Origin of the sequence: Pectobacterium sp. IFB5596 (assembly GCF_021432585.1) — a bacterium.
Taxonomy (GTDB): Bacteria; Pseudomonadota; Gammaproteobacteria; order Enterobacterales; family Enterobacteriaceae; genus Pectobacterium; species Pectobacterium punjabense.
Genome location: NZ_LXFY01000030.1, coordinates 124,823 through 240,165, shown reverse-complemented (window position 1 = coordinate 240,165; position 115,343 = coordinate 124,823). Strand labels below are relative to the sequence as shown.

Below are 115,343 nucleotides of genomic sequence, written 5' to 3'. Positions count from 1 at the left end.
GTCGCTGCTGGATACCCTGCTGCGCCGTTATGTGGAATCTCAGGTTTATCAGGGCGTCGTAGAAAATCTGGCTAGTGAGCAGGCCGCGCGAATGGTTGCGATGAAAGCCGCGACCGATAACGGCGGTAGCCTGATCAAAGAGCTTCAGTTGGTATACAACAAAGCTCGTCAGGCCAGCATTACCCAGGAACTCACCGAAATCGTCGGGGGAGCCTCCGCGGTTTAAAGCAGGTTTACGAATTACGTATTGTCGAATTACGTAGAGGATTCAAGATGGCTACTGGAAAGATTATCCAGGTAATCGGCGCCGTGGTGGACGTCGAGTTCCCGCAAGATGCCGTACCGAAGGTGTACGATGCGCTTGAGGTAGAGAACGGCGCTGAGAAACTGGTGCTGGAAGTGCAGCAGCAGTTGGGCGGCGGTATTGTTCGTTGTATCGCAATGGGGTCTTCTGACGGTCTGCGTCGCGGGTTGAACGTAAATAACCTGGACCACCCGATCGAAGTGCCGGTAGGTAAAGCAACGCTGGGTCGTATCATGAACGTGTTGGGTGATCCCATCGACATGAAAGGCGACATCGGCGAAGAAGAGCGTTGGGCTATTCACCGTGCGGCTCCGAGCTATGAAGAGCTGTCAAACTCACAGGAACTGCTGGAAACTGGCATCAAGGTTATCGACCTGATGTGTCCGTTTGCCAAGGGCGGTAAAGTGGGTCTGTTCGGTGGTGCGGGCGTAGGTAAAACCGTAAACATGATGGAGCTGATCCGTAACATTGCGATCGAGCACTCCGGTTACTCTGTGTTTGCAGGTGTTGGTGAGCGTACCCGTGAAGGTAACGACTTCTACCACGAAATGACCGACTCCAACGTAATCGATAAAGTATCACTGGTTTATGGCCAGATGAATGAGCCACCAGGTAACCGTCTGCGCGTGGCACTGACTGGCCTGACCATGGCAGAAAAATTCCGTGATGAAGGCCGTGACGTACTGTTGTTCGTCGATAACATTTATCGTTATACCCTAGCCGGTACGGAAGTATCTGCACTGCTGGGTCGTATGCCTTCTGCGGTAGGTTATCAGCCGACGCTGGCGGAAGAGATGGGCGTTCTGCAAGAACGTATCACCTCAACCAAAACCGGTTCTATCACCTCCGTTCAGGCCGTTTACGTTCCTGCGGATGACTTAACTGACCCGTCACCAGCCACCACCTTTGCTCACTTGGATGCAACTGTGGTACTGAGCCGTCAGATCGCTTCTCTGGGTATCTACCCGGCCGTTGACCCGCTGGACTCCACCAGCCGTCAGTTAGACCCGCTGGTTGTTGGTCAGGAACACTATGATGTTGCCCGTGGCGTGCAGTCTATTCTGCAACGTTACCAGGAACTGAAAGACATCATCGCGATTCTGGGTATGGACGAGTTGTCTGAAGAAGACAAGCTGGTGGTATCCCGTGCGCGTAAGATTCAGCGCTTCCTGTCTCAGCCGTTCTTCGTTGCTGAAGTATTTACCGGTTCTCCGGGTAAATACGTTTCCCTGAAAGACACCATCCGTGGCTTTAAAGGGATTATGGAAGGCGAATACGACCACCTGCCAGAGCAGGCGTTCTACATGGTTGGTTCCATTGAAGAAGTCGTGGAAAAAGCCAAGAAACTGTAACGCCTTGTAGGAGGGTGACATGGCTATGACTTACCATCTGGATGTCGTGAGTGCGGAACAGCAAATGTTCTCCGGTCTGGTGCAGAAGATCCAGGTAACGGGGAGCGAAGGCGAACTGGGTATTTATCCGGGACATGCCCCTCTGCTCACTGCCATTAAACCGGGTATGATTCGTATCGTTAAGCAGCACGGTGAAGAAGAGTATATCTACCTTTCTGGCGGCGTCCTTGAGGTGCAGCCGAATATGGTTACCGTACTGTCCGATACCGCTATTCGTGGACAGGATTTGGATGAAGCCCGTGCGTTGGAAGCGAAACGCAAAGCAGAAGACCATATCCGTAATTCGCATGGCGACGTGGATTATGCTCAGGCTTCCGCAGAGCTGACTAAAGCGATTGCGAAACTGCGCGTTATCGAATTGACCAGAAAAGCGATGTAATAGATAAGCTTGCAATAATTGAAGGCCAGTCAGTTCATGCTGACTGGCCTTTTTGCATTTAAGCCTATGTTACATATAAAAATGCCTGCGAGAGCAGGCATTTTGTTGAAGTCATGCTGGTCACTTAAGCCCATTATTAGGGGAAACACAGGGGGAGATTCCCGTAGGGACGCCTCACCCCTGTGGTCGCCCCGTGTATCTCTATGCTTAAACTATCGACATTACATTTTTTCGAAAAGACTTATTTCTTCTTCAGGAAGTCGCCAAGTACCAGATTGCCTTTGGCATCACGCGTAAATGTCTCCGGGACGATAACCGAAACGAAGTTATTTACTGTGACTTCTTTACCTTGCGCGTTAACAGAACGGTCGCCTTTGATGAAGTAGTTGGTGTTATCGATATTGCCGACAACTGCATCATCATATTTACCCGCTTTGGTTTTCAGCGAAACGTTGTTCTTGAAGACGCCTTGTTTTTCCGGGCCAGAGTAAGGGCTTGGGCGGAAAATGAAGTTAAAGCGTTCGTTGTCTAACGCGATGTTGTCTTCAACGATCAGTGCACCAGGGTTGAAGTTGTCAGTGAAACCATCAAGCTTGTTACCCACTGCAATGCTGTTTTTGACCTGATGCGCCACTGGCTGACCTTCGCCACCCATTTTGAAGCCATTGCTGGTGTTGTTCATGGCAATTGAATTCTCGATCACCACAACGCCGTTTGCGCCGTCTTCAATTTTGTTAAACAGGTCGAAGCCGTCATCGATGTTGTTGTGTGAGAATGCGCCGCGGATTACGTTGCCTTCACCGACACGCATTTTTACCGCAAAACCGTCAGCGTTAATTTTACCAGGGTCCTGGTTGCTGTGAGATTCTGAGTTCAGGATCAGGTTATGGCTGGCCCACAGCGGTCTGCCTACATCGGCCGTTGAAGTTACCTGAATACCGGTATCGTCAGCATGGTGCGCCAGAACGCGTTCGATGGTGTTGTAGCTTCCTTCGATACGGAACGGTTTCTCGGTGATTTCAATCCCTTTAACATGCCAATGGCTTGCCTTCAGTTGCAAGCCGTGAATGACGGCTTTATTACCGACGGTAAACAGGTTTTTGACGGCTTTTTGCTGGCCGCTGGCGCTGACAGGGATTTCAGTTGCGCTGTAATCGCCATCGTTGAGCCAAATTGTGCCGCCTGCTGGCAAAGCGGCGACGGCGCTGGCTAAATCGAGCGGTGCATTTTTACTGCCGTCGTTGCTGGCTGAACCCTGTGGCGAAACATACAGATTTTTGGCGTCTGCATAAGCCACTTTTTCAACTTTGAACGTGCTCTCTTTGACCGCTTTATCATCCCCATCTGCAGGTTGGTAAGCGAGCTTGAATTCAGCGCTATTACCGGCAATTTTTGCTGACAGAGAGAACGTCTCCCCTGCTTTTACCTGCTTGGCATCACCCAGAGATTTACCGTCTTGTGAAACGGCGATCGTACCGTTGTAATTGGCTTTGGCCTGTACAACATAGTTTTCGCTGGTGGTTTTAGGTGATGACATCACCTGTAGTAACGGATCGTAAGCCTTAACTTTAAATTCCGCTGAGGCTTTGGTTTGCGCCGGGGCTGTAGTCAACTGTGCATTACTGACGATGATTTTGGCGTTACGGGAGGCAAAGAAACCGACATAGTAGTGGTCTTTATCCAACTTGGTGACGACATCCGCACCTTTGACTTCTTTTGATACCCAGTTATCCGTGCCTTTCGGTGCATAAGAGGTAATGAAGCCGTCGTTGGTACGTTCCAGTTTCAGACGGAAAGTCGGTGTTTGCTCCAGATTGACGTTTTCCTGATAGCTGGTTTTGGTAATTTTCGCGCCCGCGTTGCCCCATGGCTGTGTTACGCCATTACGCAAAATAGCCTGTAGCTTGATTTCGGTATGAGATTTTTTATCCTGCGTCATGATGGCGTTCATCACCATGTTGGAGGCCGCAGGGAATTCTTCATACCCTTCTTTCAATGGTTCCTGACGTGGCACGCCGATAATATCGCGTACCAAAATCCCAGCCCCTTCCTGAGCCGCAGGTTTGGCACCATTTTCTGGCCCAAACTGTTCCACGGTAATATCAGACTGAAGCGTAAAATTCACATTGGCAGGCAACTGCGTATAGAAGAACGTCAGTCCGTCATGGGTGTTGGCAATCTTTCCGCCACGGCTTTCAATCGTGATCGGTGCGGATAAATCAGCGTTATCTCCTGGCGCCAATTTCTTGCCGTTAATGGTGACGTCATTAACACCAATTTTTTCCGGCAGGACATTGGATGAAAAATTTACGTCTGTTGATTGACCAAAGGCGATACCGTGCCAGACGGGGGTTGATTCTGTCGCGGCGTGTGTACTGAAGCTGAAGAGTAATGCATTCGTCAACGCGACGGCTGCGAGGCGTGAAGAACGGTGTTTCCGTACAAAATCACATTTTTGTGAAGAACAACGTTTCATTGTGTCTCCTTCGTTATTGAATTATTCGCCCGCGTATATTGCTATAAATGAAACGCTGTTTCTTTTGTGTGTGTCACAAATAGAAATACTTAAAAACAAAGTCTGCTTTTTATAAAACCCTGTGCCATTTTGTTGTTGAGGCACTCATGCTTTCCTCATGAGTATTCATGGCTTTGCGAGCGACTTTCAGAAAAAACTCACCAAAAATTATCTGCGTTATGCCGGAATTTCGGTAAACTCTGGTTATTCAGGCCGTAATCGGCTGGTCATTTTTATTCTGCGGGGCCGTGGCTTCGTATTGTCAGGATGCTTATGTCAAATAGTGCTATGAGTGTAGTTATTCTCGCTGCGGGTAAAGGAACCCGTATGTATTCCGACCTTCCTAAGGTGTTACACCAACTGGCGGGCAAGCCGATGGTTCAGCATGTTATTGATGCGGCCATGACGACAGGTGCACAGCATGTTCATCTGGTATATGGTCACGGCGGTGATTTGTTAAAACGTGAATTGGCCGATCCTGCATTGAATTGGGTGCTTCAGGCGGAACAGTTGGGAACTGGTCATGCGATGCAGCAAGCTGCCCCGCATTTTGCCGATGATGAAGACATCTTGATGTTATATGGCGATGTGCCGCTGATTTCATCGCAGACGCTAGGGCGTTTACGTCAGGCTAAGCCTCAGGGTGGGATCGGGCTGTTAACGGTAAAGCTGGACGATCCGACGGGCTATGGGCGGATTGTGCGTGAAAACGGCGCGGTAGTGGGGATCGTCGAGCATAAAGATGCCAGCGAAGCACAGCGCCAGATTAACGAGATTAATACCGGCATATTGATTGCCAACGGCAAAGATTTGAAGCGTTGGTTAAGCCAGTTGAACAACAACAACGCGCAAGGCGAATTTTATATTACCGACATTATTGCGATGGCAGCGGAAGAAGGTCAGCGCGTTGAAGCGGTCCACCCCGAACGACTGAGTGAAGTTGAGGGCGTTAATAATCGCCTGCAATTGTCGGCGCTGGAGCGGGTTTATCAGCGTGAACAGGCGGATAAACTGCTGTTGGCCGGGGTTATGCTACTCGACCCGGCACGATTTGATTTGCGCGGCGAACTGACTCATGGTCGCGATGTGGTTATTGATGTCAATGTGATTGTGGAAGGCAATGTTCAACTCGGTAACCGGGTGAAAATTGGTGCAGGATGTGTGATCAAAAACACCATCATTGGCGATGATTGCGAGATCAGCCCTTATTCCGTACTGGAGGATGCCGTTCTGGAAGCGCAGTGCACCGTTGGGCCATTTGCTCGTTTGCGCCCTGGTGCGGAACTGGCTGAAGGTGCGCACGTTGGCAATTTTGTTGAACTGAAAAAAGCGCGTCTGGGGAAAGGATCAAAAGCGGGACATCTTAGCTATTTAGGTGATGCGGATATCGGTTCCGGTGTTAATATTGGTGCGGGAACGATCACCTGTAATTATGACGGTGCGAATAAACACAAAACGATTATTGGTGATGATGTGTTTGTTGGTTCGGATACGCAACTTGTGGCACCCGTTAGCATTGCCAACGGTGCGACGATTGGTGCTGGCACAACGGTCACGCGCGATGTCGCAGAGAACGAACTGGTGATTGGTCGCGTGAAACAACGGCATATCTCCGGATGGCAGCGTCCGGTGAAGAAGAAATAGTCGTTTAGCGATATACCTCCGCTTGTGGCGGAGGTGGTTTTGTCCTGTGCTTTGTCTCTCAGAGCGCAAAACAAAACATAATAATCCCCAACTCTCTACAAGGCTCGGGGAACCCGGAAAAACCGGAACAATCAGGTCTAAGACATCCCAAGTGACACAATATGTCACTTTTATAGGAATACACATCGATGTGTGGAATTGTAGGCGCAGTCGCGCAACGTGATATTGCAGAAATTTTACTGGAAGGTTTACGCCGTCTTGAGTACCGCGGCTATGACTCTGCGGGCCTGGCGGTTGTTGATAGCGAAGGGCATGTCGCTCGTTTGCGCCGTTTGGGTAAAGTGCAGGTGCTGTCTCAGGCCGCTGATGAGCATGAGCTACACGGCGGTACCGGTATCGCTCATACCCGCTGGGCAACGCACGGTGAACCTTCTGAAGAGAATGCGCACCCGCATGTTTCTGAACATATCACTATCGTCCATAACGGTATTATCGAAAACCACGAGCCGCTGCGCGAACTGATGATCGGTCGCGGCTATCGTTTTGTTTCGGAGACTGATACTGAAGTCGTTGCCCATCTGGTTCATTTCGAACAGAAACAGAACGGCGGAACGCTGGTTGAAGTCGTTAAGCGTGTGATTCCACAGCTGCGCGGTGCCTATGGCATGGTGGTATTGGATAACCGCGACCCAAGCGTATTAGTCGCTGCGCGCTCAGGTAGCCCGCTGGTGATTGGCCGTGGCGTGGGTGAGAATTTCATTGCTTCCGATCAACTGGCATTGCTGCCTGTGACGCGCCGCTTCATGTTCCTGGAAGAAGGCGACGTGGCGGAAATCACCCGTCGTGACGTGCGCGTGTTTGATAAATCAGGCCAGCTTGCTACACGCGAAGAAATTGAATCAAAAGTGAATTATGATGCTGGTGACAAAGGCGCATATCGTCACTACATGCAGAAAGAGATCTACGAACAGCCGATGGCAATCAAGAACACCCTTGAAGGGCGTTTCAGCCACGGTGAGATCAATCTTTCTGAATTGGGCCCTAAAGCGGATGAACTGCTGGCGAAAGTTGAGCATGTTCAGATTATCGCCTGCGGGACGTCCTACAACTCCGGTATGGTTTCCCGCTACTGGTTTGAAGCGCTGGCGGGGATTCCGTGTGACGTCGAAATCGCCTCTGAGTTCCGCTATCGTAAACCTGCCGTGCGTAAGAACAGCCTGATGATTACTCTGTCTCAGTCTGGTGAAACGGCGGATACGCTGGCTGCGTTACGTTTGTCCAAAGAACTGGGTTATCTGGGGTCGCTGGCTATCTGTAACGTTGCAGGTTCCTCGCTGGTGCGTGAGTCCGATCTGGCGCTGATGACCAAAGCAGGCGTAGAGATTGGCGTGGCCTCGACTAAAGCTTTCACCACTCAGCTTACTGTTCTGCTGATGCTGGTGGCGCGTGTTGGCCGTCTGCGCGGTATGGATGCGCAGATTGAGCATGATATCGTTCATGGTTTGCAAGCGCTTCCCGCGCGTATTGAGCAGATGCTGTCCCAAGACAAGCTAATCGAGTCTCTGGCAGAAGGTTTCTCTGACAAGCACCATGCGCTGTTCCTCGGCCGTGGCGATCAGTACCCGATCGCGATGGAAGGCGCGCTGAAGCTGAAAGAGATTTCTTACATTCACGCTGAAGCTTATGCGGCTGGCGAGCTGAAACACGGTCCGCTGGCGCTGATTGATGCAGATATGCCGGTTGTCGTGGTAGCACCGAACAATGAACTGTTGGAAAAATTGAAATCCAACATCGAAGAAGTTCGGGCGCGCGGCGGCGAGCTGTATGTCTTCGCTGACGAAGATGCTGGTTTCACCAGCAGCGAAAATATGAAAATTATTCCGCTGCCGCATATCGAAGAAGTGATTGCGCCAATCTTCTATACGGTGCCGTTGCAGCTGCTGTCTTATCACGTCGCGCTGATTAAAGGTACGGACGTCGATCAGCCACGTAACCTGGCGAAATCCGTTACTGTAGAGTAACTTTTAAAATGAAGGTAAATAGCCATTGTGCTATTTGCCTTCATTTCTTCATACTGCCGTTCATTTTTCATACCCATTCTTTTACGTCCCCTATACTCTCCTCATCTAAATTGATTGTGTATAGCTAGGTCTGACATCACTGACAAATTACTTAGCCTTAGCCAGCCTATTGGCACTAGTACGATAAAGGTTGATAGGACTTTCATCATCCGTATCTTTTAGCCACAGTGCTATATCGTGAGCGACAAGGCCGCCACCCTTTATCCCTTCAATGAGGGATCGGATGAATACTGCTCCCATTTATAATTGGGCCACAATCTCCTTAAGCCAAAATGTTCTTGCCCTTCGGTTATGCTATCTCCGCCATCATTCTCTTCTGCTATTTTCTCCCATGGGTAATTTTCTGATAATAAATTATTGTAACATTCATCGTTTTCTTGCTTTTTCTCTAAGATAGAAGAGACAGCGTGGTCGGTTATTTTTATGTCGTATTCAGGGTAGTGCTGGTTTTTCAAAAAATTCCATGCTTCAAATGTAATGGAGTTACTTTCTATTTGTAGAATAAAACCATAGCCTTTTTCCCTTAATCCATTTTCCGTTCTATTAAATGAGGGGATTTCAATTAGGGTGCCGAATTCTTTTTGCATCGCCTCTAAAACCCCGAGTCCATTATGTATATGGCCGGATATAACAACGGTTTTGGGGTGGCTTGATAATATCTTCTTGATTTTTTCATCCTGCTTCCCAAACCCACCAAACAAATTAGAACGCCAGTGTGTGTCATTAAGCGGTTGATGGGAGATAACAAATTTCCTACCCTTGACCTCTTCAGCGATTTTCTTTTCGAACCATGCTAATGTTGAATCATCGTAGTAGGCTTGATCCTTTAGGCCTCTATCTGTGTTTAGTGCAATAAAATGATGATCGCCAATAAAAATATCAAAACATGCATGCTTTTCTTCATGCTTTATTTTTTTAGCATTCATGTTTTTGTATTTTTCTATAATAAATTTGTAGTAAGGGTTGTCTTTATCAGGATCTTTAGTCCATGACTTACTGTCTGGGCCTCTAACATCATGGTTCCCTAATATAGCTATCACTTTTTCATTGCCTTCTTTAAAAGTGCTTTCTATCGACGCCATTGCTTTACCAATGTACTCAACGCTATCGCTAATATCTCCAGGGACAATAATATGAGATATTTTGTTTTTTTCTTTTATATTTACCAATTCTTTGGATAAGGATGATAACAAATCATCGTTATCTATATGCAGGTCACTGATTACCGCGATAGATAACCTTTTTTCTTTATCACGATTGCTGGGCTGGCTTACGCATAGATCGGCGGTGCTGGCATGAACCGGGAGTTGCATGGCGAGCGGCAGGAGCGCCGCAGATTGTATGAAGGTTCTTCTTTTCAATGTCGATCTCCTCTTTAACACCTGTGGTTAATGCCTAAATGGCTGTCGTCATGACATACGCACGCTTCTCATTTTATTTTTGGCGTTTTTGACTTTTATCCACCGTAATTGTCAGGTTTTTTTAAAAATCAATGACGTAAAACCAGAGGATAACGTCGTTATTTCCAAAAAAATAAAATCATCGTGCTGTTAGATCGAGCATTACCATAAAGCACAATTGTTACAGATTTCTCACAAGTGACAGGAATATCGCTATTGCCCGGTATACATGGCTAGCGCAGGTCGATGTTTTATTCCCACGGAGCGTGGGGGGTAAAGGCTGCCAGTAGTGAATCGATCGCAGCTCTGAGTCTCAGGGGCATAGTGAGTCCTTTGAGCCACACCATATGTATGGGCAGCCCTGCTCCGCAACAGCCTGCCAACACGTCGACTAACTCGCCTCTACGTAAGGCATCAGCGACTAGCCATTGTGGCAGTTGTGCAATGCCGTGGCCGGACAACGCTGCCATCATCACAGCATCCATATTGCCTAATCGCAGCCGGGTTGGTGGTAAAACACATTGGCTCCCTCCTTTTGCGTTCTCGACTTTCCATGGCTGCGCCTGTCCATTGCGTAGCAGGCCGATTCCCTGATGCGTGGCTAAATCGCTTAGCTGTTGAGGATGCCCGCTTTGTGCCAGATAATCGGCAGACGCGCATAAAACCTGCCGTTGCTCGCCCATTCTGCGTGCGATTAATCCTGTATGCTCTCCGATTTCACCTATCCGAATAGCGAAATCCATCCCTTCTTCGGCTAGATCGACAAGGCGATTGGAGAACTGAACATCAATATGTAATGCCGGAAAACGGTGCGTTAAGCGCAATAACTCAGGCATTATCCACCGCTGTCCGAATCGTTCTGGCAATGTTACGCGCAGATTGCCGGAAGGGATTACCGTGCGTGCCGCCAGCCGATTTTCTGCCTCTTCCAGCGCAGCTAATGCTTTAACGCAGTCCTCATAAAACAGCACGCCTTCATCTGTTAATGACAGACTGCGCGTGGTTCGATGAAATAATTTGATCTGTAATCTTGCTTCCAGCCGCGCTATTGCTTTGCCGACCGTGGAGCGGGAAAGCCCGAGTTGATCTGCGGCTCGGCCGAATCCCCCAGCCTGAACGGCCTGCACAAACGCCCGTATGTTGTTTAACCGCTCACTTGAAATCATGTCTGTTCTCTATTGGCGATAATTTTTCCCATATTAAGCGAAAATATGCCCTGAATGGAGAAGGCTATCGCAAGGTAGACTTTTTCTCTTTCAGACGTTTCAGAGGAATTGGCCATGAACGCGAGTGTTCCCTCGCCACAGACGGTTATTGCCCATCAGTGGCGAGCTTTGACGGGCATTTGTATTGCGAGTTTTCTTGGCTGTATTGATTTTACGATTGTGAATACCGCCATTCCGGCCATTCAACAGCAGTTTGGTGCCGGTATCGCTCATGTGCAGTGGGTGATGGGAATATTCATTATGGCGCTGTGTACCAGCATGGTCATCGTTGGAAGGGTAGCCGATCGCGCGGGTCGTCGGCGTGTACTCTATCTTGGTATGGCGGTGTTTGGCGTGGCATCGTTGGGAGCGGGTCTGTCGGGCAGTGTGAATGAACTGATTGGGTGGCGTTTTTTGCAGGGGGCATCTTGCGCCGTTTTATATACTGCAACAACGGTTATTTTGGTTGATATTTATCCAGCTCAGCACCACGGGCGCGTGTTAGGTATCTTGTTTGCCGTCAATGGGTTGGGATTGGCTATTGGCCCCGTGGCTGGTGGTCTTCTGGTGGATGTTCTGGGCTGGAGGTGGGTGTTCTTGCTTAATGTTCCGCTGATCGCAGTGAGTTTTGTTTTTTGTCTCGGTCAGGTGCGGGAATCTCGCGTAGCGCAAGCGCCGCCTTTGGATGGTAAAGGGTTACTCTTTTTTATCCTTTCCGTTGCCAGTGCACTGTTGGTTATCAATCAAGGCGATCGCTGGGGATGGTTGAGCCTGCCATCGTTAGCCTGTTTTTTACTGGCGCTGGTGGCGCTAGGGGGACTAATTCGGGTTGAGCGGCGAGAGCCTTTCCCTCTGATCGATCTCGATTTATTACGGCAGCCTGCTTTTCTCCGAATCTGTGTACTGACATCGCTACTGGCTTTTTTCTACTGCGGCGCTTTTTTTCTCATGCCGATTCATCTTCATGCGACGCATCATTATCGTGATGCTGTGATTGGCCTGTTGCTATTGCCTACAACGGCCGCGATGGCGTTAATTTCGCCGTGGGTGGGGCGTTTGGCGGACCGCATCGGCCCTCGATGGATACTGATGGCTGGCTTTCTTATGCTCGGGCTGTCTGCGGGTTTACAAAGCATGCTCGATCGTGAGAGTGCGTTAGGCACCATGATAGTGGCTTTTACCTTAATGGGCGTGGGCTGGGGGTGCATCTTAGGTCCCTCTGTTCTGGCCGCGCTCAAAGCTGTACATGCTGAACAGCAGGGGGTTGCCATCGGTATTTCCTGGACGTTGCATAATTTGGGCGGTGCGGTAGGATTGGCGTTTGTCACACAACTCTATCATCGTACGGAACAGGGTTATCAGACGGCGATGTTATTACTGTGCTTCCTGTCATTATTGGGATGTCTCATCGCCAGTTACCGTGATAAACGTCTCTGAGATCCCCCTAAATTTGGCGCTACGGCAGCTGGCGCCACCTCCTATATCCTATGCTGCCAAGCGATTTTCTTGCTTGTCATAAAACTGTCACATTGCGTACATTTTACTGTCACTAAATTGTCCTATTTTTCCTCCTGCGAACTACACTCTGATTTGATAACTCTGATTTGATAACGGCTCTACGTCGACACGTCGAGTATCCCACAGGAGGGATTATGAAACTGATGCGTACCACTCTTGCCAGTGTTGTTGCGGCAACCTTTTCTCTGACGGCATTTTCTGCTTTTGCTGCTAACCTCACCGGTGCCGGTGCGACATTCCCTGCGCCTGTTTATGCCAAATGGGCTGATTCCTATCAAAAAGAAACCGGTAATAAAGTTAACTATCAAGGCATCGGTTCTTCTGGTGGTGTAAAACAAATTATCGCTAAAACGGTAGATTTCGGTGCCTCTGACGCGCCTCTGGCTGACGACAAATTAGCACAGGATGGTTTATTCCAGTTCCCAACCGTTATCGGTGGCGTGGTACTGGCAGTGAACGTTCCTGGTATCAAATCTGGCGAATTGACGCTGGACGGTAAAACACTGGGTGATATCTACCTGGGCAACATCAAAAAATGGAACGACCCGGCAATTACCAAACTGAACCCGAATGCCAAGCTGCCGGATCAGGATATCGCTGTCGTTCGTCGTGCTGATGGTTCTGGTACGTCTTTCGTGTTCACCAGCTATCTGGCGAAAGTGAATCCAGAGTGGAAAGAGAAGATTGGTGCGGGTTCTACTGTGAACTGGCCGACCGGTCTGGGCGGTAAAGGTAACGATGGTATCGCAGCGTTCGTACAGCGTCTGCCTGGTTCTATTGGTTACGTAGAATATGCGTATGCCAAGCAGAACAACCTGGCTTACACCAAACTGATTTCTGCCGATGGCAAAGCGGTTAGCCCAACTGGCACCAGCTTCAGCAATGCGGCTAAAGAGATCGACTGGAGCAAGTCTTTCGCTCAGGATCTGACGAACCAGAAAGGCGCTGATGCATGGCCGATCACCTCAACCACCTTCATCCTGGTTCACACCAAGCAGGATAAACCTGAGCAGGGCGCTGAAGTGTTGAAATTCTTCGACTGGGCGTTCAAGAAAGGCGGCGAGCAAGCCGAAGCGCTGGACTACGCCACACTGCCGAAAGAAGTGGTTGAGCAAATCCGTGCTGCCTGGAAAACCCAGGTAAAAGACAGCAGCGGTAAAGCACTGTATTAATTATTGTATCGACCAGTCGTGTTGATAACCAGAGCGTGATGAGGTTGTCAGGTGCTGGAAATACGGTAGTGGAATAACACGTCGTATCGAGGCGGAGAGGTGATAGCAACCTCTCTGCCTTCAATAGCTTATTAAATGCAGTTAAAACGAGAAGAGAGACGTATGGCGGAGTACAAGCCAACTATCAAAGCCCCGGGAAAATATGGCGATATCCTCTTCAGCACGCTGGTAAAACTGGCGGCGCTGGTCACGCTCCTGCTGTTGGGAGGCATCATTGTTTCCCTGATTGTGGCGTCCTGGCCTAGCATCGAGAAGTTCGGTTTTGCCTTCTTGTGGACGAAAGAGTGGGATGCGCCCGCAGAGCAGTTTGGTGCACTGGTTCCTATTTACGGTACCGTCGTAACCTCACTGATCGCACTGATTATTGCGATTCCGATTAGCTTCGGGATTGCGTTATTTCTGACAGAGCTGGCACCAGCTTGGTTGAAACGCCCGCTTGGCGTAGCAATTGAATTGCTGGCGGCCATACCAAGTATTGTTTACGGCATGTGGGGGCTGTTTATCTTTGCTCCGCTATTTGCCAAATATTTCCAGCAGCCAGTAGGCAACGTCCTGTCCGGCATCCCTATTGTTGGTTCACTGTTCTCTGGCCCGGCGTTCGGGATTGGTATTCTGGCAGCTGGCGTTATTTTGGCCATCATGATTATCCCTTATATTGCAGCGGTCATGCGTGACGTGTTTGAGCAAACGCCAGTCATGATGAAAGAGTCCGCCTACGGCATCGGCTGTACGACGTGGGAAGTGATCTGGCGCATTGTGCTGCCTTACACCAAGAATGGTGTCATCGGCGGGGTGATGTTGGGATTGGGGCGCGCCTTGGGGGAAACCATGGCCGTTACCTTTATCATTGGGAACACTTACCAGCTCGACAGCGCGTCGCTGTATATGCCGGGCAACAGTATTACCTCTGCGTTGGCGAATGAATTCGCCGAAGCCGAATCCGGCGTGCACACAGCGGCGCTGATGGAGCTGGGTCTGATCCTGTTTGTTATTACCTTTATTGTTCTGGCGTGTTCAAAGCTGATGGTGATGCGTCTGGCAAAAAATGAGGGGGCGCGCTAATGGCGACATTAGGCATAGAGCAAGAAGCCGCACTGGCACGCTCGCGACGTAAAATGCAGGCCTGGCGTCGCCAGAAAAACCGCATTGCGCTGTTCTTATCCATGTCCACGATGGCTTTTGGCCTGTTTTGGCTGATTTGGATACTGTTCTCGACGGTGACTCGAGGCATCGATGGCATGTCTTTGGCATTGTTTACCGAGATGACACCGCCGCCTAATACGGCAGGTGGTGGATTAGCGAATGCCATCGTTGGTAGCGGATTGCTAATTCTATGGGCAACCCTGTTGGGTACGCCGCTGGGGATTATGGCGGGCATCTATCTGGCGGAATACGGTCGTAAATCCTGGATCGCCGAAGTGATTCGCTTCATCAACGATATTCTGCTGTCAGCGCCTTCCATTGTGGTTGGGTTGTTTGTCTACACGCTAGTGGTAGCCAAGATGCAGCATTTCTCCGGTTGGGCGGGTGTGATTGCACTGGCGCTGTTGCAGGTGCCGATTGTGATTCGTACCACAGAGAATATGCTCAAACTGGTGCCGGATAGCCTGCGTGAAGCGGCTTATGCACTGGGTACGCCGAAATGGAAAATGATTTCTGCGATTACGCTGAAAGCATCGGTATCGGGCATTATCACCGGGGTGCTGCTGGCTATCGCACGTATTGCGGGGGAAACGGCGCCGCTGCTGTTTACATCGCTGTCGAATCAGTTCTGGAGCACGGATCTGATGCATCCGATTGCTAACCTGCCGGTCACCATATTTAAGTTTGCTATGAGCCCGTTTGTGGAATGGCAACAGCTGGCCTGGGCGGGTGTACTGCTGATTACGCTGTGCGTTCTGCTACTGAATATTCTGGCGCGTGTTATTTTCTCTGCGAAGAAACACTAATTCGCTAAAAACCGTAATTAGCTGAAAAACACTAAACAAATTCAAGGCGTTGCCAGTCATCGCCAGGAAAAAGAGAGAAGTCTTGATGAGTATGGCTACTGAGACATCCAACAAAATCCAGGTACGCGATCTGAATTTCTATTATGGAAAATTCCATGCGTTGAAAAACATTACGCTGGATATTGCCGCGAATCAGGTTACCGCGTTTATTGGTCCGTCCGGCTGTGGTAAATCCACGCTGCTGCGTACGTTGAACAAAATGTATCAGCTCTACCCTGAGCAGCGCGCCGAGGGCGATATCCTGCTGGATGGCAATAACATCCTGACCGATAAGCAAGATATCGCGCTGCTGCGTGCCAAGGTGGGGATGGTTTTCCAGAAGCCGACGCCGTTCCCGATGTCCATTTACGATAACATTGCGTTTGGTGTTCGCCTGTTTGAGAAGCTGTCCCGCGCGGATATGGATGAGCGTGTTCAGTGGGCGCTAACCAAAGCGGCGCTGTGGCAGGAAACGAAAGATAAGCTGCATCAGAGCGGCTACAGCCTGTCTGGTGGTCAACAGCAGCGTTTATGTATTGCGCGCGGTATTGCGATTCGCCCGGATGTCTTGCTGCTGGATGAACCGTGCTCTGCACTCGACCCGATTTCTACCGGTCGCATTGAAGAGCTGATCTCTGAGCTGAAAAAAGATTACACCGTGGTCATCGTGACGCATAACATGCAGCAGGCAGCGCGTTGTTCAGATCATACGGCGTTTATGTATTTAGGTGAGCTGATTGAGTTCAGCGATACTGATACCCTGTTTACTGCCCCACGGCAGAAGCAGACTGAAGATTACATCACCGGCCGTTACGGTTGATTAGGAAAGCATCATGGATAATCTGAATCTGAACAAACACATTTCCGGTCAGTTTAACGCCGAACTGGAACACATTCGCACGCAGGTCCTGACTATGGGCGGGCTGGTGGAGCAACAGCTGAGTGATGCGATTACCGCGATGCATAATCAGGATGCGGAGCTGGCTCAGCAGGTGATTGAAGGCGACGCCAAAGTTAACATGATGGAAGTGGCGATCGATGAAGCCTGCGTGCGCATTATTGCGAAACGTCAGCCGACCGCCAGCGATCTGCGTTTGGTGATGGCGATCATCAAAACCATCTCTGAGCTGGAGCGTATCGGCGATGTGGCGGATAAAATCTGTCGCACCGCGCTGGAGAAATTCTCCCATCAGCATCAGCCGCTGCTGGTGAGCCTGGAATCATTGGGCCGCCACACCGTGCAGATGCTGCATGATGTGCTGGATGCCTTTGCCCGTATGGATCTGGACGAAGCAATCCGTATTTATCGTGAAGATAAGAAAGTGGATAAAGAGTACGAAGGGATTGTGCGTCAGTTGATGACTCACATGATGGAAGATCCTCGTACTATCCCGAGTGTACTGACGGCGTTGTTCTGCGCCCGTTCTATTGAGCGTATCGGCGATCGTTGTCAGAACATCTGCGAATTTATCTTCTACTTTGTCAAAGGTCAGGATTTTCGCCACCTTGGTGGTGATGCGCTGGAAAAGCTGTTGGCTGAGAAAGACAAGAAAGCGGAAGAGTAACGCGATTCCGCGCTTAGCCTCTGATAACGCCCTGCTTGCAGGGCGTTAGTTTCTTTGTGGTTACTTGCGACCGATCCACGTGGTGGCATGCCTCAGCGTGTTTTCCACCGAATGTACAAGCCGATCCACCTCGTCAGCGGTAATGACCAGCGGTGGTGTCAGCGACAGTGCGCCACCATGAATGGACAGAATGACCCCTTCCTTTTCACGTGCGTACCGAGGAATCTCTGCCAGCAGTTCGGGATAGTGGCGGAAGAGCGATACCTTCGTGGCCTTATCCGCCACCAGTTCCAGACCAATCATTAACCCGCGACCGCGAATATTGCCGACTATCCCCAGATCGTTTAATGGTGCCAACGCGCTAAGTAACTGTTCGCCGCGCGTGCGGGAAGCCTGAACCAATTGCTCATTCTCGATGATATCGATATTGGCGCTGGCGACGGCGCAGGCAACCAGATGCCCTGCGAACGATCCACCACCACCAGCACCTTCAATGGTTTCTGCGAATGATTCGCTGAGCAGCAGAGCGGCAATCGGCATATATCCGCTGGCAATTCCCTTCGCCAGCACGATCACATCGGGTGTGAGCTGATAATCATTGGCGGTAAACCAGGCTCCGGCTCTGCCGAAGGCTGTCACCACTTCATCAACCACAAACAGAATGCCGTGTTTCTTCAGCAACGCGGCAACCTTCGGCCAATAGTCGTCCGGGGCTGGGATCATGCCCGCAGGCCCCCAAACCAGTTCGCCAAATAGGGCGGCAATATTTTCGGCTCCGTGTTCGCGAATTGCCTCATCCAATTCCTGTAGGCAGAAATCTGTCGCACTCTGCTGGTTGAACCACTCGGAATGATAGGACCACGGCGGCGTTAACTGGATGACCTGAGCATCGCCATTTCCCTGATGGATGCCCATCAGCTCTAAACCGCCATAGGTACGGCCATGAAAAGCACCACGATGAACCAGTATTTTTTTTCGTTGTGGTTCGCCACGGCGCTGGTGGAAAAGGCGTACAAGCTGTAACGCCTCATCATCGGCTTCTGAACCGCTGCTCATGAACCGAACTTTTCCTATATTTCGGGGCGCACGCGAAATGAGTTTCTCGGCTAACTCGATAGACGGGGGATTAGCAAAGTAGGCTGCTGTCGTGAAGTGCGCCAACTGTTCCATTTGCTGAGCGGCCACCTGTGCCAACTCCCGGCGCCCGTGACCTACCTGAGCCAGCCAGGCTCCCGCATGAGCGTCGAGAAAGGCACGGCCATGTTCATCCCATACCGTGCTCCCTTTACCTTTGACCAACACAAAACGTTCTTTATTGGCACGGTTCCCGCTGACGTGCTGAACGACCTTGCGATCGCGTTCCGCCCAATGTCCTGTTGCCTGTGCTTTCGTCATTTCTGGTTCCTTTTTTTGTGAGCGAGTGCATAACGCTCAACGATCATAATGCCCGTATAAATGTGTTGAAGCGATCCGAACCGCCGCTGCTGAACAGGGCATCCGGCGACCCTTGTGTATCAATGCGCCCCTGATGTAAGAATAAAATCTGATCGGATACTTCACGTGCAAAGGCAATTTCGTGCGTGACGATCACCATCGTTCTCCCTTCTTGCGCCAGAGAACGGATGACTGCCAGTACCTCACCAACGAGCTCTGGGTCGAGGGCCGATGTGGGTTCGTCTAGCAGGAGTATTTCAGGATTGACCGCTAAGGCTCTGGCAATCGCGCCGCGCTGCTGTTGTCCGCCAGATAACTGCGCCGGATAGTGGTGTTTTCGTTGATATAACCCCACCCGCTGGAGCAAATGTTCTGCTTGCTCGATCGCTACTTGTTTTGGGGTATGCCATAACTGAATGGGAACCTCCGTGATGTTTTGCAATAACGTGAGGTGGGGCCAAAGGCGGTAATTTTGAAAAACCATGCCCATTCGCCGGCGTAGACGGGTAATCGCGGCGCTGAGGTGCCGTGGATCGCATGAGGGCGATAGCGAGATTGTTTCGTCCAGCAATGAAATATTGCCAGTATCCGCTAATTCGAGGAAATTCAGGCAGCGCAATAACGTAGATTTCCCTGAACCGGAACGGCCAAGTAGCGAAACCACGCCCCCTTTGCGCGCTTGTAATGAGATGTCATGTAGCACGCTAACCGCGCCGTAATGTTTACTCAGATGGCTGACCCGTAAAATAGCGTCCCGGCTATCGGTCATCGCACCAGAAAGAGAATGTGTTGTCATGTTTAGGATGCACTGTTTTTGGCGCGAAGCTTATGGGGCTGACTGGCCGATTTTTTATCATGACGATAATTTGTCAGATGACGCTCCAGGCGATACACGATGCCCGTAGCGACGAGCGTAATAACAATATAGATCACGCCTGCGACGGTAATGACCGGAAACACGCTGTACGTTTTGCTAATGATGGTTCTGGCGATACCGGTGACTTCTGCGAGCGTAATCGTGGAGGTTAACGACGTGACCTGAATGGCGCGACCGACTTCGTTACTGTAGGCGGGCAGCGCCTGACGTAACGCCAGCGGAAAGACAATAAAACGGTAGATCTTGACCGTCGACAGCCCCAGACTTTTCCCCGCTTCGATCATCCCATTATCGACGGCGCGTAGGCCACCACGAAAGACTTCACACACGTACGAAGCCTGATAAAGCGATAACACGATGATGGCGCACCAGAGGGGATCGCGAAAATAGGGCCAGAGTACGCTATGGCGTATGAAAGAAAATTGCCCGGCACCGTAATAGACAAGAAATAGCTGCAAGAGCACCGGAACCGTACGGAAAACAAAAAGATAGCTATCCGTTAGCCGCACCAGTCCCTTGATCCCAGATGTTTTTAACAGCGACAATCCGATGCCGATCAACACGCTGAATAATAAGGTTGATGCGGTGATTGCCAGCGTTAACGGCACGCCAGCGAGTAGCGAGGTTACCGTAGTGAGCCATTCCCCGTTCATTGCGCGGCCCCTTTTTTCGCCGCGATGCGTCGCTCCCATCCGCCTACCCACCAGGATGACACTAGTGCCACGACCATATACAACAAGGCTGCTATCGAATAAAAAACAAACGGTAGACGCGTTGAGCCTGCGGCAATTTGGGCTTGTCGCAGGATCTCCATGACACCGACCACGGACACGAGCGATGAGGCTTTTAAGGTGGTTAACCAGATATTGCCAATGCCGGGTAACGCCGTGGGCAGCGCTAAGGGGATAATAATGCGGGTGAGCAGCTTTCGCCCCGTCATGCCAAAGGCGGTTGCCGATTCAATATAGATTTTATCGATAGCGAGGACAGCACCGCGGAACACTTCCGATAGCAGCGCAGAGCTGGTAATCCCCACGGCGATAATCCCCGTGATAACGGGGGACGGAACGATGGCGGCACTATCCAGAAACGCGGAAATATCGCTCAGGAAGAGGATACCGCCGAAGAAAAAGAAATAAATAATCAATAAATCGGGCACGCCGCGCAGTATCCAGACATAGGCTTGCGCCGCCCGGCACAACACCGGACGGGAGGACAAACGTCCGTAAACGACGACAATAGCGATCAGTACGGCAAGAATAAAGCTGAACCCTGCGACATACAGCGTTACCCAAGCCGCCTGTATCAACAGAAACAGCCAATTCCAATCGAAGGCACTCATGCTGACGGCGTTTTAGGAATGGAATCGAACTTCAGCCATTTGATGGATAACGCCGACACCGTGCCATCATGGATTGCGGCGTCAATGGCGTTATTGAGTTTTTCCTTTAAGGCCTGTTCATCTTTACGCAGCGCGATACCGATACCGCCCTCATCGGCGATTTCTGGTCCGAATCGAATAAAGGTGTCCTGATGCTGGCCTTCCAGCAGCGGAGTGAGATTGACCGATACGCCTAATACGGCATCCAAACGTCCCGCTTCCAGATCGATTTTCAGGTTATCGTCGGTGTCGTATTCCTTAATCTCGACACCCTGCTGGCGAAAGGTGTTATCGGCAATCGCTTGCTGAATGGTCCCGCGCTGGACGCCGAGCGATTTCCCTTTGAGTGCGGCGATAGCGGCGTCTGATGTGATGATGTTTTTAAACAGCGCCCCTGAGCCAACCAGCCAACTGGGTGTGGTTGAATAAGGGTGAGTAAAATCTATCTGTTTTTTTCGCTCTTCCGTAATAGAGATGCCCGACATGATGGCATCGTATCTTTTAGCGAGCAGGGCGGGAATAATACCTTCCCAAGACTGACTAATGACGGTGCATTCTTCGTTGATTCTTTTGCACAGGTCGTTAATGAGGTCTACTTCAAACCCTTCGATTTTTCCGTTTGAGGTACTGTAATTATAAGGCGGAGAAGCGCCATCCATCGCAATGGTTAATTTGGCCGTTGCCTCTGGTGAGGTGGCTGAAAATACGGAGAACAAGAATAACGGCGTAATGCACCGTGAGAATAAACTCGCACGATGTACGGTATTGGCTTTTAACTGACCCATAGAACGTTAACCCCATAAAACGAATGGGAAGAAATTCTATTTCGCGCGCGCCGATTGTCTAATACGTATTTTTGCTATCAATATCTATTTATTTGATTTTTAACCCTATTGGGACAGAAATCGCTCAGGTTACGGATAGTGAATCAAATCGTGGAAGCGCACCGTGGTGTTGGTAGGATTGTGGTAGCCGTGCTCTCTGTCGGCGGCAAAGCGCAGGGCGTCACCGGTGGACAATAAGTGGGTCTGCCCATCAACGGTCATCTCTAACTGGCCTTCCAACACAATAATATGCTCGATCACCCCGTTTTCATGTGGCGATGATGTGCTGCTGGCACCCGCAGCTAGCTCAATAACCAGCATATCGAAATGCAGTTTTTCGTCGTAGGGAAAGAGTGGTACCGCGCGCATTCCTGCGGCATTTTCCCTGAATGTTGAACCAGCCCCTGAGCGATACGTCACGTCTTCATCCGTGAGCGTCGGTTCAATAAAGGTTGAGAACGCGACATTTAGGCCCGTCGCAATTTTCCACAGAATCGCGACCGTCGGGCTGGATTCACCGCGCTCGATCTGACCGAGCATCGCTTTACTGACACCCGTTTCTTCCGCTGCTCGCGTGAGGCTCCAGTTTTTCTCCTGCCTTAACGCTTTCAATGTATCGCCAATACGGCAAGTTAACTCATCAGACATCGATGTTGGCTCCTGCTTGTGCGTTATAACGCACGCTGCTATGTTAACGCTTTCTGTGCGTTATAGCGCACGATAAGAGTGGGATGCTATACCATGCCTGCGTCATTTGCGCTAAAAGATGTCACGTTTTCGACCCTCATCGCAGGTTTTGTTGCGGTGCTGGTGGGCTACACCAGTTCAGCCGCCATCATTTTTCAGGCAGCGGAAGCGGCGGGTGCCAGTGCGGTGCAGATCGGCGGCTGGTTAACCATGTTAGGGATTGCCCAAGGACTGGCGTCGATTAGCCTATCGCTGTATTACCGTGCGCCGATACTGGCTGCCTGGTCAACGCCGGGGGCGGCGCTGCTGGTCACCAGCTTGCCGGGTACGTCGCTCAATGAGGCGATCGGCGTATTCCTGTTTTCTTCTGCGCTTATTTTTATCTGCGGGATTACGGGTCTGTTTGCCCGCTTGATGAACGTCATTCCACAAGCCATTTCTGCTGCGATGTTGGCAGGGATTCTGCTGCGCTTTGGTGCAGATGCCTTTCTTTCTCTGCAACAGGATTTCTGGCTCGCTTTTGCGATGTGCGTGACGTATTTGCTCAGCCGTCGGCTGCTACCCCGCTTTGCCATTGTGTTAACGCTGCTTGCAGGCCTGTTGCTAGCGTTATGGCGTGGGCAAATTGCGGTTTCTGATTCGCCGCTGGTATTTGCCGTGCCGGAATTTATCGCGCCGCATTTTTCGTGGGCGTCTCTGCTGGGTGTCGGCATTCCGTTTTTCATTGTCACTATGGCGTCGCAGAATGCACCGGGCGTTGCCACGCTGAAAGCCGCGGGCTATCAGATTCCCGTATCGCCGCTGATTACTATTACGGCATTAATCGCGTTGATATTGACGCCGTTCGGCGGCTTTTCCGTGTGTATTGCCGCGATTACTGCCGCGATCTGTATGGGATCAGATGTGCATCCCGATCCAAAAAAACGCTATCTTGCCGCTGTCGCGGCAGGTGGATTTTATCTACTGGCGGGCGTTTTCGGTGGATCGATCGGGCAGCTTTTTACCGCGCTGCCGCAGCCGCTGATTCATGCTATCGCTGGTTTAGCGCTGCTTAGCACTATTTCGGGCAGTTTGTATCGCGCCTTGCTGGATGAAGAGCAGCGCGATGCGGCGGTGGTCACTTTCCTGATTACCGCGTCTGGATTAACGCTGTGGGGCATTGGCGCGGCGTTTTGGGGACTCATTGGGGGGATGATGACCTGGCTGGTACTGTCTGGGAGAAAAGTGGCGTTACGCTGAGTACATCAGGAAAAACAGGCGAGCACCTAATACAGGTCACTTAAGCCCGTTGTTAGGGAAACACAGGGGGAGGTTCCCGCAGGGAGGCCTCACCCCTGTGGTCGCCCGAGTATCTCGATGCTTAAACGATCGCCATTAGGTGAGCGCCTATCTTAAATTAATCTTCAACGAACGAGAGAACGCTGCTTTTTCGGCGTCGCGATTTTAGTTTCATTGATGAATGTCCCGTTACGATTTCGTCATCTTAATCATGGTGGCATTCATGGACATTACCTCTACACAATCACTTGGCAGTACGAAGACCCAGTTTCGTGCCGCATTTTCCCTGTTACTGGCATTAGCAACGGGTAAACATAAGCCGGATCGGCGCTGGGAGAGTCTCCAGTGGCGTATAAAATATACATCCCGAGTGATGCTTCACCCGCTGCTGACCATGAAATGGCTCAGTTTTATCGTCGATTATCCCGTACAGGATATTTTTCAACGTGACGGCAATGAGCTTTATAGTAAGCTCCAGCGCCCCTACCTGATGGCATCACTGCCGACACATCAAACCTGTACGGCCTTAATAGATCATTACCGTTTTATTCAATCATTGCCGTCACACCGCCAGCGTTTGCTATATAGCCAGAACGGGGGCGGTAATGTATTGGCCAATTTTCAGGGAAAAGGCGGTGAAAATTACACGCTTCGCCTGATGACTAACGATCAAATGTGTAAGGAAGGTGAACTTTCCCTACAGCTTGAGACCAGCGAGCACGTGCTGGCACAGATGACATTCTCCATCCTGTGCATTGAGGGGGAAATGAGCCTGTTTATCGGTGGAATCCAAGGGCCGGATGCACAAACGCCGCATCACGTTATTCAGGGTGCGACGCGAGATTGCCACAGCCTGTTCCCCAAACGCATTCTTCTGGAAGGCCTGCTTAACCTGGCTCGTTGCCTTAATCTGGCGCGCGTTATCGCAGTCAGTAACGAAACGCATATCTATAAACACTGGCGCTATCGCAGTAAGAAACGCCATGTTTTTCTGGCCGACTACAATGCTTTCCTTTTCGCTCACGGTGGTCAACCGCGGTCTGATGGCAACATTACGCTGCCGTTATCGCTTCCGAGAAAGTCTGAACAGGACATTCCCAGCCGCAAGCGGGCAGAATACCGCCGACGCTATGCGCTCTTTGATGAGGTAGCCAGCCAAATTGATGACGTACTCGCCGGTAGTCTGCCGTTTTCCATCAATCTACCTAGCCGTACCTGAGTCAGGATAATCTGCCAGAATACCGAAGTAACATAAGGTTATATTATAGCTATTTATGTTATTTCCCGCGTTTTCACCCTGCTGATAGCCTGCTGTTAATACAGCAATAATTAAGGGGCAGGGAATGAAAAAGCATATTTTGACCGTGACGTTGTTGGCCGGGTTGGCTTCCGTTTCTGGTGCTGCACAAGCAGACAAACTGGATGATATTCAGAAGGTGGGCGTGGTGAAAATTGCCGTCTTCGACAGCAATCCGCCGTTTGGCTACGTCGATCCGCAGAGCAAAAAGCTGGTGGGTTATGATGTGGATATCGCCGAGGCAATTGGTAAGGCGCTGGGCGTGAAGGTTGAGCTGCGTGCGACCAACCCGGCTAACCGTATTCCTCTGCTAAGTTCGCAGAAAGTCGATCTGATTGCCGCGAATTTCACTATTACCGATGAGCGCGCCAAGCAGGTTAACTTTAGTATTCCTTACTTCGCGACCGGACAAAAATTCATCGCCCGTAAAGGCGTATTGAAAACGCCGGACGACATCAAAACGCTGCGTATCGGTGCGGATAAGGGCACCGTGCAGGAAATTACCCTGCGCGAACATTACCCGACCGCCAAAGTGATTTCTTACGACGATACGCCGTTGGCTTTTGCCGCGCTGCGTAACGGCAATGTTCAGGCTATCACGCAGGATGATGCCAAACTGGTCGGCTTGCTGGCTAACGTGCCTGATGCACAGAAGGCCGAATTCGAAATTTCTCCGTTCAGCATTACCAAAGAATATCAAGGTGTTGGTATTCCGAAGGGCGAAGAGCGTCTGACAGCGAAGATTAATGACACGCTGATTAATCTGGAAAAACAGGGCGAAGCGAAGACCATTTACGATCGCTGGTTCGGGCCGAGCACGAAATCATCTCAACCGCGCGGTGATTTCACCTTTGCCCCGTTGGATCAGCAGCCTAAATCCTGATAGCTAACGTATTCAGTGCTATGATCCTCGCCCTCTGCATCCTATTGCAGGGGGCATTTCTATTTGTACCTCGTGATAATGACAAAGAGAGATAAAACGTATGGATACGGCGCTGCAATCGCTTGAGTCGTGGCTGTTGGCTCCCCAATATCTTATCTGGCTGTGGCACGGTTTCCTGATCACACTGGGTATTTCCCTCGGTACGATCGTGCTGTCTACGGTGTTGGGTTTTCTGCTGGCAGCGGCCAGAGACAGTCAGATTCACGTGTTGCGTGGCGCCGTTGTGGCATATAGCTCGCTATTTCGTAATACGCCGCTGCTAGTACAGCTGTTTTTTTGGTATTTCGGTGCTGGGCAGCTTTTCCCCTCAGAGATGATGCAATGGCTGAATACCCCTCATACCATCTCGTTGTTGGGCACGACATTAGCGTGGCCTTCTTTTGAATTTTTGGCTGGATTGGCCGGGTTGACGCTCTACTCCAGCGCGTTCATTGCGGAAGAGATCCGCTCCGGTATTCGCGGCGTGGCGCGTGGGCAGAAGTATGCCGCGCATGCTCTGGGGTTAACGGGCTGGCAATCCATGCGTTACGTGGTGCTGCCGCAAGCGCTAAAGATTGCTCTGCCGCCGCTGCTTGGGCAGTACATGAATATCGTTAAGAACTCGTCGTTGACGATGGCAATTGGCGTCGCCGAGTTGTCCTACGCGTCGCGTCAGGTGGAAACGGAAACCTTGCGTACGTTTCAGGCATTTGGCGTGGCGACGGTGTTGTACATCGTGATTATTGCCGTGATGGAAGGCTGGGGCATGTGGCGCCAGCAGCGTGGTTTGGCGGAGAAGCACTGAGATGGATTTTACCGTTATCACCGATAATATCGGCTATTTGATGTGGGGTACGTTCCCTGAGGGGCCACTGGGTGGCGCGGCGCTGACGCTGGTGATGAGCCTGCTGGCGGGCGTCGCCTCTGCCGTTTTAGGGACGATTTTGGGCGTGGCGCTGGCGATGTCGCGAGGCGTATGGAGCGCGCTGTTGGCGATGGTGCTAGGGTTCTTCCGGGCGATTCCCGTCATTATGCTGATTTTCTGGACTTACTTCCTGTTGCCGATCGTGTTTGGTGTTGATATCCCTGAAATCACTACCGTGGTGTGCGCGCTGGCGCTGATCGCCTCGGCATATCTGGCTCATGGTGTAAAGGCGGGCATTGTCGCCATCGGGCGTGGTCAGTGGCAGGCCGGACTCTCGCTGGGGCTGAGCCGCTGGCAGGTACTGTGGCAAATTGTACTTCCGCAGGCGCTGCGGATGATGGTGCCTTCCTTTATTAACCAGTGGATTTCCCTGATTAAAGATACCTCACTGGCCTACATTGTTGGCGTTGGCGAACTGACCTTTCTTGCTACGCAGGTCAATAACCGCAGCATGGTCTACCCGATGGAAGTTTTCCTGTTTGTCGCGCTGGTCTACTTTGTGTTTTGCCTGTCGCTGGAACTGCTGGCGAATGCGGTTAATGCCCGTTTTAGCCAGCAGGAAAAGCAGCCGAAGCGTCGTCTGCTGTGGTGGCGGAATAAGCCAGCCTGAAATGCGGTTATTGCGCGGTGATAGTCCAGCCTTTTTCGCGCCAGATTTGCGGCAGTTCGCGCATATCGTCAAACATCGTGACCAGCGGGTGATGAATCGGCTGGTTGTGGGGATCGGCGCAGTAATAGAACACGGGAATGCCCGCCGCGATGCCTGCCTGTACGCCAGCGGCAGAATCTTCAACCAGAATGCAGTGTTCAACAGGAAGCTGTAACTGCTCGGCGGCGTGATACAGCACTGCTGGGTCGGGTTTCCACTTTTTCAGATCGTAGCCGCTATAGAGATGGTCGCCAAACAAATCGAGCATGTGCGTCAGGCCGAGCGAATGCTGCATCTTACTCACCGGGCCGTTGGAAACCACCGCCATCGGGACGGTGATGGACTGCACTAATTCACGTGCACCCTCGATAGGTTGCAGGTACTCATCGAACAGACGCTTCACTTCTTGCCGGAAATGACGCTCCGCGTCTTCTACCGATACGGTTAAGCCATGCTGCTGGCTGATGCGGGCAATAATCTCGTACAGCTTCACGCCCTTGTAGGTTTTTATCACCTCCTCCAGCGATAAGTTCACCCCATACGGAATGAAGATATTCACATAGGCCTGGCAACACAGCACTTCGCTATCAACCAGCGTGCCATCACAGTCGAAGAAGACGCATTCAATACGGGGCATGACTAATCCTTATCGATGAAATAAAGCAAATACCTAATGCCGATCATGTAAGAACCGAAATACACGGAGCGACCACATGGCGAGGCTTCCTGTGGGAACCTCATCCCCGTGTTTCTCCTAAAAATGGACTTAAGTGATCAGGATTAAGCCGATGACTCTTACTTTAACTAATTGACCCAATATTGCGACCTATACTCGTCATACTTCAAGTTGCATGTGCGTTGGCAGCGTTCAGTCACCCGAATCACTTACTTGAGTAAGCTTATCGGGATTCCTTCTCTTGCCGCCTTCCTGAAACTCGAATTATTTAGAGTATATAAAGCTATTTTCACGGCGATCTTGCAGAAAATTAAGGGGTTTCAAACGAGGGATTTCGGCGCAATAGCCATGGGGTTAATAGGTTCTTCTTATTTGATGAAAAAAAACGTGGGATCAACGTAAAAACGTAGAATTTTGTTATAGGATACCCGACGACAGTTATTCCCTTCTTTGGATTGGTACTAATGAATAAATCACAACCCGGTTCTGCTACCGAGCAGGGCCTGCTGGAGCGCGTGTTTAAGCTTAAACAACATGGCACTACAGCACGTACGGAAACGATTGCTGGTTTCACGACGTTTTTGACGATGGTTTACATCGTTTTTGTTAACCCGCAGATTTTGGGCGTCGCGGGGATGGATACCAAAGCGGTCTTTGTGACCACCTGTCTGATTGCGGCATTCGGCAGTATTTTAATGGGGCTGCTGGCTAACCTGCCTGTGGCACTGGCTCCGGCAATGGGATTGAATGCGTTTTTCGCTTTTGTTGTTGTAGGTGCGATGGGGCTGCCATGGCAGGTGGCGATGGGCGCTATTTTCTGGGGCGCAATCGGTTTCCTGTTGCTGACTATCTTCCAGATTCGCTATTGGATGATCGCCAATATCCCGCTTAGTCTGCGTCTGGGTATTGCCAGTGGTATCGGGTTGTTTATTGCCATGATGGGCCTAAAAAACGCCGGTATTATCGTTCCCAACCCTGAAACACTGGTGACGATTGGTAACCTGACTTCACACAGCGTGCTGTTGGGTGCTCTGGGCTTTTTCATCATTGTGGCGCTGGCTTCACGTAATATTCACGCCGCTGTGCTGATTTCCATCGTGGTGACGACCTCAATCGGCCTGTTGCTGGGTGATGTTAAATTTACTGGCGTGTTTTCACTGCCGCCAAGCGTAACGTCGGTGGTCGGTCAGGTTGATCTGATGGGGGCGCTGAACCTCGGGATGTCCGGCATTATTTTCTCCTTCATGCTGGTTAACCTGTTTGACTCCTCTGGCACGCTGATTGGCGTGACGGACAAAGCTGGACTGGTCGATGCTCGCGGTAAGTTCCCGCGTATGAAGCAGGCGCTGTATGTTGATAGCATCAGCTCTGTGGCGGGTTCATTTATCGGGACATCATCTGTTACTGCGTATATTGAAAGTTCTTCAGGTGTGTCCGTGGGTGGACGCACCGGTCTGACTGCTGTGGTTGTTGGCCTGCTGTTCCTGCTGGTGATCTTCCTGTCACCGCTGGCGGGTATGGTGCCTGCCTATGCGGCCGCTGGCGCGCTGATTTACGTGGGCGTATTGATGACGTCCAGCCTGGCACGCGTGAAGTGGGACGACCTGACCGAAGCCGTTCCTGCCTTTATTACCGCGGTGATGATGCCGTTCAGCTTCTCGATTACTGAAGGGATCGCGCTGGGCTTCATTTCTTACTGTGTGATGAAGTTGGCGACGGGGCGTTGGCGTGAAATCAGCCCTTGCGTGGTGGTGGTTGCACTGCTGTTCCTGCTGAAAATCGTGTTTATCGACGGGCATTAATTGGTTCGTGGCTCCGGGGTTTCCCGGAGCCTCAGCCAGCGACGAGGCAGATGGCTACTGTGATGCGGTAGAGGTGACTTTTTCTATCGTATGGCTGGTTAACTTCATATAGCGTACAGATTGGCGCTGCTGCTGTAAGATTTCCCCCGACTTTCTCATGCCCGATGCCGATGTGTATTTCCACATGACGAGTCGGTTAAGCGTGGGGATATGGGCGCAGGCCCATGCAAGATAATCATCAACATCGCTCATCACTTCTACGGCTGGTATGTCGGTTGAACGTAGCCTGCCGGAGGCGGGGTGAAGTTTAAGGTTATGGGGAAGATGGCTATTTGCACCAGGCATTTTCACCAGCGACTGACGAATGGTGCATAATTGCGTTGCCGCTTCCAGTGGGTCGCGCTGAGCGTCAATCCACGCCTGTTCAGCCTGCGTTTGCGCCTGCATCTGTGGGACGGTCTGATTTGTTGGCCTGACATGAACGATTTCGATATCCATACCGACGCTTCCCTCTTCGCTCAGGAGGATAGCAATCGTATTGCCTGCATAGCCGATGCTGAAATTGGGTAGATTAGGATCGGCAAAATAAGGACGACCTTCAGGGGACACCAGCAGCGTGGGTAACAGCGGATAACCGAAAAAATAGAACATCATCTCAGCCAGCAGCGCTCGGCTTTTCAGATAACGCTCACGGCGTTTGGCTGAAAAACTTTGTGTTGATGAGATGAGCCTATCAGGCAGTCTTTGTAATTCAGGAAGCGCTTCCGTGCTTGTCCACCTGACAAAATGGCAGGTCATTGTTCACTCCATGATCGTGATAAAAGATGGGAACCTATCAGGTACTACCAATGCATATTATCAGACTAATATGTGATCTAAAGAAAAATCGATGGATAAATCGGCGATAATTATTAATTAGGCACAACGAATTTTCTGTATTGCGTGTTGTTTAGCGATCCTTCCCTGTCCGCCACATTCCCGCCTGTTTAATGGCTTGACCATCCCAATGCGGAACGCTGTTGTTTTTCCCGCGTCTGCTTGCGCAACTCATCCTCTGTCACTAATCGCAGCGCCGATGTCGGACACACGCTGACACAGGAAGGGCTTGGAGCTACATCGACGCATAAGTCGCATTTGTGGACTTCACTTTGCGTATTCTCGTCATTTGAGGCTTTCGTTACCACATTGATGGCACCGAAGGGACAGGCGACCACACAGCTTTTGCAGCCGATGCAGCGGGACTGGATAACCTGAACACTGTCTCGATCGCGCACCAGCGCGTCATTTGGGCACACGCTGGCACAGGGGGCGTTCTCACACTGGCGACAAAGAACGGGTACGCTGATGCTGGCGCTTTTAATCACTTTCAGGCGGGGAAAGAAATGAGATGGCCGCAGTTGTGCACTTTGGCCACCGCTATGAGCGACCGCGCAGGCGATCTCACAAGTCCGGCAGCCGATACATTTTTCTGCTTCGGCGATAACAAATTGATTCATGAGCGGACCTCCTCGCGGGTTGCGTTCATCTCTGGGCGTTGCGGGTGGGCGGGAATAGCCCCGGTTACGGCGGTCAGCCCCATTGTCGCAATCATTCCCAATGCGGCTTTTCGTCCATCCGCAATGGCGGTAACCACCAGATCGGCACCGCGTACGGCGTCACCGCCAGCAAAAATACGCGGATGATTGGTTTGGCAAGGTATCTGACTATCGAGAGGGGCTGTGATGTATCCCCAATCATCTAGCTCGACGTCCGCTTCTTCCAGCCATGGCATTCTGTGTGACTGAAAACCAAATGCGGTTATTACGGCTTCTGCGGGTTGAATGAATTCCGAGCCAGGAATGGGGCGCGGACGACGGCGGCCGCTGGCATCAGGCTCGCCCAGTTCGGTACGAACCAGACTAATACCGCACACTTCGCCCTGTTCATTGAGGCAGATTTTTTGTGGCTGGACGTTAAACATGAACTCCACGCCTTCTTCGCGGGAGTTTTTCACCTCTTTTTTCGAACCGGGCATGTTGGCTTCATCACGACGATAGGCGCAGGTTACAGATATCGCACCTTGCCGAACGGATGTGCGCAGGCAGTCCATCGCAGTGTCCCCACCGCCGAGCACGACGACGCGTTTGCCCGCCATCGAGATATAGGGCTCATCGTCTAATTCAGGTAATCCCATAACGTGTTTGGTATTGGCGATCAGGAAAGGAAGCGCGTCGAAGACGCCGGGTGCCTCTTCATTATCAATATTGGCTTTCATGGAGCGATAGGTGCCCACACCGAGGAAAACGGTGTCATAGTCGTCCAGAAGCTGAGCCAGAGAAATGTCTTTCCCCACCTCGGTATTCAGCTGGAAGTTGATGCCCATTGAGCGGAATACTTCACGACGATGAATCAGAACGTCTTTGTCCAGTTTGAACGACGGAATCCCGAACGTGAGCAGGCCACCAATTTCCGGGTGACGATCGAACACGACGGCCTGTACGCCGTTGCGTGCCAACACATCGGCACAGGCTAGCCCAGCCGGGCCAGCCCCGACGATCGCGGCACGCTTTCCGCTGGGAATGACACGCGTCATATCGGGCGACCAGCCCATTTCCATCGCGGTATCGGTAATGTAGCGCTCAACGTTGCCGATGGTGATCGCGCCATATTCTTTGCCCAGCGTACAAGCCCCTTCGCATAATCGGTCCTGCGGGCATACCCGACCACAGATTTCTGGCAGGCTGCTGGTTTGATGCGAGAGCTCGACGGCTTCAAGAATGCGACCTTGCTTTGCCAGGCTTAGCAATTCGGGAATATTGTTATGCAGCGGACAGGTCCACTCGCAGATCGCGCGTTTGCCACAGGAAAGGCAGCGGTCAGCCTGATCTTCCGTCTGCTGCACGGAGAAGCCATGATAGATTTCATCAAACGTTGAGGTTCTCTTGGTCAGCGGCTTTTTCTCTGCATCCCGGCGTGGCCAGTTTTTTCTTTTACTGAGTGGATTAGTCGTCACCGTTTTCAGCACGGGCGTTTCACGCTGCCAGTGGGAAGCTGAACGTTGCGCCATCACGTGCTGTTTCTCTTGGCGACGGTCAGCTAGCGTTTGTTCACTGACTAACTGCAATGCCTGCGTTGGGCAGGCTGCCACACACGCTTGTCCTTCTGGGCGGTCGGCGCAGAGATCGCATTTATGAGCGACGGTGCTGTTGTCCACAGGGTTTGTTACCATCGACATCGCGCCAAACGGGCAAGCTAGTACACAGCTTTTGCAGCCGATGCACTTTTCCTGAACGAGCTGAATGCTATTGTCCTTTCTGATCAAGGCCTGTGTTGGGCACACGCCTGCGCAGGGTGCATCTTCACAGTGACGGCATGTCACGGCAGCCCGAAGCTTTGGCGTATTGAACGCCTTGATTCTGGGCTGAAATACCGTAGCGCTATCTGGATAGCGGTCGTCATTGTGTGAAATCACACAGGCGATTTCACATGCATGGCACCCCATGCAGTCTTGAGTACTGGCAATAACAAATCGGTTCATTACCTTTTCCCACCCTTGATCCCTCGATCGTGGCCTTTATCCTAATAGCTGGATAACTCTCTGACCTTGATATAAAGCAGGTAAAAAGTCGGTTAATGTTAAATTCCACTCGTGTTATTCATGAAATTATTGAATCGTTTCAGTGGGTTGCGATGTTAGGTGAAAGTAATGGCATGGTTGCATATAACCTTGTTTTTTATCCGGTTTATTGTGATTTATCTCGGGTAAAAATTCTGATTTTCATTACTTTTGTTAATTTTCCTATGAAATAACTCGTTACTTTTACTTACGCCCTTCATAATGCCGGACATCATTTAAATGCAGCAAAACAGTGTTTAAGCTAAATAATATTTTTTACGATATTTTCATTATGAATCAATAACAGGGCTTGCTCAGGGTTAATAGTCACTAAGGGATAGTGTTATGAATAAAAAAGTCGTTCTATGTTCTGTATTCATGTCAGCTGCGCTATTGAGCGGATGTGCCACAGAGTCTTCTCGTACCGTAGAAGCCCAAAAAGTGACTTCTTACAGTACGCCTTATCAGGGCGTTCGCAGCCCGATTTCTGTCGGAAAATTTGAAAACCGCTCTAACTACATGAACGGTATTTTTTCTGATGGTGTTGACCGCTTAGGTAATCAATCCAAGACCATTCTTGTGAGCCATCTTCAGCAGAGTGGCCGTTTTAACGTGTTGGATCGCACCAACATGGAAGAGCTGAAAGCAGAAGCGGGTATTAAAGGGCAAACGCAGACGCTGAAAGGCGCGACCTATGTTGTTACCGGCGATGTGACCGAGTTTGGTCGCAAAGAGGTGGGTGACCATCAACTGTGGGGCATCCTTGGTCGCGGTAAAACACAGGTTGCTTACGCAAAAACCACGTTGAATGTGGTGAACGTACAAACGTCTGAAGTGGTGTATTCCGTACAAGGTGCGGGCGAGTACACGTTGTCCAACCGTGAAATTATCGGTTTCGGCGGTACGGCCAGTTATGACTCGACGCTGAACGGTAAAGTGCTGGATTTGGCTATTCGTGAAGCCGTCAATAATCTGGTTGCAGGAATTGAAAGCGGTGCCTGGCGCCCAGCGAACTAATGGAATAGGAATATAACCATGTTATCTCATAAGAAAGTTACCCTGCTATTGGCAGTAGCGGTACTGGCTGGCTGCGCGTCCGCGCCGAAAACGATTTACAGCTGGGACAACTATCAGCCTGCGCTTTATGATTATTATCAACAAGATAAAGTCGGTCCAGAACAACAGATCCTTGCTCTGAATGAGTCGATCGAAAAAGCGAAAGCCGCAAATAAGCCTGTTCCGCCGGGACTCTATGCTCAACTTGGGTTGCTGTACGCCAATACTGGCCGTGATAGTGAAGCTCGCCAACAGTTTGAAACTGAAAAAGCGAAATTCCCTGAATCAGCACCTTTCATGGACTTCCTGTTGAGCAAAAATAAAGGGAATATTAAATGAATCGTTTCTTAGGATTATGTGGTCTGGTTTTTGCGCTGGTGCTGACTGGCTGTGCTAAACCCGTACCTTATGACTACACGTCATTTAAGCAGAGTAAGCCGAAGTCTATTCTGGTCTTACCGCCGGTTAACCATTCTCCTGATGTGAAAGCAAGCTACAGTCTGCTTTCACAAGTCACCTACCCGCTGGCAGAATCCGGTTATTACGTATTGCCTGTTGCGGTAGTGGATGAAACGTTCAAACAGAATGGCTTATCTACCGCGTCGGATATCCATGCGCTGAGCACGGCGAAGCTGCACCAAATTTTTGGTGCTGATGCTGCGTTATATCTGGATGTGAAAGAGTACGGCACGTCATACATCGTGATTAGCAGCGAAACCCGCGTTTCTGCGGATGCGCGTCTGGTTGATCTGCGTACCGGCAAACTGCTGTGGAGCGGAAGCGCAACGGCTTCCAGCAACGAGCAGCAATCAAATTCTAACGGCGGCATCATCGGTGCTCTGGTGCAGGCTGCGGTGAGCCAGATTGCGGACACGATCTCCGACAAAGGCCATGATGTTGCTGGCGTGACCAGCTCGCGCCTGCTCGCGGCAGGTCATCCACGCGGGATGCTGTACGGGCCTCGCTCATTGCAATACGGTAAAGAAACGTACTGATCTGCCAGGTAGTACATCGCTAAATCGACATAACCAACGCCGTTCGTCATTGAACGGCGTTTTTTATCACCTTAGTTCGGTCGTCGGTGATGCTACGCGTCAGCGGCCTGATTGCGATGTTGTTTATGATTGCGCGTTATCCAGACGAAGGCCGAGGTTAGCAACAGAATCAGCGTTGCGACTGCCAGTACGGCGGAAAACCCAGAATCAAAAGCGGCATGTGCCTGTGTGATAAGCGTCCGCTGCATATTTTCTGGTAAGGATTCGGCAAAAATTAACGCTTCATCCAGACTGTCATAGGCGGTGTCCGGTACGGTAAACCCAGTAGGTAGCATAAACGTCGCAGAATAAGCGAAAGACAGCAAACTGCCCATCAACGTCACCCCTGTTGCGCCACCCAATTCATAAGACACTTCTTCTATTGATGCTGCCATCCCCGCTTTTGCCGCGGGAGCAACCTGCATAATGGTGCTCGATGCGGCTGTCATGGTTGATCCCACACCAGCGCCAATCACCGTCAAGCTGATGATTTGTACCACTGTGCTGGCATTGTGCAGCAGCAGATAGCTCCCCATACCCAATGCCGAAATCAGCAGGCCTGCCGCCAGTATTTTCCCACTATTCACATGCGGTAATATCTTTCCGGTCAATGGACCGGAGATAAAAGACGCCAGCGACAGCGGTAAAATGAACAATCCTGCCTGTAGTGGAGATAGCCCGACCACTAACTGCAATCGCTGTGTGAAAGCCAGTTCCATTCCGATCAATGCGGCAGCCGCCACGATGGCAGCCGCTACAGCGGCGCTGAAAGGCCGCAGGCGGAAGAGGGAGAAATCTACTAAAGGATGCGTGCTGTTACGCTGACGCCTGACGAATAGGGTAATGAATGCTACACCGATAAGCAGAGCGATCAGCGCATCGTCATAAGAGGGAACTCGCTTGCCCAGTTCTTTTATGGCATAGGTCACACCAATTAAACCTACCATGATTAATAGGGAACCAATGAAATCCCAGCGGTGTGAGGCGTTGCCTGGTCGATGTGGAATCACGGTGATTCCCATGATGAGTGCAAGCAGCACTACGGGTACATTAATGAGGAAAACCGATCCCCACCAGAAATATTCAAGCAGTATCCCCCCCATTACGGGGCCAAATGCTGCGCCGCCGGATGCCACCGCAGCCCAGATACCAATTGCCAGCGCGCGTTCCCGTTCATCAACGAAGGTCAGACGGATAATCGAGAGGGTGGCTGGCATCATCATGGCTGCCCCTACCGCCAGCAAAGCGCGAGCGGCGATAAGAATACCGGGGGTGGGCGAATAAGCCGCCAGCAATGATGCGGTACCAAAAACCACCAGGCCAGAAATAAATAAAGGCTTATGGCCTAGCTTATCACCCAGTGTACCCATGCCCAACAGCAAACCAGAAGCGACCAGCGCGTAGATATTAACGATCCACAGCTTATCCGATGCGGTCGCGTGCAAATCATGGGTTAGCGTTGGGAGCGCGGTGTACAGCACCGTCATATCGATAACAATCAGGAAAAGGGCACTGGAAACAATGGCCAAAATCAGCCACTTTTTTGGTGATTGCATAGCGGGGTCTCTATCTTCGATTTCATCTGTGAATAGCAGATTCGATGATATAGGCTTTCCCTTTTAATAAAAGGTATTTTCATGCTATCGGTTTTGTTATCGAATTTACATCAGGGCTTGAATTGACGCGATTACGCCCTTGTTCTTTTGCTATGTACAATAATTTGTCTGCTTCTTTAAACGCTTCATGGAAATCTTCAATTCTTTCCAGATGAAAAAAACTGACACCTATACTGGTTGTGCATCGAACGGTATGACCATTTGAAATAGCTAATGGCGAGCCTTCGATAATAGATCGTATCCTCTCCGCTATATCTAAGCAGTCATTTTCTGATAGACCCTGGATTATTATTAAAAACTCCTCTCCTCCCCATCGGCACAGTAGGTCTTGAGGTCGGGTATGTTGCTTAAGAGTCGCAGAAAATTCTCTGATGACATTATCGCCTACGGCGTGTCCATAGGTATCATTAACTTTCTTGAAGTGGTCAATATCAAGAACAAGCAAGGACATCATTTTATTCTCGCCATCACGCATGGAGTTAATGATATTCATCATGTGTTGATTGAGTGAGCGCCTGTTTAACATACCCGTTAATGCATCATGGTTGCTGATTAATTCTATTCTTTTTATGTTCTTTCTATTTTTGTTAATAAAAAAAGATGCGGTAAGGACGGTGATGATGATCACGGATGTGTTTACTTGAAATAAGTAAGATAATTCGAATAAATAGTCTTTTTCTATTTTGTCATGAACGCCTATCAATCTATTTATATAAATATAATTTAGTGCAATACCCGTTACTGTGCACAGTATAATGATTTTGTTAAATGATAGAGATAAAGAAAGGTAAATCAATGGTAAAATTGCTAATACACTCAGTGTGATGTTCAACGACGCTATGCAGAAAATAATAATGATAGGGTAGAATATAAATAATGGTTTTTTTATGGTTCTTTTAATTGAACTCCTTGATATTTTCAATGCATTCTTTATGTTTTTTGTTACATTTAAAAATAAAAAGACAAAAATAACACCAGAACTTAATTCTTCACTAAACCATTTCCTTGAAAGAATAAAAACGTTTTCGTTGTTGGGCGTTGTCGATAAATACAACCCATAGAATGTAGCTGAAAAAATAGCGCCAATAGAAATAGAGATAAATAAATAGAAAATATAGTTTTTGCTTAGTTGGCTATACGCTTTGTTTTTTACCTTTAAAAATATTATTAGTGTTATCCATGCTGTAACGAAAAAAACTACACCTGCTGTGCAGTAAATAACTTTTTCAAAAAAAGATTGATCGCTCTCAAGGTGAATCGCAGGTAGCAGCATACCGATGAAACCGACCATGCATAAAATAACGCTGTGCAATAATTTGTTTTTTATGCTTTTATCTCGACTGCGGTAGCGTATAAGAAAGCAAAATAAGAGAATGTCTGCCGGCCAGAAGAGAGAAGTATCGTCAAGCAACCTGAAAGACAAACCTAGGTAACTCATAATTAAGGTTGAACTGAAAATAATTAATAATTCATATGCGCGAATTTTCATTTTTTTTCCCGGTTAACCTATTTTACCCTTCATCACTTTTGTACCAGAATCACCATAAATTACCTTCTTATCTTACATCATTTTATGCATTTCTGACGCCAGCATGAAAAGTGAACTCAATATGTGAGTTCACTTACTCATCACTTTGCTCTTTTTTATCCTGATGAGACATTAATTGGCATGGAGGGAGTGGGGTCACGCTCCTAGAAAGGCTTGAATCTCCTGTTTATTTTTCAATACAAACATCTGATCTTTTTCGTTATTTTCATTTGTTAAGCGGATGTGGAATCGGCTGAGTGTTTCATGTAAGCACGCCAGACGGCAGGATATATTCAACTCGCCATTGGTCATACCATATTCCAGTTCCAACGCGCGCTGATGTGCCAGTGGCAGTTGATCGCTAGGGACCAAAATTAACTGAAGATAGGTATGCCACGGATAATCGTTAGTGGAATCGACCGTCGAGGGTTCGATACTTTCAATGTTGAGGATTCGCGTAAGAATGAAGTCATTAAACTGTTGCTCGGTATGGCAGTAGGCTCGTACTCGCCAGCGTAATCCGTCATTGCCTAAGGCGTGTGGGGAAATGAGCCGTGGCGAATTATCCATTGATGATGAGGATTGATAGCGGATACTCACCGCCTTTTTTTCACGAATTGCGCGAACAATGACTTCAACAACCTGTTCATTGTAGGTGTTGAGTGGGACATGAATCCAGCACACCTCTGGGGCAGACTCAATGAAACTGGCGTCCGCTTCAAGGACACCCGTCTTCATTGCCAATAATTCCGCGAGATAGCGTTGGGCTGAATTCTGTGGGTAGACCGCAGAGAATGTTGGCGTAGCCGTGTAAGTTTTGGTGCGTCGATCGTAGATCAGATTATGGGGGGCGATCTCAATATATTTAGCGATGTCGAGCGACGCCTGAGGGATCGATAGCCCAAAAAAAGACGTCAGATCGGTACGATTTATGTGCCCACTCCACCGTAACCGAAAGTCGATGAATTGAAGCCGACGTTCCAGCCCCCAACTGCGCCCTTTAGTTGCCTGATCTGAACCTGTTACTGAAGTCTTAGCCATATGCGTATAAAAATTATATTGATAAAAAATATATATGCATTATTATGCGCGAAACTGGCCTTAGCGTCTATCTCTGACTTTGAATCACGGGAGGGATCGGTGCATGCCGCGTTTAGACTCGATAAGAGGTGTTAAGTCATGAAACCAGCGTTCAACGATGTATTTGAATGTCATTCTGTTATCACTGGTGGGGAGATTCAGCGATGAGTTTTGTTCATTCTCATTCAAGCAGACTCAATCCAATATTATTTAACTTACTTAAATCATTCGTTTATTTTTCCATTTCTGCCGGTGTAGCGGCGGCAGAATCCCACTATGACACGTTAATTAGCAACGCCCAGCAGGGCGATATCTCCCCTGCGACGTTATGGCTTGATGCGCAATCCCGGAATCGCGTATTGACCACTGCCGAGGTGACCGACTGGCTGCTTATTAACGGTTGGGCGGGAAAGGATGCAGAAGTGCTCCGAATCTGGAAAACCTATTCGCCAACGATGTCACTACCCGATCCGGCACTGAGGGCGGCGGCGAAGTCCTACCGTAATCTCCGTCAGTGGCAGCCATCGCTGGAATTATGGCTGCGGGTTTTACAACGCACTCCACGGGATGATGATGCACGTAGTGGCTTGATACTCACCCTCGCCGATGCCGGGCAGACAAAAAGGTCGCTGGAATTGGCTACGTCTCGCGTTAAGCGCGAGCCAACAGCGAACCATTGGCGTGAATTAGCGTGGGTACAGCGTATCGCGGGGAAGCATACGGATTCCCTCTTTTCTATCATGCAGGCCATGCGTCACGCACCGCAGGATAAAGCACTGCTTTCTGATTACAGCGATATTCTTTCCGGTAATACGATTAGCGCATCGGCATTGAGCGCGTTGAAAGACAGCAAACTTCATGTCTTCCAGACTGATGAAAGACAACGCCCACGAGAGCTGGATGCGGCGGCTGAGCTGGTTCGTCTTGCGTTCATCACGTCCACAACGGAAAAGGAGCGCTTCGTTGTTGCAGATCGCGCGTTGGCTCGTTATGACAACTTGATGAATCAATGGCGAGCGCTTCCTTCGGCAACCGCCAGCTATCGCCATGCTCGCATTGATAGGCTAGGTGCGTTGCTCGTCCGCTATCGCATGGAAGAAATTATTTCGGAATACCAATCACTCCTCAAAGAGGGGGATATTCCTGGCTATGCACGACGCTGGGTGGCTTCAGCCTATCTCTATCTGAAGCAGCCTGAAAAAGCAGAGCAGATTCTCCGCTCGGTAATACAAGAGGACGCTTCGCAACACGTTCAGATAGCGCAGCAAGGCGATTTTTTCTACAGCATCCTGGAAAATGAGAAAGTTGAGCAGGCTGCGCAGCTGTCAGCTCAAGCTGAAGAAAAAACGCCTTATAAGAAACATGTTTATGGCTTGCCAACCTTCATACCTAACGATGATTGGGTTGATATCAAATACCTGCGTATGCAGTCGCTGATTTCCCATAACGATCTTCCTGCTGCACAACGGCTGGCGGAAAACCTGGCTTTTAGTGGACCAGGAAACCAAACGCTGAGTATCAGTTTGGCCGGGGTTTATCTAACCCGGGGATGGCCGCGTCGTGCCGAAGCGGTATTAAAACGAGCTGAGCTGTTGGAATCACGATCGTTCCGGTTGGAAACTTATCAAGGGCTCACCGCATTGGAATTGCAGGAGTGGCATCAGCTTGGTGAGTTGACTGAGGATACCGTAGCTCGCTACCCGGATGATTTCTCTGTGAAACGATTAGCGCGTTTGCGTCAGATTCATCATATGGCAGAGCTGCGTGTTGCAGGTACTCAGGGTCTCAAGTCTGATAGTCCGGTCAAGGGAATGAATGACACAGATCTTGATGCTGTGCTCTATAGCCCGCCGTTTGCCGACCATTGGAGAGCGTTCTCTGGGGGGGCTTTTAATCAAAGTGATTTCACGGAAGGACGGGCTATTCATCGCACTATGCGCGGCGGCGTGGAATTTACCAACCGCGACAATTGGGCTGAGGCCGAGTTTTCACACCGAAATTTTGGATTTGGCTCTGATATCGGCGCGCGTCTCTCTTATCGACATGACATTAATGACGTTTGGCGTGTCGGCCTCACTGCTGAACGGTTAATGCGCAGCACGCCGCTACGTGCACTTAAAAATGGCATTACGGCGAATGGCAGCGGGGGGTATGTACGCTGGCGGCAAAGCGAACGCCGTTCATGGCAAGCAGACCTGTCGAACGGGGGGTTTTCTGATGGCAACAGACGTCAGGAATATGCGCTGAGTGGGCAAGAGCGCCTCTTTTCATCACCGTCTTTAACGCTGGATTTCACCCCGTCAATCGGCTTGGGGTCAAACAGCAAGCAGGCCGTTCCTTATTACAACCCGCGGAATTATGTGGCTGTGCTGCCCGCTGTCACCCTCGATCACTTGCTTTACCGACATTACCAGACGGAGTGGCATCAAGAAGTGAAGGCTGGCGTAGGGCGTTACTGGCAAAAGGGTGAATCCGCAGGGGTTATCACCACACTCGGATATGGGCAAAGAGTACGGTGGAATGACGTACTGGATATGGGGGTGAGCGCTCAGTGGGATAAGCGACCTTACGACGGTAAGCGGGAGCAAAACGTGTCGCTGTCTTTTGATTTGAATTATCGGTTTTGAGGAGAAAGGTGATGTCATTCATACGACTACGAAACTTTGTAATGACGTTGGGGGTGCTAATACTCACCGCCTGTGCACATTCCGTCGACGTGAAATATAGCTCGCCAGCAGAGCGCCCTATCTTGATCAAAGAACAGCCCTGGAAGGCCAATCAATATATTGTTATTGCCTATCATGATGTTGCCGATGAGGGTGCCGATCAGCGGTTTATGGCAGTACGAACCCGTGCACTGAATGAACACTTTGTTTGGTTAAGGGAAAATGGTTACCACCCGGTATCCGTTGATGACATTCTGGCTGCGGGTTCTGGAGGAAAACCACTCCCGGACAGGGCCGTGTTACTGACATTTGATGATGGTTACAGTAGTTTTTATCATCGCGTTTACCCTCTTCTGAAAGCCTATGGTTGGCCTGCGGTACTGGCACCCGTCGGGCGCTGGCTGGATACACCAGAAGATCAGCCGGTGGATTTCAGTGGTGTTCAAGTACCTCGTAACCATTTCCTTACCTGGCAGCAAGTCGGTGAAATGGCGCAATCGGGCCTGGTTGAAATTGGGGCACATACTTATGACTTACATAAAGGGATTCAGGCAAACCCGCAGGGGAATATGGAGCCTGCTGCCGTCACCCGTCACTATTTTCCTGAGAGTAAGCGATACGAAACGCGGGATGAGTATCGTCAACGTTTTGCGCATGATACGGACCTCATTACTAAAAGAATCGTTGATGCGACGGGGAAAAAGCCTCGGGTTTGGGTCTGGCCTTATGGTGCGATCAGTGGGGACGCGCTAAGCATTGTTAGGCAGCGCGGCTATCAGATGGCGCTGACGCTTGGAAGCGGACCCGCATCGGCTGATTCGCCGTATAACGTTCCTCGGATACTGATTAACAATAATCCAGATGTGCAACAGTTTGCGTTGTTGGTTAGTTATGCCCGAGAACCTGAGGTCATACGGGTTGCGCATATCGATCTGGATTATGTTTATGACACCGATAAAGTGCAGCAGTCCCGTAATGTGGATGCATTAGTTCAACGCGTTGCCGACTTGCGTATTAATACCGTTTATCTTCAGGCTTTCTCCGATCCGAAGGGGGATGGCAACGTACAGTCACTCTATTTTCCTAATCGCTGGATGCCTGTTCGAGAAGACCTATTCAATCATGTGGCCTGGCAGCTAGCCTCGCGGGCACTTGTTCGCGTTTACGCCTGGATGCCGGTGCTGGCTTTTGATATGGATGATGAGACGTTGCAGCGCGTTGAGCGGATCGACAGTGAGAGCGGGCAACGTAGTATCAACCACAGCCAATATCGGCGTTTATCGCTATGGGATGCGGAGGCCAGAAGACGAATTACTGATATTTATGAGGATCTTTCCTCTTACGCCATGTTTAGTGGCATCTTATTTCATGATGATGCGGTGCTTGCAGACGATGAAGACGCAAGCCATCAAGCCATACAGGCATATCAAGAGGCTGGGTTCCCCGGCACGATTGACGACATTCGTCGCGACCCCCAGCTTACGGCACGCTGGACGCGGTTTAAAAGTAAGGCATTAACAGATTTTACGCTCGATCTGGCCGCTCGTGTGCATGAGATCCGCGGCCCGCAAGTCCAAACCGCGCGCAACATTTTCGCGCTCCCTGCTATTGAGCCGGAGAGTGAAGCATGGTTCTCCCAAAATCTGGATGACTTCCTTGCCGCTTATGACTGGGTTGCCCCCATGGCAATGCCATTGATGGAAAACGTCGCGTCTAGGGACAGCGATGTGTGGCTGCAAAAACTGGTACAGGAAGTGGCTCGCCGCCCCGGCGCGCTGAATAAAACAGTATTTGAACTTCAGGCAAGGGATTGGCGTGTCCCAGGAGAACCGTGGTTAGACACCGCGCAATTGGTTAAATGGATGACCGTGTTGCAACTGAATGGTGCGCAAAATTACGGTTATTATCCGGATGATTTTCTTAATAATTCGCCTGAATTAGAGAGCATCCGCCCCATGATTTCATCAGAATGGTACCCACTGCCATGATAGAGAGAATTTTAGCTTTCTTCATATTATGCCTGATGCTCGGCATCCCTTTTGGCGTCATGTTCTCTTTTACAGGGGATGTCATCCTAAACTTTACCTTTTTCTGGCCTTTATTTATGTCAGGGATATGGATAACGGGTGGGCTGTATTTCTGGTTTCACCATGAACGTCATTGGCGCTGGGGGGAGGGGGTCATGCCTGATGAGCCAGCCGGACGTCCGTTAGTATCGATCTTGATCCCTTGCTATAACGAAGGGCCTAACGTGTGTGAAACCATTGAGGCGGCATTAGCACAACATTATACCCATATCGAAGTGATTGCGGTGAATGACGGCTCTAATGATGATACGGGAGAGGTGCTCGATCGGTTGGCGGACCACTATGACAAACTGCGTGTCATTCATCTTGCGCATAATCAGGGTAAAGCGTTGGCGCTTCAAACCGCGTGCGCAGCGGCCCAGAGCGATCTGCTGGTGTGCATTGATGGTGATGCGCTTCTCGATCCCAATGCTGTCGCCTATTTGGTTAATCCATTAATCAATAACCCACGGGTTGGTGCGGTAACGGGGAACCCAAGAATAAGGACGCGTTCGACGCTGGTTGGCCGCATTCAGGTTGGTGAGTTCTCCTCAATTATCGGTCTAATCAAACGTACACAGCGGGTTTATGGCAAAGTTTTCACCGTTTCTGGCGTCGTCGCCGCTTTTCGTCGCAGTGCGCTAGCAGAGGTTGGCTACTGGAGTACCGATATGATCACGGAAGATATTGATATCAGTTGGAAGCTTCAATTGCGTCATTGGACGATATTTTTTGAGCCGCGAGCCCTGTGTTGGATTCTGATGCCGGAAAAGCTATCTGGCTTATGGAAGCAGCGGCTGCGATGGGCACAAGGTGGTGCTGAAGTCTTTTTAAAAAACTTCCGCCATTTATGGTCATGGCGCTATCGCCGAATGTGGCCGTTGTTCCTCGAATATTCTATTTCAATATTATGGGCCTTCACCTATGCCATGAGTGTCGTATTGTATTTGTTAGGCTTTTTAATCGAACTGCCTGAGGGCATCCGGGTGGAAACGCTCTTTCCTCCCGCATTTACCGGCATGATGATAGGGGTTGTTTGCTTAATCCAATTTGCCGTCAGTATGTTGATCGAACGACGTTATGAGAAAGACATTGGTAAATATCTGTTCTGGGTGGTCTGGTATCCGATGGTGTATTGGACATTGAGTCTCTTTACCAGCCTGGTTAGTTTTCCCAAGGTTATGCTGCGTTCCCGTAAAAAACGCGCGCGTTGGGAAAGCCCCGATCGTGGTATTGAAAGAGGATAAATGATGCATTCACCTTTAATCATTTCTGAAAGACGTTGGTTGCCACGCTTTATCGACGTTTTCCTGACGCTATGTGGATGGGGAATATTTATTTGGCTATTTTTTGAGGTGTTTATCGGCACTTTTTTGAATAACTATGCTTCTGACGCGTCTTTCTTTACCTCAGAAGGTTGGATTCTATCGATACATTTATCCATATTTCTGGTAAATGCTGTGCTCTTAATTGCCTGGGGAAAACTGGAACACTATCGCTATCGTTCCAGAACAGAACAAAGAACGCGTTCTGATGCGCTCAATACCAAACACGTTGCCAGAAGTTTTGCTTTATCGGATGGATTCATTCAGTCGTTGCATCGTAATAAGGTTCAGCGTGTTTGGCATAACGAGCACGGAAAAATTATTGGTATCGACAACTTATCAGTCGTGACTGACTGAAGATGCGTTTGAGTTTTATGGCGGTTGATGATGAGCGTGGGGAAGCGATGCTCTCTGATATCACCGCCTGTTTCCCAAACTCACTACTTCCTGAGCCAGAATCGTGGTTCAGGAAGCGCGCTGTTTAGCTGACAGTTGTTCAACGGATAGTTTTTCAACCGACTGCTGTGCCGCCAGAATGTCACCCAGATTTCCTTCAATCCATACCGCCAATTCTTTTACCCGCTCACCAACCTCTTTTCCTAATGGCGTCAGGCTGTATTCAACATGCGGTGGGACAACCGGATAGGCTGTTCTCAGGACAAAACCATCACTTTCCAGCCATTGCAGGGTCTGCGCCAGCATACGTTCGCTCACGCCGCCAATCCGTCGACGCAGTTGACTGAAGCGGTGCGTATCATCAAGTAATGCAATGAGGATCAGTACACCCCAGCGGCTGGTTACGTGGTTAAGTATCTGGCGAGACGGGCATTTCTCGGCTAAGACGTTGCCGGTGGGCAGAAGTGGGGGCAATAAATCTATCGGTGTTGAGTGTTGGCTCACTATACTTACCTTTGTGTGTGTACTTACTTAAAGTTAGTTTTGCCGATATTATGCCATCCAGTTCTTGTTAACAAAAGATGGTTACTGAAAGACAGTCAATAAAAGGAGCTTGAGATGATTGCGATTACTGGTGCATCTGGCCAACTGGGCCGTTTAGTCATAGCACAACTGTTAGAGAAAGTTCCGGCGAGCGACATCGTAGCGCTGGTACGTGATGTCAATAAAGTTGCCGATCTGTCGGCGCTTGGCGTGCAGGTGAAAGCCGCAGATTACAACCAGCCAGAGGCGCTGGCTTCCGCGCTGCAAGATGTGGATAAAGTGCTGCTGATCTCCTCCAGCGAAGTCGGGCAGCGTGCGGCACAACACCGTAATGTGATCGAAGCCGCCGCGAAAGCTGGGGTGAAATTACTGGCCTACACCAGCTTGCTGCACGCGGATAAATCACCGTTGGCGCTGGCGGAAGAGCACCGTCAAACCGAAGCGTTGCTGAAAGATTCTGGTTTACCGCATGTACTGCTGCGCAACGGCTGGTATACCGAGAACTATGCGGCCAGCATCCCTGCGGCGTTGGAGCACGGCGTATTTATCGGCAGTGCGGGCGAAGGAAAAATTACGTCTGCAACCCGTGAAGATTTCGCTGCGGCTGCCGTTGCGGTACTGACGAAGGAAGGACAGGCTGGCAAAGTTTATGAACTGGCCGGTGATGAGCCTTATACGTTGGCAGAACTGGCTGCGGAGATTAGCAAGCAGTCTGGTAAATCTATCGGTTATCAAAACCTGTCTGAAGCGGAGTTCACCGCTGCGCTGGTTTCCGCTGGGTTACCCGATGTTTTCGCGCAGATTATTGCAGATTCTGATGTCGGCGCATCCAAAGGCGGTCTGTTTGATGGCGGTAAGCAACTAAGCCAACTGATTGGCCGTTCAACAACACCGCTGTCAGCGGTAGTGAAAGCAACGCTGAAGTAAGGTTAACGTTTAGCTCAGGTATGGCCTGAGCTGAACTATTTAATTTCGGCTAATATATAACAATTAATATTGCTTTTTATTATTTCCTTTATATATTTCATTTCGGTGGTAGGCCATGTATTTTTCTTGCTCTTTTGATAGGGGTATATTTTTTGGTTTTTTACTACCTATGACTATTTGCATAAAGGGTTTAATCTCATCAGAGACTAGCATTATACCTTCTTTATCAAAAGAGATAAATCCTTTATCAAATAGTGTGTCATAAGTCGGTGTCAATAATAATCCATTGTTTACATCAAGTCTCTCTAAACTATCTGAGTCTTTCCATGGCTTTATATGAGATGCTTTTAGTAATGTAATATGCTCGCATCCAGTTAATTGGCATCCTCCCCATTTTTTTATCAATCTGTCTCTGAATTTCCCTTGTCCAACTCTTATTTTAATGATTGTTTCTTTTTCTGTATCGGTTAAGTTGTTTGAATCAATTGAATATTCTATTTCTTCAATTTCTGTGGTGAAATACTTCTCTTTATTTAATTCTTTTTTTTCAATTGGTAAGAACACACTGTTTTCTTTTATTTTTATTAGGTTATGGAGTTTTTCCAATGAATCTATATTAAGTACCATGTAGTCATGAGGAATGCCTTTTGCATCCTTGTATGTTTTTTTCTCAAAACCAAAGTGAATAAGATTTTCTATGCCTTTTATTTCTTTTTTATTTACATGTATTTCCAGGTTTTTTTTATATGGAATTAATCGTATTGTTCTTCTATCCTCTTTTTTCATTATGAATTTTGGTTTATTTCCCTGACTGACCAAACTGGTATTTTTCCAACTGAAATTTTCATTTAAAAAATCCATCGATTTTTCGAAAAAAAACTTCACCTGATCTTTTCCATTGAAGTAGATTTTCATTCTTTTTTCTACAGTAGGGCTGATTTTTATTTTTTCCATTTATTAATTATCTCATGGTGATATATTTTTATTCAATATATTAGATAAATGCAATTAATTTATTTTTATAATATAACAAACATTATGCATTGAAAATAGCCTGTCTCTATCGAATTGATTTATAAGGTTTTATATTATTTATTTCATGGCTACTACTGGTGAGAAGCTAACTGCGATAGCAACGCCAGCATTTCTTTCTGGGGCCAAAGATATCCGCGATTTTTAACTGAGCAAGGCCTATCAGCAAGAGATTGACCAAGGGAGTAGCTCGTTGATTCAGATATATTAAGTTTACCAAACCTCACTACGTGTTCAATGTCTCCCTTTATCTGGTTCAATGTACCCTGTACAGAGCGACTACACTGAGTATCGACTTGTAGCGGGCGCAAATAATTTTGGGCGACGTTGAGTTGTATTTCATCCGCACCACACTTGAGAAGTGTGTTTATGAATGCATCGACAAAGTGATCGTTAAGCTCGACAAAATTCTTCTTAATAAGCGCGGGTAACACCAGTGGAAAACGAGTGGCATCATGTACCAGAAGTAAGCAATTCCGGCGCTGTAAGGTGATCAGATTTCCGTGCCAGTTGCTCAGTGGGTTGAGCTCTATTTTTGGTTGCGTAAAGAGCCACTGACTACAGGGCGTTGCGGCAAATTGACCGCTGTCATTCAGTGGCAAAGACTTGAACAACTTATGTGTGGCATGAAGTTGAATCATCTTACCCCCTGGCTCTTGTGTATCACTCAGTGGTGTAGCACGTGTAGATGAGGATAAATTAAGCGATCACTTACCGATACAGAAGCTCGAAAAAATACGGCCTAACAGATCGTCAGAGGTGAACTCACCGGTGATTTCACTCAGGGATTGCTGTGCCAGCCGCAGTTCTTCTGCCAGCAGTTCGCCCGCGTAGGCGCTCACCAGCTGCTCTTTGCCCTGAATCAGATGCTGGGCGGCGAGTTCCAGTGCTTGCAGGTGGCGACGCCGTGCCAGGAAACCGCCTTCTGTGTTGCTGGTGAAACCCATACTTTGCTTGAGATGATCGCGCAGCGTCTCGATGCCTTCGCCCGTACGGGCGGAAAGACGGATAAGTGAGTGAGTGTTCACCTCTTCGAGGCCGAGCGTTTCACCTGTGATGTCAGCTTTATTGCGCACCACGGTAATGGGCAGTGTTTTTGGCAGGCGAGCCATAAATTCCGGCCAGATCTGTTCCGGCTCAGTCGCCTGCGTCGTGGTGCTATCGACCATGAACAGCACGCGATCGGCCTGTTCGATTTCCTGCCAGGCACGTTCAATTCCAATGCGTTCGACCTCGTCGCTGGCATCACGTAATCCGGCGGTATCGATGATGTGTAGCGGCATGCCATCGATATGAATGTGTTCACGCAATACGTCGCGCGTAGTTCCCGCGATATCGGTGACAATCGCCGCTTCACGACCAGCTAACGCATTGAGTAAGCTGGATTTACCCGCATTAGGACGGCCTGCAATCACGACTTTCATCCCTTCTCGCAGTAAGCTGCCCTGATGTGCCTCGGCTCGGACGGCATCCAGATCGGCCATTACGCCATTTAGCTGTGCTTCAATTTTGCCATCGGAGAGAAAGTCGATCTCTTCGTCTGGGAAGTCGATGGCAGCCTCGACGTAGATTCGCAGGTGAGTAAGTGCTTCCACTAACTGATTTATCCGAGTGGAGAATACGCCTTGCAGAGAGTTCAGCGCTGAGCGAGCAGCCTGTTCCGAACTGGCGTCAATCAGATCGGCGATGGCTTCTGCCTGCGCGAGATCGAGCTTATCGTTCAGAAATGCGCGTTCAGAGAATTCGCCGGGGCGAGCAATGCGCACGTTGGGCTGCGTCAGAATGCGTTGCAGGAGCAAATCAAGAATAACCGGGCCGCCGTGACCCTGAAGCTCCAGCACGTCTTCACCCGTAAAGGAGTTCGGGCCGGGGAACCAGAGGGCGATCCCCTGATCGAGCGTAGTACCGTTGCTATCGCGGAACGGCAGATAATCGGCGTGACGAGGTTTAGGGAGCTTACCCAGAACGGCATGTGCCACCTCGGCGGCCGCCTGTCCTGAAACACGTAAAATACCCACTCCTCCGCGTCCCGGTGGCGTGGCTTGGGCGACGATGGTGTCGGTATTGCTCATGATATTCTCTCTGCGTTGATGCCTGTCTGTCAGGCTATTTTACGTGTCGTTAGGTGATAAAACAGCTTATAAAAAATAAGGCGGTCAATGACCGCCTTACGCTTTCTATCGGTTAGCTATCAACCGGATTACTTTTTCTCGCGGCTATGCAAACCACGTTTTTCCAGACCGCGGTAGATCAGCTGCTGCTGGAGAATGGTAACCAGGTTGCTGACGATGTAGTACATAACCAGACCTGACGGGAACCACAGGAAGAAGACGGTAAAGATGACCGGCATGTAGGTCATGATCTTCTGCTGCATTGGGTCAGTCACGGTGGTTGGCGACATCTTCTGGATGAAGAACATCGTCACGCCCATCAGGATCGGTAGGATGTAGTACGGGTCTTGTGCAGACAGGTCATGAATCCACAGCGCGAACGGCGCGTGGCGCAGTTCAACGGAGCCCATCAGCATGTAATACAGCGCCAGGAAGATTGGCATCTGAATCAGCAGTGGGAAGCAGCCACCCAGCGGGTTCACTTTCTCTGACTTGTACAGCGCCATCATTTCTTGGCTCATGCGCTGTTTGTCATCACCAATACGCTCACGCATTGCCTGCAATTTAGGTTGCAGTAAGCGCATTTTCGCCATGGAAGTGTATTGCGCTTTCGTCAGCGGATACATCACACCGCGCACGATAAAGGTAATGGCAATGATGGAGAAGCCCCAGTTGCCGATAAAGCCGTGCAGGAATTTCAGCAGCTTAAACAGCGGCTGAGAAATAAACCACAGCCAGCCGTAATCTACCGTCAGATCCAGATGTGGTGCGACAGCAGCCATCTTGTCCTGAATTTCTGGACCGACCCACAGGGTGGCGTTCAGATTTTGCTGGCTGCCAGCGGCAACAACAACGGGGGCAGCCTTGAAGCCAATCGCAGCCTGACCGTTGCCCAGCTTGCTGGTATAGAAGGTATTCGCGCCTGCCGTCGTTGGAATCCACGCCGTTGCGAAGTACTGTTGCAGCATTGCCACCCAACCACTGTTAGTGGTGATGTTCAGGTTTTCATCCATGTCGCTGAAGCTGTACTTTTTGTACTTGTCTTCGCTGGAAGAGAACGCCGCGCCACGATAGGTGTGCAGGGCAAAGTTGCTGCTGCCGGTATCGCGGTGCTTAGGCAACTCCGTAGACTGTTTTAACTGACCAAACAGCGTCAGTTCCAGAGGCTGAGCGCTGGTGTTATTGACGCTGTAGTCAACGTTCAGCGCATAGTCGCCACGTTTCAGAACAAACGTTTTGGTGTAGGTTACGCCATCCGCAGCGGTGTACGTCATCGGAATGCGCAGTTCGCTCTGACCATCGGCCAGCTCGAAGCTATCTTGTGTGGTAGTAAACAGCGGACGTGGGCCGTTAGCCGGGTTGTCTGGGCCGTTTTTGCCAGTCAAACCGCTCTGAGCCTGATAGACAAACTCTGGTGTGGTTTCCAGCAGATGGAAAGGTTTGTCTGAACCCAATGTATCTGGGTAAGCCAGCAGGTGTGCTTGCTCGACATCGCCGCCACGCGTGTTGATGGTCAGCGACAGCACATCGGTTTTCACCGTGATCAGTTTACCTTGACCGCTAGCGGGTACGCCCTGGTTGGTAGCATCACCGGTCGCTGCGTTCGTCGCCTGCTGTATGGCCTGCGTGGTTGCTGGCGGATTTTTATCCGTTTCCCAAGCCTGCCAAAGCATAAAGGTTACGAATAGCAGAGCGATGAGAAGAAGATTGCGTTGCGAATCCATCGTTAATGTTCTCTGTTATTGTCGGTTTTTGGCGGTACGGGATCATCACCACCAGGGTTCAAAGGATGGCATTTTAATACGCGTTTAAGCGTCAACCAACAGCCTTTTATCATGCCGAACCTGCGTATTGCTTCAATACCGTATTGCGAACACGTTGGCCGGAACCGGCAATGTGGTCCGAGTAACGGGCTGATAACGAGTTGATAACCGCGTATCAACCCGATCAGCAGTCGGGAGCCAAACGACAGTGCCGACGCCATAGTTTTTCCAATGCTTCCGTCAGCGTGCGGTTATCCAGTTCAGACACCCCCTTTTTCACCAGCACGACAAAATCCATTGAAGGCAATGAATGTTGATGCAGGCGAAAGCTTTCGCGCGTCAGGCGTTTAATCCGATTGCGTTCATGAGCACGTTTTACATGCTTTTTGGCGACGGTAAGACCGATGCGGGGATGCCCCAGCGAGTTCAGGCGGCCGAGGATGGTAATTTGCGGCGTGCCAGCCCGTTGCGGCTGCTGGAAGACGAAAGTGAAATGACTGGGAGTTAACAAACGTAACTCCCTGGGAAATGCTAGCTTAACCACTCGGTGGGTTAGCTTTTATTACTTAGAAACAGACAGACGAGTACGGCCTTTCGCACGACGGCGGGCCAGAACTTGACGACCATTTTTGGTGGCCATACGAGCACGGAAACCATGGCTACGGTTACGCTTCAATACGGACGGTTGGAAAGTGCGTTTCATGGCGATTTCTACCTAAACTTGGAAAATTATAACTTCACAGTAAACGCGTTTGGCTGTTCGGCGTGAAAATGACCGACGCCTCAATCGCATATCACAGCTATATAACGGAAAGAGGCAGGATTGTAATAATTGTACAGTCCTGAGTCAATTAACATCACACTTAACACGCCAGCCATTCCCAGTATTTTTGGAATTTCTGCCTGCCAGAGCACAGAAAAGGCGTAGACGCGCGGGCAGGGAATTATACGGACTCTATTGTAAAGTGCAAGGATCGTCCAACGATCTGTCCCGCAAGATCATGATCGATATCACCGTAACGATCGTGTCTCCAAGGGTATGCTTGGTTGTACTTTATAGAGGGCGAGTAAAATGTGCGCTAGCCGCCCCTCTGGCGTGTTACGGGGAGCCGCGATAAGAATAGCCTGTGGATAAAAAGGATCGAAACTGTGCAGAAGGGGAAGATCTCTTTGCCGGATTAGGTTATGATCCACGGTTCCGTTAGCGATCCTTTTGACGGGATCGTCGGGGTAAACCGCCGCGCTACGTGGTGTGTCTGCTGTCTGAATTGTGTATGAAACAATCGTGAATGACGCAGGCGCCAAAAAAATCATGAGTCACATAAATAACGTCTTATTCTTTTCTTTTTGATCGTTCTTGTTCGAGTGGAGTCCGCCGTGTCACTTTCGCTTTGGCAGCAGTGTCTTGCCCGTTTGCAGGATGAGTTACCTGCCACAGAATTCAGTATGTGGATACGCCCGTTGCAGGCGGAGCTGAGTGATAACACTCTGGCGCTCTACGCCCCCAATCGCTTTGTGCTGGATTGGGTTCGTGATAAATACCTAAATAATATCAATGTCCTGTTGAATGATTTTTGCGGGATGGATGCTCCTTTACTGCGTTTTGAAGTGGGCAGTAAGCCGCTGGTTCAGGCCTTAAGCCAGCCAGCGCAGTCGCACCACAATCCTGTCAGTGTTGCGCGGCAACAGCCTGTACGCGCGGCACCGGTACGACCAAGTTGGGATAACTCGCCGGTACAGGCAGAGCATACCTACCGTTCCAATGTGAACCCGAAACATACGTTTGATAACTTCGTTGAAGGTAAATCAAACCAGTTAGCACGCGCAGCGGCACGTCAGGTGGCTGACAACCCCGGCGGCGCGTATAACCCGCTGTTCCTTTATGGCGGCACGGGCTTGGGTAAAACGCACCTGTTGCACGCGGTGGGGAACGGCATCATTGCCCGAAAACCCAACGCGAAGGTGGTTTACATGCACTCCGAGCGTTTCGTGCAGGATATGGTAAAAGCGTTACAGAACAATGCGATTGAAGAGTTCAAACGCTACTATCGCTCTGTTGACGCGTTGCTGATCGATGATATTCAATTCTTTGCTAATAAAGAGCGCTCGCAGGAAGAGTTCTTTCATACCTTCAACGCGCTGCTGGAAGGCAACCAACAAATCATTCTGACGTCTGACCGCTACCCGAAAGAGATCAACGGCGTGGAAGACCGCCTGAAATCCCGCTTCGGTTGGGGGTTAACGGTTGCGATTGAACCGCCAGAGCTGGAAACCCGCGTGGCGATTCTGATGAAAAAGGCTGATGAAAACGACATCCGTCTGCCTGGTGAAGTGGCGTTCTTTATTGCCAAACGTCTGCGTTCTAACGTGCGTGAGCTGGAAGGCGCACTGAACCGTGTTATCGCGAATGCCAATTTTACTGGCCGCTCGATTACCATTGATTTTGTGCGTGAGGCGCTGCGCGATCTGCTGGCGTTGCAGGAAAAACTGGTTACTATCGACAATATTCAAAAGACTGTGGCGGAATACTATAAAATCAAAGTAGCCGACCTGCTGTCTAAACGTCGTTCCCGCTCGGTGGCGCGTCCGCGCCAGATGGCGATGGCGCTGGCGAAAGAACTGACGAATCACAGCCTGCCGGAAATCGGCGATGCTTTTGGCGGGCGCGATCATACGACGGTGTTGCATGCCTGCCGCAAGATTGAGCAGTTGCGTGAAGAAAGCCACGACATCAAAGAAGATTTTTCCAATTTAATCAGAACATTATCTTCATAACACTATGAAATTTATTGTTGAACGCGAACGTCTGTTAAAGCCATTACAACAGGTCAGCAGCCCGCTGGGCGGTCGGCCGACTTTACCGATCCTGGGCAATCTGCTGATTCAGGTGACGGAAGGCGCGCTGTCGTTGACCGGTACCGATCTGGAAATGGAAATGGTGGCGAAAGTGGCGCTGACGCAGCCGCATGAGCCGGGTGCCACGACCGTTCCTGCCCGTAAACTGTTTGATATTTGCCGGGGTCTGCCGGAAGGCGCGGAAATCACGATTATGCTGGATGGCGATCGCATGCTGGTGCGTTCTGGCCGCAGCCGTTTCTCGCTGTCCACGCTGCCGGCAGCGGATTTCCCTAATCTGGACGACTGGCAGAGCGAGGTTGAATTTTCTCTGCCACAGGCGACGATGAAGCGGTTGATCGAAGCGACGCAGTTTTCGATGGCGCATCAGGACGTGCGTTATTACCTCAACGGCATGCTGTTTGAAACCGAAGGCGAAGAGCTGCGCACGGTCGCGACTGATGGCCACCGTTTGGCCGTTTGTTCGATGCCAGTTGGGCAATCTTTACCGTCACATTCGGTGATCGTGCCGCGTAAAGGCGTGATGGAGCTGGTGCGCTTGCTGGATGGTGGGGATACGCCGCTGCAACTGCAAATTGGCAGTAACAACATTCGCGCGCATGTCGGCGACTTTATTTTCACGTCGAAGTTGGTAGATGGTCGTTTCCCTGATTATCGCCGCGTGTTGCCGAAGAACCCGGATAAAACGCTGGAAGCCAGCTGCGACTTGCTCAAGCAGGCTTTCTCTCGTGCAGCGATTTTGTCGAATGAAAAATTCCGCGGCGTTCGCCTGCATCTGATTCAGAATCAGCTCAAAATTACCGCTAACAACCCAGAGCAGGAAGAAGCGGAAGAGATTCTGGATGTGCAGTACGACGGCACCGAGATGGAAATTGGTTTTAACGTCAGCTACGTACTGGATGTGCTTAATGCGCTGAAGTGCGAAGGGGTGCGTTTGCTACTGACCGATTCCGTATCCAGTGTGCAGATCGAAGATAGCGCCAGCCGGGCGGCGGCCTATGTCGTCATGCCAATGCGGTTGTAGAATTATCGGGCAAGTTTACTTGCCCTTTCATTATTAAGATAACTGCAACATGGCCCTCACTCGTCTTCTCATTAAAGATTTCCGCAATATTGAGGCGGCCGATCTGGCGCTGGTTCCCGGCTTTAATTTTTTGGTCGGGGCCAACGGCAGCGGTAAAACCAGCGTGCTGGAAGCGATTTATACGCTAGGGCACGGGCGGGCGTTTCGTAGCATTCAGGCGGGGCGCGTGATTCGTCACGATCAGTCGGAATTTGTGCTGCATGGTCGGATTGACGGCACAGAAACAGAGCGTTCAGTCGGGTTAAGCAAAAACCGTCAGGGCGATAGCAAGGTGCGGATTGACGGCAGCGACGGTCATAAAGTCGCTGAACTGGCGCAATTGCTGCCAATACAGTTGATCACACCTGAAGGGTTTACCTTACTTAACGGTGGCCCGAAATTTCGGCGCGCCTTTCTCGACTGGGGCTGCTTCCATAATGAACCCGGCTTTTTCGCGGCCTGGAGCAACATGAAACGCCTGCTGCGCCAGCGAAATGCGGCGCTACGTCAGGTGAGTCACTATGGGCAGCTCAGGGCTTGGGATCAGGAACTGGTGCCACTGGCGGAACGTATCAGCGAGTGGCGTGCGCAATACGCTAAGGCGATTGCCAATGATATCGCTGCGACCTGTACGCAATTTTTGCCTGAATTTTCTCTCGGTTTCTCTTTCCAGCGTGGCTGGGATAAAGAAAGTGAGTATGCAGAACTGCTGGAACGGCAGTTCGAGCGCGACCGTATGTTAGGTTATACGGCGCAGGGGCCGCATAAAGCCGATTTCCGTATTCGCGCCAGCGGCGTGGCGGTCGAGGATATGCTGTCCCGTGGCCAGCTCAAGCTGCTGATGTGTGCGCTGAGACTGGCTCAGGGTGAATTTCTCACCCGTCAGAATGGACTGCGCTGTCTGTATCTGATCGATGATTTTGCTTCCGAACTGGATAGTACCCGCCGCCGTTTGCTGGCAGAACGGTTAAAAGCCACTCATGCACAGGTGTTTGTCAGTGCGGTTAGCGCTGAACAGATAGAGGACATGATTGGCGAAAAGGGCAAGATGTTCCGCGTAGAACAGGGTAAAATAACGGTTCAATCACAGGACTAAAATGAGCGAGAAACGTTGATGTCGAATTCTTATGACTCCTCAAGTATCAAGGTATTGAAAGGGCTGGATGCGGTACGTAAACGCCCAGGTATGTATATCGGCGATACGGACGACGGTACCGGCCTGCATCACATGGTATTCGAGGTTGTGGACAACGCTATCGACGAAGCACTCGCTGGCTATTGTAAAGACATTATCATCACCATCCATGCCGATAACTCGGTGTCGGTGCAGGATGATGGCCGTGGTATTCCGACCGGCATTCACGAAGAAGAAGGGATCTCCGCGGCTGAAGTCATCATGACCGTGCTGCATGCGGGCGGCAAGTTTGATGATAACTCGTATAAAGTCTCCGGCGGCCTGCACGGCGTAGGGGTTTCCGTGGTTAACGCCCTGTCGGAAAAACTGAAACTGGTTATTCACCGCGACGGAAAACTTCACGAGCAGACCTATAAACACGGCGTGGCACAGGCACCGCTGGCGGTCACGGGTGAAACCAACAGAACGGGTACGACGGTGCGTTTCTGGCCGAGCCACGAAACGTTCACCAACGTGGTGGAATTCGAGTATGAAATTCTGGCTAAGCGTCTGCGCGAGCTGTCGTTCCTGAACTCTGGCGTCTCTATTCGTCTGATCGATGAGCGTGAGAAAGATAAAGCCGATCACTACCATTATGATGGCGGTATCAAGGCATTCGTTGATTACCTGAACCGTAACAAAACCCCAATCCACCCGAACGTGTTTTATTTCTCGACGGTGAAAGATGATATCGGCGTGGAAGTGGCATTGCAGTGGAACGATGGTTTCCAGGAAAACATTTATTGCTTTACCAACAACATTCCGCAGCGTGACGGTGGTACACACTTGGCCGGTTTCCGTGCCGCGATGACCCGTACGCTGAATACCTACATGGATAAAGAAGGCTACAGCAAGAAAGCCAAAGTCAGCGCTACCGGTGACGATGCGCGCGAAGGACTGATTGCTGTGGTTTCCGTGAAAGTACCCGATCCGAAGTTCTCCTCGCAGACCAAAGACAAGCTGGTTTCTTCCGAAGTGAAAACCGCGGTTGAATCGCTGATGAACGAAAAGCTGGTGGATTACCTGATGGAGAATCCGTCAGACGCCAAAATCGTGGTGGGTAAAATTATTGATGCCGCACGTGCTCGTGAAGCAGCGCGTAAAGCACGCGATATGACCCGTCGTAAAGGTGCGCTCGACCTAGCTGGTTTGCCGGGCAAACTGGCGGACTGTCAGGAACGTGACCCGGCACTGTCTGAACTGTACCTGGTGGAAGGGGACTCTGCGGGCGGTTCTGCCAAGCAGGGGCGTAACCGTAAGAACCAGGCGATCCTGCCGCTGAAGGGTAAAATCCTGAACGTTGAGAAGGCGCGTTTTGACAAGATGCTTTCTTCGCAGGAAGTGGCGACGCTGATCACTGCGCTGGGCTGCGGCATTGGCCGTGATGAGTACAACCCAGACAAACTGCGCTATCACAACATCATCATCATGACCGATGCTGACGTCGATGGTTCGCACATCCGTACCCTGTTGTTGACCTTCTTCTATCGTCAACTGCCTGAAATCGTTGAGCGTGGTCACGTGTATATTGCGCAGCCGCCGCTGTACAAGGTGAAAAAAGGCAAGCAGGAACAGTACATCAAAGATGATGAAGCGATGGACCAGTACCAGATCGCACTGGCGCTAGACGGCGCGACGCTGCACACCAATGCACAGGCTCCTGCGCTGGCGGGTGAACCGCTGGAGAAACTGGTTTCTGAACATTACGCCGTACAGAAGATGATTGGCCGTATGGAGCGTCGCTTCCCGCGTGCGTTGCTGAATCGTCTGATCTATCAGCCTACGCTGTCCGAAGCGGATTTAGGTGAGCGCGAGAAAGTACAGGCGTGGGCGGAATCACTGGTTAGTGGCTTGAACGCCAACGAATTGCACGGCAGCACATACAGCTTTGTGATTCACCACGATGAAGAGCGTGGCGTATTTGAACCGGCGCTGCGCGTGCGTACGCACGGTGTGGATACCGATTACCCGCTGGGCGCAGGCTTCGTTGCAGGTAGCGAATATCGCAAGCTGAATCAACTGGGCGAAAAACTGCGTGGCTTGATTGAAGAAGATGCGTACATCGAACGTGGCGAGCGTCGTCAGCCAGTGGCCAGCTTTGAACAGGCGCTGGAATGGCTGGTGAAAGAGTCCCGCCGTGGTTTGAGCGTGCAGCGTTATAAAGGTCTGGGTGAAATGAACCCAGATCAGTTATGGGAAACCACGATGGACCCAACCAGCCGCCGCATGCTGCGCGTGACGGTGAAAGACGCGATTGCTGCTGATGAGCTGTTTACGACGCTGATGGGGGATGCCGTTGAACCGCGTCGTGCGTTTATCGAAGAGAACGCGCTGAAAGCGATGAACATCGATATCTGATTCGGTCTACGGTGTTATCGTTATCTGAGCCAGCTCCCTACGGAGCTGGCTTTTTTTATGGAGAGCTTCCTGCCCGCCACCCTTTGGGCCGTCGCGAGCGACGTTGAAAACGCTTTATCAGGCTAATGCCCGGCGTTTGGCGCTGCGCATTTCCTGTAGCAGCGTGATGAACGCGGTGATCAGCATAAAAATAACGGCAGACCAGAAAATCGCGTGAGGGTGACCGTGGTCCAGCATCCAGCCGAACAGCACTGGCCCTGCGGCCCCGCCCAGATTAAAGCCGGTGGATACAATACCAAACACCCGTCCTTCCGCTCCCGGTGGTGAGGCAGCGCGCACCAGCATATCCCGAGACGGAGCGATCATCCCGGAGAGGAAACCCGCAGCAGCCAGCAACGGCACTAGCGCGATGGTAGGCAAGGAATACATAGCAACGATACTGACCAGCACGGCGGTGAGAGCCAACGCCGCCGTCGCCACCAGCCCATGGCGTTTGGTTTTATCTGCTAGTGAGCCGCCAGCCAATACGCCAAAGGCGCTGGCGAACAGGAATGCGGTAAGCGCCACGTTAGCCTGTGAAAGCGACAAATCGTAGCCTGTGACTAACGCCGTAACCGAGAAGTTCTGGATCGATCCCGTACTCAAATTCAGCAGCAGGAACAAAATTAGCAGCGCTAAAATCGGCAACGTGAAAACCGGTGCGCGCAACTTGCCCGGTTGAGCGCTCGTGGCCGCCGCAGGTTTCACCCGGCTAGGTTCATCACGGTCTGTCATAAGTAGTGGGATCGTTAGCAAGCCGATAACGCCAGAAACGATGAATGCGCTGTTGATGCCAGAAAAGGCGGCAACGGACAGCAAAATCCCAGGGGCAATGGCCGTGCCCAAAAAGCCGGAGAACGTATGCACCGAGAAGGCGCGACCCATGCGTTTTTCATCAATTCCGCGCGACAGTAAGGCATAGTCTGCCGGATGATAAACCGCGTTCGCCACCCCTGCGAGCCCCATTGCGGCGACTAACCAGGTGTAGCTTTCTGAAAATCCTAGCGAAAGAAAACAGAGGCTTCCGAGTGCTAAACCTGCGGTTAACGTGCGACGTGCGCCGATGCGGTCTACCATAAAACCAATTGGCGTCTGCACGCAGGCGGAGACTATGTTGAATACGCTGAGTGCAAACCCGAGTTCAACAAAGCTGATATCGCGTTGAGTTGATAGCAACGGAATGAGTGCAGGCAGCACCATCATATGGAGGTGACTCACCAGATGAGCGGACGAAATTTGCGCCAGTAACGGTAGTTTTATGAGTTTCATGTTGTTTTTGCAGCTTACAGGTCTGTAGATTTTATTATCGTGAGAGCCGGCGCAGGAACAGGGCGTCACTCCCTGGTAAATGGATCATAAGGTTAACATATTACTTATATCATCTATGGCGAATATTGATACTGGCAGGATAGGGAGTGCGTGGAATGACGATGAAATCATACTTGGGGGGATGTTTATGTGGCCAGATTCGTTTCCGGGCCACGGGTGAGCCGGGCAATCCCCATGCCTGCTCTTGTACTCATTGCCAGCAACACTCCGGTGCGCCAACGCTGCTGTGGGTTGAGTTCCCCAAAGCGGCGGTTGAGTGGGTTGGTGAAGGCGGCGAGCCCGCACGTTATCGTTCGTCTGATTACTCCAGTCGGGCTTTTTGCCCACGCTGCGGCAGTACGCTGGGGGCGATTGATGATGAACCGACCATTGCACTGACGATTGGGAATTTTGATGAGAAAAACAGCCCAGAGCTGAAGCCAACGTCACATTCGTTCGAGGATTGCTGTCCACGTTGGGAATAACTCACAGGCTGTTGCCAGCCTGTGAGGGACTATCGGTTGTGAAATACGTTGATTACGAGAGCTTGAATACCAGCACGGTTTGCGCGAGCTGTCTGGCCTGCTCTTCCAGCGACGCGGCGGCAGCAGTCGCTTCCTGCACCAGCGCGGCGTTTTGCTGGGTAACACCGTCCATCTCGTGAACGGCCTGCGTGACCTGACTGATACCACGCGATTGTTCATCTGATGCGGAGACGATCTCATCCATGATGTCTTTTACCGAGGTGATGGCATGCAGCATGTCCTGCATGGTTGAGCCTGCACTCTGAACCAGCGTGACGCCGCTGTCGACACGGCTGGCGGATTCCGTAATGAGTGCGGTGATATCTTTTACGGCGCTGGCGCTGCGCTGCGCGAGATTACGTACCTCGTTGGCAACGACTGCGAAACCGCGCCCTTGTTCACCTGCTCTGGCGGCTTCTACCGCCGCGTTGAGTGCCAGAATATTGGTCTGGAATGCGATGCTGCTGATGATGCTGGTAATGTCGGCAATCTTCTTCGAACTGTCGTCGATCTCACTCATGATGTGGACAACCTGACCGACTATCTTGTCGCCTTTCTGAGCGATGTGCGCGGCATTCTGCGCCAGTGTTGTTGCATTATGGGCGTTATCCGCATTCTGTTTCACCGTTGCCGTAATCTGTTCCATGCTGGCGGCGGTTTCTTCCAGCGCCGCGGCCTGCTGCTCGGTACGAGAAGCCAGATCGATGTTGCCTGCTGCAATCTCTGTCGCACCATGGCTGACGGATTCACTGGTGTTAATCAACTGCTCGGCGATATCTCTCAGCTGCGCCTGCATCGCGTTCATGGCGTAGAAAATACTGCTGTCGTCCTTCGGCTGTACGGGGATGGTCTGCGTTAAATTTCCCTGCGCGACGGACAGCGCGATTTGGGCTGCCTGAACAGGTTCGCCACCGATAGGACGGGCGACCTTGCGGTTAAAGATGATGCCCAACACACCGGAAACCACCACGATACTCAGCACCATAAGCAGTAGCGCCATGTTGCGCTGCTGTGCGGTTTCCGCCATCACCACATTGACGGGGGCGGATAGACCGAGCATCCAGGGCGTATCGGTATCGCCGATCTTGACCGGTACATACACGGTAAACGCGGGCGTGTTCAGCACGGCATTGTCACGTTCGATCTGATAAGGCTGACCGGTGGTGACACGCTCAAGCAGCGTCGCATCGTTTTCAATTTTTTTGGTTACCCGCGCTTTTTCAGGATGAGAAATATAGGCGCCAGTATGGGACAGTAACTGCGCGTAGCCCGTGCCTTGATAGGGTTTTATGCGGTTGGTGAGCTGTTGCAGCGTATCCAGTGAGAAATCGGCGGTGACGGAGCCGTAAAACTTATTGTTGATGATGATGGGCACGGCAATGGAGGTCAGCAGGACATCAACGCCGTTGTAAGGGTAGCTGTATGGTTCCAGAATCACTTCTTTCTGGCGCTTCTTCGGCAGCAAATAGTAATCGCCGCTGCCCGGTGTTTCATAGTCTACCAGATTATGCAGAGTAACGTTGCCTACGGTATCGCGGTCAACATAACGAACAAAGCGACCTTGCGGGTCTTGATCGGGCTGACCGACGTACTCCCGATCTTTGCCGTCAAACGCATCTGGCTCCCATGCCAGCGACATGGAAAGGAAATCGGGGTGACTCTTCAACGCATTTTTCAGCAGTGTTTCTGCGGTTTTCCGATCGGCGTTACCCGCTTCTTGCAGGCTGACCACGCTTTGCACCAGGTTACGCGCCGCATGGAGTGCGACATCCAGCTTTTGCTGAATGAGGTAGCTATTGGTATATGCGGTTTGCTCAAGATACTGCTGGGCGATGGATTTTTGCTGCTGGCCGGATTGCCAGATTAACAGGCCGATAGTGAGAATAAAACCGAGTGCGATAGTGGTGACGCCAGCGAGTAACATCAGCGTACGTGTGCTGAGCTTTTTTTGTGGCGCGGTCGGTGAAGAGTGAATCGGTAGATTGCTGTGGCGAACTGGTAACCGTGTTGTAGACATATGCGTAATATCCCCTGAGATATAAGCGCTGATACCCGTCATACTTCAAGCTGCATGTGCATCGTTCAAAATGCTAACGTTTTGTCCTGCAACCCGAATTATTTAGAGTACATAGGTGCTTTTTTCATAAAAAAATCAATTGATTGTCTTCCTGTCTGTTTTATGGTCATTCCCTTGCGTGATTCGTCATTTTTTTGTGATGCAAATCACAATTAAATTATCGGCGAGAAACCACATCTCTTTAGGGGGTTCACGAAAACGTCATAAAGCGGCGGAAGATGATTACACCACACGCATAAGTGGGGGATCAGGCCGCAGGACCTTTGCTAACGGAATCGCGGATGATTAATGTGCCTTTGAAGGCAGGAGCTGGCATGACGGTTTCCCCCTCTAGCCGACACAGCAGTTTCTCAAGGGTGTAGTTGATCATCTCGGCGACGGGCACGTGCACGGTAGTGAGGGGGGGGTAGAACCATGATGCCATCGGTAAATCATCGAATCCCAGCAGCGAGACATCCTGTGGAATCGCAAAGCCGTGTTCACGCAGCGCTTTTGCCGCGCCAATCGCCATGTCGTCATTGCTGGCAACCAGCGCACTGAAGGAGACCGCTCTTTGAAGCAGGGCTTTTGCTGCCGCATAGCCGCTGTCATGGGTCCAATCACCTGATGCAATCAGCCTGTCATTATAGGGAATCTCGTTGTCCACTAACGCCTGTCGATAGCCTGCCAGCCTGCTTGTGCCGGTGGGGGAGTTTGACGATCCACAGATAAACGCGATATCACGGTGACCCTCTGTGATGAGGTAATTGACAGCATCATGACTGTGTTGCTGGTGATCGGTGCAGATACCGTTATCACTGTGTTGATGCAGCGTGCGGTTCACGACCATGATCGGCTGTTCATGCTGTTTGATAATATTTTCCAACGCGTCGATAGAAAGAAAGCGCGGATAGATAATGACGGCATCGCAGCGTAAATCGAGCAGGAACTGGATCGCTTCTTGCTCTTCTTCCGCGCTGTGTTTGCCATCTGCCATGATGAGTTGACGACCATATTTTTCCGTCATGGTTGCCGTTTGGAACAATAATTCGCTGAAATAGGGGCCGCTGTACAGCGTATTGGTTACGACCAAACCAATAATTTGCGATTTGCTCGTGGCGAGCTGTCGAGCCAGTAGGTTGGGCCGATAACCAATCTCTTCAATGGCCTGGAATACCCGATCTCGCGTGGTTTTACTGACATAGTTATTCCCAGTCAGCACGCGTGATACGGTTGCCTTGGATACACCGGCTTTTTTCGCTACATCGAGCATGGTTACCATCGTACTTTCCCGTTCTCCTTTTTGCACCGCCCTATCTCGACATTATAGGGATATTTCCTCTTTTTTATCACCAATAGAGAGTATAGGGATAAAAATATGCCTCGGTTGCGCTATTTATGATCGCCTTCAAAAAATAGTAAAAACAATATGAAACCGGTTGCATATTATTTTATGTCTTGCTTGAATAATAAAAAAACGGACGGTGAGGTGCAGTATGAATAAGATTTTACTCTGTTGCGCAGCAGGAATGTCTACCAGCATGCTGGTACAGCGAATGGAAAAGGTCGCCGAGCAAAAAGCGATCGCTGTTGAGATAAAAGCCGTGGGTTTTGAAGAGTTTAATGAATTGATTGATGAATATGATTGTTGTCTTTTGGGGCCGCAAATCAAATATAAATTGCCTGAATTCAAGGCGATAGCCGATGAAAAAGAGAAGCCAGTCGCGGTCATTAATATGGTTGATTACGGCATGATGAATGGGGAAAAAGTCCTCAACGATGCCTTGGCGATGATTGCATAGCATAGCGGGAGGAATAATGAGTAAATTAAGCGAGTCATTATTCAGCGTTATCGAAAATCGTATTAGCCCGATTGCGGCAAAGCTCTCCAGCCAGCGCCATGTTGTGGCAATTAAGGATGGATTCATTGCATCCATGCCCTTTTTAATTGTCGGTTCTTTTATGATGTTATTCGCCCACCCGCCTTTTAGCCCGAATAGTGAATGGGCTTTTGCGCAGTGGTGGCTGGGGATGGTGGAACGCCACAGCGAACAAATCATGATGCCTTACAATATGACGATGGGCATTATGGCGGTGTATATCACCAGCGCCATCGCTTATAACCTGGCGCAGAGCTATAAAATGAACGGTTTTATGGCGGCGAGTCTGTCGCTAATGTCGTTTATGGTGGTGGCCGCTCCGCAAATCGATAAAAGCCTGCCAGTTGGGTCGCTGGGCGGCGAGGGGATTTTCACCGCGATTATCGTGGCGATCTATTCGACGGAGTTGATGCATTTTTTGCAGAAGCGCAATATTGGTATTAGTCTGCCTGAACAAGTGCCGCCGAAAATTCGCCAGTCTTTCGATCTGTTGATCCCAATCCTTGCCATCTTCCTGACGCTTTTCCCACTTAGTCTGTTTATGCAGAGCCAGTTCGGCATGCTGTTGCCGCAGGCGATCATGGCCGTCTTTGCGCCGATCATCTCGGCATCCGACTCGCTCCCCGCCATCCTGATCGCGGTGCTGCTCTGCCACCTGCTGTGGTTTGCCGGGATTCACGGCGCGGTTATCGTCGGCGGCATTTTGCAGGCGTTCTGGCTGACCAACTTAGGGATCAATCAGGAAGCGTTTAACGCGGGCGCACCGATCACCAAAATCTTTATTGAACCCTTCTGGCAGTTCTTTATTACGGTGGGCGGATCGGGCGCGACCATGGGGCTGGTCTTTCTCTATCTGCGCAGCCGCTCTGCCCACCTGCGTTCTATCGGCAAGCTGGCCGTGGTGCCGAGTATGTTCAACATCAACGAGCCGGTGATTTTTGGTTCACCCGTCGTAATGAATCCGCTGCTGTTTATCCCGTTTATTACGGCACCGTTGGTGAACGCCACAATCGCCTATATCGCGTTAAAAACCGATTTGGTGCATCGCGTGATTTCTCTTGCACCCTGGACAACGCCGGGCCCGATTGGCGCAGCCTGGTCTACGGGGTGGGACTGGCGTGCGGTGGTGCTGGTGGGGGTACTGATTATCGTGTCGTCCTTAATTTATTACCCCTTCTTCAAAATGTATGAACGCCAACTGATCGCACAGGAAGTGGGTACAGCAGAGGAGGCCGTGAGTGATGCTCGATGAAACGACAGTGATGGAACTGATTATCTATGCGGGAGAGGCGCGATCCAGCTCGATGGAAGCGTTGAGCGCCGCCAGAAAATACGACTGGGACAAGGCTGAGGAATTGCTGAACACGGCTTCCGTAGCGGCGCGCAAAGCGCATCAAATCCAGACGGCTTTGATTGGTGCCGATGAGGGCAGCGGAAAAATCCCGGTCAACCTGATTCTGGTTCACGCGCAAGATCATCTGATGAACGCGATGCTATGCCGTGAACTGGTGGAGGAGCTGATTCAACTGCATCGTGAAATCTCCACCCTGAAACAATATGTAAATCTGAACTAACGAAAAGGAAATAAGATGTCTGCTCAACAATTACCGAAAGACTTTCTGTGGGGCGGCGCGGTAGCGGCGCATCAAGTTGAAGGTGGTTGGGATCAAGGTGGCAAAGGTGCCAGCATTTGCGATGTTCTGTCCGGTGGGGCGCACGGCGTTGATCGTGTGATTACCGATGGCGTACAGCCTGGTGTCAGTTATCCAAACCATCAGGCAGTGGAATTCTATTCACACTATAAGCAGGATATCGCCCTGTTCGCCGAGATGGGTTTCAAATGCTTCCGTACTTCGATTGCCTGGACGCGTATTTTCCCCAATGGCGATGAACTGGAGCCGAATGAAGCGGGTCTGCAATTCTATGACGACCTGTTCGATGAACTGCTGAAGTACAACATTGAGCCAGTGATTACGCTGTCTCACTTTGAAATGCCGCATCATCTGGTTAAGCAATACGGTGGCTGGCTGAACCGTAAAGTGGTGGATTTTTTTGTGCGCTACAGCGAAGTAGTCATGAAGCGTTATCAGTCCAAAGTGAAATACTGGATGACCTTCAATGAGATCAACAACCAGCGTAACTGGCAGTATCCGCTATTTGGCTACTGCTGTTCCGGTGTGATTTTTACCGATCACGATAAGCCGGAGCAGGCGATGTACCAAACGCTGCACCACCAGTTTGTCGCCAGTGCGAAAGTGGTGAAGCTGGGTCATGAGATTAACCCGAATTTCAAAATTGGCTGCATGCTGGCGCTGGTGCCACTCTACCCGTGGTCATGCCACCCGGATGACGTGATGTTTGCACAGGAAGCGATGCGTGAGCGCCACCTGTTCGGTGACGTACAGCTGCGCGGTTATTATCCGTCTTACATCCTGAAAGAGTGGGCGCGTAAAGGCTATCAGATTGATATGCAGCCGGAAGATGAACAGACACTGCGCGATGGCTGTACGGATTATCTTGGTTTCAGCTATTACATGAGTAACGCAGTGCAGCTGGCGGCGAAAGGTCGGAAAACGGAAGACGCGATTGCTGGTTTTGACGGCGGCGTGAAAAACCCGCATGTGAAAGCATCGGAGTGGGGCTGGCAGATCGACCCGGTCGGCCTGCGCTATACGCTGAACAGTTTCTACGAGCGTTATCAGAAACCGATGTTCATCGTCGAAAACGGCTTTGGTGCGGTAGATAAGGTGGAAGCCGACGGTAGCATTAATGACGATTACCGTATCGAGTACCTCAAAGCGCATATCGATCAGATGAAGAAAGCCGTCGTGGAAGACGGTGTGGAACTGATGGGTTATACCCCATGGGGCTGCATCGACTGTGTGTCGTTCACCACCGGTCAGTACAGTAAACGTTACGGTTTCATCTACGTGGATAAGCATGATGATGGTACTGGCACGTTCAATCGCTCGAAGAAAAAGAGCTTTGATTGGTATAAGAAAGTGATCTCCAGCAACGGTGCTGAGCTATAACGGCGATTATAGGAAACGCTAGTCGCAGAGCCGTGCTTAACCGCACGGCTTTTTCTTGTCTGTGTTAATCATCTTCCCCAAGATGAGCTCTTATACACAAAGAATGTAGTGTGCAAGCGGGGTTGCCGTTATCCCCAGCGTAAGAAATTATGCTGAGGAGATAGCAGGTTTAGGATGAGCCGCATGGACGCGGCTCAAGCTTGCGCCACGTCGGGAGCGTGTCGCAAGCGGTCCGTTAAGCCTGATGCCGACGAAGGTATCGCGTAGCGACATAATTTAGCGTGCAGCCGGGTTCATAGGGGGCTGGCGCTTGAGCCCCCTATGTCGGGCGCGAGCTATAAAGTCGCATGGGAAGGATGGCATTGTGGCGCACGAAATGGCTCCGCGTTTGCAGAGGTAGCCTTCAGGAATAGGGGGCGTTTTGTACTGTAATACGCCTGTCACCCTGCCGTATTTCACTAACGACTTCATCGCTGAATCGCGTTAGCATGAAAACAGATAACTTGATGCTGGAAAAACTATGTCTGTAAAACTGATCGCTATTGATATGGACGGGACGTTGCTGACGCCCCAAAATCAAATTTCACCTGCGGTAAAAGCCGCGATTGCCGCTGCCAGAGAGAAAGGTGTGCAGGTCGTGTTGGCTACCGGTCGCCCCTACATCGGCGTCGAACGCTACCTGATGGAGTTAGATTTACAGCAGGAAGGCTGTTACTGCATCACCAACAACGGTGCGCTGGTGCAGCGTACGGTCAATGGCGACTGTGTGGCACAAACCGCATTGAGCTTCGACGATTATCTCTATTTCGAAGCGCTAGCCTGCAAATTGGGCGTCCATTTCCATGCGCTGGACTTCAATTTCGTCTATACCGCCAATAAAGACATCAGCCCTTACACCATTCACGAATCTCACCTGACCGGGATGCCGCTGAAGTATCGCGCGGTAGAAGAAATGGATCGTAGCCTGACGTTCCCGAAAGTGATGATGATTGATGAGCCAGAGCTATTAGACCGTGCCATTAGCCAACTGCCAGCGGAAGCCTTTGAACGCTACACCATCATGAAGAGCGCCGAATATTATCTGGAAATTTTGGATAAGCGGGTGAACAAAGGCGAAGGCGTGAAAATGCTGGCGGAGCACCTCGGCATTCCACGCGAAAGCGTCATGACGCTGGGCGATCAGCAGAACGATCTGGCAATGATTCGCTATGCGGGCATCGGCGTCGCGATGGGGAACGCCATCGATGAAGTGAAAGAAGCCAGCCAATTCGTCACCAAAACTAACATGGAAGATGGTGTCGCTTACGCGATTGAGAAATTCGTTCTTAATGCCTGATGAGAAAAATATAATGCAAAATAGCCATCATTGATGGCTATTATTATTTAAAATAATAATCATACTATCTATTTTAAATAAATCTATTCCCCAGTAGTCATTATTCAATAAATACATTAATAAAAATAAAGACTTTGGTCGATATTATTTCAACGCCAAACTCGCTGCGAGTTTTTCTTTCATCACCTGAGTAATGTGATTAACTACCTGGCTGCGAGGAATTTGCGGGGGATATACCGCGCAATACGCCATTTTTATATCAGGGTTGAAAGGCTTAACGATAACGGGCGACGGGCTGTTCAGCGCGGTAATAAAATCCACCACGCCGATGCCGACATTTCTTGATGCCAGCACGCAGCAGCTAACCATCGAAGTTTCGATAGGGTTGTGCAGATAGATTTGCTCTTTTCTGGCGGAGATATCAATCTGCGCCCGCAGCGGCGTGGTTCTGCCGGGCAAAATAGCGCGCGTGCCGGCTAGATCGGCGAGTGTAATTTCATCCACCGTGGCAAGCGGGTGATCCACCGCTAACACCGCGACAGCACTGGCGTCCGCCAGTGGTTCAGCTTCCAGCCCTTTGATACCCGGTTGGCCAAAAATAAAGCCGACGTCATAGTGATTTTCAGCAATCGCGTCCGTAATACGGCTGCTGCTTTCGATGTCTAAAAACAGAGAAAGATCGGGGTATTTCTTGAGTAAAGTAGGGAGAACCTGGTCTGAACAAAGAAACGAGAGTGCCTGAACGGCGGCGATGCGCAGGACGCTGCCTTTAGCGTGGCGAATTTCATCGGCAATCAGCCCGATGTGATCCAACCCCAAATAAAGCCGTTCAACTTCCCGATACAGCTTCATTGCCTCGGCGCGTGGGATCAGGCCGCGTCCGTCTCTATCAAACAGCTTCAGATTCAGTGCGTCTTCAAAGTCCTTAATGAGTCGGCTGACGGCTGGCTGGGTGATGTACATCATGTTGGCGGCGGCGGTGATGCCTCCGGTGAGGATGACTTTATGGAAGGCTTCAACCTGACGGGGATTGATACGCATGCTAGTCACCTTAAAACATAACATTTAGTTATCAATTTAACACAAAATGCAATTTTTCATTATCCAATCTGACGCATAGACTCACAATCATAAGATTTAATACACTTCATTAGTACTCAATCATGGAATAGAGGGTTAGTGAATGAAGAAATCAACGCTGGCGTTATTGTTTACCGTTTTATTTTCATCTTCACCTTTGGTTTATAGCGCGGACCTGAATATCGGTTTGGCTTCCTCCACCACATCAATGGACCCGCAGTTTTATGTGGGTGGAGCGAATAGCGCAATGGCGCGCAATATTTTTGACGGTTTGGTTGTACAGGATGAAAAACAGCAGATTGCACCTGCCCTGGCAACCAGTTGGAAAGTGATTGACGACAAGACGTGGGAATTTACCTTGCGTTCTGGCGTTAAGTTTCACGACGGCAGTGATTTTACGGCTAAAGATGTGATTGCCAGCATTAAGCGTGTTGCGCTGGCATCCAAAAACAGCCCAAGTTCTTACGCACCTTACGTCAGCGACATTGCTGAAGTAATAGAAGTGAATCCATTAACGGTGCGGATAAAGACAAAAGAGGCTTCGCCGCTGCTGCTGAATAATTTAAGTCGGGTTTCCATTTTGCCCGCCCGACTTGAGAACGTCCCGACGGAAACGTTGAATTCAGGAAAAGATGTGATTGGTACAGGGCCATTCAAATTTGTTTCCTGGGTGCCGGACGACCGGGTAGTCCTTAGTCGTAATGATGGTTACTGGGGAGGAAAAGCAGAGTGGGACAACGTAACTGTCCGTGTATTTAAAAACGGTAGTGCACGTGTAGCAGCCGTATTATCCGGTGATGTGGACATGATTGAAAACGTTCCAACAGCCGATAGCAGTAATATTGAGAAAAATCAGCAGTTAAAAACGATTTCAACACCAGGGAATCGTGTTATTTACCTTCACATGGACCAGCAGCGAGATGAGTCACCGTTCGCCAAAGGTCCTGATGGTAAAAACCCATTACTAAAAAAAGAAGTACGCCAGGCGATGTCTTTAGCACTTAATCGCCAGGCAATCGTCGACCGTGTGATGGAGGGGCAGGCTGTTGTTGCCTCTCAGCTTGTACCGAAGGGGTATCTCGGGTATTCCGCTTCCATTCCTGCGCCGGTTTACAGTCCGGAGAAAGCCAAACAGGAACTGGCGGCGGCGGGTTACCCTGACGGCTTCACGCTGACCTTCCACGCGTCGAACGATCGTTATCCTAATGATTCTAAAATTGCTCAGGCCATTGGCCAAATGTTCACACGCGTCGGCATCAAAACCGAAGTGGTTACGATGCCCGGCAGTGTGTACTTCTCACGCGCATCCCGTCTCGAATTCAGTTTGATTATGGGCGGAGCCGCGATTGAAACCGGGGAAGCTTCTGGAGTATTGGGGCCATTGCTAGAAACCTTTGGCCCCAATGCAGGACAGGGGAATCGTGGTCGCTATTCCAATCCTGTCTTTGATAAAACGCTGAACGAAGCGCGTGCCACGTTGGATGATACCAAGCGTGATGCGCTGCTGGCTGAGGCAATGAACATCGGCATGAACGATCTGGGGGTGATTCCGGTGATGTTCCTGTCCAACACCTGGGCGATGAAAAAGCAGTATACCTACGTGGGCCGTTCCGATGCCTACACGCTGCCGTACTTTGTCCGTTCCGCGAAATAGTCACCTTTCAGTCATGATCCAAAAGGGGTGAGGCTTCACCCCTTATTACCGATAACAAGGAGAGCGGTGTGAATGCGTTTAGCGGTGTTTTTCCCTATCTGGTGTCACCCGTCAGGCCCGATGGTCAGGTCGATAAGCCTGTGTTGGCACAGCTCACCGAGCATCTGATTCAGTGTGGCGTACATGGCGTAGTGCCACTGGGTAGTACCGGTGAGTTTGCCTATCTCTCTGCGGCTCAGCGCCTCGATGTGGTTAAAACGGTGATCGAGACGACAGCAGGCCGTGTGCCCGTTATCGCGGGTGTTGCGTCGACCACCATTCAGGATGTCGTTGAGCAAACGAAACGCTACGTCGAATTGGGTGCCGATGGCATTCTCGCGGTGCTGGAAGCCTATTTCCCCCTGAAAGACGAAGGCGTCGAACAGTATTTCCGCGCCATTGCCGAAGCCGCACAGGGCAAACCGGTGGTGCTTTATACCAATCCTCAGTTCCAACGCTCCGATTTGAGTTTGCCCGTCATTGAACGCCTCAGCCATGTCAGCAACATCCTCTATATCAAAGATGCATCGACCAATACCGGACGTTTGCTCTCCATCATTGAACGCACCCGTGGCCGGATGGAGGTCTTCTCCGCGTCCGCGCATATTCCCGCCTGTGTGATGCTGATTGGCGGCGTCGGTTGGATGGCTGGCCCGGCGTGTATCGTTCCCAAACAGAGTCTTGCTTTGTATGAAGCCGCCCGCGCGGGTGACTGGAACAGGGCAATGGAGCTTCAGCGTCCGCTGTGGCGCATCAATGAAATCTTTGCCCGTTATTCCATTGCAGGCTGTATTAAAGCGGCGCTGCAATTGCAGGGATTTGCGGTGGGCGATCCGTTGCTGCCTCAGCAGCCGTTGGATGAAAAAGCGCGTAAAGAGATCGCGGACGTTTTAGCGTCTGTTGGTGCCCTTTAACACGTTTTTCCTGAAACTTTAATTAGTTAGAGTGTAAGTATTGTTATTTTTAACGCGGTAGCCGTGCGGGCTTTCTGCACTTTGAAATCTGTCAGTACCGATTAAAAAAGAGAAAAGGGATAACCATAGGATGAGCGTCCTACCTATTATTATTGATTGCGATCCGGGGATCGATGACGCGATTGCGTTATTAAGTGCATTTGTGGCACCCGAGCTGGATATTCGCGGTATTTGCGCGGTGTGTGGCAACCAGCCAGTGGAAAAGACGGTGCGTAATGCGCTGCAAATTGTTGAACTGGGGCAGCGAACGGATATTCCGGTCTTCGCCGGGTGTCATCGCCCGCTGTTACGTGAACCGATCCACGGCCAGTTTCATGGCGAAAGTGGATTAGGTCAGACCGTGCTGCCAGTGCCGAAAAAGCAGGCCGAATCGCAGCACGCGGTGAATTTTATTATCGAACAGTGCCAGCAGGCGATTGCCAATGGCAAGCCCATTACGCTCTGTACGCTCGGGCCATTAACTAATGTGGCGACAGCGTTGCGTATGGTGCCTGCGATTGCCAACGGGATTGAGCGCATCGTGATGATGGGCGGCGCGTATCGGGAAGCGGGTAACCGTAGCCTGACGTCTGAATTTAATATGATCGCCGATCCGCAGGCGGCAAAAGTGGTATTTGATTCGTCGATTGCCATTGTTGCACTCCCGCTGGATGTCACGCATCGGGTGATTTTGACGCCGGAATTAGTCGCGCGTTTCATTGCGCTCTCTGGGCGTATTTCCGGCCCGCTGGGCGAAATGATGGCGTTTTGGGATCGCAACGATATTCGTCGCTATGGTTCACGCGGTGGCCCGTTACACGATCCGTTGGTTATCGCCTGGGTTCTGGCGCCACACTGCTTCACGACCGAAAAAGCCAGCGTCTACATTGAGCAGGACAGCGAGCTGTGTATGGGGCAAACCGTTGCTGACTGGTACGGAAAAACCGCGCGTCAGCCGAATGTGGATGTGGTGACGGGGGTGGATGCCAAACAGGTGGTTGAACTGTTTGCTGACCTACTGAGCCGCTACGGGAAGGGGGCCTGATAGGATGCGAGAACGTATTATTATTGATACCGATCCCGGTGTTGACGATGCGATAGCTATTTGGCTGGCCTTGGCTTCACCTGAACTGGACGTACTCGGTATCACCGCCGTGGCGGGTAATGTCCCGCTTGAGGCGACGCTGGCGAATGCCTGTAAAGTCGTTGGCCTGACGGGGCGAACCGATGTGCCGATTTTTGCCGGGGCTTCGCACCCGCTGATCCGCGAGCAGGTGTTTGGTAAATATGCACATATCGGTGCGTTTTCCCCTGAGTGGGTGCCAGATAGCACACTGTTGCCGGAGCAGGAACACGCCGTCGATTTTCTGGTGCGAACGACACGCCAGGCCGCGGCTGACAATAATCCCATCACGCTCTGTTCGATAGGGCCGATGACGAATGTGGCATTGGCGCTGCGTTTTCATCCCGATGTGGCACGCGGCATCAAACAGATTGTGTCCATGAGCTGTGCTTTTACCGCGTTGGGCAATCGTGTGCCATGGGCAGATTTTAACGTTTATGCCGATCCCCATGCGGCGGACATCGTCTTTTCCTCCGGCGTTCCCCTTGTCATCATGCCGTTAGATATGACGTTTCAGGCGCTGATTCAGGCGGAACAGGTTGATGAGATTGAGCGCAGCGGCGGTGAACCGGGCAAGGCGATGGCGGCGCTATTACGCACGTTCGATCGTAATGAAGTGGCACGTTTTGGTCGTGAAGGTGGTCCGATTCATGATGCGACCGTCATTTCATGGCTACTAAAACCTGAGCTGTTCCAAGCGGCATCTGCACATGTGGGAGTGGAAGTCACCGGCAAGACGGCGGGTTACGTGTTTGCCGATTTTTATCACAAACTGGATAAACCGGATAATGCGCTGGTCATGCGGGAAATCGACGAACAAGGGTTTCTCGGCCTGATTGCCGATCGCCTGCGCCGCTATGGCTCTGGCACAATAATGGGTTCAGAAGCAATAACGAGCCCTGAAACACTAAACGGTTCTGAGGAGCGCTAATGATAGCCTACCTGCTAAGCCGAATCGGACAAACGCTGCTGACGCTGGCTGTTATGTCGGTGCTGGTGTTTGTGGGGGTCTATCTGGTCGGCAATCCGGTCGATATGCTATTGGGCGCGACAGCCACGCCAGCGGAACGGCTGGCGGTGATTCAGTCCTTCGGTCTGGATAAGCCCGTCTGGGAACAGTACGGGCTGTTTGTCTGGAACGCCTTTCAGGGCGACATGGGTAAGTCTTTTATCTTTAACCAACCCGCGCTGACGCTGATTTTTCAGCGCATGCCCGCCACGCTCGAACTGGCGATGGTGGCCTTCGTTATGGCGTTGGTTGTCGGTATCCCGTTAGGGATTTACGCGGGTCTGAAGCCGGACAGCGCGGTGTCTAAATCCATCATGACCTTCTCCATTCTGGGCTTTAGCCTGCCCACGTTCTGGATTGGGTTAGTGATGATCATGCTATTCAGCGTGAAGCTGGGCTGGCTGCCCTCATCGGGCAGAGGCGATACTCACGATCTGTTCGGTATCCCATTCAGTTTTCTCACCCGCGATGGCCTAGAACACCTGCTTTTGCCCGCGTTTAATCTCGCGCTGTTTAAGATCTCGCTGGTCATTCGCCTGATGCGGGCGGGTGTGATGGAGTGTCTGCAACAAGATTATGTGCAGTTTGCCCGTGCAAAGGGGCTGTCAGAAACCCGTATTGTGCTGGTTCATGTGCTGCGCAATACGCTAATTCCATTGATTACTGTGCTGGGGCTGGAACTGGGATCGCTGATCGCGTTCGCGGTGGTTACGGAAACCATTTATGCCTGGCCGGGAATGGGTAAGTTGATTATTGACGCGATCGCCGTGCTCGACCGTCCAGTGATCCTGGCTTACCTGATGATTACCGTCGTGATGTTCAGCGTGATTAACCTGTTGGTGGATTTACTGTACGTGCTGGTTGATCCGCGCGTGCGGTTGGGAGGGGACAAAGGATGACGGAGAAGACGCTACACCAGCCCACCACCGTGAAAAAAACGTCGCATCCGGCAGTGCGCGTCATGATGGCACTGGTTAACGATAGGCTGGCTCTGTGCGGACTGATCATGTTGGCGATTTTTGTGCTGCTGGCACTGTTTGCCCCGCTTCTGTCGCCGCAGAACCCGTACGATCTGATGCAGCTCGACATCATGGATGGCCGGTTTGCGCCGGGCTCCTCCAGTATGGCGGGGATGAGCTACTGGCTGGGAACGGACGATCAGGGGCGCGATTTGTTCAGCGCCATTCTTTATGGCACCCGCATTAGCCTGATGGTCGGCTTCTCCAGTGCGGTACTCGCGCTGCTGATTGGCGCGTCGCTGGGACTGATTAGCGCCTACGTTGGGGGAAAAACGGATGCGACGATCATGCGCATCGTTGATATCCAGCTCAGTTTCCCACCTATCCTGATTGCGCTGATTTTGCTGGCGGTGCTGGGACAAGGGGTCGATAAGATCATTATGGCGCTGGTGGTGACCCAGTGGGCGTACTACGCGCGCACGATTCGCGGTTCAGCGCTGGTGGAGCGCCGTCGCAGCTACGTGGACGCGGCACGCAGCATGGCACTGTCCAACCGCCGCATCCTGTTTCGCCATATTTTACCGAACTGTCTGGCACCACTGATCGTGGTAGCCACGATGCGCATCGCCTACGCCATCATGCTGGAGGCCACGCTCTCGTTTCTGGGCATCGGGCTGCCCGTAACGGAACCGTCGCTGGGGCTGCTGATCTCAAACGGTTTTGAGTACCTGATGTCGGGTGATTATTGGATCAGCTTCTTTCCTGGGCTGACGCTATTGCTGCTGATTGTGGCGATCAATCTAGTGGGGGATGCGCTGCGTGACATCCTCAACCCGCGGAATTAAGCGGTGGGAACGTCCGTGGGAATAAGGGGTAATGAACACATGACAGCGCCGATTATGTCTGTTTCGCATCTGACCACCGCCTTTCAGGTAAACGGCGAGTGGATGAACGTGGTGCGGGATTTATCCTTTACGATTGGCGAGAAAGAGACGGTCGCCGTGGTGGGGGAGTCCGGTTCAGGGAAAAGCGTGATGGCGAAATCCATCATGCGTTTGCTGCCGCCCGGCCAAAGTCGGGTTGAGGGACAGATTCATTTTGGCGACACCGAGCTGTTGTCGCTCCCCAATAAAGCGATGCAGGATGTGCGCGGCAACCGCATCGGCATGATTTTTCAGGAACCGATGACCAGCCTGAATCCGGTCTTGCCGATTGGCTACCAGATTACGGAAGTGCTACGCCGCCATCGCGGCATGGGTAAAGCGGAAGCGCGCGCCGAAGCGGTACGCCTGCTGGAAAAGGTACGCATTCCGGCGGCGAAATCACGGCTGAACGAATATCCGCAAAGTTTCTCCGGCGGGATGCGCCAGCGTGTGGTGATTGCGATTGCGCTGGCCTGTCACCCGACGCTGCTGATTGCCGACGAACCAACAACGGCGCTGGACGTTACGATTCAGGCGCAAATTCTGACGCTGATAAAAACCCTTCAGGAAGAAGAAGGGATGTCGGTGTTGTTTATTACCCATGACATGGGCGTCGTGGCGGAAGTGTCCGACCGTACGCTGGTGATGTATCAGGGCGAAATGGTGGAAAATGCCGTCACGCGGGAAATCTTTCATCATCCGCAACAGCCTTATACCCGCATGTTGTTATCCGCCGTGCCCAAATTAGGTTCGATGTCCGGCAGCGCGTGGCCGCAGCGCTTTCCGCTGGTCGATCTCAAAACGGGAGAGCGCCAGCCGGTGCCTGAAGCGGTGAATACTGTGTCGGGCGAGAAGCCAGTGCTGACGGTAAAAAATCTGGTCACCCGATTTGATATCCGATCAGGTTTTTTCCGGCGACTGTCTGGGCGGGTTCACGCGGTGGAGAATGTCTCGTTTGATCTCTGGCCGGGAGAAACGCTTGCGCTGGTTGGGGAATCAGGCTGTGGTAAATCCACCACGGGTCGATCGATTATTCGCCTTAACGATGCCGTCAGCGGCAATATTCAACTGCTGGGAAAAAATATCCTGACGGCGGATAAGCGTGAATTGACTGATTCACGGCGGCAGATTCAGATGGTGTTTCAAGACCCGTATGAAAGCCTGAACCCGCGTATACGGATAGGGGAAGCGATTGCCGAACCGATGCTGTTGCATGGGCTGGCGACCCGGCAGAATGTGAATGCGAGGGTGAGTGAATTGTTGGAACAGGTGGGGTTATCCAGCGATATGGCCTCGCGTTTCCCGCACCAGTTCTCCGGCGGGCAGCGCCAGCGTGTGTGTATTGCACGTGCACTGGCGCTGGAGCCAAAAGTGATTATTGCCGATGAATCGGTATCGGCGCTGGATGTGTCCGTTAAGGCGCAGGTGATCAACCTGATGTTGGATCTCCAGCAGACGCTGGGGCTGTCATTTTTGTTTATCTCGCATGATATGGCGGTCGTCGAGCGTATCAGCCACCGCGTGGCGGTAATGTATCTCGGCGAAATTGTGGAGATCGGCCCACGTTCGGCGATCTTCGACAACCCGCAGCATGACTACACCCGACGTCTTATTTCAGCGGTGCCTGTGCCTGACCCAGACACCCGCCCGGTGCGTAATATCACCAATGATGAACTGCGCAGCCCAGTACGCGCCCCCGATTTCCATCCTCCTGAGCGTCGCTATAAGCAAGTCGGAGAAGGGCATTTCGTACTGGAGTGAAATTAAGTGCGCGGAGTGTGCAACTGAGGTTTTAAGCTAACGCTCTATTTCATAATGCGATGGTATAGTCATTCTTTCACGGTGACAGGGAGGCGGTAGGAATGGCAACGTTCGTGGTGCGTCATATAGGCAATAGCGATATTGACGATTTCAGGAGAGTACGGCTTGAAGCACTCAAGCTACATCCAGAAGCATTCGGTGCGTCTTTTGAAGAGGAATGCCAGCAACCAGAAACGTTCTTTGCTGAACGCCTCCGTCTAAACCTGGTTTTTGGCGGATATGACCTGCAAAACAGGTTGCAGGGTATCGTAGGGGTAAGCATTAACACTGCACCGAAGCTACATCATGTCGCCATGATTTGGGGAATGTATGTCCGAGCTGAAATGAGAGGAGCCGGCCTGTCTCGATCGCTTTTGGAAACGGCATTACAGGCATCTTGCAAGGCCAAAACAGTGAAACTTTCAGTAGCGGCAACCAACAAATCGGCACGAGCCCTTTATTGTTCTTTCGGGTTTAGAGAATGGGCAACGGATACTGCTGCTCTATACATTGATGGTGAATATCATGACGAAATTTTGATGAGACTTGATATTAATTAGATAAGTCGTAACTCCAGACGTCTTTGCACTGGCTACTACGTACTTGCTAAAACACGCATAGAGACACGTCGTGCCGCACCACCGAAGTATTTACAGGATCGTCTCAGAGCGAATTTGACATCATTTTCCCATAGAAAAACGGATTTTCCTCTTGAGTGAGGAAAGTCCGTTTAATTTTTTGATTGTCTATCAGCAAGCATTATTTGTAGATGACGGCGACGCCGCGCAGCTGGTTGTCACCGGTGGCAGACGTGATGGTGAAGGCGCTGGCACCCGCTTTTTCTGCTTTCTGAGCCAGCTGTGCTTGCAGTGAATCCAGGCTACGGGCAGTAGCACTAACGACACCCACTTTTTCCAGGTTCTGAGCCTGTTGTGAAGACACCTGATCGGCAGCGAAAGTACCGAAAGACAGGGCAGACAGTACGGCAGCAGCGGCGAAGAATTTTACGTTTTTCATGTGATGTATCCTATTCAATGTTGTTCGGAGTGAAAGGTCATTTCCTTTCGATGAAGAGGATATTACGCCGATGCTGATAGAAGGAAAAACGGAGTGTTTTGAGAATATCTGTCAATATTTTTGATGTTATTTCTGGCGATAAGATGCACTATCTCGATCGCCAGAATGAAGGCTATATCGCCGCTTGCTGAGGTAAGGGAGATGAGGTTGGAGCCAGCACGCGTTCTAGCACGCGGGCTTCCAGTTCCGCCAGCTTTGCCGACCCGCGGCGTCGTAGTCGTGGCAAATCCACCGTAATATCCAGCCCCACACGACCTTCTTCGATCAGAATAACCCTGTCAGCCAGCGCAATGGCTTCGGAGACATCGTGCGTCACCAGCAGTACGGTGAACCCGTGCTGGAGCCACAGATTTTCGATCAGGCTTTGCATCTCGATGCGGGTCAAGGCATCCAGCGCCCCCAGCGGTTCATCCAACAGCAGCAGACGCGGATGGTGAATGAGCGCGCGCGCCAACGCAACGCGCTGTTTCTGGCCACCGGACAGCGCCGCTGGCCAATCGTTGGCGCGATCCGCCAGCCCGACAGAAGCTAGTGCGTCCTGTGCTTTCTCACGCCAGTCGCCACGTAACCCCAGCCCGACATTATCGATCACCTTCTTCCATGGCAGTAGTCGCGCTTCCTGAAACATCAGCCGCGTGTCGTCTTTCGCGCTGCTGAGCGGTGCGGTACCTGTCAGAAGTTCACCGCTGCTGGCGGCTTCCAGCCCGGCGAGCAGGCGCAGCAGGGTACTTTTGCCACAGCCGCTGCGGCCAACGATGGCCACAAACTGCCCGGAAGGAATGCGTAACTGCACGTCATTCAGTACCGTACGGTGGCCGTAGTGCTTGGTGATAGCATCCAACGAGAGCGGCGTCCCCTTGGTGAGCGGCGACGGTGAATGGGATGGTATAGCAGAATCGGTAAAAGCGGTCATGATGCGTCCCCCGATGAGGTTTGATAAGCCGGATTCCAGCGCAGCCAAATGCGTTCCAGCCCTTGAGCGCTGACATCAGCTAGCTTGCCGAGCAGCGCGTAAAGGATGATGGCAACCACCACCACGTCCGTTTGCAGAAATTCACGGGCGTTCATGGCGAGATAGCCGATGCCGGAGTTGGCAGAAATGGTTTCCGCGACGATCAGCGTCAGCCACATAAAGCCCAACGCGAAACGGATACCGACCATGATAGACGGCAACGCACCGGGCAGTACCACCTGATAGAACAGGCTAATGCCGGACAGACCGTAACTGCGCGCCATTTCCAACAGGCCGCGATCGATGTTTTTAATACCGTGATAAGTGTTGAGGTAAACCGGAAACAGCGTGCCTAGCGCGACCAGAAAAATCTTGGCCGCCTCGTCAATGCCAAACCATAGAATCACCAGCGGAATCAGCGCCAGATGGGGGACGTTGCGGATCATCTGCACTGAGCTGTCCAGCAGACGCTCACCCCAGCGTGATAGCCCGGTGATAAAGCCGAGCACTAATCCGATACTGCCGCCGATAGCAAACCCGATCAGGGCGCGCCAACCGCTGATCGCCAAATGCTGCCACAGTTCGCCGCTATAGATGAGTGACCACCCTGCGGTAATCACCGAACTGGGCGCAGGCAGAATCCGGTTGGATAGCCAGCCGAACTCGACGGATATTTGCCACGCGACCAGCAGCGTCACGGGGAGTAGAAAAGGCGCAAGCCGTTTTGCCAGCGAGGAGAGCGTTCTTGCCATGATCGATTCCTCAGCTTTGTGAGACCTTGCGCGGTACATAGCGGTTTGCCACCACTTCTCCCGCGTTATTCACGGCATGCAGCGGCGTCGGCTGTTGCGCCAGATTGAGGTGCGGGAACAGCAGTTCACCTACGCGATACGCCTCTTCCAGATGCGGATAGCCAGACAAGATAAAGGTATCAATCCCAAGATCGGCGTATTCCTGAATGCGTTCGGCAACCGTCGGACCATCGCCGACCAGCGCTGTACCCGCACCGCCACGAACCAGACCGATACCGGCCCACAGATTTGGACTAATCTCCAGCTTGTCCTTTTTGCCGCCGTGCAGGGCTGCCATCCGCTGTTGTCCGACAGAGTCGAAGCGCGCCAACGCCGCCTGTGCATCGGCGATAGTCTTTTCATCCAGATGGGAAATCAGCCGATCGGCAGCCTCCCAAGCCTCTTCGGTGGTTTCCCGCACGATGACGTGCAGACGAATACCGAAGCGAACTTCACGTCCCTGCGCCGCTGCTTTAGCGCGGACTTCCGCCAGCTTTTCTTTCACCTGCTCAGGTGGTTCCCCCCACGTTAGGTAGAGATCGACCTGCTCTGCCGCCAGATTCTGTGCTGCCTCGGAAGAGCCGCCAAAATAGAGCGGTGGACGCGGCTGCTGCACGGGCGGGTAAAGCAGCTTGGCGTCTTTGACCTGAATGTGTTTACCAGCAAAATCAACCGTTTCGCCTTCCAACAGCCTGCGCCAGATGTGAGTGAATTCCGCCGAGGCTTCATAGCGTTCTTCATGGCTGAGGAACAGCCCTTCGGCGGCCAGCTCTTCCGGGTCGCCGCCGGTCACCAGATTGAACAGCGCGCGACCGTTAGACAGCCTGTCCAGCGTAGCGGCCTGACGCGCGGCGATGGTGGGGGAAATGACGCCGGGGCGTAGGGCGACGAGAAACTTAAGCCGCTGCGTCACCGGAATGAGTGATGCCGCAACCAGCCAGGAATCCTCGCAGGAGCGGCCTGTCGGCAGTAAGACGCCGCCAAATCCCTGCCGCTCGGCGGCTTGCGCCACCTGTTGTAGATAACTGTAGTCAACATGACGTGCGCCCTCGGTGCTTCCAAGATAGCGACCGTCTCCATGGGTGGGCAGAAACCAGAATACGTTAAGACTCATGGTATTAACTCCTTGAACAGTCTTGTTTGGGTAAACAAAATATGTGTGGTAGGTAGGTTAAGGCGTTTGGGGATGCCAGACGCGCTCCGCGATATTGACCTTCACCGGCACCAGACGGTTTTCATAAAACAGGTCGGCCGTGGATTGCTGTGCCTTGATCGTGGCGGCATCCAGCGGTTCGATGGTGGTTGGTGGGCGATGATCGAGTGCCGTTTCAATCACTTTTTCCGGCAGCCCTACCGCGTTGGCTAACAGCGTGACGCTTTGTGCCCGGTCGCTGATTGTCAACGCATCGGCTTTGGTCAGTTCGTCCAATACCTGGCGAATAAAGCTGCCGTGTGCCTCAGCGTAAGGGCGACCCGCCAGATAGAAAGAACCGGTTTTATCGAGCCCGCTGCTATCAACCAGCACCCGAACGCCGCCTTCCAGCAGCGCAGCAGAATAGTAGGGGTCCCAGATTGCCCAGGCATCGACATTACCTTGCTGGAATGCCGCGCGGGCGTCAGCGGGGGTTAGGTAGGTCGGTTTGATATCGGTGAATGTTAGCCCGTCGCGTTGCAGCGCACGCAGCAGCGTGTTATGCGCGCTGGAGCCTTTCTGGAAGGCGACTTTGCGACCTTTCAGATCGGCAACGGTTTTCACCGGGCTGTCTTCCCGCACCAGAATCACTTCGGCCTGTGGTTTCGGTGGTTCCACGCCGACATACAGCAGGTCCGCGCCAGCGGCTTGCGCAAAAATAGGTGGGATATCACCTGTGCCGCCGAGATCGATACTGCCAACATTCAGCGCTTCCAGCATCTGTGGACCCGCAGGGAATTCAACCCAGCTGATTTTGGTGTTAGGGAACTGTTTTTCCAGCAACTGGTGGGATTTTGCCAGCACCAGGCTGACCGAACCTTTCTGATAGCCGACCCGTAGCTGCGTGGGTACGCTGTCCTGTGCATAAGCGGTGGACACGAACAGCACGGTGCTGGCAGCGAGAATCGTAGCGATCTGGCGTAGCCGCACCGTCACGTTTTTCCATAACGGTGTGCGCTTTCCACGTCTTTCCGTGACCGATCGGTTCATCATCAATGGCATGCGTGTGACCTCTCCCTTATAACGAAAAATTAAAATACAGTGAGAAAATGCAACATCAGGTGATAACCATAACAGGCAGGCGGTGGGCTTTTTAAATCTCAATTTGTCGTTTTTATAGCCAAAAGTAGGAAATGCCTGAAATCAGCACACTTAGCGTAATAAGCGCGGCAATAGTCGGGTTTATCCGTCTTTCATGTCTGAAACACGTTTTCCATGACCTGCCTCACATTGTTTCCCGCAATGTCTACCATTTCGTGAACCTATTATCATATATTGTTTTTTTACATGGAAAACGGTTTCCGTTTTGTTTCCAATGGCGGTGTTTCCACTGATTGTGTGTTCACTGGACGTGTTTATTCACGACGCTTTTATTGATGACGTTTTTTGATTCATAACGCACGTACGACGGGGTGTTGAAAATGAAAAGGATCATGCTTTGTTGTTCCGCTGGGATGTCCACCAGCCTGTTAATGAGAAAGATGAAGGAGGCGGCCGATACGCGTGGTCTGGACGTTGAGATTGCCGCCTACGCCGCCCATGAATTTGATGAACAAGTCGGGAAGTACGACGTTGTGCTGCTGGGGCCGCAGGTGAAATACATGCTGGCGTCATTCAAGGAGAAAGCCGAGGGAAAAGGCGTGCCTGTGGCCGCGATAGATATGATGGATTACGGTATGCAGCGCGGTGACAACGTGCTGGATTTTGCATTTTCACTGATCGAAAAATCAGGACAACCGCTATGAGTGGCCTCTATCAATCGATGGTTAATGTCATCGAACAAAAGATTACCCCGCTGGCGGGTGTGGTGGGACAACAGCGCCACATCATCGCGATTCGTGATGGCTTTATCGCCGCGCTGCCTTTTATGATCATCGGTTCATTCATGCTGGTGTTCATCTTTCCACCGTTCTCGCCGGATACCACGCTGGGGTTTGCCCGCGCGTGGCTCGATTTCTCCGTTGCCTACCGTGAGCAACTGATGCTGCCGTACTACCTCAGTATGGGGGTCATGACCTTCTTTATCTCCGTGGGTATTGGTGCCAGCCTGGGTAAGCATTACAAGCTGGACCCGATCATGACCGGCCTGCTGGCGCTGATGGCATTTTTGCTGGTGGCTGCGCCTTATCACGATAAGCAGATTTCTACTCAGTATTTCTCCGGTGAGGGGATTTTTACCGCGATTCTGACGTCAATTTATGCGGGTGAGGTGTATGCCTGGCTGAAGAAGCGCAACATCACCATTCGCCTGCCGAAAGAGGTGCCGACTGGCGTGGCACGTTCGTTTGAGATTCTTATCCCTGTGCTGGTGATCGTCGCGACGCTGCACCCGTTTAACCTGTTCATCCAGTCTGCTACCGGCATGATTATCCCGGAAGCCATTATGCACCTGTTGGCACCGCTGATTTCGGCGTCGGATTCGCTGCCTGCGATTCTGATTTCGGTATTTATTTGCCAGATTCTGTGGTTTGCCGGGATTCACGGCGCGCTGATCGTTACCGGGATCATGAACCCGTTCTGGATGACCAATCTGGCGTTGAATCAGGCTGCACTTTCAGCGGGCGCACCGCTGCCGCATATTTATTTGCAGGGTTTTTGGGATCACTACCTGCTGATTGGTGGGGTCGGTTCTACGCTACCGCTGGCCTTTTTGTTACTGCGTAGCCGTGCGGTTCATCTACGTACGATTGGCCGGATGGGCGTGGTGCCGAGCTTTTTCAATATCAACGAACCGATTCTGTTTGGTGCCCCGATCATCATGAACCCGCTGCTGTTCCTGCCGTTTATTTTCGTGCCAATGGTTAATGCGGTTATTGCCTATACGGCGACGAAACTCGGCTGGATCGCACAGGTGGTTTCCCTTACGCCGTGGACGACGCCCGCACCGATTGGTGCATCGTGGGCGGCGAACTGGGCTTTCAGCCCGGTGATCATGTGCTTGTTGTGCATGGTGATGTCGGCCGCAATGTATTACCCGTTCCTGAAAGTTTATGAGCGCACGCTGCTCAAACAGGAGCAGGAGAAACAGCAGCAGGCGGCAGGCGAAGCAAGTGCCAGCGCATAAATACGAGTGAAACAGAGAGGAACGTATGCACGATCATCTTCAGAACGATTTCCGCTTTCCCGCGAATTTCTGGTGGGGCAGTGCCAGTTCGGCACCGCAAACGGAAGGCGAAAGCCTCAATTATGGTAAAAGCGCCACCGTGTGGGACGAATGGTTTGCCACGCAGCCCGGCCGTTTTCACCAGCAGGTTGGGCCGGCGGATACTTCCACGTTTTATCAGCACTGGCGTGAAGATATCGCGTTGCTGAAGACGCTAAATCACAACACGTTCCGAACGTCGATCTCGTGGGCGCGGCTGATTCCCGACGGCGTGGGTGAACCTAATCCGCAGGCGGTGGCATTTTATAATCAGATCATTGATGAAATGCTGGCGCAGGGCATCACGCCGTTTATCAATCTGTTCCATTTTGATATGCCAATGGTGATGCAACGCCTGGGCGGCTGGGAAAATCGGGCGGTGGTCGTGGCGTATGCGGGTTATGCGGCGACCTGTTTCCGCCTGTTTGGTGACAGGGTAAAACATTGGTTTACGTTTAATGAGCCAGTGGTGCCAGTGGAAGGCGGGTATTTGTATGATTTCCACTACCCGAACGTGGTGGATTTCAAGCGTGCGGCGACGGTGGCGTACCATACGATGCTGGCGCATTCGCTGGCGGTGAAAGCCTATCGCGAGCAGTCTCAGGGCGGAGAAATTGGCATCATCCTCAACCTGACGCCTTCCTACCCGCGTTCCCAGCATCCGGCCGATGTTAACGCTGCCAACATCGCCGATCTGATGTTTAACCGCAGTTTCCTCGATCCCGCCCTGAAAGGGGAATATCCGCAGGAATTGGTCGATCTGCTGCATCGCTATGGTCAACTGCCGCATTGTCAGCCTGACGATCGTGCGATGCTGGCCGATGGTGTTGTCGATTTACTGGGTATTAACTATTACCAGCCGCGCCGTATTCAGTGCCGTGACAGTCTGGTCAATCCCGATAGTCCGTTTATGCCCGAATGGTTCTTCTCCAGCTATGAAATGCCGGGACGAAAAATGAATCCCTATCGCGGCTGGGAAATTTACGAACCGGGCATCTATGACATTCTGACTAACCTGCGGGTGAATTACGGCAATCCGCGCTGCTTTATTTCGGAAAACGGCATGGGGGTGGAGAACGAACAGCGTTTCGACGCCAACGGCCAGATTCAGGATGATTACCGCATCGATTTTGTCCGCGAACACCTGAAATATGTACACAAAGGTATCGCGGAAGGCAGTCACTGCCTCGGCTACCATATGTGGACGTTTATCGATAACTGGTCGTGGTCGAATGCCTATAAGAATCGCTATGGTTTCGTGCAGTTGGATTTGGCGACGCAGACGCGCACGGTGAAGAAAAGCGGGAAATGGTTCGCGGCGGTGGCGGCCGAAAATGGTTTTCAAGGTTCAACGTTGTAAGTCTATCCACGTCGGTGTGGCACTCTGCTACACCGAATTCATCGCCTTTCCTGCTTTCCCATGCCCCCCCTTTCGCATAAATAAAAAAACCGGCTTGCCCTGATGAGGAGGCAAGCCGGAAAGAGGGTAATACAGGTCTATCTATGATGACTTATCGGGACAAACAGCTCAGGCTCAACAACACTTAGTTGAAGATTACCGCAGAGCCACGCAGCTGATCGTTACCGGTCGCAGACGTGATGGTATAAGATTTAGCGCCTGCTTTTTCTGCTTTCGCTGCGAGCTTAGATTGCAGTGAGCTTAGGTCTTGAGCAGTAGCAGTAACAACACCCGCTTTTTCCAGGTTCTGTGCCTGTGAAGGAGACACGTATTCAGCAGCAGAAGCACCGAAAGCAACGGTAGCGAGAACAACAGCAGCAGCGATGGTTTTTACGTTTTTCATGATGTCTTATCCTTTTCTTATTTGATAGGTGAAAGGGGGCTGCCCTTTCGATATGAAGAATGTTACGCCAATGCTAATAAATTAAAAAACGGATGTTATTGAGGAAGTCTTTCTATTTTTTTGAATGACAATATTCGTTGTTGTTTGTTTTTTTTAAATTTAAAACAATAACTTATACATAAAACTGAATTTTATTTACAAACTATTGACTGATATTGAATAACTGGGGTGATGTCTTGTCTGTTGAAACACAACTAACCTTTAATGCTGCTGGTCATCAAATTACCAATATTAACTGCTGGTCATGTGATGGAAGTTGGCTGGTTTATGACATAAGGCCCTATGGATCTTCATTCACAGGGCTGACCATTGAGCGCATACACCTGAAAAGTCGTAAAACCGAGGTTGTTTATCGAGCAGCGGCGGGTGCACATGTGGGCGTGGTGACCTGTAGCCCGCGGGAGCCGCTGCGCTATGTCTTTATCCACGGGCCGGAAAATCCGGATAGCGAATGGCAGTATGATTTTCACCATCGCCGTGGAACGATAGTGGCGGATCGCCAGCGCGATGAGGCGAGCACGCTTGACGCTCTCTCTATTACGCCGCCTTATCAGGCCGGTGCGCTGCGCGGCGGTACGCATGTCCATGTCTTCAGCCCGGATGCCAGTCGTCTGAGCTTTACCTATAACGACCATGTGCTGCATGAGCGCGATCCGGCATTAAACTTGCGCAATGTAGGCGTGGGCGTGCCGCTACAGGCCGTCACCGTTGAGAAACGCCATCCGCGTGAATATGACGGCAGCCACTATTGTGTTCTAGTCAGCAGAACGACACCGCAACCGCAACCCGGCAGTGATGAAATCAATCGCGCTTATGAAGAAGGCTGGGTGGGCACCACGGGCTATATTCGACAGGACGGTTCGCACCAGCGCTGGGCGCTGGTATTTATTGGTGATACGCGATCGCTGAACGGGACAATGGTTCCTGAGATTTTTATCGTCGATTTGCCGGAGGCGCTGGAAGATTACGCCAAAGAGGGTGATGCGCCACTGGCGGGGACGGCAACCTCGATGCCTGCGCCGCCTGCGGGCGTGCATCAGCGGCGTTTAACCTTTACGCACCAACGCCATTATCCTGGTTTGGTGAATCAGCCGCGCCATTGGCTACGTTCCTCGCCCGATGGCAGCGAGATCGCATTTTTGATGCGTGACGAGGCTGGTGTGGTGCAATTGTGGACGCTTTCCCCGAATGGCGGTGAGCCAAGACAGGTAACGCATACGGAACACGGTGTACAGTCTGCTTTTAACTGGCACCCGGATGGGCGTTCTCTGGCATTTGTGTGTGACAACAGTATCATGCTGTGTGATGCGAAAAGTGGTGAGCTTGTTCGGATGACGGCGAGGACGGACAGCGCGCCGAGCGCGGATGCCGTGGTCTTTTCCCCTGATGGGAAACACGTTGCGTATATGCGGGAAATTGACGGTTTTAATCAGCTTTTCGTCGTGACCTGCTTGCGATCATGACTGCGGCGTAGCGGGTTCACGGCGAATGCGGTGCTATCAAAGCTGATTATGCGGTGTGGTAGCAAATTGTGAGTTGGCAGTTTGGTTTTGCTCTTCGCTTTGAGAAATGCGCTCACGCGTCGACAGTTTGCTCTTCTCGCTGCCCGCGCGATAGTAGTCGTAGGGCAGCAGCAACGTATCGGCCACCGCGGAGAACGGCAGATCGAGCGCAACCAGCGGCATCATGGCCCAACTGGTGTCGTCGTCACGCAGCATACCCACGCTGGCGCGTGTGCCGGAATAGTATCCCTGATCGCTTCCAGTATGCGTCATCACGCTGGAGCAGCCGCCGGTTACTACCGCGCCGCTACCGGTAATAATGAAAGAGAACAACGCACTTTTCAGTAAAGTCATATTACTTATCCATTAAGAACCTGCTGCCAGAGCGGGTCGAAGCCTAGTACTGGCCACTTAAGTCCGTTGTTAGGGGAAACACAGGGGAGGTTCCCGCAGGGACGCCTCACCCCTGTGGCCGCCCCGTGTATCTCAATGCTTAAACGATCGGCACTAGGCCAAACCTACCTATCTTGAGTGTATGTGATAACGACCACTGTGTGAGTGAATATTGCATGAAACACAGCGATTTTTCTTTTTTGCCTCTTGAAAGTCTGAGGGGGGTCACCATATTGATCGTAAGCCGGAAGAAAACGATATGCCGTCAGGGTATCTGTCCCGGCTGTGAGCCTGTCCTTAGGGAAGGTAAAGAATAAATCCTCGCTGCATGTTTAGGAGGCTGTTTTATGCGTAACCCCGATTTTTCCCCACTGTACCGTTCCGCTATTGGTTTCGATCGCCTGTTCAATCTATTAGAAACCGGCCAGACCCAGAGCAACGGCGGCTATCCTCCCTACAACGTCGAACTGGTTGATGAGAACCAATACCGCATCGCGATTGCCGTCGCTGGTTTCGCCGAGCAGGAGCTGGACATCACCGCGCACGACAATTTATTGATTGTTAAAGGTGCCCACGCTGGTGAGCAGGTTGCCCGTAACTACCTGTATCAGGGCATTGCCGAGCGCAATTTCGAACGTAAATTCCAGCTGGCCGAACATATTCAGGTAAAAGGCGCCAATCTGGAAAACGGGCTGCTGTATATCGATCTCGAACGTATCGTGCCGGAAGCGATGAAGCCGCGTCGGATTGAAATTAAGTAAACCAATATCAAATTAATTGAGCACTGCCTGAAACGGCAATGCCATGAATGACTATATCGTCTGCCGAATGGGGACGACGCCAGCGATTGAAACGTGGCTGGCATAAGCTATGCCCACAGGGGCATCATTAATCTCGCTTCTTAGAAGGAGTCATATTATGCGTAACTACGACTTATCACCTTTACTGCGTCAGTGGATCGGTTTTGACAAATTAGCGAGCTCAATGCAGGGCAGTCAGGAACCGATTGATTTTCCTCCGTATAATATCGAGAAGAAAGACGACAACCACTACCGCATCACGCTCGCGCTTGCAGGTTTCCGACAAAGCGATCTGGATATTGAAGTCGAAGGACCACGCCTGACCGTGAAAGGCAGCCCGGCACCGACCGAGAAAGCCGTGGAATATCTGCATCAGGGGCTGGTGTTTAAACCTTTCACGCTGAGTTTTACGCTGGCTGAGCATCTGCATGTGTCCGATGCGCATTTTGAAAATGGCCTGCTGCACATCGATCTGGTACGTGACGTACCGGAAGCCTTGCAGCCGCAGCGTATCGCCATCGGCGGTGGCCGCCCGGCATTGAACCAGCAGTCTGCCGAAGATGCGTCATAACGCGACATCTGCGTTATTAACCTGATAACTTCCCGCGCTCGTCTCATTACGGGCGCGGTTTTGTGTTGCCCACCACGTTTCTCTCCCCAGCATTCTGCCAGAATCAAAATAGACTCGTCATAGAGTATGGCAGCAGTGGCATTTCCCAATAAAAACGTCCGCAAAGGATACGGGTATGAGTGATATCGCACTTACCGTGAGTATGCTGGCGCTGGTTGCCGTTCTGGGGTTATGGATTGGCAACTGGCGGATTTATGGCGTCGGGTTAGGGATTGGCGGGGTTCTGTTCGGTGGGATCATCGTCGGGCATGTTGCCCATCAGTACCAGATTCAACTGAATGATGACATGTTGCATGTGATTCAGGAATTTGGGCTGATCCTGTTTGTCTACACCATTGGCATTCAGGTTGGGCCGGGCTTCTTTTCCTCTCTGCGCGTATCTGGCCTGCGCCTCAATGCGTTCGCTCTGCTGACGGTGTTTCTCGGCAGTGTGGTGACCGTCCTGCTACATAAACTGCTCAATATTCCTTTGCCCATTATTCTCGGTATTTTCTCCGGTGCGGTGACCAACACGCCTTCTCTGGGCGCGGGGCAACAGATTCTGACCGATCTCGGTTCGAGTACAACCTTAGTGAACCAAATGGGAACGGGCTACGCGATGGCGTATCCGCTGGGGATCTGCGGCATTTTACTGGTGATGTGGCTGATGCGTGTCTTGTTTCGTGTCGCGGTGGATAACGAGGCAAAACAGTTTGAAGCCAGTAATGGTCAGCACCATGAACAACTGCACACGATGAATGTGTCGGTGACGAATACCAATCTGCAAGGGCTGGCGATTCAGGCTGTGCCGATTCTGAACCGCGACACCATCGTCTGCTCCCGCCTGAAACGCGGTGATGAACTGATGGTGCCGTCGCCGCAGACGCTGATTCAATTGGGCGATTACCTGCATCTGGTGGGGGCGAAAAACGATCTTGAACAGGCACGTCTGGTCATCGGTAATGAAGTAGAGACATCGCTCTCGACGCGGGGCACGGATCTACACGTTGAACGTGTAGTCGTGACGAATGAGAAAGTGCTGGGGCGCAAGATTCGTGAGCTTAATCTGAAGCAAAATTATGATGTCGTGATTTCGCGCCTGAACCGTGCGGGTGTCGAGCTGGTTGCCAGTAATCAGGCCAGCCTGCAATTTGGCGATATTCTGAATCTGGTCGGGCGAAAAGCGGCGATCGATGCCGCCGCGGATATCGTGGGCAACGCACAGCAAAAACTCCAGCAGGTACAGATGCTGCCCGTCTTTATCGGCATTGGGCTAGGTGTGTTGCTGGGTTCTGTGCCGCTGGTGATCCCTGGGTTTCCTGTGGCGCTGCGGCTTGGGCTGGCTGGCGGACCGCTAGTGGTGGCGTTGGTGCTAGGGCGCATCGGCAGTATCGGTAAACTTCACTGGTTTATGCCGCCCAGTGCGAATCTGGCGCTGCGTGAGCTCGGCATTGTACTGTTCCTGTCGGTGGTGGGGCTGAAATCCGGCGGCGATTTCATTGATACGCTATTGAACGGCGACGGCGTGTGGTGGATTGGCTACGGTGCACTGATTACCATTGTGCCGCTGCTGCTGGTCGGCATACTGGCGCGCACGCTGGGTAAGATGAACTACCTGACGCTGTGTGGCATGCTGGCGGGTTCTATGACCGATCCGCCTGCGCTGGCGTTTGCCAATGGGCTACACCCGACCAGCGGTGCGGCGGCGTTGTCTTATGCGACGGTTTATCCGCTGGCAATGTTTCTGCGAATTATGTCGCCGCAGCTTTTAGCCGTACTTTTTCTTACCCTTTAAATGTTATCAGCTGGATAAAAAATAATATTTTCTCGCCAAATCATGATTATTTTGTTTTTTATTTTTTAATAAAAAATACCTGAGTAAATAAATAAGGAATAGATAACTCACTGTCTGGGAAAGAATTATATTACCACTATTAGGTATAAGGTTTTTTTATCATTGATGTGTCGTTAATTTCGTTAATTTTATGTTTGTAAAATGTCAATTATTATTGAATTTAAAGGGTTTTTTATCTGGAAATTAAAACCACGGAAGTTTCTTAAATAAATTAATGAACCTATTTAGTAACTAAAGTAACGCTATTTTGCAGGCGCATTATAATACTATCTCTTCATTAATCACTTGATTTGATCAGACGAGAGAAGCACCCTGAACCCTTGTTTTCTCGTCTTTTTTTCCGCAGATGATTCCTGTTGCGTTGTTTCAGCAGGGTGACGAAGGAAGAATAACGTAATACCCACTCCTCCGCACGGGACATCCGTCGTGAATACAGCATTCCGTTTTAATGAAGAGTGGTGTTCTTATGTCTGCGAATAACAGCAGGTTGATAAAGCTTCTAGTTATCCTTTGTATTGCCGGTGGCTTATGGTTATTGCCGGTTCCTGATGGCGTTAAACCTGATGCCTGGCATCTGATGGCGATTTTTATTGCCACGGTTGTCGGTCTGATTCTTTCTCCTTACCCGCTTGGCGCGATGGCGATGTTCAGCCTGACCTCGGTCGCCATATTAGGGTTATTATCCATTAAAGACGTGTTGGCGGGTTTTAGCGATCCCACCATTTGGATGATCGCCTGTGCCTTCTTTATCTCGCGCGGCTTTATTAAAACCGGTTTTGGTCGACGTATTGGCCTGCTGTTCATCAGCAAGCTGGGAAATAGTTCCCTCGGTCTGGCGTATGGTCTGGTGTTTACCGACCTGCTATTCGCTCCAGCGATGCCTTCCACGTCTGCACGCTGCGGTGGGATCATCACTCCGCTGTTCCGGTCGATCGCCGAAGCCTATGATTCCACACCGGAAAAAGGCACACAGCGTCGCATTGGTGCGTTTCTGGTGCAGTCCATTTTCCAGTGTAACGCCGTGACTTCCGCGATGTTCATGACCTCCATGGCGGGTAACCCGATGGTGGCTAAGCTGGCTTCCCAGTTTGGTATCCACATCAGTTGGACGGATTGGGCGTTAGCAACACTGCTGCCGGGCTTCCTGTCTTTGGCGCTGATTCCTTATCTGATCTACCGTTTCTACCCGCCTGAACTGAAGAAAACCTCAGAAATGCGCGCCATCGCCGTCGAAAGACTGCGTGAGATGGGCAAAATGACCCGCGATGAGTGGGTGGTGCTGGGTGTGTTCCTTGGGCTGGTGACGTTCTGGGTACTGGGCTCTACGCTGAATATCGACGCGACGCTGACCGCGTTGGCTGGCCTGAGCGTGCTGTTGCTCAGCCGCGCGCTGACCTGGGACGATGTGGTCAGTGAGAAAGAAGCCTGGCACACCGTGGTGTGGTTTGCCGTACTGATGACGCTGGCTGGCCAGCTTAACAAAATGGGTCTGATTGCCTGGCTGGGCGGATTGGCCGGTAATGCGGTTAGCGGAATGCACTGGCTGCCGATGCTGGGTCTGCTGCTGCTGGTTTACTACTACAGCCACTACCTGATGGCGAGTGCGATTGCCCACATCAGCGCTATGTACGCAATTTTCGTCTCTATTGCACTGGCAGCTGGTGCGCCGCCAATGCTGACCGTACTGGTATTCGGTATCTTCAGTAACCTGTTTATGTCTACAACTCACTACTCCAGTGGCCCGGCACCCATTTTGTTCGGCACAGGCTACGTGCCGTTGGCAACCTGGTGGAAGATCGGTTTCTTTGTCAGTCTGGTCATTATCCCTATCTGGCTGGGTGTTGGCGGCATGTGGTGGAAACTGCTCGGTTTCTGGTAATGCATTGATACCCGATGGCTTTCCTGATGCGAGACATTCCTGACACACAAAATGTACCGCGATAGGTTAAGCCTGATTCCCTTTCTTTAAGCTTACGCCCTGTCCTTGTGACGGGGCGTATGCATCACGACACGCGAAACGCGGCGAAACAGTATAAGATAACGGTGTGATGATGTTTGTTTCGGAGAGTGACATGGGCAAGAAAAAGGCACCGCTCAAGCTGGGAACATCGGTGTTTTTGATGGTATCAGTGGTACTTGGCGCGGTGTTGTTGGTGGTCTATTCTCTGCTGTTTTTTCGCATTAATCAGCTGTCGGAAGATCATCTGCGAGAAAAAGCCTTTGCCATTGCTCGCACATTTGCGGCTTCCCCTGTTGTTATTGATGAACTTAAAGGGATTGGGCGGCCGGAGGAAGTGCAGATTGCTGCGGAGACGATCCGCCAGCGTAATCAACTGCTCTTCGTCACCGTCACCGATATGGATACGGTGCGCCATAGCCACCCTGAACCGGAAAGAATTGGCGAACATTTTGCTGGTCGGGATATCTACCCGGCGCTGTTGGGGATGGAAAATACCTCAATCAACCGGGGAACGCTCGATCCGGCACTGCGGGTATTTACGCCGGTTTTCGACAATAACCACAAGCAGGTGGGCGTTGTCGCGTTGGGGATTGCCTTAACCAGCGTGCAGAAAGTGATTAGCGATAACCGCTGGATGATTCCCTGGACGCTATTGGCGGGGGCGCTGGTGGGTTGGCTCGGTACGCTGATTTTGGTGAAGGTGCTCAAGCGTATTATGCTGGGATTCGAGCCGTTTGAGATATCGAACCTGTTTGAACAGCGCAACGCGATGCTCAAACATATCAAAGAAGGGGTTATTGCGGTCGATCAGCATGGTCGGATTACGGTAATCAATGATGAGGCGCGGCGGCTTTTCCGGCAGAATAAGCCGCAGGGCAGTGAAGCGTCGGCTCTGAAGCCGGCCGAACGCGTTAGCGAACAGTGGCTTGAACACCTGCACCTGAAACAGGTGTTGGAAAGTGGTACGCCACGGCGTGATGAAGAGATTAACTTTAACGGGCACCTGCTGCTGACCAACACCGTTCCCGTTTTTGTGAAAGGCGATATTATCGGCGCGATTGCGACGTTCCGTGATAAAACGGAGATCAGCCAGTTACTGCAACGGTTGAGTGGGATGTCCTACTACGCAGATGCACTGCGGGCGCAGTCGCACGAGTTTATGAACAAGCTGCACGTCATCTTAGGGATGCTGCACTTAAAATATTACTCGCAGTTGGAAGATTACATCCTGAAGACCGCCAATAATTATCAGGCGGAAATCGGTTCGATTATTCGTAAAGTGAAGTCGCCAGTGATTGCCGGCTTCCTGTTGGGTAAAATTAATCGCGCGCGCGATCTCGGCATTACACTCTCCATCAGCGAGGAGAGTCTGCTACCGGATACCGATGATGTTGATGCTACGAATGAATTGATTACCGTGTTGGGTAATCTGATTGAGAATGCGATGGACGCGATTGATGAACAGGAAAACTGTGAAATCAGCGTGAGCTTCCATCATCAGAATAACCGCCTTCACTGTACCGTGGGGGATGACGGCCCCGGCATTTCGTCGGAAAGCCAGACGCGTATTTATGAACAGGGATTCTCTACCAAAGGCAGCGGGCGCGGTATTGGCCTGTACCTGACCAAACAGAGTCTGGAGAAGATTGGCGGCACTATCGAGTTTGAATCAGAACCTGAGGTGTACACCCAGTTTTTCGTTACTATTCCTTATCAAGCAAGGCTGTTTGACCATGATTAATGTACTGATTGTTGATGACGATGCCATGGTTGCAGAGCTTAACAAATCTTATCTGAACCAGGTTTCTGGATTTAGCTGCTACGCGACCGTCCCCACGTTGCAGCAGGCACGGAACCTGTTGATGCAACCTGACTCGGAAATCGATTTGGTACTGCTGGATATTTACATGCAGCAGGATAATGGACTGGATCTGTTACCGACTATCCGTGAATTTAGTGAAAAGACGGATGTCATCATCATCTCTTCTGCCAGCGACGTGTATACCATCAAAAAAGCACTGCACTACGGCGTGGTGGACTATCTGATTAAACCTTTCCAGTTCTCGCGTTTTGAACAGGCGCTGACGGCCTATCGCGAAGAGGCGAACTTGTTCAAGCACCGTGATTTTGTTGCGCAGTCGGACATTGATAGCCTGATTCGCCGCACCAGCGGTAGCACGGCCAGCGAGCGCAAGAAATTGCCGAAAGGGCTGACCAGCCTGACGTTGCGTACCGTATGCGAGTGGATTGAAGGCAATCAGGGTATTGAATTTTCTACCGAAATGCTGGCGAATGCGATTGGCATCTCCCGCGTATCCTGCCGTAAATACCTGATATACCTGTCCGATACCGGAATCCTGACCACCAATATTCTGTACGGTTCGACAGGGCGACCGGTGTACCTGTATCGCCTGCTGCCAGAAAAACAGGACTCATTGCGCCAGTACTGTGAATAAATCGCTGTGAATCGCTAGCGGTAATGTCATGTACTACTGCAAAATTCACCAGCCTTTTGAATAAAGATGATAGTGACTCAGGGCTGAAAATCGCCCTGAGCGCGTCTGAGGTTGCATTATCCCTTTTAAGATGTTCCCCTGATTTCCCGGTTCTGAATGCCACTTTCTGCTGTTTTCTGAAGATGCGAAAAAAGAAGTCATTATCGCGGTAATACGCACCATTCAACGCTCGTGTGGCTTTATGTCCGCAATCATCGATCGGATGCGGCCAACGTTAGTCTACAGCCTGCTTTTTAGTTAGGTAAATGCATTTGCATTGTTTAATGCAAATGCATTATTGTTGTTGTGCTGGCATGAGCACAGTGACTAAAGCGAGAATAAAGAGGGTTCAATCAATGGCTATTCAAATTAATACGGCAGACGTGTCACTGCGCGCTGAGTCTCGACTCACCGAACGCAGCCAGACAACGATTCCGGCAGCAATACGCGATGCTTTGCATCTCAAGCCAGGTGAGTACATTAAGTACACCTTGCTTGCAGGTGGCAAAGTCATCATGTCTCGACAGGAAGAAGAACAGGACGACCCCGTTGTATCGCAGTTTCTGACTTTTCTCGAAAACGACATGAAGAAAAACCCACAAAACATTCACCCCGTACCTGTGGCGTTCTGGGAAAGCATCAAAGCATTAACTGCTGGAGTTGAGGTCGATCTAGACGCGCCGCTTACTGATGACTAACTAAAAAAGCCAGGCGGTGAAACATGGGGTATTTAGAAGTAAATGGCTGGAGAATCTGCTTTCATTCATGCTTTTTGCAGCAGATTGCAGAACTTGCTCAAAAGGTTGCTGAATTAAAGGCTGCAAAGCCCGGTGAATACCTTGGCAAGAAAGAAACAAAGCTCCTACGTGCGATTGAGCGAGTGATTGAGGAATGGATAGCCGTCGATCCTCTCAACGCGCAATACCGTCAGGGAGACACGTTAGGCGATGAATTCAAACATTGGTTCCGCGCAACGTTCTTGTCGCAGTTCCGTTTGTTCTATCGTTGCAGCGCAGAGCATAAGACTATCATTATCGGTTGGGTAAATGATTTTGATACGCTTCGTGCTTACGGTTCAAAGACAGATGCCTATAAGGTGTTCGCAGGGATGTTAAAAGCAGGCGACCCACCAGATGACTGGGAGAAACTTCTCAGTGAGGCAAAAGCTGCTACCGCCACAACTTCTATTTCAGGTTTCCTTGGAAAATAGACCTAACACAGAGTCCGTGATGACAGACTTTGTCGTTTCGCCAAATGAACCATCACACTGCTGGTGGTCGCGCTTAATAATTTAGGTTTCCCCCTGATTGGGGGAAACCGTGATACTAGAGAGTGAAATCAGGCAACCCAGCCCAGCAGCAGCGTTGCGGCGATGACGGTAGACGCGCCGCCGATGCGGGTAGCGATCTGTGCGAACGGCATCAGAGACATACGGTTAGAGGCAGACAGAATTGCTACGTCACCTGTGCCACCCAGCCCGCTGTGGCAGGTGGTCACGATGGAGGCCTCAATCGGGTACATGTTCAGATAAGGCGCAATCAGGAAGCTCACCAGCGCCATGGACAGCACCACAGAACCACAGACGATGACGTAACCCACGGAGAATACCGCGACGACGCTCTCCAGCGGGATATACAGCATGCCAAGCCCGATCATCAGCGGCCACACCAGAGAGCTGGATACGAATTTGTAAACGCTGTGCGCACCCGTTTCCATGATGGCAGGAATAACGCGTCCGTATTTGCAGAAAACGGCGATCAGAATCATCAGCACTGGACCTGGGATATGTACCAGTTTTTCAAACAGCCCACCGACGATGAAGAAGGCGCAAATCATCAGCAGTCCGCCGCCCATCAGGTGAAAATCGACCGGCTTTGGCGCGTCGTTGACGGCAAACATCGCGTTGTCTTCATCGCTGCGAACCAGACGACCTTCACCGTTCAGATCCCTGCGGCGCATACCGAGACGGGACAGCACCCCAGCACACAGAATTGCGAAAATGTTACCGACAACGGCTGCGGGCGCTAACTGAGCGACATAAACGTCTGGGCTTTGTCCCAGAATAGCTGAATAGGCGAGGGACAACGGCAGGATACCTTCACCAATACCGCCACCGATGATAGGCACGATAATGAAGAAGAAGGTGTGATAGAAGCTGTAACCGCACAGTTTACCGACCAGCAAACCGGTTGCCAGCGCTGTCGCGGTGCCGATGACCAGCGGGACGAACATACGCACCATCCCCTGAATCAGAATTTTGCGATTCATACCCAAGATACTGCCGACCACCAGACAGGCGATGACGAAATACAAGAAATTCGCCTCTTTCATCAACAGGTGTACGGTTTTCATGGTGTTGTCATTAAATAAATTAAAATACACCATAATGGAAGGCACCATCAGGCATAGAATTGCCGGGCCGCCGATATCTTTGAACACAGGAATGTTGCTACCAATGTGCGCCAGTAAAAAACCCATTGTCATGATGACGGCGAAACCGCCAATCATATTTTTAGGTAAATATCCTTCATAGGCAGCGATAGCAACAATAGCGGTAATCGCCATAAACAGAGCAACGGGAACGGAGCCAATTTTCTTTTTAAAGAAGTCGCCGATAAACGATGACTGTGTTTCCAGAGCGAGATCGTTCTCACATAAAATATCAGTTTCAGTTTTTTTCATTATATTCACCCTGCTAGGACAGTTGGTACAGAAAGAAATTACATCCCTGCCGTTTCATATCGTTACTATATTGATAGTGCATCGTTATCGACGTAGGTTATTGCCTTTTTTATCACCAGTATCGGTGTGATTATCGAGCGTCGCTAATGCCATTGGCGGTAGAATGTTTATTATCAGAAAGAAGAAAAATACTCTTTTTTGTTTTTTATCAATTACTAACAAAAAGATAAAGAATGATGGATGTTATTTAACAATGAATCAATTCTGAGGGTAATCTAGCATGATGAAATGTTAAAAATAATACGTTAATTACGTATTTGTGAAGTTATCAGCAACTCCATTTTAAATAACTTACGTCATTTTTTTGTAATTAAAATAATTTTTCAAAAAAGAAAGTGAGATAAAAAAGGAGGGGAAATAAATCGTAGAGTGAAAATACCACGTTGTGAGAATAAGTAAATAATGTAATTCCATTTTAGTGAAAATATTTATTTAACTAAAATAGCCACTTTATTATTGAGCCATGTCATTTTCTTGCGAGTATATGAAGAGATCGTCAGTGAAGCATGAAGGGACAAGTACGTCCCTACCGGATAGGCTGCTACATTACTTTTTCAAACGATAAATGCCATTAAAACGGACGTTCATTCCACCACATTGACCATTATCTTCCACGATCAAATTGCCGTTAATCAGCTGCATCACGCCGCTACATTCAATCACGTCACGTGAATCATTCCATTGAAGCCGATTGCCGTTTGGCGTTGCTGAGGCAGAAAAACTGCCAAAATGCGCAATTTGCTCGCCATAACTCGATCTGCCTCCATGCCAGATGGCGCGTCCTCTAAGATTCAGCGTACCGTTTTTCCCACGGGTAATCGTGATGCTATCGCCGAAATTGCGCCACGTGCCGAGCCAGGTATTGATGTCTGCCGTTTTGATGGGCTGTTTTTTAAGATAAGCCGATTCCACCCAACCGACAAATTCGGATTTTTTGCCAAAATGCCACACGCAGGACCAGCCGTTTTTTTCCTGCGCCACCAGCACGCGGTCACCTGCTTTCAGGCTGGTTTTACTCTGGCAAGCCGCCTTATTATCCGGGCATCCATTCCTTATATCATCATCGTAAAAGTGGACTTTATCGCCATGCACCGCCGTGATTTTGGCGACAGAGTACTGGTCTGGATAATCAGGAAACGCGCCATTACGGCACATCGTCATCTCATAACCCCAGCCTGCAAAACAGGGAAATGAAGTACATAACAACACAACGCTCACCATTCCTTTCATTGCTTAGTTTTCCTTGTCAAAAATACGACCAATACAACCCATGGCTATGGGTATTTTAATTAATTCTATCAAAAACTTATATGACATTCAGCATCAATAAATGAAGGATGACATCGTGTCTGATATCGGAGAGAAAGGGGGCGATATCAGTGTATATGGCAGATCAGGTAAAAGCGGAGCGAGTGTTGCATGGAATCATGTGCGCTGTTGGCCCGTCGAAGAGGGGAAAGCAAAGTTTTTTTATGTAGCGTAGATAGTCATTCACCTGCTTATCACACCATGGTAAATATCAGAATTTCTTATCACCTGTCAGAATTTTCACCTGCTGTTAACGTTTTTAACAAAAAATAGTGCTCAGATCTTGGACATGTAAGACCAGATGACTATAGTTTTTTTAATGGTGATAATTTCTTTTAGTAGACAATACATCGGTTTTTATCGCTGTTTTTTAAAATAAATGCAAAATATACGACTTAAATTATGTGATAGAGCTGTATTTTATATATTAATAAAATGTAAGGAATTTTTGTAAATCCTTACAGCTTATATTGACGTCACCGCCATCTGTTGAGAAATTGAAGTCGTCATAGGGATATAAGGAGGAAAGCAGCGGTTTGCCTGAATGATTCTACGTCTTCATCCAGCATCCGTGAGCGGGTTGTGACGTTTCAAGATATAGGTGGTAGTTATTATGACTATATCCCATAGCGTGACGGCAGTTTGCTCTGGTGACCACGATTCCTCCCCCAGTATTTTAGTTTTGCCTTCGGGCGACAGGGTACAGACCGCAGCACATAAAAATACAGGTCTGGCCAACCATATCCAATTGATTTCGAGATGCAGGACAGGATATCCGCGTTGTTAACATCTGCGTTTTTCGCGATCGTGCTTTTAACGATCGTGTTTTAACACTTATGTTTTAACAACAGGATTAACGCGTATGCAGCTTGGTGTCGGACGGGTATAGCACACAACATCATCCACAATGGAGCATAAGTAATGGAAAAATCCCTGGTTAAATCAAGGGTGTTGAAGTTCGGCCTTGGTTTGCTCGCCCTGTCCGTCGCGGCAGGTGTTCAGGCAAAAACGCTGGTTTACTGCTCAGAAGGCTCCCCGGAAGGTTTTAACCCACAGCTATTCACCTCCGGTACGACGTTTGATGCCAGCTCTATTCCTATTTATAACCGTCTGGTGGAATTTAAAGACGGCACCACGGACACCGGTCCGGGTTTGGCTGAAAAATGGGATATTAGCGAAGACGGCAAAACCTATACCTTCCATTTGCGCAAAGGCGTGAAATGGCAAGACAGCAAGGATTTCAAACCTTCTCGTGAGTTCAATGCTGATGACGTCATTTTCTCCTTCATGCGTCAGCAGGATGCCAACCATCCGTACCATAAAGTTTCTGGCGGCAGCTATGAATACTATCAGGGTATGGGTATGCCGGAACTGGTCAGCAAAGTCGAAAAAGTGGACGACTATACCGTCCGCTTTGTGTTAAGCCGCCCTGAAGCGCCGTTCCTGGCAAACCTGGCGATGGACTTCGCTTCTATCTTATCTGCGGAATATGCGGACAACATGCTGAAAGCCGGTACGCCGGAGAAGATTGACCTGAACCCAATCGGTACAGGCCCATTCCAGCTACAGCAGTACCAGAAAGACTCCCGCATTCTGTATAAAGCTTTCGAAGGCTTCTGGGGCAGCAAGCCGGGCGTCGATCGTCTGGTCTTCTCCATCACGCCAGATGCGTCTGTGCGTTACGCTAAGCTGCAAAAAGACGAATGCCAGATCATGCCGTATCCAAACCCGGCCGATCTTGCCCGCATGAAAGAAGACAAAAATATCACGTTGCTGGAACAGCCAGGCCTGAACGTTGGCTATCTGGCCTACAACGTTGAGAAAAAACCGCTGGATAACGTCAAGATTCGCCAGGCGCTGAACTATGCGGTGAACAAGTCTGCCATCATCGATGCGGTCTATCAGGGCGCGGGTCAAGCAGCAACCAACCTGATCCCACCGACTATGTGGGGCTACAACAACGACGTTAAAGACTACAGCTACGATCCTGAGAAAGCGAAGGCCCTGCTGAAAGAAGCGGGTATGGCTGACGGCTTCTCTATCGACCTGTGGGCAATGCCGGTACAGCGTCCGTACAACCCGAACGCGCGTCGTATGGCGGAAATGATTCAGTCCGACTGGGCGAAAGTGGGTGTGAAAGCCAAGATCGTTACCTACGAGTGGGGCGAGTATCTGAAGCGTGCGAAAGACGGCGAGCACCAGACGGTGCTGATGGGCTGGACTGGCGACAATGGGGACCCAGATAACTTCTTCGCGACCCTGTTCAGCTGCGACGCAGCTAAAAATGGCTCCAACTACTCCAAGTGGTGCTACAAGCCGTTTGAAGACCTGATCCAACCGGCGCGTGCTGTTTCCGATCACGAAAAACGTATTGAGCTGTACAAGCAGGCTCAGGTTGTGATGCACGATCAGGCTCCGGCGCTGATTGTCGCGCACTCCACCGTGTACGAGCCTGTGCGTAAAAACGTGAAAGGTTATGTGGTTCAGCCGCGTGGCGTGCATAGCTTCAACAACGTGACGTTGGATTAAGTCAGCCACTCGATTTTCACGGACATTGAAAACCCCGACCTTGCGGTTTCTCGTTAGAGGAGCCGTGGAGGCGGGGTTTCTTGCCCGTTAAATATTCATGGCGGACCGTCGCATACGACGTTTTAAAATCGCTCCTGGCGATTTTTTGGCTGTGAGCAATGATAAGCCTGATGGCCAATGAGCCAACGGGCATGAATAGAGAGTTCGGGATATGTTGCAGTTCATACTCCGGCGTTTGGGACTCGTTATCCCAACGTTTATTGGTATCACCCTGTTGACGTTTGCCTTCGTGCACATGATTCCGGGTGACCCGGTGATGATCATGGCGGGGGAACGTGGTATTTCCGCTGAGCGCCATGCGCAATTGCTGGCTGAAATGGGGCTGGATAAGCCGCTTTGGCAGCAATACATCCACTATATCGGCGGTGTGTTGCAGGGCGATCTGGGGATCTCCCTCAAGAGCCGCATCCCTGTGTGGGAAGAATTTGTTCCTCGCTTCAAAGCGACGCTGGAACTGGGTATCTGCGCGATGCTGTTTGCTATCGCGGTTGGGATTCCGGTTGGTGTGCTGGCTGCGGTTAAACGCGGTTCTATTTTCGATCATACCTCTGTTGGCCTGGCGCTGACGGGCTACTCCATGCCTATCTTCTGGTGGGGCATGATGTTGATTATGCTGGTCTCTGTTCAACTCAACCTGACGCCCGTCTCGGGGCGCATCAGCGATACGATTTTCCTCGATGACAGTATGCCGCTGACTGGCTTTATGCTGATCGATACCCTGTTCTGGGGCGAAAAAGGCGACTTTATCGACGCGGTTGAACACATGATCCTGCCAGCCATCGTGCTAGGCACCATTCCGCTGGCGGTGATTGTACGTATGACGCGTTCCGCGATGCTGGAAGTGCTGGGAGAGGACTACATTCGTACCGCTCGCGCCAAAGGGCTGAGTCGCCTGCGCGTCATTGTCGTGCACGCGTTGCGTAATGCGATGCTGCCGGTGGTGACAGTGATTGGCTTGCAGGTCGGCACCATGCTGGCTGGGGCGATCCTGACGGAAACCATCTTCTCCTGGCCGGGCTTGGGGCGGTGGTTGATCGATGCGTTGCAGCGTCGTGATTATCCGGTGGTTCAGGGCGGCGTGCTGCTGGTAGCAACCATGATCATTCTGGTTAACCTGCTGGTGGATGTGCTCTACGGTGTGGTTAACCCACGCATCCGTCACAAGAAATAAGGGGAGGCTAAGATGACACACGTCACTGAACCTGTTGTAAATAGCGCACCGAAGCCGATGACCCCGCTACAGGAATTCTGGCACTATTTTAAACGTAACAAAGGGGCTGTCGTTGGCATGGTGTATGTCGTGCTGATGCTTGTGATCGCTATTGGCGCCAACGTATTGGCACCGCATGCGCCCGCCGAGCAGTTCCGCGATGCACTGCTTCGTCCGCCTGTCTGGCAAGAGGGCGGAAGCTGGCAGTTTATTCTGGGAACGGATGACGTCGGGCGTGATGTCCTGTCCCGTCTGATGTACGGCGCGCGCCTGTCGCTGTTGGTCGGCTGTCTGGTGGTTGTGCTATCGCTGGTGCTGGGGGTGATTTTCGGCCTGCTGGCGGGATATTTCGGCGGGGTGGTCGATGCGTTCATCATGCGTATCGTCGATATCATGCTGGCACTGCCAAGCCTGCTGTTGGCGCTGGTACTGGTCGCTGTTTTTGGACCTTCGATTGTGAATGCCTCGCTGGCGTTGACCTTCGTGGCGTTGCCGCACTATGTCCGTTTGACTCGCGCCGCGGTACTGGTGGAAGTTAATCGCGATTACGTCACCGCTTCACGCGTGGCGGGTGCTAGCTCGGCACGCCAGATGTTCGTCAACATTCTTCCTAACTGCCTGGCACCACTGATTGTGCAGGCTTCTCTCGGCTTTTCTAACGCCATTCTTGATATGGCTGCTTTGGGTTTCCTCGGTATGGGCGCACAGCCGCCAACGCCAGAGTGGGGCACCATGCTGTCGGACGTTTTGCAATTTGCGCAAAGCGCCTGGTGGGTGGTGACGTTCCCCGGTCTGGCAATCTTACTGACGGTATTGGCGTTTAACCTGATGGGGGACGGCTTGCGTGACGCTCTCGACCCCAAACTCAAGCAGTGATAGAGGTAGAGAGATGGCGTTGCTCAATGTAGATAAACTGTCGGTTCACTTTGGTGATGAGGATCTACCGTTTCGTGCGGTCGATCGTATCAGCTACCAGGTTGAACAAGGTCAGGTCGTCGGTATCGTCGGAGAGTCTGGTTCTGGTAAATCCGTCAGTTCGCTAGCGATTATGGGGTTGATTGATTACCCCGGAAAAGTGATGGCCGACAAGCTGGAGTTTAACCAGCGTGATTTAACGAAAATTTCTGAGAAAGAACGGCGTAATCTGGTGGGCTCGGAAGTCGCGATGATTTTCCAGGACCCGATGACCAGCTTGAACCCGTGTTACACCGTCGGCTACCAGATTATGGAAGCCATCAAGGTGCATCAGGGGGGTAACCGCAAAACGCGTCGTCAGCGAGCGATTGATCTGCTGACGCTGGTTGGGATTCCCGATCCAGCTTCGCGTCTTGACGTGTATCCACACCAGCTTTCCGGTGGGATGAGCCAGCGCGTGATGATCGCGATGGCGATTGCCTGTCGGCCAAAGCTGTTGATTGCGGATGAACCTACCACGGCACTGGACGTGACTATTCAGGCGCAGATTATCGAACTGCTGCTCGAATTGCAGCAGCGCGAGAATATGGCGCTGATCCTGATTACGCACGATTTGGCGCTGGTGGCCGAAGCGGCGCACCACATCATCGTGATGTATGCCGGGCAGGTGGTGGAATCGGGTAAAGCGGCGGATATTTTTCGTGCTCCCCGCCATCCGTACACTCAGGCGCTGCTGCGTGCGCTGCCGGAGTTTGCGGTGGATAAAGCCCGTCTGGCATCGCTGCCGGGTGTGGTGCCGGGTAAATACGATCGCCCAAATGGCTGTCTGTTAAACCCGCGCTGCCCCTATGCACAGGACCGCTGCCGTCAGGAAGAACCTGGGCTGCGCGATATTCCTGGTCGTCAGGTGAAATGTCATACACCGCTGGATGATGCGGGGAGGCCAACCCTATGAGTGAACTGAATGCCACATCGCAGCCGTACTTGTTGCATGCGATCGATTTGAAAAAACACTATCCGGTGAAAAAGGGCTTTTTTGCGCCGGAACGAATGGTGAAAGCGCTGGATGGCGTGTCCTTTACGCTGGAGCGCGGTAAAACGCTGGCGGTGGTGGGGGAATCCGGCTGTGGGAAATCCACGCTGGGCCGCCTGCTGACAATGATCGAAACCCCGTCAGAAGGCGAGCTGTACTATCAGGGGCAAGATCTGCTGAAGCCGGACCCCGCAGCGCAGAAACTGCGTCGGCAGAAGATCCAGATCGTTTTCCAGAATCCTTACGGATCGCTGAATCCGCGCAAGAAAGTCGGCCAGATCCTGGAAGAACCACTCCAGATCAATACTGAGTTGTCGAAAGCCGAACGCCGTGAAAAAGCGCTGGCGATGATGGCGAAAGTGGGGCTGAAAACGGAGCATTATGACCGCTATCCGCATATGTTCTCCGGCGGTCAGCGTCAGCGTATTGCTATCGCCCGTGGGCTGATGCTAGACCCAGACGTGGTGATTGCCGATGAACCCGTTTCGGCGCTGGATGTGTCTGTGCGTGCACAGGTGCTGAACCTGATGATGGACTTACAGCAGGATTTGGGGCTGTCTTATGTTTTCATCTCGCACGATCTGTCTGTGGTCGAGCATATTGCTGATGAAGTGATGGTAATGTATCTGGGTCGCTGTGTTGAGAAAGGCAGTAAAGATGCCATTTTCAACAATCCGCGTCACCCTTATACGCAGGCGTTACTGTCCGCGACGCCGCGCCTGAACCCGGATTTACGCCGCGAGCGCATCAAGCTGACGGGGGAGTTGCCTAGCCCGCTGAATCCACCGCCGGGCTGCGCGTTTAACGCCCGCTGTCAGCGCTGCTTCAGCACCTGCACGCAGTTCCAGCCGCAGCTGAAAACCTACGGCGAACAGCAGGTTGCCTGCTTTGCCGTCGATCAGGACGAACAGGGCACCGCAATCGCCTAGTTTTCCTCTGATGCCCCACGCGGTTAAAGCGTGGGGCATCCTGCCAGTGGCGCATTACCCTTCCTGCATTGCCTTTTCAACTTCTTCCGCCAGTATCGCAATACCCTGTTCGATTTTCTCCGGTTCCGGCACATAGTTCATGCGCATGCATTGATGAGCGTGTTGCCATTCCTGCACCATGCCGGGGAAGAAATAGTGACCCGGCACCATGAGGACGCCGCGTTTTTTTAGGCGCTGGTATAGGGTTTCTGTCGTGATGGGCAGATCCTTAAACCACAGCCACAGGAAGATCGCCCCTTCTGGTTTATGAATCAGGCACTGCTCTGGGGACAGGTAGCGACGGATAATGGCGATAGTCTCTGTCACGCGCTGCTGGTAGAACGGGCGTATGACGTCATTAGATAAGCGCAACAGATCGCCACGCTGAATCATCTCATGCGCCAGCGCCGGGCCGACCGCGCCTGGTGACAGACTAATGATGCCGTTCATGTTGCCGATCGCTGAAATCACCTTTTCATCTGCAATCACGATGCCGCAGCGCGAACCGGGTAGACCCAGTTTGGACAGACTCATGCACAGGATGATATTTGGGTTCCACAGCGGCGTGGCATCACTGAAAATGATACCGGGGAAAGGCACGCCATAGGCGTTATCAATCAGCAGAGGAACCTTGTGCTGCTGCGCCAGAATATCCAGACGCATCAGTTCGTCGTCGGTCAGCACGTTACCGGTTGGGTTGGTTGGTCGGGATACGCAAACTAGCCCGATATCATCGGTAATCGACAGATGATCGAAATCGACGTGATATTTAAATTGTCCTTCAGGCAACAGTTCGATCTGGGGACGAACAGAAACGAACATGTCTTCGTCCAGCCCGGAATCCGAATAGCCGATATATTCCGGTGCCAGCGGAAACAGCACTTTTTTCAGACTGCCATCGCTATGGCGACCAGCAAACAGGTTAAATAAGTAGAAAAACGCGCTCTGGCTGCCATTTGTCAGCGCAATGTTCTGTGGTCCAATCTGCCAGCCTAATTCACTACTCAGGAGTTCGGCTAACGCATTAAGCAGCGTATCCTTACCTTGCGGGCCGTCGTAGTTACACAACGCTTCCGTTAATTTTCCTTGTTCCAGCATGTCCTGACACAACTGCTGGAAGTAACTATCCATCTCTGGAATGTGCGCCGGATTGCCACCCCCCAGCATGATTGCGCCTGGCGTACGCAGCCCTTCGTTCAGATCGTCCATTAATTGGGTGATGCCAGCGTGACGCGTGAATTTCTTGCCGAAAAGAGAAAAGTTCATAGTTTATTTATCAGTGATCGTACACAGGTTAGCGGCAACCATAGCGCTTGCGCTAATAGGGTGCAATGTGGTCAAAAAACAATCCAATAATCTTTTATCCTGCAATGATTAGATATTTCAGTATTAATCGCTAATGTTATCGTTATCGGCAAAATGCTTTTAGTCGACATGCGTTATTTTGCTGAAACGATGTCAGCATTTACCGATCAACATCTCAATAATTATGCAATAACAGTATCTATTTCCAGATGATAAGTGATGTTAATCAGATAAATGGCGCGATAATGCTGAATTTCTCTATCTGGTGATAGCTATCACATTCTGACCATCCGCTGATTTGTAGTCTTTAGCTCGCATTAGCTAAAACAATTCAGCAAAGAGGGATGGGTAACATGAAAAAATTACTGGCTATAGGAATTACACTGGCGCTGACATCATGGCAATTATCGGCGCAGACGTTTGTGCTGACAGATGCTGAAAGCAGTGTGGAAAAGGGAAACTGGCAAATCAGCAGTGATGCTCTGAAGATCAAGAATCAGCATTTCAGCATTGAACAAAAAGTCCTGCACGGTGGACGTCAGGAAGGCAGTAAAGTGATTACGATTACCAGTCAGGATGGACTGAAAATTGCTCTCAGCCCAACGCGAGGGATGAATTTACTGCATGCGGTAGGTAAAAACATTCGTTTGGGGTGGGATTCGCCGGTTGATGAGGTCGTCAATCCGAATACCATCAATCTGGAAAGCCGTAATGGACTGGGTTGGCTGGAAGGTTTCAATGAGATGATGGTGCGCTGTGGCTTCGAGTGGACGGGGCACCCGGTTGTCAGCGATGGCATGATCTACACCCTGCACGGTCGTGCGGGTAATACGCCTGCCTCAAAAGTGGTGGTGGAAGTCAGCGATAGCGCGCCGTATACCATTACGGTACGGGGTTTGCTGAAGGAAAACAGTTTTAAGAAGTCGAATCTGGAAACCTGGACCGAGCTGCGTTATGTCCCTGGCAGCGAGTCGTTTACTGTGCATGATGTACTGACTAATAAAGCCGACTACCCGCGCGACTATCAGATTATCTACCACAGCAATTTCGGTACGCCGATTCTTGAAGAAGGCGCGCGTTTCCTCGCGCCAGTAAAAGAGATTTCTCCGTTTAATGACCACGCCAAAGCGGGTCTGGCAACCTGGCAAACCTACAAGGGGCCGACAAAAGACTTTGATGAGATGGTGTTCAACATTACGCCGTATACGGATGCACAAGGTAAAACGCTGGCGGCGCTGGTGAACAAGGCGGGAGATAAGGGCGTGTCGATTGCCTTTGACACCCATCAACTGCCGCTGCTGACGCTGTGGAAAAATACGGATACGGAAAAACAAGGCTACGTGACAGGGATCGAACCCGGCACCAACTACGCCTATCCGGTCACGATTGAACGTGAGCAAGGGCGAGTCAAAAAGTTACAGCCCGGACAGAGCACCACGTTTGAGCTGACGTACAGCTTGTTGAGTAACGCGGGTGCGGTACAAAAAATGGAACAGAAAGTGAAAGCCATTCAGGGCGACAACAAAACTACGCTGACGGAAAAACCGATCGCCGTCGAGTAACCGCCATCTATTATGCCGACCACCGATGTGGTGGTCGGCTATCTCATGTGACGATAACGTGTTGTCATCATCACGTGACGCCATAATTATCTTTTCTTATCCGTTTTTTCATTTTACGCGTACCTTGAGGAAGGTATTTGTTACGTATTTGATCAGGGGATGAGGATGTCGTTGAAAGATGCGCTGCTCGCGCTGTGTGTTGTCGTGTTATGGGGCGTGAATTTTGTCGTAATTAAGGTCGGGCTGAACGATATGCCGCCTTTTTTACTGGCAGGGCTGCGGTTTTCGCTGGTGGCGCTCCCGGCTATTTTATTTGTTCCTTTCCCGCGTATTCCTCTGAAATGGCTGCTCGCCTATGGCATGACGATTAGCTTTGGCCAGTTTGGTTTCTTGTTTCTCGCTATCAAATTGGGTATGCCCGCGGGAATTGCATCGCTGGTATTGCAGGCTCAGGCCTTCTTTACACTGCTGGTTGGCGCGATCTTACTGTCGGAAAAGCTGCGCTGGAATCACGTTGTTGGCATTCTGGTCGCCGCGATAGGGATGGTGGTGCTGGCGGAAGGGCGCACAGCGCTGCAAATGTCATCCGGTATGACCACCACTACGCTGCTGCTGACGCTCGCAGCAGCGCTGTCATGGGCGGTGGGTAACATCACCAATAAAATAATCATGAGTAAAAATAACGATGTACGCATCATGTCGTTGGTGGTGTGGGGTGCATTAGTGCCTGTCGTGCCGTTTTTCATCAGTTCATGGCTGTTTGAGGGTAAGGGGGTGATTGTTCACAGTTTAACCACCATCCAACTGCCGACGATTTTATCTCTGATGTATCTGGCGTTTGCGGCAACGATCATTGGCTACGGGATTTGGGGCAGCCTGCTGGCGCGCTACGAAACCTGGCGCGTGGCTCCCTTATCACTGCTGGTGCCAGTGGTTGGGCTGGTTAGCGCCGCTGTATTCCTTGGCGAATCCCTCTCGCTATTACAGATCGTGGGGGCAGTGCTGATTATGGTTGGTCTGCTGGTCAATGTGTTTGGTGCGCGGCTGCGTGCATGGCGGCCTGCGCGGCAACCATAGCAGAACGTATTAACTTGCAGGAGAAAACAGCGCCCGCCGGGCGCTGTCGAGGTTGCTGACAAAGTTCGCAGAGCGGGGGTAACGGATAGATCGTAAAGACGCTGTAAACACGTCCTTGTGCGCTCGGCTTGCGCCATCCCTGGCGCAAACGCTTTACTCTTCTATTCCGTTACGCCCGTTTTCATTCGACAAGTAGGTTTGTCAACGGTCTGAACAGCGCCCGCCGGGCGCTGTCGAACATCATTATCCCCGCGCTTTCACTGCCTGACGCATCCCTTGCGCCAAAATATCGCTCAGATCGGCTGTCACCTGCGCCACTAAACCTGACCGTTGGGTGAGATCTTCCCCCCAGTGTGCGGTATTGGCGAGCACCTCGTTGACCAATTCATACACGGTTAGATCGGTTCCCACGCGTGGCCACAGCTGGCGGTAACGGGTGAGCCACTGTTCATCATCCTGTAAAGGATAAGTCTCGCCCGCTCGTTCTCCGCGGTAGAAGGCAATCAGCGCGGCCAGCGCAAACGTCAACCGTGCCGGAAAGCGCCCGTCGCGGTGGCCTGCCAGCAGCTGTGGCAGAATACGTGTGCGGAATTTAGTCATGCCATTGAGTGCGATGGAGAGCAACTGATGGCGAATATAGGGATTCTGAAAACGTCCGGTGACGGCATCGGCAAATTCACGCAACTCATTCGCCGGTAAATCCAGCACCGGGATGATCTCTTGATGTAGCGTATTTTCTACAAAGCGACGGATATCGGCGTCCTGCATCGCTTCACCTACCGTATCCAGCCCGCAGAGCCAGGCAACCGGAACCAGAGCGGTGTGTGCACCATTCAAAATCGCCACTTTACGTTCTTTATACGGCCTGATGTCGTCAACAATGCGGATATTAAGCGGATATGCCGCAAGTTTCAGCTCATCCGCCAGCCAGTGGGGGCCTTGAATGACAAAGAGGTAAAAATGTTCGGCGGTATCCAAAAAGGCATCGTGGTAGCCCAGTTTCTCTTCCAGCGCTGATGATTCTTCACGCGGGTATCCCGTTACGATCCTGTCTACGAGCGTGGAACAGAAGGTATTTGCCGTCTCAATCCAGTCGATAAATGCGGGTGAGAGTTGCCATTCCTGAGCATAGCGTAGAACCAGAGCTTTGAGCGCCTCACCGTTATAGTCGATCAGTTCGCAGGGGATGATGACCCAGCCTTTATCGCTCTCACCGTTAAAATGCGTAAAGCGTTCCAGCAACAGGCGTGTCAGCTTGGCAGGAAAGCTGACCGGCGGCGTATCGTTGAGGCTGTCGCCAGCGTGATAGCTGATGCCCGCTTCCGTGGTGTTTGAAAAAACAAAACGAATGGCGGCGTTATGGGCCAATGCCAGATAATCGGCAAAATGCTGATACGGGTTAATCTCGTTATTCACCGAACGGATCAGGCGCGCATCGCTGACGGCCTCGCCCTGTTCGTTAAGTCCCCTAATGACCGTGGTGTAAAGCCCATCTTGCGTATTGAGCGACGGTGGAAAATTGGTATTAATGGGGCGCACAATCGTTACGCCCGCCTGAAGATCGGTCTTCTCATTCAGCACATCCAACTGCCAATCCACAAAGGCGCGCAAGAAGTTGCCTTCACCAAACTGAATCACTTTTGTTGGATAGCATGCGCCGGGAAAGTCTTTCCGATTCAATGTCTTCATGATTATTCCCTCATCAGAATGTGATGACGCCTTTGATTAGCTCACGGTTGTTAATGACATCCTTTTCATAGATGTCAGCCAATGTGGCAAACGGGTAACGGTGCGTCAGCATCATTTCTGCGGTGAGTTTGCCTTCAGACATCAGACGTCCCACTTTGGCGAAATCTTCCGGTGTGGCGTTACGGCTGCCCATCATCGTGGTTTCTTTCTTATGGAATTCAGGATCGGAGAACTGCAAATCACCTTTAAATAGACCGACAAACACGATGCTGCCACCGTGGCGGATCAGGTTAATGGTGTTGTTCATCGCATGCTGGTTTCCCGTGGCATCAATCACTTTCTCTGCCAATGAACCGCCAAATTCGGCACGTAGCTGGGTTTCAAAATCCTCGGCAGAGGGATCGACGACCGGCAG

Annotated in this window: 102 protein-coding genes (1 of these 102 cut by a window edge); 62 read left to right on the top strand and 40 right to left on the bottom strand. The window is 51.0% G+C overall.

Going from position 1 to position 115,343, the window contains the following annotated elements; genetic code table 11:
* The 3 genes in view from atpG to A6301_RS18815 are tightly spaced (at most 47 nt apart) and all read left to right on the top strand, a layout consistent with a single transcriptional unit that may run on beyond the window.
* Positions 1-226: the end of a F0F1 ATP synthase subunit gamma gene (gene atpG, locus A6301_RS18825; protein WP_107171131.1), read on the top strand. Its footprint begins 638 nt before the window's first position; only the last 226 of its 864 coding nucleotides appear in the window; the start codon falls outside the window, past its left edge; it ends in the stop codon at positions 224-226.
* Between the two features lie 47 nt (positions 227-273).
* Positions 274-1,656 (top strand): F0F1 ATP synthase subunit beta, encoded by a 1,383-nt coding sequence (gene atpD, locus A6301_RS18820; protein WP_107171132.1) that lies wholly within the window; start codon positions 274-276, stop codon positions 1,654-1,656.
* Between the two features lie 19 nt (positions 1,657-1,675).
* Positions 1,676-2,095 (top strand): F0F1 ATP synthase subunit epsilon, encoded by a 420-nt coding sequence (locus tag A6301_RS18815; RefSeq protein WP_005976558.1) that lies wholly within the window; start codon positions 1,676-1,678, stop codon positions 2,093-2,095.
* Positions 2,096-2,336: 241 nt separating this feature from the next.
* Here A6301_RS18815 and pelX read toward each other — a convergent pair whose 3' ends face one another.
* Entirely contained in the window at positions 2,337-4,571 is a 2,235-nt protein-coding gene (gene pelX / locus A6301_RS18810) for a pectate disaccharide-lyase PelX (protein WP_205540595.1), read from the bottom strand.
* Between the two features lie 312 nt (positions 4,572-4,883).
* Between pelX and glmU the strand changes: the two genes are divergently transcribed.
* Positions 4,884-6,254 carry a bifunctional UDP-N-acetylglucosamine diphosphorylase/glucosamine-1-phosphate N-acetyltransferase GlmU gene (gene glmU / locus A6301_RS18805; RefSeq protein WP_234258487.1) on the top strand — a complete coding sequence of 457 codons (1,371 nt, stop codon included), beginning with the start codon at positions 4,884-4,886 and terminating at the stop codon, positions 6,252-6,254.
* A gap of 188 nt (positions 6,255-6,442) precedes the next feature.
* On the top strand, positions 6,443-8,275 hold the full coding sequence (gene glmS, locus A6301_RS18800; RefSeq protein WP_205540596.1) for a glutamine--fructose-6-phosphate transaminase (isomerizing): 1,833 nt from the start codon (positions 6,443-6,445) through the stop codon (positions 8,273-8,275).
* Positions 8,276-8,535: 260 nt separating this feature from the next.
* On the opposite strand, the gene A6301_RS18795 is transcribed toward glmS, so the two are convergent.
* Together A6301_RS18795 and A6301_RS18790 are read right to left on the bottom strand one after the other, a co-directional pair.
* Positions 8,536-9,696 carry a metallophosphoesterase gene (locus A6301_RS18795; protein WP_234258486.1) on the bottom strand — a complete coding sequence of 387 codons (1,161 nt, stop codon included), beginning with the start codon at positions 9,694-9,696 and terminating at the stop codon, positions 8,536-8,538.
* A 290-nt stretch (positions 9,697-9,986) separates the two neighbouring features.
* A complete protein-coding gene (locus A6301_RS18790; RefSeq protein WP_234258485.1) occupies positions 9,987-10,901 on the bottom strand; it encodes a LysR family transcriptional regulator in 915 nt (304 codons plus the stop codon).
* Positions 10,902-11,015: 114 nt separating this feature from the next.
* Here A6301_RS18790 and A6301_RS18785 point away from each other — a divergent pair, with 114 nt between their 5' ends.
* From A6301_RS18785 to phoU, 6 genes are all read left to right on the top strand, one after another.
* The gene (locus A6301_RS18785) at positions 11,016-12,377 is read left to right on the top strand and encodes an MFS transporter (protein WP_234258484.1); all 1,362 of its coding nucleotides are present in this window, start codon (positions 11,016-11,018) and stop codon (positions 12,375-12,377) included.
* 215 nt (positions 12,378-12,592) lie between these two features.
* On the top strand, positions 12,593-13,630 hold the full coding sequence (pstS, locus tag A6301_RS18780) for a phosphate ABC transporter substrate-binding protein PstS (protein ID WP_107168543.1): 1,038 nt from the start codon (positions 12,593-12,595) through the stop codon (positions 13,628-13,630).
* Positions 13,631-13,792: 162 nt separating this feature from the next.
* Positions 13,793-14,752 carry a phosphate ABC transporter permease PstC gene (pstC, locus tag A6301_RS18775; RefSeq protein ID WP_005976607.1) on the top strand — a complete coding sequence of 320 codons (960 nt, stop codon included), beginning with the start codon at positions 13,793-13,795 and terminating at the stop codon, positions 14,750-14,752.
* A complete protein-coding gene (gene pstA / locus A6301_RS18770) occupies positions 14,752-15,639 on the top strand; it encodes a phosphate ABC transporter permease PstA (protein ID WP_107168544.1) in 888 nt (295 codons plus the stop codon). The genes pstC and pstA overlap by 1 nt, the downstream gene beginning before the upstream one ends.
* Before the next feature lie 85 nt (positions 15,640-15,724).
* Positions 15,725-16,498, top strand: a complete 774-nt coding sequence (pstB, locus tag A6301_RS18765) for a phosphate ABC transporter ATP-binding protein PstB (protein ID WP_010681437.1) — start codon at positions 15,725-15,727, stop codon at positions 16,496-16,498.
* Positions 16,499-16,511: 13 nt separating this feature from the next.
* Positions 16,512-17,243, top strand: coding sequence for a phosphate signaling complex protein PhoU (gene phoU / locus A6301_RS18760; protein ID WP_107168545.1), 732 nt, complete (start codon positions 16,512-16,514; stop codon positions 17,241-17,243).
* Between the two features lie 60 nt (positions 17,244-17,303).
* Here phoU and A6301_RS18755 read toward each other — a convergent pair whose 3' ends face one another.
* From A6301_RS18755 to A6301_RS18730, 6 genes are all read right to left on the bottom strand, one after another.
* Positions 17,304-18,638 (bottom strand): aspartate aminotransferase family protein, encoded by a 1,335-nt coding sequence (locus tag A6301_RS18755; RefSeq protein ID WP_234258483.1) that lies wholly within the window; start codon positions 18,636-18,638, stop codon positions 17,304-17,306.
* 43 nt (positions 18,639-18,681) lie between these two features.
* Entirely contained in the window at positions 18,682-19,446 is a 765-nt protein-coding gene (locus A6301_RS18750) for an amino acid ABC transporter ATP-binding protein (protein ID WP_234258498.1), read from the bottom strand.
* 29 nt (positions 19,447-19,475) lie between these two features.
* Positions 19,476-20,207 (bottom strand): ABC transporter permease, encoded by a 732-nt coding sequence (locus A6301_RS18745; protein WP_234258482.1) that lies wholly within the window; start codon positions 20,205-20,207, stop codon positions 19,476-19,478.
* On the bottom strand, positions 20,204-20,896 hold the full coding sequence (locus tag A6301_RS18740; RefSeq protein ID WP_234258481.1) for an ABC transporter permease subunit: 693 nt from the start codon (positions 20,894-20,896) through the stop codon (positions 20,204-20,206). Before A6301_RS18740 ends, A6301_RS18745 begins: the two co-directional genes overlap by 4 nt.
* Entirely contained in the window at positions 20,893-21,720 is an 828-nt protein-coding gene (locus tag A6301_RS18735; RefSeq protein WP_234258480.1) for a transporter substrate-binding domain-containing protein, read from the bottom strand. The genes A6301_RS18740 and A6301_RS18735 overlap by 4 nt, the downstream gene beginning before the upstream one ends.
* 129 nt (positions 21,721-21,849) lie before the next feature.
* The gene (locus tag A6301_RS18730) at positions 21,850-22,407 is read right to left on the bottom strand and encodes a helix-turn-helix domain-containing protein (protein ID WP_234258479.1); all 558 of its coding nucleotides are present in this window, start codon (positions 22,405-22,407) and stop codon (positions 21,850-21,852) included.
* A 93-nt stretch (positions 22,408-22,500) separates the two neighbouring features.
* Between A6301_RS18730 and A6301_RS18725 the strand changes: the two genes are divergently transcribed.
* The 5 genes from A6301_RS18725 to A6301_RS18705 all read left to right on the top strand — a co-directional run bounded on the left by A6301_RS18725 (position 22,501) and on the right by A6301_RS18705 (position 27,478).
* Positions 22,501-23,685 (top strand): benzoate/H(+) symporter BenE family transporter, encoded by a 1,185-nt coding sequence (locus A6301_RS18725; protein WP_234258478.1) that lies wholly within the window; start codon positions 22,501-22,503, stop codon positions 23,683-23,685.
* Positions 23,686-23,947: 262 nt separating this feature from the next.
* Entirely contained in the window at positions 23,948-24,943 is a 996-nt protein-coding gene (locus tag A6301_RS18720; RefSeq protein ID WP_234258477.1) for a VirK/YbjX family protein, read from the top strand.
* A 124-nt stretch (positions 24,944-25,067) separates the two neighbouring features.
* Positions 25,068-25,904 (top strand): ABC transporter substrate-binding protein, encoded by an 837-nt coding sequence (locus tag A6301_RS18715; RefSeq protein WP_234258476.1) that lies wholly within the window; start codon positions 25,068-25,070, stop codon positions 25,902-25,904.
* Positions 25,905-26,004: 100 nt separating this feature from the next.
* Positions 26,005-26,748 carry an amino acid ABC transporter permease gene (locus A6301_RS18710; RefSeq protein ID WP_107168554.1) on the top strand — a complete coding sequence of 248 codons (744 nt, stop codon included), beginning with the start codon at positions 26,005-26,007 and terminating at the stop codon, positions 26,746-26,748.
* 1 nt (position 26,749) lies between these two features.
* Positions 26,750-27,478, top strand: a complete 729-nt coding sequence (locus A6301_RS18705) for an amino acid ABC transporter permease (protein WP_234258475.1) — start codon at positions 26,750-26,752, stop codon at positions 27,476-27,478.
* Positions 27,479-27,485: 7 nt separating this feature from the next.
* Here the strand turns inward: A6301_RS18705 and yieH are convergent, their stop codons facing one another.
* Positions 27,486-28,154: a 6-phosphogluconate phosphatase gene (gene yieH, locus A6301_RS18700; RefSeq protein ID WP_234258474.1), complete on the bottom strand. Its 669-nt coding sequence runs from the start codon at positions 28,152-28,154 to the stop codon at positions 27,486-27,488.
* A 503-nt stretch (positions 28,155-28,657) separates the two neighbouring features.
* On the opposite strand from yieH, the gene A6301_RS18695 reads away from it, so the two are divergent.
* Positions 28,658-29,995, top strand: coding sequence for an NCS2 family permease (locus A6301_RS18695; protein WP_107168558.1), 1,338 nt, complete (start codon positions 28,658-28,660; stop codon positions 29,993-29,995).
* Between the two features lie 54 nt (positions 29,996-30,049).
* On the opposite strand, the gene A6301_RS18690 is transcribed toward A6301_RS18695, so the two are convergent.
* The 3 genes from A6301_RS18690 to aegA all read right to left on the bottom strand — a co-directional run bounded on the left by A6301_RS18690 (position 30,050) and on the right by aegA (position 33,512).
* On the bottom strand, positions 30,050-30,793 hold the full coding sequence (locus tag A6301_RS18690; protein ID WP_107168559.1) for a 4'-phosphopantetheinyl transferase superfamily protein: 744 nt from the start codon (positions 30,791-30,793) through the stop codon (positions 30,050-30,052).
* A gap of 188 nt (positions 30,794-30,981) precedes the next feature.
* Complete coding sequence (locus A6301_RS18685) at positions 30,982-31,491, bottom strand: 4Fe-4S binding protein (protein WP_205540605.1); 510 nt, start codon at positions 31,489-31,491, stop codon at positions 30,982-30,984.
* Positions 31,488-33,512, bottom strand: a complete 2,025-nt coding sequence (gene aegA / locus A6301_RS18680) for a formate-dependent uric acid utilization protein AegA (protein WP_234258473.1) — start codon at positions 33,510-33,512, stop codon at positions 31,488-31,490. The genes A6301_RS18685 and aegA overlap by 4 nt, the downstream gene beginning before the upstream one ends.
* Positions 33,513-33,935: 423 nt before the next feature.
* On the opposite strand from aegA, the gene A6301_RS18675 reads away from it, so the two are divergent.
* The 3 genes from A6301_RS18675 to A6301_RS18665 are packed head-to-tail and all read left to right on the top strand — an operon-like array spanning position 33,936 to position 35,641.
* A complete protein-coding gene (locus tag A6301_RS18675; protein WP_015842352.1) occupies positions 33,936-34,607 on the top strand; it encodes a CsgG/HfaB family protein in 672 nt (223 codons plus the stop codon).
* Between the two features lie 18 nt (positions 34,608-34,625).
* Positions 34,626-34,985 carry a DUF4810 domain-containing protein gene (locus A6301_RS18670; RefSeq protein WP_107168562.1) on the top strand — a complete coding sequence of 120 codons (360 nt, stop codon included), beginning with the start codon at positions 34,626-34,628 and terminating at the stop codon, positions 34,983-34,985.
* Positions 34,982-35,641, top strand: a complete 660-nt coding sequence (locus A6301_RS18665; protein WP_205540607.1) for a DUF799 domain-containing protein — start codon at positions 34,982-34,984, stop codon at positions 35,639-35,641. Before A6301_RS18670 ends, A6301_RS18665 begins: the two co-directional genes overlap by 4 nt.
* A gap of 92 nt (positions 35,642-35,733) precedes the next feature.
* Here A6301_RS18665 and A6301_RS18660 read toward each other — a convergent pair whose 3' ends face one another.
* The 3 genes from A6301_RS18660 to A6301_RS18650 all read right to left on the bottom strand — a co-directional run bounded on the left by A6301_RS18660 (position 35,734) and on the right by A6301_RS18650 (position 39,865).
* Positions 35,734-37,236, bottom strand: coding sequence for an MFS transporter (locus tag A6301_RS18660; RefSeq protein ID WP_234258472.1), 1,503 nt, complete (start codon positions 37,234-37,236; stop codon positions 35,734-35,736).
* A 79-nt stretch (positions 37,237-37,315) separates the two neighbouring features.
* Positions 37,316-38,785 (bottom strand): GGDEF domain-containing protein, encoded by a 1,470-nt coding sequence (locus A6301_RS18655; RefSeq protein WP_234258471.1) that lies wholly within the window; start codon positions 38,783-38,785, stop codon positions 37,316-37,318.
* Positions 38,786-38,980: 195 nt separating this feature from the next.
* Positions 38,981-39,865: a WYL domain-containing protein gene (locus A6301_RS18650; protein ID WP_234258470.1), complete on the bottom strand. Its 885-nt coding sequence runs from the start codon at positions 39,863-39,865 to the stop codon at positions 38,981-38,983.
* A gap of 203 nt (positions 39,866-40,068) precedes the next feature.
* On the opposite strand from A6301_RS18650, the gene pgaA reads away from it, so the two are divergent.
* The 4 genes from pgaA to pgaD are packed head-to-tail and all read left to right on the top strand — an operon-like array spanning position 40,069 to position 46,318.
* Entirely contained in the window at positions 40,069-42,531 is a 2,463-nt protein-coding gene (gene pgaA / locus A6301_RS18645; protein WP_234258469.1) for a poly-beta-1,6 N-acetyl-D-glucosamine export porin PgaA, read from the top strand.
* 11 nt (positions 42,532-42,542) lie between these two features.
* Positions 42,543-44,558, top strand: a complete 2,016-nt coding sequence (pgaB, locus tag A6301_RS18640) for a poly-beta-1,6-N-acetyl-D-glucosamine N-deacetylase PgaB (protein ID WP_234258468.1) — start codon at positions 42,543-42,545, stop codon at positions 44,556-44,558.
* The gene (gene pgaC, locus A6301_RS18635) at positions 44,555-45,883 is read left to right on the top strand and encodes a poly-beta-1,6-N-acetyl-D-glucosamine synthase (protein WP_215483316.1); all 1,329 of its coding nucleotides are present in this window, start codon (positions 44,555-44,557) and stop codon (positions 45,881-45,883) included. The genes pgaB and pgaC overlap by 4 nt, the downstream gene beginning before the upstream one ends.
* Positions 45,884-46,318, top strand: coding sequence for a poly-beta-1,6-N-acetyl-D-glucosamine biosynthesis protein PgaD (gene pgaD, locus A6301_RS18630; RefSeq protein ID WP_234258467.1), 435 nt, complete (start codon positions 45,884-45,886; stop codon positions 46,316-46,318).
* A 108-nt stretch (positions 46,319-46,426) separates the two neighbouring features.
* Here the strand turns inward: pgaD and A6301_RS18625 are convergent, their stop codons facing one another.
* Entirely contained in the window at positions 46,427-46,861 is a 435-nt protein-coding gene (locus tag A6301_RS18625) for a helix-turn-helix domain-containing protein (RefSeq protein WP_234258466.1), read from the bottom strand.
* A gap of 114 nt (positions 46,862-46,975) precedes the next feature.
* On the opposite strand from A6301_RS18625, the gene A6301_RS18620 reads away from it, so the two are divergent.
* Complete coding sequence (locus tag A6301_RS18620; protein WP_234258465.1) at positions 46,976-47,827, top strand: SDR family oxidoreductase; 852 nt, start codon at positions 46,976-46,978, stop codon at positions 47,825-47,827.
* A 63-nt stretch (positions 47,828-47,890) separates the two neighbouring features.
* Here A6301_RS18620 and A6301_RS18615 read toward each other — a convergent pair whose 3' ends face one another.
* From A6301_RS18615 to rpmH, 7 genes are all read right to left on the bottom strand, one after another.
* On the bottom strand, positions 47,891-48,781 hold the full coding sequence (locus A6301_RS18615; RefSeq protein WP_234258464.1) for an HNH endonuclease: 891 nt from the start codon (positions 48,779-48,781) through the stop codon (positions 47,891-47,893).
* Between the two features lie 152 nt (positions 48,782-48,933).
* Positions 48,934-49,500: a hypothetical protein gene (locus tag A6301_RS18610; RefSeq protein WP_215483319.1), complete on the bottom strand. Its 567-nt coding sequence runs from the start codon at positions 49,498-49,500 to the stop codon at positions 48,934-48,936.
* A gap of 66 nt (positions 49,501-49,566) precedes the next feature.
* Complete coding sequence (gene mnmE / locus A6301_RS18605; RefSeq protein ID WP_234258463.1) at positions 49,567-50,931, bottom strand: tRNA uridine-5-carboxymethylaminomethyl(34) synthesis GTPase MnmE; 1,365 nt, start codon at positions 50,929-50,931, stop codon at positions 49,567-49,569.
* Positions 50,932-51,059: 128 nt separating this feature from the next.
* Positions 51,060-52,694, bottom strand: coding sequence for a membrane protein insertase YidC (yidC, locus tag A6301_RS18600; protein ID WP_107168570.1), 1,635 nt, complete (start codon positions 52,692-52,694; stop codon positions 51,060-51,062).
* Positions 52,695-52,696: 2 nt separating this feature from the next.
* The gene (gene yidD, locus A6301_RS18595; protein ID WP_010281237.1) at positions 52,697-52,954 is read right to left on the bottom strand and encodes a membrane protein insertion efficiency factor YidD; all 258 of its coding nucleotides are present in this window, start codon (positions 52,952-52,954) and stop codon (positions 52,697-52,699) included.
* The gene (gene rnpA, locus A6301_RS18590; protein ID WP_071531164.1) at positions 52,918-53,277 is read right to left on the bottom strand and encodes a ribonuclease P protein component; all 360 of its coding nucleotides are present in this window, start codon (positions 53,275-53,277) and stop codon (positions 52,918-52,920) included. The genes yidD and rnpA overlap by 37 nt, the downstream gene beginning before the upstream one ends.
* An 18-nt stretch (positions 53,278-53,295) precedes the next feature.
* Positions 53,296-53,436: a 50S ribosomal protein L34 gene (rpmH, locus tag A6301_RS18585; RefSeq protein WP_005976668.1), complete on the bottom strand. Its 141-nt coding sequence runs from the start codon at positions 53,434-53,436 to the stop codon at positions 53,296-53,298.
* Between the two features lie 674 nt (positions 53,437-54,110).
* On the opposite strand from rpmH, the gene dnaA reads away from it, so the two are divergent.
* Genes dnaA through gyrB form a run of 4 tightly spaced genes read left to right on the top strand, consistent with a single transcriptional unit; the run spans position 54,111 to position 60,184 of the window.
* A complete protein-coding gene (dnaA, locus tag A6301_RS18580; RefSeq protein ID WP_107168571.1) occupies positions 54,111-55,508 on the top strand; it encodes a chromosomal replication initiator protein DnaA in 1,398 nt (465 codons plus the stop codon).
* A gap of 4 nt (positions 55,509-55,512) precedes the next feature.
* Positions 55,513-56,613 carry a DNA polymerase III subunit beta gene (gene dnaN / locus A6301_RS18575; protein WP_005976672.1) on the top strand — a complete coding sequence of 367 codons (1,101 nt, stop codon included), beginning with the start codon at positions 55,513-55,515 and terminating at the stop codon, positions 56,611-56,613.
* A 49-nt stretch (positions 56,614-56,662) separates the two neighbouring features.
* Positions 56,663-57,748 carry a DNA replication/repair protein RecF gene (gene recF / locus A6301_RS18570; RefSeq protein ID WP_234258462.1) on the top strand — a complete coding sequence of 362 codons (1,086 nt, stop codon included), beginning with the start codon at positions 56,663-56,665 and terminating at the stop codon, positions 57,746-57,748.
* 18 nt (positions 57,749-57,766) lie between these two features.
* On the top strand, positions 57,767-60,184 hold the full coding sequence (gene gyrB, locus A6301_RS18565; protein ID WP_107168573.1) for a DNA topoisomerase (ATP-hydrolyzing) subunit B: 2,418 nt from the start codon (positions 57,767-57,769) through the stop codon (positions 60,182-60,184).
* Positions 60,185-60,301: 117 nt separating this feature from the next.
* Here the strand turns inward: gyrB and A6301_RS18560 are convergent, their stop codons facing one another.
* Positions 60,302-61,492, bottom strand: coding sequence for an MFS transporter (locus A6301_RS18560; RefSeq protein WP_107168574.1), 1,191 nt, complete (start codon positions 61,490-61,492; stop codon positions 60,302-60,304).
* Positions 61,493-61,647: 155 nt separating this feature from the next.
* On the opposite strand from A6301_RS18560, the gene A6301_RS18555 reads away from it, so the two are divergent.
* Positions 61,648-62,016, top strand: a complete 369-nt coding sequence (locus A6301_RS18555) for a GFA family protein (protein ID WP_107168575.1) — start codon at positions 61,648-61,650, stop codon at positions 62,014-62,016.
* Positions 62,017-62,068: 52 nt separating this feature from the next.
* On the opposite strand, the gene A6301_RS18550 is transcribed toward A6301_RS18555, so the two are convergent.
* The gene (locus A6301_RS18550) at positions 62,069-64,072 is read right to left on the bottom strand and encodes a methyl-accepting chemotaxis protein (RefSeq protein ID WP_370642257.1); all 2,004 of its coding nucleotides are present in this window, start codon (positions 64,070-64,072) and stop codon (positions 62,069-62,071) included.
* 307 nt (positions 64,073-64,379) lie between these two features.
* Positions 64,380-65,393 (bottom strand): LacI family DNA-binding transcriptional regulator, encoded by a 1,014-nt coding sequence (locus A6301_RS18545; protein ID WP_234258461.1) that lies wholly within the window; start codon positions 65,391-65,393, stop codon positions 64,380-64,382.
* A gap of 214 nt (positions 65,394-65,607) precedes the next feature.
* On the opposite strand from A6301_RS18545, the gene A6301_RS18540 reads away from it, so the two are divergent.
* The 5 genes from A6301_RS18540 (at position 65,608) to yidA (ending at position 70,359) form a co-directional block, all read left to right on the top strand.
* Positions 65,608-65,913 (top strand): PTS sugar transporter subunit IIB, encoded by a 306-nt coding sequence (locus A6301_RS18540; RefSeq protein WP_234258460.1) that lies wholly within the window; start codon positions 65,608-65,610, stop codon positions 65,911-65,913.
* 16 nt (positions 65,914-65,929) lie between these two features.
* On the top strand, positions 65,930-67,243 hold the full coding sequence (locus A6301_RS18535; RefSeq protein WP_234258459.1) for a PTS sugar transporter subunit IIC: 1,314 nt from the start codon (positions 65,930-65,932) through the stop codon (positions 67,241-67,243).
* A complete protein-coding gene (locus A6301_RS18530; RefSeq protein ID WP_234258496.1) occupies positions 67,233-67,565 on the top strand; it encodes a PTS lactose/cellobiose transporter subunit IIA in 333 nt (110 codons plus the stop codon). Before A6301_RS18535 ends, A6301_RS18530 begins: the two co-directional genes overlap by 11 nt.
* 15 nt (positions 67,566-67,580) lie before the next feature.
* Positions 67,581-69,023, top strand: a complete 1,443-nt coding sequence (locus tag A6301_RS18525) for a 6-phospho-beta-glucosidase (protein WP_234258458.1) — start codon at positions 67,581-67,583, stop codon at positions 69,021-69,023.
* A 520-nt stretch (positions 69,024-69,543) separates the two neighbouring features.
* Complete coding sequence (yidA, locus tag A6301_RS18520; RefSeq protein WP_234258457.1) at positions 69,544-70,359, top strand: sugar-phosphatase; 816 nt, start codon at positions 69,544-69,546, stop codon at positions 70,357-70,359.
* Positions 70,360-70,503: 144 nt separating this feature from the next.
* Here the strand turns inward: yidA and A6301_RS18515 are convergent, their stop codons facing one another.
* Positions 70,504-71,400: a LysR family transcriptional regulator gene (locus A6301_RS18515; RefSeq protein ID WP_234258456.1), complete on the bottom strand. Its 897-nt coding sequence runs from the start codon at positions 71,398-71,400 to the stop codon at positions 70,504-70,506.
* Positions 71,401-71,542: 142 nt separating this feature from the next.
* Between A6301_RS18515 and A6301_RS18510 the strand changes: the two genes are divergently transcribed.
* From A6301_RS18510 to A6301_RS18475, 8 genes are all read left to right on the top strand, one after another.
* The gene (locus A6301_RS18510) at positions 71,543-73,093 is read left to right on the top strand and encodes an ABC transporter substrate-binding protein (protein ID WP_234258455.1); all 1,551 of its coding nucleotides are present in this window, start codon (positions 71,543-71,545) and stop codon (positions 73,091-73,093) included.
* 68 nt (positions 73,094-73,161) lie between these two features.
* Positions 73,162-74,046 carry a dihydrodipicolinate synthase family protein gene (locus tag A6301_RS18505; RefSeq protein ID WP_234258454.1) on the top strand — a complete coding sequence of 295 codons (885 nt, stop codon included), beginning with the start codon at positions 73,162-73,164 and terminating at the stop codon, positions 74,044-74,046.
* 130 nt (positions 74,047-74,176) lie between these two features.
* Positions 74,177-75,130 carry a nucleoside hydrolase gene (locus A6301_RS18500; RefSeq protein ID WP_215484129.1) on the top strand — a complete coding sequence of 318 codons (954 nt, stop codon included), beginning with the start codon at positions 74,177-74,179 and terminating at the stop codon, positions 75,128-75,130.
* Between the two features lie 4 nt (positions 75,131-75,134).
* Positions 75,135-76,139: a nucleoside hydrolase gene (locus A6301_RS18495; protein WP_234258453.1), complete on the top strand. Its 1,005-nt coding sequence runs from the start codon at positions 75,135-75,137 to the stop codon at positions 76,137-76,139.
* Positions 76,139-77,116 carry an ABC transporter permease gene (locus tag A6301_RS18490; protein WP_005976707.1) on the top strand — a complete coding sequence of 326 codons (978 nt, stop codon included), beginning with the start codon at positions 76,139-76,141 and terminating at the stop codon, positions 77,114-77,116. The genes A6301_RS18495 and A6301_RS18490 overlap by 1 nt, the downstream gene beginning before the upstream one ends.
* Entirely contained in the window at positions 77,113-78,021 is a 909-nt protein-coding gene (locus A6301_RS18485; protein WP_234258452.1) for an ABC transporter permease, read from the top strand. Before A6301_RS18490 ends, A6301_RS18485 begins: the two co-directional genes overlap by 4 nt.
* A 39-nt stretch (positions 78,022-78,060) precedes the next feature.
* Entirely contained in the window at positions 78,061-79,860 is a 1,800-nt protein-coding gene (locus A6301_RS18480) for an ABC transporter ATP-binding protein (RefSeq protein WP_107168588.1), read from the top strand.
* 101 nt (positions 79,861-79,961) lie between these two features.
* Positions 79,962-80,459 carry a GNAT family N-acetyltransferase gene (locus A6301_RS18475; RefSeq protein ID WP_107168589.1) on the top strand — a complete coding sequence of 166 codons (498 nt, stop codon included), beginning with the start codon at positions 79,962-79,964 and terminating at the stop codon, positions 80,457-80,459.
* Positions 80,460-80,658: 199 nt separating this feature from the next.
* Here A6301_RS18475 and A6301_RS18470 read toward each other — a convergent pair whose 3' ends face one another.
* The 5 genes from A6301_RS18470 to A6301_RS18450 form a co-directional block, all read right to left on the bottom strand.
* Positions 80,659-80,916, bottom strand: a complete 258-nt coding sequence (locus tag A6301_RS18470; protein ID WP_234258451.1) for a YdgH/BhsA/McbA-like domain containing protein — start codon at positions 80,914-80,916, stop codon at positions 80,659-80,661.
* 172 nt (positions 80,917-81,088) lie between these two features.
* Positions 81,089-81,889 carry an aliphatic sulfonates ABC transporter ATP-binding protein gene (gene ssuB / locus A6301_RS18465; RefSeq protein ID WP_234258450.1) on the bottom strand — a complete coding sequence of 267 codons (801 nt, stop codon included), beginning with the start codon at positions 81,887-81,889 and terminating at the stop codon, positions 81,089-81,091.
* On the bottom strand, positions 81,886-82,680 hold the full coding sequence (ssuC, locus tag A6301_RS18460; protein WP_107168592.1) for an aliphatic sulfonate ABC transporter permease SsuC: 795 nt from the start codon (positions 82,678-82,680) through the stop codon (positions 81,886-81,888). The genes ssuB and ssuC overlap by 4 nt, the downstream gene beginning before the upstream one ends.
* Positions 82,681-82,690: 10 nt before the next feature.
* Positions 82,691-83,833, bottom strand: coding sequence for an FMNH2-dependent alkanesulfonate monooxygenase (ssuD, locus tag A6301_RS18455; RefSeq protein ID WP_107168593.1), 1,143 nt, complete (start codon positions 83,831-83,833; stop codon positions 82,691-82,693).
* A gap of 57 nt (positions 83,834-83,890) precedes the next feature.
* Complete coding sequence (locus A6301_RS18450; RefSeq protein WP_370642258.1) at positions 83,891-84,901, bottom strand: sulfonate ABC transporter substrate-binding protein; 1,011 nt, start codon at positions 84,899-84,901, stop codon at positions 83,891-83,893.
* A gap of 431 nt (positions 84,902-85,332) precedes the next feature.
* Here A6301_RS18450 and A6301_RS18445 point away from each other — a divergent pair, with 431 nt between their 5' ends.
* From A6301_RS18445 to A6301_RS18435, 3 genes are read left to right on the top strand one after another with little or no spacing between them, the layout of a single operon-like run.
* Positions 85,333-85,656 carry a PTS sugar transporter subunit IIB gene (locus A6301_RS18445; protein ID WP_107168595.1) on the top strand — a complete coding sequence of 108 codons (324 nt, stop codon included), beginning with the start codon at positions 85,333-85,335 and terminating at the stop codon, positions 85,654-85,656.
* Complete coding sequence (locus A6301_RS18440; protein ID WP_107168596.1) at positions 85,653-86,975, top strand: PTS sugar transporter subunit IIC; 1,323 nt, start codon at positions 85,653-85,655, stop codon at positions 86,973-86,975. Before A6301_RS18445 ends, A6301_RS18440 begins: the two co-directional genes overlap by 4 nt.
* Positions 86,976-87,000: 25 nt before the next feature.
* Positions 87,001-88,413, top strand: coding sequence for a glycoside hydrolase family 1 protein (locus A6301_RS18435; protein WP_234258448.1), 1,413 nt, complete (start codon positions 87,001-87,003; stop codon positions 88,411-88,413).
* 184 nt (positions 88,414-88,597) lie between these two features.
* On the opposite strand, the gene A6301_RS18430 is transcribed toward A6301_RS18435, so the two are convergent.
* On the bottom strand, positions 88,598-88,855 hold the full coding sequence (locus tag A6301_RS18430; protein WP_107168598.1) for a YdgH/BhsA/McbA-like domain containing protein: 258 nt from the start codon (positions 88,853-88,855) through the stop codon (positions 88,598-88,600).
* Positions 88,856-89,091: 236 nt separating this feature from the next.
* Between A6301_RS18430 and A6301_RS18425 the strand changes: the two genes are divergently transcribed.
* Positions 89,092-90,378 (top strand): DUF3748 domain-containing protein, encoded by a 1,287-nt coding sequence (locus A6301_RS18425; RefSeq protein WP_234258447.1) that lies wholly within the window; start codon positions 89,092-89,094, stop codon positions 90,376-90,378.
* 36 nt (positions 90,379-90,414) lie between these two features.
* Here the strand turns inward: A6301_RS18425 and A6301_RS18420 are convergent, their stop codons facing one another.
* Complete coding sequence (locus tag A6301_RS18420; RefSeq protein WP_107168599.1) at positions 90,415-90,771, bottom strand: YceK/YidQ family lipoprotein; 357 nt, start codon at positions 90,769-90,771, stop codon at positions 90,415-90,417.
* A 386-nt stretch (positions 90,772-91,157) separates the two neighbouring features.
* On the opposite strand from A6301_RS18420, the gene ibpA reads away from it, so the two are divergent.
* The 8 genes from ibpA to A6301_RS18380 all read left to right on the top strand — a co-directional run bounded on the left by ibpA (position 91,158) and on the right by A6301_RS18380 (position 99,740).
* Positions 91,158-91,571 carry a small heat shock chaperone IbpA gene (ibpA, locus tag A6301_RS18415; protein WP_005976748.1) on the top strand — a complete coding sequence of 138 codons (414 nt, stop codon included), beginning with the start codon at positions 91,158-91,160 and terminating at the stop codon, positions 91,569-91,571.
* A gap of 157 nt (positions 91,572-91,728) precedes the next feature.
* Positions 91,729-92,181, top strand: a complete 453-nt coding sequence (gene ibpB / locus A6301_RS18410; protein ID WP_005976752.1) for a small heat shock chaperone IbpB — start codon at positions 91,729-91,731, stop codon at positions 92,179-92,181.
* A gap of 175 nt (positions 92,182-92,356) precedes the next feature.
* Positions 92,357-94,015, top strand: coding sequence for a putative transporter (locus A6301_RS18405; RefSeq protein WP_234258446.1), 1,659 nt, complete (start codon positions 92,357-92,359; stop codon positions 94,013-94,015).
* 526 nt (positions 94,016-94,541) lie between these two features.
* Positions 94,542-95,954, top strand: a complete 1,413-nt coding sequence (locus A6301_RS18400; RefSeq protein WP_107168602.1) for an anion permease — start codon at positions 94,542-94,544, stop codon at positions 95,952-95,954.
* Between the two features lie 193 nt (positions 95,955-96,147).
* Positions 96,148-97,776: a sensor histidine kinase gene (locus tag A6301_RS18395; protein ID WP_234258445.1), complete on the top strand. Its 1,629-nt coding sequence runs from the start codon at positions 96,148-96,150 to the stop codon at positions 97,774-97,776.
* On the top strand, positions 97,769-98,491 hold the full coding sequence (gene dcuR / locus A6301_RS18390; protein WP_107168604.1) for a two-component system response regulator DcuR: 723 nt from the start codon (positions 97,769-97,771) through the stop codon (positions 98,489-98,491). Before A6301_RS18395 ends, dcuR begins: the two co-directional genes overlap by 8 nt.
* A gap of 395 nt (positions 98,492-98,886) precedes the next feature.
* Positions 98,887-99,228: a type II toxin-antitoxin system PrlF family antitoxin gene (locus tag A6301_RS18385; protein ID WP_107168605.1), complete on the top strand. Its 342-nt coding sequence runs from the start codon at positions 98,887-98,889 to the stop codon at positions 99,226-99,228.
* A 23-nt stretch (positions 99,229-99,251) separates the two neighbouring features.
* Complete coding sequence (locus A6301_RS18380; RefSeq protein ID WP_234258444.1) at positions 99,252-99,740, top strand: type II toxin-antitoxin system YhaV family toxin; 489 nt, start codon at positions 99,252-99,254, stop codon at positions 99,738-99,740.
* Positions 99,741-99,868: 128 nt separating this feature from the next.
* On the opposite strand, the gene A6301_RS18375 is transcribed toward A6301_RS18380, so the two are convergent.
* Both A6301_RS18375 and A6301_RS18370 read right to left on the bottom strand, forming a co-directional pair.
* Positions 99,869-101,212 carry a 2-hydroxycarboxylate transporter family protein gene (locus tag A6301_RS18375; RefSeq protein WP_234258443.1) on the bottom strand — a complete coding sequence of 448 codons (1,344 nt, stop codon included), beginning with the start codon at positions 101,210-101,212 and terminating at the stop codon, positions 99,869-99,871.
* Between the two features lie 606 nt (positions 101,213-101,818).
* Positions 101,819-102,502 (bottom strand): hypothetical protein, encoded by a 684-nt coding sequence (locus A6301_RS18370; protein ID WP_215484138.1) that lies wholly within the window; start codon positions 102,500-102,502, stop codon positions 101,819-101,821.
* Positions 102,503-103,501: 999 nt separating this feature from the next.
* Between A6301_RS18370 and dppA the strand changes: the two genes are divergently transcribed.
* The 5 genes from dppA (at position 103,502) to dppF (ending at position 109,256) form a co-directional block, all read left to right on the top strand.
* Positions 103,502-105,109, top strand: a complete 1,608-nt coding sequence (gene dppA / locus A6301_RS18365; RefSeq protein ID WP_107168609.1) for a dipeptide ABC transporter periplasmic-binding protein DppA — start codon at positions 103,502-103,504, stop codon at positions 105,107-105,109.
* A gap of 211 nt (positions 105,110-105,320) precedes the next feature.
* Complete coding sequence (gene dppB / locus A6301_RS18360) at positions 105,321-106,340, top strand: dipeptide ABC transporter permease DppB (RefSeq protein ID WP_012772789.1); 1,020 nt, start codon at positions 105,321-105,323, stop codon at positions 106,338-106,340.
* Positions 106,341-106,352: 12 nt separating this feature from the next.
* Entirely contained in the window at positions 106,353-107,255 is a 903-nt protein-coding gene (gene dppC / locus A6301_RS18355) for a dipeptide ABC transporter permease DppC (RefSeq protein WP_234258442.1), read from the top strand.
* A gap of 13 nt (positions 107,256-107,268) precedes the next feature.
* Entirely contained in the window at positions 107,269-108,249 is a 981-nt protein-coding gene (gene dppD, locus A6301_RS18350) for a dipeptide ABC transporter ATP-binding protein (RefSeq protein WP_012821905.1), read from the top strand.
* Positions 108,246-109,256 (top strand): dipeptide ABC transporter ATP-binding subunit DppF, encoded by a 1,011-nt coding sequence (gene dppF / locus A6301_RS18345; RefSeq protein WP_107168611.1) that lies wholly within the window; start codon positions 108,246-108,248, stop codon positions 109,254-109,256. Before dppD ends, dppF begins: the two co-directional genes overlap by 4 nt.
* Positions 109,257-109,310: 54 nt before the next feature.
* On the opposite strand, the gene A6301_RS18340 is transcribed toward dppF, so the two are convergent.
* Entirely contained in the window at positions 109,311-110,561 is a 1,251-nt protein-coding gene (locus A6301_RS18340) for a valine--pyruvate transaminase (protein ID WP_234258441.1), read from the bottom strand.
* Between the two features lie 392 nt (positions 110,562-110,953).
* Between A6301_RS18340 and A6301_RS18335 the strand changes: the two genes are divergently transcribed.
* Both A6301_RS18335 and A6301_RS18330 read left to right on the top strand, forming a co-directional pair.
* Positions 110,954-112,162 carry an aldose 1-epimerase family protein gene (locus tag A6301_RS18335; protein WP_107168718.1) on the top strand — a complete coding sequence of 403 codons (1,209 nt, stop codon included), beginning with the start codon at positions 110,954-110,956 and terminating at the stop codon, positions 112,160-112,162.
* A 165-nt stretch (positions 112,163-112,327) separates the two neighbouring features.
* A complete protein-coding gene (locus A6301_RS18330; RefSeq protein ID WP_215484143.1) occupies positions 112,328-113,239 on the top strand; it encodes an EamA family transporter in 912 nt (303 codons plus the stop codon).
* Between the two features lie 243 nt (positions 113,240-113,482).
* Here the strand turns inward: A6301_RS18330 and A6301_RS18325 are convergent, their stop codons facing one another.
* Complete coding sequence (locus A6301_RS18325; RefSeq protein WP_234258440.1) at positions 113,483-114,928, bottom strand: tagaturonate reductase; 1,446 nt, start codon at positions 114,926-114,928, stop codon at positions 113,483-113,485.
* Between the two features lie 13 nt (positions 114,929-114,941).
* The coding region (locus tag A6301_RS18320) for a zinc-binding dehydrogenase (protein WP_234258439.1) at positions 114,942-115,343 on the bottom strand (402 nt) is incomplete at its 5' end.

Coding starts and splice junctions, on each gene's coding strand:
- atpD (WP_107171132.1), top strand. CDS start 274: ATGGCTACTGGAAAGATTATCCAGGTAATCGGCGCCGTGGTGGACGTC.
- A6301_RS18815 (WP_005976558.1), top strand. CDS start 1,676: ATGGCTATGACTTACCATCTGGATGTCGTGAGTGCGGAACAGCAAATG.
- pelX (WP_205540595.1), bottom strand. CDS start 4,571: ATGAAACGTTGTTCTTCACAAAAATGTGATTTTGTACGGAAACACCGT.
- glmU (WP_234258487.1), top strand. CDS start 4,884: ATGTCAAATAGTGCTATGAGTGTAGTTATTCTCGCTGCGGGTAAAGGA.
- glmS (WP_205540596.1), top strand. CDS start 6,443: ATGTGTGGAATTGTAGGCGCAGTCGCGCAACGTGATATTGCAGAAATT.
- A6301_RS18790 (WP_234258485.1), bottom strand. CDS start 10,901: ATGATTTCAAGTGAGCGGTTAAACAACATACGGGCGTTTGTGCAGGCC.
- A6301_RS18785 (WP_234258484.1), top strand. CDS start 11,016: ATGAACGCGAGTGTTCCCTCGCCACAGACGGTTATTGCCCATCAGTGG.
- pstS (WP_107168543.1), top strand. CDS start 12,593: ATGAAACTGATGCGTACCACTCTTGCCAGTGTTGTTGCGGCAACCTTT.
- pstC (WP_005976607.1), top strand. CDS start 13,793: ATGGCGGAGTACAAGCCAACTATCAAAGCCCCGGGAAAATATGGCGAT.
- pstA (WP_107168544.1), top strand. CDS start 14,752: ATGGCGACATTAGGCATAGAGCAAGAAGCCGCACTGGCACGCTCGCGA.
- pstB (WP_010681437.1), top strand. CDS start 15,725: ATGAGTATGGCTACTGAGACATCCAACAAAATCCAGGTACGCGATCTG.
- phoU (WP_107168545.1), top strand. CDS start 16,512: ATGGATAATCTGAATCTGAACAAACACATTTCCGGTCAGTTTAACGCC.
- A6301_RS18755 (WP_234258483.1), bottom strand. CDS start 18,638: ATGACGAAAGCACAGGCAACAGGACATTGGGCGGAACGCGATCGCAAG.
- A6301_RS18750 (WP_234258498.1), bottom strand. CDS start 19,446: ATGACCGATAGCCGGGACGCTATTTTACGGGTCAGCCATCTGAGTAAA.
- A6301_RS18745 (WP_234258482.1), bottom strand. CDS start 20,207: ATGAACGGGGAATGGCTCACTACGGTAACCTCGCTACTCGCTGGCGTG.
- A6301_RS18740 (WP_234258481.1), bottom strand. CDS start 20,896: ATGAGTGCCTTCGATTGGAATTGGCTGTTTCTGTTGATACAGGCGGCT.
- A6301_RS18735 (WP_234258480.1), bottom strand. CDS start 21,720: ATGGGTCAGTTAAAAGCCAATACCGTACATCGTGCGAGTTTATTCTCA.
- A6301_RS18730 (WP_234258479.1), bottom strand. CDS start 22,407: ATGTCTGATGAGTTAACTTGCCGTATTGGCGATACATTGAAAGCGTTA.
- A6301_RS18725 (WP_234258478.1), top strand. CDS start 22,501: ATGCCTGCGTCATTTGCGCTAAAAGATGTCACGTTTTCGACCCTCATC.
- A6301_RS18720 (WP_234258477.1), top strand. CDS start 23,948: ATGGACATTACCTCTACACAATCACTTGGCAGTACGAAGACCCAGTTT.
- A6301_RS18715 (WP_234258476.1), top strand. CDS start 25,068: ATGAAAAAGCATATTTTGACCGTGACGTTGTTGGCCGGGTTGGCTTCC.
- A6301_RS18710 (WP_107168554.1), top strand. CDS start 26,005: ATGGATACGGCGCTGCAATCGCTTGAGTCGTGGCTGTTGGCTCCCCAA.
- A6301_RS18705 (WP_234258475.1), top strand. CDS start 26,750: ATGGATTTTACCGTTATCACCGATAATATCGGCTATTTGATGTGGGGT.
- yieH (WP_234258474.1), bottom strand. CDS start 28,154: ATGCCCCGTATTGAATGCGTCTTCTTCGACTGTGATGGCACGCTGGTT.
- A6301_RS18695 (WP_107168558.1), top strand. CDS start 28,658: ATGAATAAATCACAACCCGGTTCTGCTACCGAGCAGGGCCTGCTGGAG.
- A6301_RS18690 (WP_107168559.1), bottom strand. CDS start 30,793: ATGACCTGCCATTTTGTCAGGTGGACAAGCACGGAAGCGCTTCCTGAA.
- A6301_RS18685 (WP_205540605.1), bottom strand. CDS start 31,491: ATGAATCAATTTGTTATCGCCGAAGCAGAAAAATGTATCGGCTGCCGG.
- aegA (WP_234258473.1), bottom strand. CDS start 33,512: ATGAACCGATTTGTTATTGCCAGTACTCAAGACTGCATGGGGTGCCAT.
- A6301_RS18675 (WP_015842352.1), top strand. CDS start 33,936: ATGAATAAAAAAGTCGTTCTATGTTCTGTATTCATGTCAGCTGCGCTA.
- A6301_RS18670 (WP_107168562.1), top strand. CDS start 34,626: ATGTTATCTCATAAGAAAGTTACCCTGCTATTGGCAGTAGCGGTACTG.
- A6301_RS18665 (WP_205540607.1), top strand. CDS start 34,982: ATGAATCGTTTCTTAGGATTATGTGGTCTGGTTTTTGCGCTGGTGCTG.
- A6301_RS18660 (WP_234258472.1), bottom strand. CDS start 37,236: ATGCAATCACCAAAAAAGTGGCTGATTTTGGCCATTGTTTCCAGTGCC.
- A6301_RS18655 (WP_234258471.1), bottom strand. CDS start 38,785: ATGAAAATTCGCGCATATGAATTATTAATTATTTTCAGTTCAACCTTA.
- A6301_RS18650 (WP_234258470.1), bottom strand. CDS start 39,865: ATGGCTAAGACTTCAGTAACAGGTTCAGATCAGGCAACTAAAGGGCGC.
- pgaA (WP_234258469.1), top strand. CDS start 40,069: ATGAGTTTTGTTCATTCTCATTCAAGCAGACTCAATCCAATATTATTT.
- pgaB (WP_234258468.1), top strand. CDS start 42,543: ATGTCATTCATACGACTACGAAACTTTGTAATGACGTTGGGGGTGCTA.
- pgaC (WP_215483316.1), top strand. CDS start 44,555: ATGATAGAGAGAATTTTAGCTTTCTTCATATTATGCCTGATGCTCGGC.
- pgaD (WP_234258467.1), top strand. CDS start 45,884: ATGATGCATTCACCTTTAATCATTTCTGAAAGACGTTGGTTGCCACGC.
- A6301_RS18620 (WP_234258465.1), top strand. CDS start 46,976: ATGATTGCGATTACTGGTGCATCTGGCCAACTGGGCCGTTTAGTCATA.
- A6301_RS18615 (WP_234258464.1), bottom strand. CDS start 48,781: ATGGAAAAAATAAAAATCAGCCCTACTGTAGAAAAAAGAATGAAAATC.
- A6301_RS18610 (WP_215483319.1), bottom strand. CDS start 49,500: ATGATTCAACTTCATGCCACACATAAGTTGTTCAAGTCTTTGCCACTG.
- mnmE (WP_234258463.1), bottom strand. CDS start 50,931: ATGAGCAATACCGACACCATCGTCGCCCAAGCCACGCCACCGGGACGC.
- yidC (WP_107168570.1), bottom strand. CDS start 52,694: ATGGATTCGCAACGCAATCTTCTTCTCATCGCTCTGCTATTCGTAACC.
- yidD (WP_010281237.1), bottom strand. CDS start 52,954: ATGGCGTCGGCACTGTCGTTTGGCTCCCGACTGCTGATCGGGTTGATA.
- rpmH (WP_005976668.1), bottom strand. CDS start 53,436: ATGAAACGCACTTTCCAACCGTCCGTATTGAAGCGTAACCGTAGCCAT.
- dnaN (WP_005976672.1), top strand. CDS start 55,513: ATGAAATTTATTGTTGAACGCGAACGTCTGTTAAAGCCATTACAACAG.
- recF (WP_234258462.1), top strand. CDS start 56,663: ATGGCCCTCACTCGTCTTCTCATTAAAGATTTCCGCAATATTGAGGCG.
- gyrB (WP_107168573.1), top strand. CDS start 57,767: ATGTCGAATTCTTATGACTCCTCAAGTATCAAGGTATTGAAAGGGCTG.
- A6301_RS18560 (WP_107168574.1), bottom strand. CDS start 61,492: ATGAAACTCATAAAACTACCGTTACTGGCGCAAATTTCGTCCGCTCAT.
- A6301_RS18555 (WP_107168575.1), top strand. CDS start 61,648: ATGACGATGAAATCATACTTGGGGGGATGTTTATGTGGCCAGATTCGT.
- A6301_RS18550 (WP_370642257.1), bottom strand. CDS start 64,072: ATGTCTACAACACGGTTACCAGTTCGCCACAGCAATCTACCGATTCAC.
- A6301_RS18545 (WP_234258461.1), bottom strand. CDS start 65,393: ATGGTAACCATGCTCGATGTAGCGAAAAAAGCCGGTGTATCCAAGGCA.
- A6301_RS18540 (WP_234258460.1), top strand. CDS start 65,608: ATGAATAAGATTTTACTCTGTTGCGCAGCAGGAATGTCTACCAGCATG.
- A6301_RS18535 (WP_234258459.1), top strand. CDS start 65,930: ATGAGTAAATTAAGCGAGTCATTATTCAGCGTTATCGAAAATCGTATT.
- A6301_RS18530 (WP_234258496.1), top strand. CDS start 67,233: ATGCTCGATGAAACGACAGTGATGGAACTGATTATCTATGCGGGAGAG.
- A6301_RS18525 (WP_234258458.1), top strand. CDS start 67,581: ATGTCTGCTCAACAATTACCGAAAGACTTTCTGTGGGGCGGCGCGGTA.
- yidA (WP_234258457.1), top strand. CDS start 69,544: ATGTCTGTAAAACTGATCGCTATTGATATGGACGGGACGTTGCTGACG.
- A6301_RS18515 (WP_234258456.1), bottom strand. CDS start 71,400: ATGCGTATCAATCCCCGTCAGGTTGAAGCCTTCCATAAAGTCATCCTC.
- A6301_RS18510 (WP_234258455.1), top strand. CDS start 71,543: ATGAAGAAATCAACGCTGGCGTTATTGTTTACCGTTTTATTTTCATCT.
- A6301_RS18500 (WP_215484129.1), top strand. CDS start 74,177: ATGAGCGTCCTACCTATTATTATTGATTGCGATCCGGGGATCGATGAC.
- A6301_RS18495 (WP_234258453.1), top strand. CDS start 75,135: ATGCGAGAACGTATTATTATTGATACCGATCCCGGTGTTGACGATGCG.
- A6301_RS18490 (WP_005976707.1), top strand. CDS start 76,139: ATGATAGCCTACCTGCTAAGCCGAATCGGACAAACGCTGCTGACGCTG.
- A6301_RS18485 (WP_234258452.1), top strand. CDS start 77,113: ATGACGGAGAAGACGCTACACCAGCCCACCACCGTGAAAAAAACGTCG.
- A6301_RS18480 (WP_107168588.1), top strand. CDS start 78,061: ATGACAGCGCCGATTATGTCTGTTTCGCATCTGACCACCGCCTTTCAG.
- A6301_RS18475 (WP_107168589.1), top strand. CDS start 79,962: ATGGCAACGTTCGTGGTGCGTCATATAGGCAATAGCGATATTGACGAT.
- A6301_RS18470 (WP_234258451.1), bottom strand. CDS start 80,916: ATGAAAAACGTAAAATTCTTCGCCGCTGCTGCCGTACTGTCTGCCCTG.
- ssuB (WP_234258450.1), bottom strand. CDS start 81,889: ATGACCGCTTTTACCGATTCTGCTATACCATCCCATTCACCGTCGCCG.
- ssuC (WP_107168592.1), bottom strand. CDS start 82,680: ATGGCAAGAACGCTCTCCTCGCTGGCAAAACGGCTTGCGCCTTTTCTA.
- ssuD (WP_107168593.1), bottom strand. CDS start 83,833: ATGAGTCTTAACGTATTCTGGTTTCTGCCCACCCATGGAGACGGTCGC.
- A6301_RS18450 (WP_370642258.1), bottom strand. CDS start 84,901: ATGAACCGATCGGTCACGGAAAGACGTGGAAAGCGCACACCGTTATGG.
- A6301_RS18445 (WP_107168595.1), top strand. CDS start 85,333: ATGAAAAGGATCATGCTTTGTTGTTCCGCTGGGATGTCCACCAGCCTG.
- A6301_RS18440 (WP_107168596.1), top strand. CDS start 85,653: ATGAGTGGCCTCTATCAATCGATGGTTAATGTCATCGAACAAAAGATT.
- A6301_RS18435 (WP_234258448.1), top strand. CDS start 87,001: ATGCACGATCATCTTCAGAACGATTTCCGCTTTCCCGCGAATTTCTGG.
- A6301_RS18430 (WP_107168598.1), bottom strand. CDS start 88,855: ATGAAAAACGTAAAAACCATCGCTGCTGCTGTTGTTCTCGCTACCGTT.
- A6301_RS18420 (WP_107168599.1), bottom strand. CDS start 90,771: ATGACTTTACTGAAAAGTGCGTTGTTCTCTTTCATTATTACCGGTAGC.
- ibpA (WP_005976748.1), top strand. CDS start 91,158: ATGCGTAACCCCGATTTTTCCCCACTGTACCGTTCCGCTATTGGTTTC.
- ibpB (WP_005976752.1), top strand. CDS start 91,729: ATGCGTAACTACGACTTATCACCTTTACTGCGTCAGTGGATCGGTTTT.
- A6301_RS18405 (WP_234258446.1), top strand. CDS start 92,357: ATGAGTGATATCGCACTTACCGTGAGTATGCTGGCGCTGGTTGCCGTT.
- A6301_RS18400 (WP_107168602.1), top strand. CDS start 94,542: ATGTCTGCGAATAACAGCAGGTTGATAAAGCTTCTAGTTATCCTTTGT.
- A6301_RS18395 (WP_234258445.1), top strand. CDS start 96,148: ATGGGCAAGAAAAAGGCACCGCTCAAGCTGGGAACATCGGTGTTTTTG.
- dcuR (WP_107168604.1), top strand. CDS start 97,769: ATGATTAATGTACTGATTGTTGATGACGATGCCATGGTTGCAGAGCTT.
- A6301_RS18385 (WP_107168605.1), top strand. CDS start 98,887: ATGGCTATTCAAATTAATACGGCAGACGTGTCACTGCGCGCTGAGTCT.
- A6301_RS18380 (WP_234258444.1), top strand. CDS start 99,252: ATGGGGTATTTAGAAGTAAATGGCTGGAGAATCTGCTTTCATTCATGC.
- A6301_RS18375 (WP_234258443.1), bottom strand. CDS start 101,212: ATGAAAAAAACTGAAACTGATATTTTATGTGAGAACGATCTCGCTCTG.
- A6301_RS18370 (WP_215484138.1), bottom strand. CDS start 102,502: ATGAAAGGAATGGTGAGCGTTGTGTTGTTATGTACTTCATTTCCCTGT.
- dppA (WP_107168609.1), top strand. CDS start 103,502: ATGGAAAAATCCCTGGTTAAATCAAGGGTGTTGAAGTTCGGCCTTGGT.
- dppB (WP_012772789.1), top strand. CDS start 105,321: ATGTTGCAGTTCATACTCCGGCGTTTGGGACTCGTTATCCCAACGTTT.
- dppC (WP_234258442.1), top strand. CDS start 106,353: ATGACACACGTCACTGAACCTGTTGTAAATAGCGCACCGAAGCCGATG.
- dppD (WP_012821905.1), top strand. CDS start 107,269: ATGGCGTTGCTCAATGTAGATAAACTGTCGGTTCACTTTGGTGATGAG.
- dppF (WP_107168611.1), top strand. CDS start 108,246: ATGAGTGAACTGAATGCCACATCGCAGCCGTACTTGTTGCATGCGATC.
- A6301_RS18340 (WP_234258441.1), bottom strand. CDS start 110,561: ATGAACTTTTCTCTTTTCGGCAAGAAATTCACGCGTCACGCTGGCATC.
- A6301_RS18335 (WP_107168718.1), top strand. CDS start 110,954: ATGAAAAAATTACTGGCTATAGGAATTACACTGGCGCTGACATCATGG.
- A6301_RS18330 (WP_215484143.1), top strand. CDS start 112,328: ATGTCGTTGAAAGATGCGCTGCTCGCGCTGTGTGTTGTCGTGTTATGG.
- A6301_RS18325 (WP_234258440.1), bottom strand. CDS start 114,928: ATGAAGACATTGAATCGGAAAGACTTTCCCGGCGCATGCTATCCAACA.